Origin of the sequence: Niastella caeni (assembly GCF_004834005.1) — a bacterium.
Classification (GTDB): domain Bacteria; phylum Bacteroidota; class Bacteroidia; order Chitinophagales; family Chitinophagaceae; genus Niastella; species Niastella caeni.
This window is the reverse complement of sequence record NZ_STFF01000008.1, coordinates 1-115,343: the sequence shown is the minus strand read 5'-3', so window position 1 is coordinate 115,343 and position 115,343 is coordinate 1. Positions and strand designations below refer to the sequence as shown.

Sequence of the window (115,343 nt, the reverse complement as noted above, 5' to 3'; positions counted from 1 at the left end):
TTTATAGTGAATTCGTTTATCATTAATATATTTATTTTACTAATGTATAAATGTTTAAAATTTTGTATGAATTTTGAAGTCTATGATTAACAATAACATTATTGAGTTCAGCTATTGCGTTTTTGCTGATTGTACTTGCAAAAAGAATTAATATTATATAATTTTACATATATACTTTTCCATTGAAACGAAATAAACAAACTTGTGATCTGAAGAGCTGTTTTCTTTGCAAACTCTGCTCGAAAGACTGGTTACCGGCCATTGATATCCATCGCCAAAACTTTCATGTTAACAAAGGCGAAATGCTTTTTAGCGAAGGCAGTCAGGTTACCGGTATATATTTTATATATAAGGGTACATTCAAAGTGCATAAAAAATGGGCTGATGACAAGGAGCTGATCGTGCGGCTGGCCAAGAACGGCGCCATTTTGGGTCACCGCGGATTGGGTAATGATATTTATTACCCCGTGTCGGCCACCGCGCTGGAACCCTCGGAAGTATGTTTTATTGACTTAGGCTTTTTTCAATCGACCCTGAAAGTAAATTACCAGTTCCTGTACGAACTGATGATGTTCTTTGCCGGCGAGTTGAAGGAGTCGGAAAAAAAGATGCGCAACCTTGCCCACATGTCTGTCAAAGGCAGAATTGCCCAGGCTTTATTATCGATGCATGCAAAATTTGGTACAACACCGGAAGGTTTTATAGATATTAACCTGAGCCGCCAGGACCTGGCCTCTTATACCGGCACTACCTATGAAACGGTGTTCAGGGTGCTGAATGAACTGGTACAGGAAGGTTCCATTGCTTTATCGGGCAAACAAATTTGTGTTTTGAATGCTGATAAATTAAATGAGCATGCCGGTGAATGATACATCGGCCGCCCATCCCGGTTTTTGAATTTACTATCTTACCAACGTATTCACGGGTATTACCGGTATTTTTGACATATAATATATATATGTATATGCTATGCTTGCCGGCATAGCCATTGGTTTCATTCAAAATTTTTATTAGTGGCAGTTTCACCTCTTCAACCCGAACTGATTGTAGCAGGCGCTGGTGCGGGCGACCCTGAATTGATTACCCTAAAAGCGTATCGGCTTTTACAGGAAGTTCCGGTAGTGCTATATGATAACCTGGTTAATAAAACTTTGCTCAGTTATATAAAACCCGACTGCGAAGCCATTTATGTGGGTAAACTTCCCTACGGTGATTATACGCCGCAGGAACAAATTCATGAATTGATCAGGGAGAAAGCATTTGAAAAAGGTAAAGTGTTGCGCTTAAAAGGAGGCGACCCTTTTATTTTTGGCAGAGGGTTCGAAGAGATCTTGTTTGCACGCAAACATGGCATTAAAACAACCTACATTCCGGGCATTACCAGTATGCAGGCAAGCGGCCTGTATGATATCCCTTTAACCTTTCGCAATATCAGTGAAAGCATTTGGGTGGTTACCGGGACAAAAAAAGATGGTTCGCTGTCTGCCGATCTGCAATTGGCTATACAAAGCAAAGCTACCGTGGTAATTTATATGGGTATGAAAAAGCTACCTGAAATTGCCAATACATATATTGAAAAAGGATATGGCGATATGCCTGCGGCTATTATTCATTATGCTTCGTTGCCTTATCATAAACTGGCAAAAGGAATGATCAAAGACTTACCACAGTTGGCCGCGGTGCAACAAATAACGCACCCGGCATTGATCATAATTGGCCCCGTTACCGATACTGATACTTTGCTTGGTAACGATGATCAATAAAAATCTGTTAATATATACTAACTAATATCATAAAACGTTATATATTACAACAAATTCCTGCTCTGGATCTTACTTTCATTAAGGAATCCTACCGACAATGCATGTCCTAAGTGATTCTATGTATCTCCTAATACAGATTGAGTAGTAAAATAACATCTTTCGCATTTTTTTTATTGTCATTAAGTAATGTTTACGTGTTTATAACCAAGTGTTGCTTAAAATAAGCAGCAGTAAATTTTTTTCGATTACTGCGCCTTAAATTTCTTGAAGTTAACACCAAGGCTCTGGTTAGGCACGAAGAGCTCCCGGACCCAAAACACCGGGAGCTTAAATTTTTCTTTATGGAAATAGTTTGCTCTACACCAGGTTTTACAGGCCTGCAGCATGGGTTAATTGCTTCTACCGGCCTGAACACGAAGAAGGAAGTTGTTTTTGCCAAACACTTTCAACATCCTTCGTATACCCTGTCCTTACGCCCATTTTGCATACCCCGCGACATGCCGGCTATTTACAGTTGGGCATGGAAACTAAGCAGGGCAGCTAATACAGTAGCAGCAAGCTATCTGTATGCGGGCAGTTCTGATTTTACCCGATCCTTTATGGTATTACTTAATAACCGGGTTGCCATTTGTCAGGTTGATATCAGTGCTGCAGATAAAGATGAACTTTATGATACATATCCAACTTCCTGTGGCGACTATATTATCCGCTTATTAATGAATACAAACAGGAATACCGTTCGCCCGCTTCACCTCAAAGCCCTTCAAACCTGTATGGAATATTTCTTTATGTTCCCTGAGATCAGGCAGGTCATTGCAGAGCCCGAAGTTGATAATAGATCATACAATGAAATATTATTGAAAGCCGGGTTTAAACTGGAAGAACGGATCTATAACCAATATGCCGTTTGTAACCTGTTTGTATGCACACGGAAAAGCTTTATATCAGACTAAGCCAGAAACTTGATTAGAAAAATTAAAAAGAGGCTACCACATTTCTCTTTTAACTTTTCGCTTATTTCTGGTACTACCATTAACCTTGTCCAAATAAGCTAAGTGCGTAAAGAAGTAAAAGGTTTTAACTATCAATTTTCCTTTTATTTTAGATGTTCTTGGCCGTTACTGTTAACCTTGTCCTAAAATGCTAAGAGCTAAAAGTGAGTGAGAGAGCTTAATGAGCGCTTTCCATAAACCTCTTTTATTCTTTTGCTCCTTGACGCTCTTAGCTATTATTAACCTGACCTTGTCCTGAAGCTGAGCGCTTGAAGCATGAATTAGAAAGTATGGTACCGGTCAACTCTAATTTTCTGCGTGCAGCATTCAGCCTATGCAATCCCCTGGCTAAGAGATGTAAAGGCCGTATTAAAGAGAAATTCCGGAAAACCTCTTTACTGCCTTTTTAATGTATCTCTTAGCACTTTGTTCCACTGTTGTTGCCTTATCCTGGTTATTCCTTATCCCCCATGGAAGTGCCATGGGCTTTGAAGCAGAACTTCATACGACTTATTAAACCCATTGAGGAGGGAATCTACCAGTGATTTCCTCCTTTATTGTTATTAGCATTTGCCATTTTTATTAATACCTAACGGTTTGTTTATCTTATTCATTTGCATTGCTGTAGATTAATCTCTACACCCCCATGATGCTGGGCAGGCATGACTTTTTAGCTCATATGTAAAAAGGCATATGACGCTGAAAGCATTTTATTGGAAGTACTCCTTGTGGGCGGCCATACTCAATACGGTAAGCATCATTGCTTTCCTGTCATTCCGCCATTATTCAAATACCTGGTTATTGTATATCGGCAACATTCTGTTCAGTGCCATGGTATTAATTGGTGTGATCAGAGGTTATCACCGGGTACATGATTCCACCAGTGTACGGTCAACGTTTATGATGGGGTTTAAAATTACCATCTATGGGGTGTTATTAGCCAGCTTACTTTGCGTGGTGGTATTAATTACCAACTCGCTGGTTTCAGGTTTAAACGATAGCAGTAACCCGCCACAAAGCGGCCGGGGCGATGTTCTATTTACCATTCTATCCAACACCATTGGCGTTAATGCGGTATTGGGGGCGCTGGCTGCGCTGATCGGATCTACCGTCGTAAAGAAAAACCAGAAAACAGAACAAGGCAAAACATTGTATTAATGCAACACGGACAAAAGAAAAGAAAGGTTCGGCCGGCACAGACGGTTAAGAAAAAGCAGGGAAAAGAAAAACAGATGCAGCCGCAACCGGTGTTTGAAAAGGAAAGAGATGCCTTGCGGCTTCGTAATAAAGTTGCCATAATAACCGGTGGTGATAGTGGCATTGGCAAAGCGGTTGCCATAGCCTTCGCCAAGGAAGGCGCCGATATTGTGATTGCATACCATGAGGATAATGAAGATGCACGCGCTACGGCTGCCCGTATTGAATCGATTGGGCAACAATGCTTACTGATTGCGGGTGATATCAGTAAACCCGCCCATTGTAAAAAGATCATTCAGCAAACCGTTAATCGCTTTGGCAAACTGGATATTGTAGTTAATAATGCGGGCATTCAATTTCCCCAGAAAGAACTATCAGCTATTACTCCCGATCAACTTAAAAAAACTTTTGAGACGAATATCTTCGCCATGTTCTACCTGGTGCAGGCCGCAGAACCCTATTTACAGGAAGGTGCATCAATTATAAATACTACTTCTGTTACCGCCTACCGGGGCAGTTCGCATTTATTGGATTATTCCGCTACCAAAGGCGCCATTGTAAGTTATACCAGGTCATTATCTGCCTATTTTGCCAAACATAAAATAAGGGTAAATGGCGTAGCGCCGGGCCCTGTGTGGACGCCCTTAATTCCTGCAACTTTTCCGCCCAAACATGTTTCTTCTTTCGGTTCTGATACGCCGTTAGGCAGAGCCGGCGAACCCGTTGAAGTAGCCGGCTGCTATGTTTTTCTTGCCTCTGAAGAAGCATCGTATTTAACGGGGCAAATACTTCACCCCAATGGGGGTGAAATTGTTAACGCTTAAACCAACTAAGATGAAAGCATTAGGAATCATTTTGATCGTTATTGGCATTGCCATGATCATAATAAGAGAAGTAAATTTTACTACAGAAAAAGAAGTGGCCGACCTCGGCCCTATTGAATTGAATAAAAAAGAACAGAAAAGAGTGGCCTGGCCTACCTACGCTGGCATTGGGGTTGCAGCCTGCGGAGTGGTAATTCTGGTGGCTGCCATGCGAAAAACTACCTGATCAACTGCTTTCCCTCGATGGGGATTTTTATGCCCAGTGGCCGGGATATATACACTTAAAAGTCAACTCTTTAATTGCGGAATAGGATTTGAAGCATTTAAATTCAACAAATATCTATTATTTATTTAAAAATTATAATCATGACTACAACAACTAAAGTTATTCTGGGTCTGATAGGCGCTGCTGCTGTAGGTGCTGCAGTGGGTATGTTACTGGCACCCGAAAAAGGGAGTGATTTAAGAAAAAACATTAAAGACTCAGCTGGTAAATGGACTGATCGTCTTAGCGACATGTGGCAAAATGGTAAAAAAGCTGCCGAAAAAGCCTCTTCCAAGATTCAAACCGAAATGTAATGTTCCGGGTTTTATCTTCAAAACCATTTCCGGGCAGGCCTTTTCGCCTGCTCTTTTTTTTACACCGGCCCAAAACAAAAAGGCCCCCGATATATTGGGAGCCTTTTATGCTATTTAACTTAACTGTATCCTTATTATTTAGACTTTAAGTAATTTAACTATAGCCTTCAAACTTCCCTGCCAGGCAACTGCTGTATATAATCCCGCGCGCCAGAAAGCACCTACAGTAACAGTAGTGTTATTGCTCACGTTAAACAGGGAGGTCACTAATTTTCCCGACCAGTCATAAATGTGAATTGTAATAGAGTCGGTATTCGCACTTTTTATTGTTAACTTGAACGTAGTGGCTGAAGGATTGGGTGTAGCAACTACACTCAATATACCCAGATCCGGTTGTTTCAGGTCCATTACCGTCACGCTTACTGTTTCATTGTCTATTGCCCCTTTATCATCGGTAACAATCAACCTGAACACATAGGTACCAGCTACCATGTTACGCAGCTCAGTTGTTGCTGCATTGGGCGTTACCAAAGTAAAGGTTGTAGGCCCGCTTACTTTTACCCATTTATAGGAAATGATCTTACCATCAGGATCATAAGAGGCAGAGCCATCTAATGTGATGCTGGCAGCAGGAAGCTGAACTGTAATATCATTGCCAGGAATAGCTACCGGCGGCTGATTACCAGGTGAGGTAGTGCTATTTACCACAACTGTTATATCATCGTTGGCTGTTGCCCCGCTATTATCAGTTACAGTCAATCTGAATACATAAGTACCAGCTACCAGGTTGCTAACAGTAGTTATCGCAGAGCCAGGGCTTGCAATCAGGAACTGTGTAGGCCCGCTGACTTTTGACCAGGCGTATCTTGAAATAGTGCCATCAGGATCGCTCGATGCTGAACCATTCAATGTAACGCTGTTCGTTGGCAATGTAATGGCAATATCAGTTCCGGCCTGGGCAACCGGTGGTTTATTGACCGGCGTATTGGCATTATTTACTATTACGTTCACATCATCCGTTGCCGTTGCGCCTTTGTCGTCGGTCACTGTAAGTCTGAATACATAAGTGCCAGCAACCAGGTTGGTCAATGGAGTAGAAGCTGTAGCAGCATTGCCTATGGTAAATGTTGAGGGCCCGCTTATTTTAGACCAGGCATATCTTACAATTGTGCCATCAGGATCGCTTGATGCACCGCCATTCAGGGTTGTGCTATTTGTTGGCAACGTGATGCTGATATCTGCACCTGCATTTGAAACAGGTCCCAGGTTGGCTGCAAGAACAGTTACAGTAACATCATCAGAAGCAGTGGCGCCTTTGTCGTCTGTTACCTGCAGACGGAAAACATATACCCCTGCAGCAAGGCCGGTTACTGTTGGCGAAGCAACACCTGCATTAACAATACTATATTGAGAAGGGCCGGCTACTTTAGTCCATGCATAAGTTACAATAGTTCCGTCAGCATCTCTCGAGGCAGCACCATCCAGCGTCACTGAATTGGTTGGCAGCGTAATGGTGATATCTGAACCGGCATTGGCAACAGGCGGCACATTAACTGGCGTAGGCGGTTGCGAACCGATTGGATCAGAGAAAAGCTGATCCATGGGAACATACTCCACTGGTAAGCTGGCGCTTTGCCACTTCAAGCCAATATTTGAACGGTTATCTGTATTGAAGTACTCCATCTTAATATCGTACTTCTGACCGGCTACCAGGTTAATGGCAGATGATCTTAATGTTCCCGGGTATTGCTCTTTCCAGCTATCCAGGATCAGTTTGCCATCAACATACAACCGTAAACCGCCACCGGTTTCTACAGAGAATATATGGTCTTCAGAATAATGCGGCATTATCTTTCCAGACCAGCGAATAGAGTAGCTGCCGCTGGTGATCTTATAGTGTACGCCTAATTGGTTCCAGTCCTGGAAAACGACAGAAGCGTCTGTTCTTGTAAATGCCGCTTTTGATAAACTGGCATCATTGAAATACTCTCCTTTCAACCCATTTCCATTACCCCAAACTGTAGGTGCGAAGGGAGCAATATTTACTTTACCCAATTTTGTAAGCTGGTATGCCTGACCGCTTGTGGGTTGTACTCTTATCATTTCATTTGTACCAGCAAGCGGGCTGAGGAAATAATCAACTGCACTGGCCAATAAAGCAAGGAAACCACCCGAAGTACCTGAAGTAGTACATTGTATGATGTCAACTTTCTTTACAGCATTAGGCGACTGGTTAACAAGGCCTGCTTTTCTATGACCGGTAATGGTACAGTTCCGGATCATTACCGGTAATTCACCATCCAATGGGCCTTCTTCCATTACAATTGCATAATCCTGCCCCGCAGCATCGATCACCAGGTTCTCAAACTTTACGCGAAGAGAGTTTCCTGATGAGGCCTTGATAGTTATTAAACTGTTGTAAACATAGCCGCCACGATACAAATAAGAGTTTGAATAGGCGCCATGATAAACCCCCATTTCGTTATTATAGAGTACAGAATCTTCAATAACGTGTAGTTTTAAATTATTTTGCCAGGTAACCAAACCGCCAACACAATTGTGCGCCATATTACCTTTGAATTCCCATACACTTTCAATCAACCCTTCCTGCCAGAAATAACCGCCACCATTACGATGGTCACCCGTCATGCCTATGGCAACGTTATTATTACAAACGTTATCATCGCCAACGCCTAATAAGAAGGCGCTTACTGTAAAGGTTGGTGCATCACCGTTATCAATATCCGCTGCTGCATGTAAGAATGATCCTTTTGCTACAATATTACTATCCCAGGTAATGCCATGCGTTAAATCCAGCACATCCCACCAGAAAGCGATCTCCATGAAGTTGTAGGCCACATTGCCCTTCATGGTTATACCATTTGAAGAGTGTGGTACGTAGCTATGACTACCGGTGTCGCGAATTACGCAACCCTGTACTATTGTTCCTACGCTGCCGTTTCCGCAATGGTGAAAGTGAAGACCGTACCTGCCCAGTACAAACTCTGGTGTAGCATCACCGGTACGATTTTTACGGGGTCCGATGTAACGGATCTGAATATTTTGAATGGTTTGTGGTACAGAAGTACGGATGAAAATGTGTGTTCGTCCTGTGGCCGTTCCTTCAATACGCACATTTCTTGTAAGGTTAATTATTTCGGCAGTCCAAAGATTATTGATCTGAGGATGATTACGCACGGTTCCCGAATTCAGGGTAATTGTTGAACCGGAAATACTGTTGATAGACCGGTCTTCAAAACCTGAAAGATAAGCGCTTCCAATAGCAGGCGACTCCGTAGGTGCAATGCTGATGTTATCGCCAGCCTGCCAGCCTGAAGGAGTGCTGTTCAATGAAATAGTAGTGGCTCCTGATACAATATTACCAGCCGCACGTACAAACGCTGTTTTGGCTGTACCTACCAGGTCTAATACGCCTGATCCCATAGCCCACAAGCCTACGTCGGTAGCTAATACATCCATACCGCCACCAACAAACCTGCTTTCGTCGATATTAATAAATTGCAACGTTTGAATTACACTGGCAGATGAAGGACGCATCGTTAATTTTCCTTCTACTACTACATTACCTGTTGATTGCAGCGTTGTGCTTTTGCTGCTATCAAATTGTAATGTGGCGCCACTGCTGATACTTACACCTGCATAGCTTGCCGTTGTTAGATCGTATGTAACTGTATGTCCTGAAGAAATGAGCGGAGTGTCTGATGTTACGGGTAATTTACCACCCCAGGTTGCAGGATCAGACCAATTGCCTGATTGAACAGTGGAGATTGTTCCTAATAATGCGAATGTTTGTCTAGGCGCGCACTCGATCGTATTGGCACGGATTTCCTGTTTCTTCGCTCCTAACTGCGACGTTATGGCCAAACCGGTTGCTGTCACTGAAGCATCCCGGAGGAATTTTCTGCGAGTAGTGTTCATCATAGGGATATTTTACGTTTTTCTTAAAGAGTAGTTTCACGATTAAGCTAACAATTATGATGCCTGAAAACATGTCAGATAAAATAATCATAAAAAATTAGACTAAAGTCAACACATACTTTTGAATTGGTATATGTAACACATTTTTCGTCTTTTTTTAAAATCATTATTTCATAGAACATACTTCCGTGTTAGTCTATATTATAAACAGCGTGGTATTAAAAAAAGTATGATACAAAAAAATAGATTCCAAAAAGCAGCAGAGTTTCGTATAACTACGGCAGGAATGTACTATTCTATTATGGAGATTGTACCACTTTACAATAGGTAATTATTCTTATCCCATTGGGGAAAACGACTGGTTAACAGTGAACTAAGAAAAAAATTGAGAAAATGTAATAGTCCCGGGAAGCAAAAAATACAACACACAAAGGAGCTGAAAGGAGAAAAAAAATGCCAGTCTCATTAAAAATAATTTTAATAAAACTGGCAATGCAGATATAATATGTAAAGAGAAAATTTCTAACGACTCTGCCGGCACAATTAACTGTATCAGAAACAATTTAAGCTGCCGCTAATTACTCATTTACAACCATGGGAGATCTATTTGAAAATTTTTTCGAACCGGTTAAAGACCTTTATAAAACCCCGCACGGCTACCTTAAATTTCCAGAACGGAAATAACCCGCTCACATGAATACGGCTGATAAATAACTTATTTCTTACGGGTATTTTATCAACCCAATTACTTACCCTAAACGCCATACGGATATCATTTTGCTTCAACAACCCGAACATGGCCTCCCGCTTATTGTCGTTCTTTTGGTTGTAAGCGCCAAAAGTATAGGCATGGCAAGGCTGCACGGGTATGCCTAATTCCTGCAAACGTTCTTTTGTTTGACAAATATCGGCTTCAATTTCAGGCAGGCTCAATTTTGAATAGCTCTGGTGACTGTAAGTATGTAACCCGAACTGTACCATGTCCTTACTCATTATAAGCGCATCCTCAACATGCATGAACTCCCCCATTGGATTCGGGTGGATGTACTTATTATCCGGGGATTGAATAAAACCGGCCACCAGGAAAATGTTCGCTTTAATATTATACTCTTTCAGGAGCGGGTAAAGGCTGGTAAAATTATCCCTGTAGCCATCATCGAGGGTGATCATTACAGGTTTGGCGGGCAGTGGCTTCTTATGTTCCACATGTTCCAGCAATTCACTTATAAAAATAGTTGTATAGCCGTTCTTGTTCAAGTAATCAAAATGCTGGCGCAACTGGCCCGTGGTTACTGTAAGAAAATCGGGATCGTTACCACTGCTTATTTTATGATAATTCAACACCGGCAATCCGCCAAAACCAGACGCCATCCTAACAATGAAAAGGGCAATTACAATTATTATTAATACAGCTATTATTGAATATACCATTACTTATATATCATTTTACCGGGTAATCCCTTATTATTTCAATATGCGCTCGAACCGTTGTACAACTCGTATAAAGCCAAACAGGGCCATTCTGAATTTAAACATGGAATAGGCGCCGTTCATATGCAACCGGTTAAGCAATAACCTGTTCATATTTTTCATGGGCATTTTATTTAACCTGTCTCCTACTTTAAAGGCATACCGTACCCCATGCTTTTTTAAGATGCCGAACATAGCCTTTTGCTTTACAGCATCATCTTTCATGTAAGCGGCAAAAGAATAAGCGAAACAGGGCTGATAAGGAATTCCCAGGTCATCGAGCCGCTTTTTCGAGATGCGCATGTCTTCATCAATTTCTTCCAGTGTCATCTTGTGATAGCTCTGGTGATACATCGTATGCAATCCATATTGAACATGGTCTTTGCAAATGGTCTTTGCTTCTTCCACCAGCATAAACTCCCCTTCCGCACGCGGTCCCAGGTTATCGGGGGTTTGAACAAAACCGGCAACGATAAAGATATTCGCCCTGCAGTTGAATTCCTTTAATAATGGATACAAGTCGGTATAATTATCCCTGAAACCGTCATCCAGGGTGATCATGAGCGGTTTTGGCGGTAATGGCGTTCCCTTCTCGATGTAATCGATCATGTCGCTGATGAAAATAGTATTGTAGCCCTTTTTTGTGATGTACTCGAGGTGCTCACGCATGCGGGAAGTGGCAACTGTTAAAAAATCAGGCTTTTTTGTACTGCTGATCTTATGATAAACCAGCACGGGTAATCCTTTAAAAAAAGGGCCCGCATACAAGTACATTAAAATAAAGCTGATTACCAGGAATGCTGCTGGTATTATAATGTATACCATGACTGGGACATTTGTTTAATTAATAATTACTATATTATCGACTGGGCAGAAGCCGGTGCAAATTTGCACGCCGACCTTAATAACCCGACTCGTGTTGAATAGAAAGATATCCTTTTTGCTGAAAAAGTCAGGCAACCAAAACAGGTTATTTCCTGCGGCTACAATGGAATATCAATAGGTTTTCCTCAGATAAAGAGGTCGGTGAAGATACCTGGGTTTGTGCGGCCGCAAGTAAGCAATTTATCTCAGGAATTGCAAACAGGGCAAATAATAAAAAAGGAACAGGCAACAACCATCATAATACATTGTATAGCGGGTCCCATCAATATACTATGGTTGCTGCCTGTAGTGGTTGGTGTTTCAATCGGCGGCCGCTGTATAGGCCTTATTAAGTTGTAAATCGAGTTTTTCGTATTGCGAATTCTTGCTCTTGTATTCAGGCACGAGCTCCTTCATTTTCCTAACAATACCGTAATTATCTTCGAGTCTGCTCATGCTGATCAACTCTTCAATATCTCTTACAACTTTATGAGAACAAGGTATAACTTTGGCAATTTTAATTTTCTCGTGATGGGTAGGTAATGTTTTCTCTTTCTCGTTCAGTAATTCTTCGTACAACTTTTCGCCCGGACGTAAGCCAGAGTAAACGATCTTGATATCTTCATCGGGCGTTAAGCCGGCCAAACGGATCATCTTCAGCGCCAGATCAACGATCTTCACCGGTTTACCCATGTCAAACACAAATATTTCTGCACCCTTACCCATTATAGCAGCTTCCATTACCAGTTGCACTGCTTCTGGGATGGTCATAAAATAACGTGTGATCTCAGGATGCGTAACAGTCACCGGTCCGCCCTGTTGAATTTGTTGTCTGAACCGTGGAATTACAGAACCATTCGACCCCAGCACATTGCCAAAACGGGTAGTAATGAATTTGGTTTTGGTTCCGCTCGAACTGATCTTGCCATCGCCATTAATGAGGCCCATAATGGTTTGATCTACAAGATTGTCGGCTACGCTGCTCAAAGATTGTACATACATCTCCGCAATCCGCTTGGAGGTTCCCATTACATTGGTTGGGTTCACCGCCTTATCGGTTGAGATCATTACAAACTTATGTACGTTGTATAAAACACTCAGGTCGGCAATGATCTTTGTTCCCATTACGTTCGTGAGAATGGCTTCCGACGGATGTCTTTCCATCATTGGCACGTGCTTATAAGCGGCAGCATGGAATACAAAATGCGGGCGATATTCCCGGAAAGGGATCTGCATCCGGTTGCGGTCGCGAATATTGCCAATGAACACTTTTATATTAGCATCGGGGAACTTTTCTTCTACTTCCAGTTGCATTTCATGCAAAGGCGATTCAGCCGCATCGCATAGTACTACCATTTCCGGATTAAAGGATAATACCTGGCGTACGATTTCAGAACCAATAGAACCGGCCGCTCCGGTGATCAGGATCCTTTTACCGGTAAGCTCGCTGGATATTTGTTCGTTATTGATAATAATGGGTTCGCGCTGTAACAGATCTTCAATACGCAATTCCTGAATTTGCTTCAAGCTGAGTTTACCGTAGATCCATTGATCAGAAGGAGGAACGGTAAGCACTTTAATACCGAATTGCAAACACTTTTCAATCACCACTTTTTTATCCTTGCTATCGAGCTGTTCGTTCATCAATATCAGCTTATCGATCTTCTTCTTTGTTTTCAGCAACGGCAGCTCCCTGATATGGTAAACTTTTTTCTGCTGAATAGAAACGTTGGCCTTATTAATATCTGTTTCAACAAAACCGGCTATTACAAACTTGTTGGTAATGCTCGACTCAATGGCCTGCTTTACCAGCATAGCCTCTGTATCGCTTCCGTATATTAATACGTTTTCCTTTAAAACAATTGAGTTATGCTTTACATAGTAATAAAACCCGCGAACCATAGAGCGCACCATCATGTGGGCCGTGCAGCTGATAAAAAAGTTGATCAGCAATACACCGGGAATGTTGAGCGAATTAATGTGGTACTCGCGGTTTACGATAAATACTACCGCAATTGGGTATAGAACCCCGGCAATTAATACAGCCAGGGAGATCCGCATCATGTCGTAAACATTCGAAAAGCGGAGCATGCCTGTATGAATGCGCATGCAATAAAATACCGGCAGCGATATTAAACAATACAGAATGGTATATATAAAAAAGTGTCCGCGCAGTATTTCAGAAAACTCAAACTGCTTTACGACAAAATAAGACAACGTAAAGGCGAATCCGGTAATTACCAGATCGAGGATTAATATAACCCACCTGGGGACTGGTCTGGAGAATGACAAAAACTGCTTCATGCTACTGGCAATGTGTTTACAAGGTTGATTGTTCCGAACGCGGATTTTCAGGAAAAAATGGAAACACCATGAGCGATAAGCAAAGGATGGTCACGGCGAAATGGATATTACGCAGGAAATATGGATGCAGGTTAAACCAATGCACAGAAAATGGATTGTAATAGCAGGAAGTTCAAAGGATTACCACAGAAACATCAACATATAAACGGCATTACATCAGGATATTGATATATAGCAGGTTACCAATGTGACTAATAAGGAGGACAAAAGATGGATTTGTAAAGGGAGACATTTCAAAGGATCGAATGGACACATCAGGATTAATGAGATTCCTGGTTAGTGGTTATATTTCGTAAAGGATTACTACTATCAGATATTAAGAGTGACATTCATAGGATAATAGAGAGAAGTACTGATATCAGGGCGAAAGTTACGCAAGAAATTGGATTATCAGCAATATTTTTAGATGATTTTTTCACATTCACCACTTCCCTTATGCGGCTTACAACCCTGTTCAGTTCCCCGTCGGTCAAATTTGACCCTGAAGGAAGGCATAACCCGCTATTGAACAAGCGTTCGCTTACGCCATTGCCAAAATAAAGCGCACTTTTAAAAACGGGCTGTAAATGCATGGGCTTCCATAACGGCCGGCAGTCAATATTGTCTTCATGAAGGGCGTTTTGAATATCGATGATCGAAAACTCATTGCTGTCGACCAGGATGGTAGATAACCAGTGATTGGAGTAAAATTCTTCACCGGGGTCGGCAATAAATTGTATCCCCTTTACGTCGGCCAGTGCCTTTTTATAAAAATCAAAATTATACCGGCGTTGGGCTACCCGGTTTGGTAAAACCTCCATTTGCCCCCGGCCAATACCGGCACATACATTACTCATTCTATAATTGTAACCAATATGCGAATGTTGATAATGCGGGGCATGGTCGCGGGCCTGGGTAGCTAAAAAGCGGGCTTGTTTTACATACTCTGCATTGGCAGAAATGAGCGCGCCGCCACCAGAAGTAGTTATTATTTTATTGCCATTAAAAGAAAGAATACCAATATCGCCAAAAGTGCCTACGGCCTGTCCTTTATATGTTGAACCCAGCGCTTCAGCGGCATCCTCAATAACGGGTATTTCGTAACGGCGGGCAATGGCCATTATCTCATTCATACGAGCTGGCATACCGTACAAATGCACCACGATGATAGCTTTCGGCTTTTTGCCATGTTTTATGCGGTCCTGTATAGCTAGTTCGAGAAATTCGGGCGACATGTTCCAGGTAGTTTCCTCACTATCAATAAAAACAGGAGAAGCTCCCTGGTAAACAATAGGGTTGGCTGAGGCAGAGAAGGTCATAGACTGGCAGATCACTTCATCACCGGCCTTAACGCCCAGGATCACCAATGCCAAATGTATGGCGGCTGTACCAGAACTCAGTGCTGCCACATGCACTTTTTTTCCTAAAAAGGCTTCCAGATCATGTTCCAAACCATTTACATTGGGGCCGAGCGGCGCAATCCAGTTTGTAGCAAATGCTTCCTGAACATACTCCATTTCCTTTTCTCCCATATGCGGGGACGACAACCAGATTTTCTCTTTCATTGAAATGCAACTTAAATTAGCAAATTATAACGCTTTTGCAGATAAAACAAGTTCCACCAAACAGATTAATTTATTATTATCCGCAAAATATTTTTATATAAAATATCAGGGCTTATTCGTTTTTATTACTCTTCCCGGATTTCCAACCACAACAGCATAATCGGGAACATCCCGTATGATCACTGCGCCCGCTCCTATCGTTACCCATTTGCCTATACGAATATTCTGCAAAACACAGGCCCCAATGCCAATATGCGTTCCTTCCCCTACCTGTACATTTCCCGCCAGTGCAACATTCGGAGAAATATGTACAAAGTCTTCCACTATGCAATCGTGATCAATGGAACAATTGGTGTTTAAGATAACATGATTGCCGATGTTGCTTTGCGCATTTACAGTAACATTTGCCATAACAACTGTACCCTCGCCTACTGAACTGCGCGGCGAAATTACAGCAGCTGGATGAATTGCACTGGTAAATTTCACTGCATTTAATTTTGCAGCAACTGCTTTACGAATGCGGTTATTACCTATGGAAATGATAAAATGGTCATCCGTTGTCAGGACAACTTCCTGTAAATTATGATAAACAGGATATTCCAGTAAGGAAGTTACAAGCGGATTATCATCAATCAGTCCGCCGGGCGTACGATGCCGGGCTTCCAGAATTTCACAAATCACCTTGGCATGACCACTGGCTCCATACAAAAAAACTCGGTTGGTATGCGACATAATTATTCAAGGCATTCAATAGAACGGATATTAATTGACTTTCAATCAATACAAATCAGGCAGGCATACGAAAAGCGCATCAAATATAATCATGTAAAATTACATATTTATATCTGATGCGCAATTTATAATTAGTCACAGCATTAAAAACCAATTAGAAACTATAGTATTAATGCGCTACATCGTTTAGGACTAACCGGCAATCCGGTAATAGCGGCCTGTTTTCCGCTTCGCAAAGCCTTCCATGTAGGAATATGATTCTTCCTCATTATTCTCCTCAGATACACTTGTATAATCGAACCCGCCCATCAATATCAGTATCGGGAACAAGATGGAATGAAGCAGGGTTTTAACCGGCCGCAGTTCTTTCACCGATTCAATAACCGCTTCAGTAACTGTTTTACACTGGTCATCGTTCAACTGCGGATAAATAGGCAACGATATTTCGTTACTATATAAATTATAAGCTGAAGGATATTCCTTTATATCATACCCCGCTTGTTTGAAAACAGTAAGCATGGGCAATGGTGTAAAATGCACATTCACAGCAACAGACCGGCCAGCAATGCTTTCGATAATTTTGTTACGGTCTTCTTCACTAATATTTTTGATCCGTAAGGGATACAAATGGTACGAAGAAGTACAACCAGATTGCTGATATGGCGGACAAATTGCCCAATCGTATTTTGAAAAAATGTTGGTATAGAAATCAAACACCCGTTTTCTTTCAATCAGCAACAGGTTTTCATACTTCTTGAATTGCGCCAGCGCAACCGCAGCCAAAACATCAGGCATATTCATTTTGAAACCTGGGTATATTACATCGTATTGCCAGGCGCCTGCTTTGGCTTTTGTAAAGGCGTCTTTCGTTTGGCCATTCAAACTCCACACCCGAAGCGTGTTGTATGTTTCTTCGTTATTGAAAGGAGCGGGCAGGTTCAGCGCAATAACGCCCCCTTCGGCAGAAGTTATATTTTTTACTGCATGCAATGAAAACACAGTGATGTCGGCACAGGAGCCAATAGGTTTGTTTTTATAGGTTGCACCTAAAGCATGGGCCGCATCATCCATGATCATTATTCTTCCCAATTGCCGTTGCGCATCCGTTGCAGGCTGAAATTTATTTTTTATTGCGTCATCATTTACTATGCTGTATATGGCATCGTAGTCGCAAGGCCAACCCGCGAAATCAACTGCAATAATTGCTTTTGTTTTTTCGGTAATGGCTTCCTTTATTTTCTGGCAATCAATATTAAAATCACTTCCCACATCAACCATAACCGGCTTAGCGCCTACATGCATTACGGCAAGTGCTGTAGCGCAGTATGTATAGGCTGGCACAATAACTTCATCGCCTTTAGTTATACCATACCAGTGCAACATAAGTATCATACCGGATGTAGCCGAGTTTACGGCCAATGCATGTTCGACATTGCAAAAAGAGGCCATTTCCTTCTCAAGCTGCCTTGTAGCGGGGCCAGTAGTAAGCCAACCGCTTTGCAGAATAGTAGTTACTTCTTTGATTATGTCATCATCGATATAAGGTGGGGAGAAACGAATCATACAGGTCTTTAGGTTTTTTTAAGTTTTCAAGCTATATTACTCAGAGCAATTTTTTAAAATTATATGCGATTATCCCATACAGGTAATTGGGTAAAATACAATTATCAAATAACCTCATTTCCCATCGAACTTTGTCATAGTTACATGGCCTTGCTGACTAACACCTTCGCTCTTTACTACTTTCAGGATAGTAAATAATATAATCTTACAGTCCAACCTAAAACTTAAATGATCTACGTACCAAACATCCAGTTCAAACTTTTCTTTCCAGCCAATAGCATTACGGCCATTTATCTGTGCCCATCCGGTAATGCCAGGCCGCACTTCATGCCGTCTTTTTTGCCTGGCACTATATAAAGGTAGGTATTCTTCGAGCAAAGGACGAGGGCCAATCAAACTCATTTCACCTTTAATGACATTGATCAATTGTGGTATTTCGTCAAGTGAAGTTTTTCTGATAAATTTTCCGATCCCGGTCAAACGTTCTGCATCTGACAACAGCTTCCCGGCGGCATCCTTTTTATCGTTCATTGTTTTAAACTTAACCAACCTGAATATGCGCCCATTTTTACCGGGCCGTGGTTGTACAAAAAAAGGGCTGCCCTGATTGGCAAAAAAAAGCAATGCAGTAACAACTATAAATAATGGTAACAGTAAACAAAATGCAACAAGGCTTACTGTAAAGTCAAAAAACCTTTTTAAATAATTACGGTATAATTGCATGGGCTTTTAACTGGTCGTGATATTCTTTTAACAACAATTCCCAAAGATATTTTTGCTCATAGCGGTCCACGATCATCTTTCGCGCATTGGACTGCAAAGTTAGATATAAAGCTGAATTGGTCAAGAGCTTCTCCATTGCATGCTTAAGCTCAGGTACTTTCTTAGCCGGAATGATCAAGCCATTCTTTCCATCTTCAATGATCTCGTTGCAACCATTGATATCAGTAACTATAGAAGGCAGATTAAAACATCCGGCCTGCATCGGTACATTAGGAAATCCTTCGCGATACGAAGGGAAAGCCAATGCCTGACTGATCATTAAATATGGCCTGATATCCTGCTGAAACCCTGCATGAATGATCGACTTATTTGTTTCTATTATTTTTCTTGTAGCCGGCGCCAGCGGATCGCGTTCGGGTTCATACGGACCAACTAGCAATAATTTAATATGCGGATGTTTTTCTTTGAGCAGGCTGAACGCTTCTACCAGTTCTTCAATCCCTTTGTCTTTCACCAATCTGCCTACAAATACAAACACAAAATCTTTATCAGTTAACCTAAATTGTTTTTTTAACTCACAAGCCGTTTTACTCAACTCTTCGCCAGGTTGAAAAAACCGGGTATTGATGCCGTTGCTGCTTCCATTCCCAAGCACTTTCATTTTTTGCGCCTTACAAAACCTGTTCTGTAAAATAAAACCGGCCAGGTGTTTTGAGTTTGGATAAACTCCCGTTGCACAACTGTAGGTAAGCCGTTCTACAAAATCAAGCAATTTTCTTTTTACACCGGTATTTTCCATTAACGGCAAACCCGCTACCGTATGCATGCGAATAGGCACGCCTGCCAAACGGCTTGCCATCATGCCCAGCAATCCCGCCTTAGGCGTATGCGTATGTACAATAGCCGGTTTTTCTTTTTTCAATAACCTGTATAATTTCCACAACGCTTTTATATCTTTTACCGGAGTAATAGCACGCGTCATAACAATCGGTTCGGTTCTGACTCCTTCACGAACACCTACCTGTTCGAGTATTTTATCAGGTGATGAAACAGCGAGCAATTCAAAATGATCCGACATATACCTGAGCTGATCTTTAAGCAGAACACTTAATGACACCGGCACGGTTGTTATGCGGATCAGTTTATGAGATGATTTCATGTTGTACAATTTGTGCATGACACCTGACAATTCGGTACGCTATAAAGAATGCTTATCTTTATTTGACCGCAGCATTGTAATGAAGAAAAATATTTGTAATTTATTTTACAATGTGCTCCCAATTGTTTTTATTGGTATCACAAACGATATAAGTTATTCAAGTAGTATCAACCAATTATAATTTATCAACCATGCAAATACGACCTGCTACCCTCCAAGACAAACCCGCCATGATCGAGCTGTTGAAAAAATCTTTGGGCGAAGGGCTTATTCCAAAATCAGAAGCCCTGTGGACCTGGAAACACGAGCAGAATCCGTTTGGCGCTTCTTTTGTTCTGTTGGCCGAAGAAAATGGCACCTTGATCGGGTTAAGGGCATTTATGCAATGGCAATGGAAATGGAAGGGTGCAGTTTACAAAGCCATTCGCGCGGTTGATACGGCTACCCACCCTGATCACCAGGGCAAAGGCATTTTTAAAAAACTAACCCTGCAACAGCTTGAATTATGTAAACAACAAGGCATTCATTTCGTATTCAATACCCCCAACGATCAAAGCCGGCCCGGATATTTAAAAATGGGCTGGGTTCAACAAGGCAGAATGCCATTAAAACTTAAAGTGCTGAACCCCGTTGCACTGGCGTATGCCCTTGCCTTCAAAAAGGGGAAAATATCTGCTTCTGAAGACCCTACACCTGAACAATCATGGGACCCCAGGGTATTTGGGTTAATGGACAATTATGTAAGCAATGACGACCAATTAAACACCGCGCTTTCTGCTTCGTATATCCGGTGGCGATATGCCGACAATCCTTTGTTCAGATATAATTATTTTACCGACTTTGAGCATTTTCTGCTCATTGGCCGCATAAAACCTCATTCATTTACCAGAGAGCTGCGCCTGGTAGATTGTATGCTATTTAACAGCGCGTCATCAAACAGGCGCATCAGCTCCCGGATCAGCAAGGTGGTTCTCCCCTACTGTAAAAGCAATAAAATACAGGTCATTTCATTTTCGGGTCAGCAGTATCAGTCACATAAATCCGCTCTTAACTGGATGGGGATGATCCCTGTTCAGAACCGTGGTCCCATTGTTACTGTACGAGATCTGAATATGAATGAGAAATTTCCCGAATTACTGGAGATTAAAAACTGGGGCTATTCTTTAGGCGACATGGAACTATTTTAAATAGTTTCTGCCGGCAGTGAGCCGGAAGACCGGCTGCTGATTCATTTTAAGGGCTACAATCTAAAGTAATATCCTGTTATTATTAATGACTCCTGTATTATCAGGCATGCTTCTTATGCCTGTACTTTTCCTGTTTGCTTCACCCCTTTCGATCCATTGTTGCCACACAAGTATTTATCATACTCGCCCATATTCCAACTCGTCATTCCATATTTTTCTTTACACTTTTTATATTGCTGCAGCAGCACTTCCAGGCTTTTTAAATTCTGCTCGGGATAATCGCCAAAGTTTTCGGGGTGCCACCATAAATGATACACCTCTTTACGCATGGCGGCGATGCGTATTTCCTGGCAAGACCTACGCAATCTTAATTTATTTGCCAGTTCCGATTTCGGGCTCCAGGGCCGCAAAAACCGGCTTGCCGGTAATTGTAATGGTTCGCCAGGAGTAACTTTTATTGAACTTAACGGATAAGAAGTTCTTACATTACCCACTTGTATATACGCATCGGCAGTACGGAACACCCTGCGTAAAAATCCGGCGCCGCCTTCAGTAACCGGCGACCAAAACCATCCTGCCGGGTTCGACCGAACTGTTTTTATGCCATTATCATAACATATTTTCAGGTACTCGGGGTTAAACTGGTTACGCGGAAACACCAGCGAATTCATTGGCGCATTAAATTTCCTGGCAGCTTTAACAGCCGCTTTCAGGTCGGCATCAAAAGCCATTTGCTCCCGTTGCTGCTCCAGGCAATAGTAATGGCTAAAAGTATGCGTAGCCAGTTCCTGTCCTGGATATTTCAGGATCATCCCCACTTCTTCAGGAGCAAAGTGCGCCCATTGGTAATTTGATGACATACCATGTTGACGAACCCACTTATAAGCAGAATAACGTTCTACCGCATAATCAGGCTCAATAGCGGGACTGAATTCTTCCCACTCCTGCTGGTTTGCGGCAAACAAGCTGCCTACTGTAGCCCATGTTACATGCACATCGTATTTGCTAAATAATCCCAGCATATCAGGAACGATACGCAGTGTATTTTTATAACAGGCTTCGCGCGCCTGCCGGTCTCTTTTGTCAAAAACACCCCAGTGCAATTCAAAATCGAGCGATATGGTGAAAATGCCTTGCATATATAAGTTTAAAGTTCTCTGTTTTAAGTTCACAGTTTTAAGTTCTCAGTTGACGGTTATCAACGTGAATGGTCAATGGTGAATAGCTCGCGATTACCTGGAATTAACTATTAACTTGCATCGCCGAAAATTATTGCCGTTTGCCGATTACCGTTTCACGACTTTCCCGCAATCGCCAGTTTTACTTTTACCGGTGGCTCCGGCTCCCTACTTTCCATAGCCCGTTGTCGCTTCATAACCTGCAAATGCTTTTTGTAATCCAGGAACATGAGTATCACAAAAAACAGGAAGTACATGATCATACTTTTTTGCCTGATAATAATTCCCATGTTCGACATTGTATTCGACAAAGCAAAAGAAGTAGCTATAAATGTTACGGCACTAGTTTTTAATAATGCTGAACCGGTGCGTAAGAATTTTATAAACCCTTTCTGGAATAGTTTGGCTGTAAGCGCGAGGTATAACATGTTTTCAACCGATACTACCAGCCCCATAGCGCCGGGTGCATCTACGAATAACGGGCGGAACCAGAAGGTGAACAGTTTCAGCACCAGCGGGTAATTCGAAATATCTATCCCCGACCCCGCTTTAGACAATTCATACGCACGCACTGCCGAAAACTGATTGAAACTTTGCATTACGTTATCGCCATCTATTTTTGAGAAGGCCATGATCTTATCATATAACAACACCATCGCACCAATACTGGCGCCAAACACCAGTAACTTTTGATATAACGGTACTTTTTGCCGGCCGGTAAACAAACCCACCACAATACCAACGGCCATGAATAAGAAAACGTGCGGCCGAACGTGATAAATGATCAGTAGCCCCAGTAGCAGGTGCACCTTCCGCGTTTTTAACTGGCTGAGGCCATACATCACCATGCCAAGCCCCCAGAAGATTATCGATCCTTTACCCAGCGAAACCGTCCAGAAGTGCATATTGGGCAGAAAAATCAAAAGACCGATCAGGTCCATGCCCATGAATTTATGCTTGTATTTGAGGTTCTCTTTAAAGTATACATAAAAGAAAACGAATCCCCAGTAACCCATATAGGCAAACAACACAAACATCATTTCGAAGGAAAAGCCCAGGTAGTTGATAAACGGGTATCCAACAAAATCAATGAAAGGGGTTCCGGTACCATACGCACTGAACCAGTCTGCGTACTGCGTTTGAGGTCGCAGGTAATAGTCCTGCGAGTCAGAGCGGGAGAACAGTTGAAAGATATAATAAATGATCGTAAACAGCGTATGGAACCAGTACAGGTTTTTCATCATGCCAACCTGAAACCAGGGCAAACGCCGTTTCATTATTTGCAGCATCGGTATCGTTGCTACAAAAAACAGGATCAACAAAAGTATTCCGCCTATCACTATCCTGATTTTTATTTATTAATCAAATCGTTGTAAATACCTTCCAGTTCAGTCACCATTTTTTTCATGCTGAACGAATTGATGACCGTTTCACGCGCTGCCTTTTTCATTTGCGCTACCTTATCGGGTTCTTGCAGCAATTGCGACAAACGATCTACCAATTGCATGGGTTGTTGAACCGGGACCAAAATGCCGTTTACGCCATCTTTTATCACCTCCGGTATTCCGCCTGCGGCTGTACAAACCGGTACACAATTCATACTCATCGCTTCCAGTAGCGCAATGGGCAATCCTTCAAATTCAGAACTCATCATAAACAGATCCATTGCCGCAAAATAGGGACGTGTCTCAGTTTGCAGCCCTGCAAAAAACACATACTTATCTGTACCTAATGTTTTTGCTTTGGCATGAACCTCGTCGCGCAGTGGCCCATCGCCTACAATAATAAAAAAAGTATCCGGATGTTTTGCATGCAACGCGTGGGCAATTTCAAGCCAGGTATGCAGGCGCTTTTGCGCTCTGAATACGCAGGTGATGCCAATAACCGTGGCAGTTGATGGAATATTTAGTTCCTTACGGATGTCATTCCCAATAGCTTGTGCGCGGTCATACTTAAGAGTATCTGCACCATTGGCTACTACCTGCACATGCGGCCTTGCTTTAGCATAATTTATTTTAATAGAATTCGCTACCTCCGCAGAAACGGCAACCACTTTTTGCTGGATCGAAAAGGTGAGCTTATTTAAAAAATAGGTAGCCTTGTGATAGCGCTCCCATTTATTATGCTCTGTATAAACTACCGGTACACCGGTAAGCCTGCCCACCAAACGGCCTGCCATGCCTGCCCAGGGAAGATGACAATGGATCAGTTGAATATTGTGTTTACGAACGTAAGCAACTATTTTACGTACGGCCAGCAATATAGATGCATTGTTTTTTGCCCGGATACAAACTACAGTTCCTCCTTCCTTTTCTATTGCCGACACCATCTGGTTTTTCCAGGGAAGAAAATAGATATAATGAAATTTGAATTTCTGTTTATCATGCTGACGCAATGTTTCGGGCAATAACATTTCCGCACCACCGCGCCCCAGTGATTTAATAATGTGTAAAACCGGGATAGGTTCATTTTCCTGATACAATTGACGGATATATGTTTTGTTCAAGGTATCCATGTATTAAGGTTACAGAGGTTGTAAAATTGAAAATTGCCAGGCGCTATGCCTTTAGCGAATTGTATACTTCTAAGAACTTCCCTGCAATGCCGGTATTCAGGTATTCACTCATCACCAGTTCCCAGGCATTTTGCACCAGTTGTTGATTTTCCGAAGTATTGTTTAGCGTTGCCAGCACATTATTTACAAACGCTTCTTCATTATCTTTTTGTACAAGGCGACCGGTCTTATTGTTGATCACTACTTCACCAATTCCTCCTACATCATACGCTACCACCGGTGTTTTGCAATAAAAGGCTTCCAGTATTACACCAGGCAGCCCTTCAATAATGCTGGGCAGTAATAACGCATCGGCATTTTTAATAAACTGCATCGCGTCATTCCGGAACCCGTAAAACCGCACTTGCTGTTCAAGCCCTTTTTGTTTAACCAGATCTTCTATTTGCTGCTTGAGCGGTCCACTGCCAACAAAATGCAAACTGGCGCCCGGTTGTTGCTTCCGTATTCCTTCAAAGATCTCAATAAGGCGAACGTGATTTTTTTCATAGGTAAAACCGCCTACATGCACCAGTACCGGTTTCGAAGCTCCCTGCAAGGGATTCACCTCACCAGCTTTATTAAAATCAGTTTCCTCTATTCCAATAGGCACCGTTACAATACGGCTTTTAAATTGAGGGAACAACTTCGCAAAATCCGTTGCCGAGGTTTTGCTTACCGAAACAACCTTGCTGGCATACCTGAAAAAAAAGCCGTTCAGTATTTTAGCCGGTGCTGTTTTTATGTACAGGCTGATGGTGCTGGCATTTCGAAATACGATTGGCTGTTTCCACTTGAAGAACAATTTCGAGAACACCGCATATTTTAAGGTATCGCCTGCATTGGCCTGAATGACATCCGGCTTTTCTTCCCTGATGATCTGGGCCAGTTTACGCCAGGCTTTTAGATCCCACATCCGTTTTTTGGGTGAACCATTTAAATGTTTTGTTTCGCCGGTAAATGGTAAAGGCGCATTACCGGGATAAACGAAAACCAGGATCGCCCTATGTCCGTTTTCATTAATGTGGGTAGCCAGTTGCGATGCAAACATTTCAGCCCCGCGTAATTGAGGCTTTTGAACGAGATGAAGTATTGTCAATTTTTTGCAATGATCATGTTGAGTAAATAATTTTCCAGCTTTTCGGCTATCTTCTCCAGCTCAAAATTTTGCCGGGCATGTTCATTGGCATTTGCAGCCAGTGTATTGGCCACTGCAATATTATCCTTATACCACAACAAAGCCTGGGTAATGCTTTGCACCGATCCGGTTTCAAAGAAATAGCCTGTTTCCAAATGGGTGATCACTTCTTTATTAACCGGGATATCACTTGCTAACACCGGTAAGCCGGCAAACATCGCTTCCACAATGGCACCACTGAACCCTTCGCTGTGCGAAGGAAAAACAAAACAATCATACTCATTAATAAGCTGAGGAATATCGTTTCGGCTACCTAACAAAGACACATTGTTTTGCAACCCTAACTCATTAATAAGTGCCGACAAAGAATCCCGGGCGGGACCATCGCCGGCTATATGTAAAACCGCATGCGGACATGCCGGCAAAAAATCATTGAAGGCCAGAATCAATTCGCGCTGGCCTTTTATCGGTACTAGTCTACCGACGTTAAGAAATCGGGGTGGTTTTCCAGAAAATGTCTGTGGAACATGAAACCTGAATACTTTACTATCCCGGCCTCTGTTAATAACTTCAATTTTATTAAGATCAATACCCAATGCTTTGGCATTGGTTTGTTTTACTACTTCTGAATTTGCAACAAACCCTTTACAAAACCGGGCTGTTGTTTTATTGGCCCATTTAAAGAACGACACCGCCATTTTTGCTTTTACTGAAAGTGCCGTGTTGTAACTATCGGAATACAGTTCGCTTACAAATGTGCCTATAACCGGAATTTGACAGGACCGGGCTACCATTCGGGCAACCAGCTCGGAGCGGGTTAAATAAGCCACCACGATATCAGGCTGATCTTTTTGAACGATTGCTTTTAGTTGCTTATAAGCCTGACCAAATCCATACTTCTTTTTCAATCCTACCGAATGCACGGGTATGCCATGATCAGTAAACCGTTGTTTCAATAAGTCGCCGGCATATAAATGACAAACGACAGGTTGCATATTTTTAAACCGGATCGCATTTGCGAACAGGCTTTGTTCAGCCCCGCCTGTTTGTAATGTATCAATAACAAACAATACTTTATGCATACGATCTTTGTTGCCATTGCTTCCCGGCATTGTTACCTTATTTATTTCTGTTTCGGCAATAACTTCACTATGCATATTGTGCAATTTCTTGTTTGATGTTATTGAATGTTTACTACCTGCTACCTTATTTTGATCTGAATTTCAGTGTGCCCGGGTCTAATGTTCTGCCCCCTCTTCCTATTATACCGTGCCATATTCCCATCAATCTGAATTTTACCCGCCTGAACCGGTCTGGCGCCAGGAAAGCAGCAGTAAGTAACAACTTTGTTTGCAGCACGCAATAGCCAAATAAATTTACAAAGGAGAAATGTTTCTTTATAATAAATATGTGATTGCGGGCTGAATAATACCCTCTCCACAACGTAGCGCGGGTAAACTGGCCGCCACCTCCTAAATACAAACGATTATCGGCGCCATTCTTCAAAACACCTATTTTATAACCGCCGCGCTGCATGCGTACGGAATATTCATGATCATCGCACATCATAAAAAACTCTTCACAAATGGTACCCAGCTTACGCACCACCTCGGCTTTTATGAGGGCGCCATCTATCATGGCATAATCTACTTCCTGCAACTTAACGTCATCCTTCACCTGTATCTTTCTACCCATTTTAATATGAGCGCCGTGCAACCCTATCATCGAGAATTTACTTTGCTCAATATTTTCAACGAGGTCTTTTAATGCATTTGGCGCATACAATGTATCGTCGTCCAGTACCCAGAAATAATCGTAAGTGGTTTTATTATTCGTTAAGCCAAATGTCATTCCAGCGGCAATGGCGCCTGCCGAACCGGTGTTGTTATCCATAAAAATGCAATGGATGTTGTTCTGGCCGTGAACCGATTGCAGGTATTCAATAGTGCCATCAGTGCTATTGTTGTCTACAATTACGATGGTCGTTGGTTTTACGATTTGCGCCAGCACATGTTCCAGGGCAGACTTCAATGTTTCGAGCCTGTTAAACGTAACCAATATTGCGCATACATTCGAACTCATATAGTAATAGAGATTATAAAGCGTTTCTTATTATTTTCAGGATTATCTTTTATACCACCTGTTCAATCCGTAATCACGTATTGCTTTACAGGTATTTTTGGTTACCAGCGTTCCATAGCGGAAGCCATATTTATAGCTTAACAAGCTTTTCGCAAATGAAACAAACAGAATAGAAAAGAATGCCAGGTAATACCGGTTTTTAACCATTACAAACAACGAATTCCGGATGCTGTAATAATCTCTCCACAATACGCTTTCATCTTTCTTTCTTACAGTTGATGTTTTTTTGAAATTCACCTTATTCCACTTTTTACGCAGCTCCATGAACAAACCGGTATGCACCAGTATTTTATATCCCGCTCTTTTTTGCGACAGATCGTGATCGAGATCTTCAAATCCAAAAAACAATTTTGCTTCGGGCACGATGCCTTTCAAAACACTTTCGCCTTTAATAACTTTAATCATACCGCCGCCGATCGTATCCACTTCAAGGTATTCGCCGCCTTTCTCCAATTCATCATTGGTAGTTCTTATTACCAAACCGGTGCGCTTGTTTATTTTATGGCCCACAACGCCAACCTGACCGCAATTGGCTCCATATGACTCTGCCAGGTGCAGCAGTTTCTCCAATGTATCTTCAGTATATGGAGGGTCGTTATCATCGGCCCATAATATCCACTCATACCCTTCCTTAGCAAGCGCTTCCAATCCGGCTTTACCGCCACCGGCAAAACCTGAATTATGGCCAACCTTTAAATGTGCAACATTTGGGTAAAGCTGCGCGAGTTTATTTTTAGTTTCATCGTTGTCGTTATTATCAACAACAAGCAGTTTATCCGGAGGCCTGGTTTGATCGAGGATCTTTTGAATAGTGTCCATCAAAATATCAGGCCGCTGAAAAGTAACTATAAACGCTGCAAATTTTTTATTACTCATAAAGTGTCATTTAAAGGCATCCCACACAATGAGCCGGTACAGGATGTTTTGTGCTATTATTATATTGTAACCTATTTAAACGGTGCTACTCTTATAATATCTGCTTAACCCATAATCACGTACCGCCTTACAGGTATTTTTTGTTACAAGTGTTCCATATCGGAAACCATGTTTGAAGCTCAAAATACTTTTCCCAAAAGAAACCATCAGAATAGACAGAAATGCCAAATAATGACGGTGTTTTTTCATAATGAACAGGGCATTACGAATGCTGTAGTAATCTCTCCACAATACTCGTTCGTCTTTTTTACGAGCTACCTTATTCGGAACATTTAACCGGTCCCAGCGCTCGCGACAATTTAAAAACAGATCGCTGTGCACAAGTATACGGTAACCGGCTTTTTTTTGCGACAGATCAAAGTCAAGATCTTCAAAACCGAAGAACAATTTTGCTTCGGGCAAAACGCCATTTAAAATACTTTTTGCATTCACAATTTTACATTGCCCGCCGCCAATCGTATCCACTTCGATGTATGCGTTTTCGCGCAATTCTTCATTTGATGCACGTTGTAACAACCCTGTTAATTTATTAAAACGGCTGCCAACCATACCAACCTGGCCGCAGTTATTTTTATTTGCTTCAGCCAGCAGTAACAATTTCTCAAATGTATCCTGTGTAGGCGGTGGGTCATTGTCATCACCCCAGAAGATCCATTCATACCCTTCATTAGCCAGAATTTCCAACCCTACTTTATCGCCACCTGCAGGACCGGCATTATAGCCCATTTTTATATATGCCACTTCGGGATATAATTCATCCAGTTTCTTTTTTGTTTCATCAGTTGTACCATTATCTACCACCAATAACTTTTCGGGGGGCACAGTTTGCGTAAAGATCTTATGAATGGTATCCATTAAAATTTCTGCACGATTGAAGGTGACAACAAATGCAGCGAATTTTTTAGTGCTCATAAAAGAATAATTTCAAATCCTTAGAAATAGGTTTTCAAAAAAAGGGCGGTTTATAGAAATAGGATCTTACTACTGCTGTTTAAACAGTATCACGGGCGCAAGTTGCTGATGAACAATGCATGAATCCCGTAACAAAGGCATGGCCTGGAGGAATGCCTTCCTGATAATTTTATTAAAAGCGAGCAATAAATTAAGTAATGCTTAAATACCCTGTAAAGAAACCATCTTTTGGAAACGGGTAGATTTATTTACCATTTCGTCGAACGAACCGGAAGCGGTTACTTTCCCTCTTTCCAGTAAGTAAATGGTATCAGCTTCTTTAATGGTTGATAACCGGTGTGCAATTAATACGATGGTGTAAGTACCCCGTAAATGTTCAATATTTTCCTGAATGATCTTTTCTGTTTCTGAATCGAGCGCCGAAGTAGCTTCATCAAAAATAAGCACCTCGGTATCTTTATACAACTCTCGGGCAATGGAGATACGCTGGCGTTGACCTCCGGAGATCAGGATACCATTATCGCCCAGGTTGGTTAATTCTTTTTCAGGCAGTGAATTTACATAACTGACCAGTGACGCCATACGCAACACTTCGTTAAAGCGTTTTTTATTTTCAGGTGTAGGTTCGGCCCAGAAAGTGATATTATTAAAGATGGTGTCGTTAAACACTACGGGTTCCTGTGAAATATATCCAACTTTTTCGCGATAGGTGTTCAGGTTGTATTGCTGCATGGGAATACCATCAATGTACAACTCGCCGGTATCGGGCCGAATTAAACCTGCAATCATATTGGCCAGGGTGGTTTTACCGGCGCCGCTTTCACCTACCAGGGCAATGGTTGATTTTTTGGGTACTTCAATACTGATGCCATCCAGCACCCGTAAGCTATCGTACGACAAGGTAACGTTCTGAAGCTCGATTTTATCCTGGATGGTTTTAAAACCAACTGGCCCATGCACTTCCTGTAAAGCGGCCATTTCCTTTGTAAGAGAATTTACCGAATTGATACCGCCGCTATTTTCAATAAAGCCCTGCCAGTAGTTTTGCGTCATTACGAGGAAGCTGAGTGCCCTGTAAAACAGTAATAAACTCAGGATGATGCTGCCCAAACTGGCGCCCATCCAGTTCAATTGCGCAAATATTACAACCGTAACTATAATTACAATGATGGGTTCTTTAATACTGGTAGCAATGGCCGTCATGTGACCGATCTTACGATTTAACCCTTCAGCCTGGTTAATTACATTCTTTAATTTTCCGGCATACCGGTTAAAGGTATTGGTCGATTTAAGGTATTTAAAGTAATGAGTGGTTTGAATAAGAAAGCTGTTGAAATCGGCTCCCTTCTTCGACAATTCGTTCGAAGCATTTTTGGTGGTCTTGTAAATATTGTTGTAGATCAGGTTCGATACCACCGCGCCAACGCACACCAAAACGGCAAACTGGTAGTTGGCCAGAAATGCCAGGAACATATAGGTCAGCAACATTACCGCCGCCTGGGCTGCGGTAAAATAAAAATGGAACGACTGAAACAAACGGTGAACTTCGGTAGTGAGTGTATTTTGAATTTTTCCTGAATCGATCTTTAAAAAGGCGCTGTATGATAAGCCTTCCAGGTTATTCACCAGTTTATAACGCACTTTTTTAATGAACAGCTCGCGTAACCGGGCATAAAACTTCATTTGGAAGTATTTCATTATGCCCTTGAACACAAACAAGGTAACCAGCGACATCAGCACGGTTGTAACCGTTAACTGAAACCCCATTTTTTTAATAAGACCGATGAGGTGCTGCAATTGTCCCAACGATTCCTGATTATCGGCTGCCGCCTGCGTTTGGCCATCGCCAACTGCTTTTAACAGTGGGATAAACATTGCCAGGCCCATACCATCTAAAAAGCTGATCAAAATACTTAAGCCAAGAAACACCAACAGCTTGTTACCAATGATGCTGTAATAGTACTTAAAATGAGTCAGGAAATTATTTTTCAAAGAAAATTTCATCGTTCGTTTATTTTTTACGCTAACGCAGAACGTTTATGCTTAACGCCAAATACCTTGTTGCTCGTTTTGCGTTAAGCTTCTTACGCTATCTTCAGTTTACCAGAGGAACTTTTTTTCTTCTTTTTTGATTTGCCCATTTGTCCATACTCGTATCCATAACCATACACATGCTGAAATCCATAGCCGGGCTTTATACCATTTATGATCAATGATATGTGCGGTAACTTCTGGTCTTCATGTAACTGGTTAATGAGTTTAATGGATGGGCGCAACGTATACTTATGCCGCAATACAAAGAATGAGATGTCTGCCATTTTACCCAACGATAAAGCATCTGACACAGCTTCAACCGGCGGCGTATCCATTATAATGTAATCATAATGTGCTTTCAGGTAATCGAATAACGATTTCATGCGTGGGTGCAGAATGATTTCGCCCGGGTTCAAAGGCAATGGAGTACCTGCACTGATGAATAGAAGGTTTTCTAATTCTGGCACCATTTGCACCACATCATCTACCTGAACTTCACCACGCAGGTAATTGGTAATACCTGCCGATTTTTTAAACCCTAAGCGTTCAGACAGGCTGGGATTGCGTAAGTCGAATTCGAGCAACACCACTTTCTTGTTACTGATGGCCAGCGAACTTGCCAGGTTCAAACTCACAAAGCTTTTTCCTTCGCCGCTTACACTGGAGGTAACCATGAGCACTTTCTGTTCGGGACCATATCCCATATAAGAAATATTCGTGCGCAGGGTCCTGAATTGCTCGGCAATAGGTGAAACCGTTTCTTCGGCAATTACCAGGTCGGTTTTGCTGTCATCAAGAATGATCTCACCAGCAATAGGCAGGGAAGTAACATTATGAACGTCTTCGCGGGTCTCAATTTTATTATTCATCATAAACTGCACTACTATCACCAACACAGGTAACAGAATACCCAGAATAAATGCCATGGCATACACCACGTAAGGTTTGGGGTTTACACTTTTGCTGATATTCCAGTCAATAATACGTGAACCGGCAATACCTGCTGAAGCGTATTCCATTTTCTTATCCTCTATCTTTTGCTGCAGGAAAGTATACAATGCATCCTTCACGCCCAATACCCGGTTGGTTTGGTTCAGGTCTTTTTCTTTTTCAGCCATACCCTGAAAACGTCCGGTAGCACTTTGTTCCTGGGAAGCAATAAAGGCATTGCTTGTTTTTAATTGCTGACGAATGCTATTGATATTAGCGAAAATGCTATTCTTTATAGTGGTCAAGGCGGCATTGATCTCAGGCAGGCGGATATCCTGCGCTGTACCGCGATCGAGGATCTCTTTTCTTCTTAATACCAGCTTATTGAATTGGTCAACAATACTGCTTAATCCCGGATCATTCAATGCAGTCACATTTGGAATGATCTGCTCCTGGCCGCTTTGTTCGCGAATGTTACTTTCAACCTGGCTTAACAGGTTTTCTTTTAATATATTTTCACTTTTGCGACTGTCGAGCGTAACCAGGTTACCGAGGATCTGGTTGGCGGAAGTAGGCACGTCATTCACCCGGTTATTCGATTTGAAATCTTTAACCTTATTGGCCTGTTGCGACAGTTCTGATGATACGGTAGACAACCTGTTTTCTAAAAACTCTATTTCAGTACGCAGGGCTTTGCTTTTGAATTCGAAGTTGGCTTCATCATAATTGTAAAGCAGCACTTCAACAATCTGTTTAGCCCTTTCAGGTATTTCATCACGCACCGATACCTGCAACATAGCCATACCGCCTTTAGGAACAGCACTGGCTGAGATCCTTGATGAATATTTTGCCACAGCACCGGCCTCGCCTGGGAAGCGAAGCAGGTATACGCCCTTTTTAATAGAGATAAATGGCTTGGGCTCAATGGTGATGGTATCATGTTTAAATACCAGCGGTTGATTGTACGAGCCTTTAACCACTTGTTTTTCATGCTGCAGTTTATATCCTTCTTCACTTACCAGCAGTTTGTAAACAGGTGTTTTTTCATCAACATCAAACCGTTTTACGCTAATGGTAAACGGCAATGAATCCAGGTGAAGTGGTTTATCGAGCACCCGGCCCTTCGTCATCACTTCAATATCGAGGTGCAATGAGTCAACGATCTTTTGTATCAGCGCTGCAGATTCCAGCTTAAATATTTCGCTGTTCAAATCAGGTTGCGCTTGTGCAGCGGCGGCAGGGGCTTGGCCAAAAGCCGAGCCTCCCAGGATATTAGTAGTTACTTCGCTGGGCGATTGCACCTGGATATAAGTAGATACCTGGAATAGCGGTACCGTGTATCTTATATACAGGAAAGCACCAGCCAACAAAACGCCGGCGGATAAAATAAGCCAGTAATAGCTTTTTGCGAGTTTCGAGAAAAGTCGTTTTGCATCAAAACCTTTACTTTCTTCTGGCTCGTCATAATACTTCTGCTCCATGGATGAAAGTTTTAGTTATTTGAATTTTGAACGGTAAAGCCAAGGGTAACCGCAGAGATAAGAATGGTAACTATCGAAGCAAATATTCCAAAATCTTCCTTGAACACAGAACCGGAACGAGCCTGAACATAGATCACATCATTGGGCCGCATTTGAAAAATATCCGGATCTTCCAGCACACTTGATTTTCTTAAATCGAATTTTCTGATTGTTCTCTTGCCATTGTAATCGCGGTATAAACGAACGTCATACCGTTTGGCGGTGTGTGGCAGATCACCAGCGGCCGCGAGGGCTTCCAGTAAAGTGGCGTGTTGGGCCGAAATAACAAAAGAACCTGGGTTCTTTACCTCACCCAACACCGTTACTTTAAAAGAAGTAAAACCTACTTCAACCAGGGGATCCTTTAAGAACGGGCTTACCAGGCCCATCAATTTTTGTTTCGCCTGCTGGGTGGTTAAACCTGCCAGCCTTACTCTACCAACAACCGGAATTTCAACTTCTCCTTCAGCATCTACCAAATAATCCGGCGTACCGCCACCGGTACCACCGCCACCGCCGGTAACAGCAGCTGCAGCATTAGCTACTCCAGCCATACTGTGCTTGTTAAAGAATGCGGCGCTCTCCTGATCTTTTACAATAAAATTAATATCTAACCTGTCTCCGCGCTCTATTACACGCTCCGGTACAGGCATCGCCTTTAATTCTAAAGTTTCTGCATCAGGAAGATCATTAAAATAATTTAATTTTTTACCCGTGCTGCAAGAAGTGGTAAGCATCAAAACAAACGCTGCAAAACAAATCAGGAGGGTAGCAGGATGTATGTGGTTTCTATTCATTGTACGTTATATTTTTTTATTGCCGGTTGCCGGTACTGCTGAGCTATTTTAAGGTGTTACTTTCAAATATGATGACTGCTTGTACCACTCCACTGTTGTTTGTAATCCTGCTTGAATTGTTACAGCAGGTTGATACCCCATCAGTTGTTGTGCTTTGCTAACGTTGGCCAGGCTATGGCGAACATCACCTTTGCGCTCTTCGCGATAATTGGGTTGCAGATCTATTCCTGTTATATCACAAATGTATTTCCACAACTGATTCAGCGTTGTTACATCACCCACTGCAACGTTCACTACTTCATGAAGGGCAATATCAGGCGCAAAACAGGCTTTGATATTCGCTTGCACCGCATTTTCAACAAACGTAAAATCGCGACTGGTAGCGCCATCACCGTTAATGAACGGCGCCTGCTGGTTCAATGCACTTTGTATGAATAAAGGAATTACAGCAGCATATGGTCCGCGCGGGTTTTGCCTTGGGCCAAATACGTTGAAATAACGCAAGCCGATGGTATGAAAATCGTATACCCGGCTAAACACCTGCGCATATAGTTCATTTACATATTTAGTAACCGCGTAGGGCGAAAGCGGGTTGCCTATTTTGTCTTCTACTTTAGGTAACCCCGGATGATCACCATAAGTACTGGAGCTTGCTGCATACACCATTCTTTTAACCCCGCCATCACGTGCTGCTACCAGCATGTTCAAAAAACCACTTACGTTTACTTCGTTACTGGTTATAGGGTCATTGATTGAACGGGGCACAGAACCCAGTGCTGCCTGGTGCAACACATAGTCAACACCATCTACTGCACGACGGCAGGTATCCAGATCACGTATATCGCCTTCGATCAAACTAAATTCAGGACGGGCTAACCATGGTTCAATATTTTCCATAGAACCGGTACTGAAATTATCCAGCACACGTACTTTACCAGCGCCATGCGTCAGTAAATATTCAACAATGTTCGATCCGATAAAACCAGCGCCTCCGGTTACTAAAAAAGTCGCCTGGCTGATGTCCTGCGTATGATATTTTTGAGTATACATAATTAAAAGTTATAAACGAGCATCCACTAATTCTTTATTCAAATGCGCTTTTACATCAAACAACACACAATGATCGCTGCACAATTTCTTGATGATATCATAACTGAATTGTTTATGCGCTACGGCGAGTACCACTGCGTTGTACTGGGATTGTGTAGCGGGTAATTCCTGAACCGTATGTACTCCATATTCTTCCATCACCTCTTCGGGATTGGCCCAGGGATCATACACATCAACCTGTACATGGTAGCTTTGCAGGTGCCTGATAATATCAATAACCTTGGTATTTCGAACGTCGGGGCAATTCTCTTTAAAAGTAATCCCTAAAACCAGGGCTTTGCTATTGGAAACAGGTATGCTCTTCTTCACCATCAATTTTATTACTTCCCCTGCCACATAGGCGCCCATGCCATCGTTCAGCCTGCGACCAGCCAGGATGATCTCGGGATGGTAACCCACTTCCATAGCTTTTTGCGCCAGGTAGTATGGGTCAACACCAATACAGTGACCGCCAACCAAACCCGGGCGGAACGGTAAAAAGTTCCATTTTGTTGAAGCAGCAGCTAAAACTTCCTGGGTATCGATATTCAGCAGGTTAAATATTTTAGCCAGTTCGTTAATGAAAGCGATGTTGATATCGCGTTGTGCATTCTCAATTACTTTAGCGGCTTCAGCAACTTTTATTGAAGGCGCCAGGTGCGTACCTGCTATAATTATACTGCTGTAGATACTATTAACTATTTTGGCAGCTTCGGGTGTTGAACCAGAAGTTACTTTTTTAATTTTCGTAACCGTATGTTCCTTATCGCCGGGGTTAATGCGCTCGGGCGAATAACCGGCATAAAAATCTTTATTGAATTTCAGTCCAGACACCTTTTCCAGAATGGGTACGCATTCTTCTTCAGTAACACCGGGATATACAGTAGACTCATACACTACGATATCGCCTTTCTTCAAAGCTTTACCCACTGTTTCACTGGCTTTCACCAACGGGGTCAGATCGGGCCGGTTATATTTATCAACCGGCGTAGGTACTGTTATTATAAAAACATTGGTTGATTTAATGTCTTCCAACTGGTCGCTCACCCATAAACCAGTTGCATTGTCAGCTTTCTTTTTTAAAACGGAGGTAAGGTGGTCGCTGCTGATTTCCAGCGTATGATCATTACCTGCCCGCAGTTCGGCTATACGTTCCTTATTGATATCGAAGCCTACGACAGGGTACTTCTTAGCAAATTCTACTGCCAGCGGTAATCCAACATAACCTAATCCGATTACCGTTAAATGATACTGCTTTGTCTCTTCCATTCAATATTTCAGTTTGTTGTTATAAGTTTTATTACGATGAACCTTTTGCAAGGTTATTTTTATCAATGGCTACCAGGGCAAAACCCAGTGAAGGTAACATCACTTTAACCATTCTATTGTTCACTTCCATCACCTGGCCTGTTTGTTGCATCAGCGGTCCGTTTATAATAGTTACCTCATCATTTACATTAACATCAATTTGTTCAACCTGCACATGCTCGTAATCTTTCAAAAACTGTTTCACTATTTCAATTTCTTCATCGCGTATTACGGCAGGTTTTCCCTGAAAAGTTACAAATCCTAAAACGCCATCGGTTTGCAGAACCGGTATGTGTGCTTTTGGCGCCAGGCGAACCAATACATACGATTTAAACAGGGGCTCCAATATAATCTTTTTTCGGTCACTCCAATTTCGCTCGCTCTTCTGCAACGGACAATAGTTTTCGATCTGTTTAATGCCCAACAATTCGGCTACTTTCTTTTCCCACCGGGGCTTTGTGTATAAGGCGTACCAACGTAAATCAGTGTTCATGCTTATATTTTATCTACATCTCAGCACAAAGCTCCCGCTTCCCTCAGTCACACTGTTACTGAGAATCAAAAATTTATTAATCGAAAAATCCATAAAATCAATATCCAAATCACTATCTCTTCTGCGTTCAGCACGAGAATATCAGATCGTAATAGGCTATTGAGGTCCAATAAGCAAAACAGTACACAAGTAAATAGTAAATCAGAGGCTATTCGAAAGGATTGGTTCAGAGGCTTTCGAAGGAAATCGGGCCCTTGGGGGTGATTCGAAAGGAAAATCGGGTAACGATCGGTAATTACAGAGGATGTTGGACGATCAGAGGTTAATGAGGACGCCCAAAAGTAGAAAGTTTTTTGATATTATGCAATATCAGGAGTTGATTTTTATATACCCTAATGTGGTAATAACTAAAATACCCAAATTACTTAACACTGACATAATAGCTTAATTTACATTCCTTACAACTACCATTTAACTGCCAAATAGGGTAACCATGTAGTTAGTACGAAAGATATAATATTATATTTATTAATAATACAAAAACAGAACAACCTTTTTGAAAGCGTATCTGCTTTAAAAAAGGTTGTTCTTATATACCTTATAGCACGTTTTACACTATTCGCATCTATTTCATCGACCGGGCAATACCCATCTCCAGGCCACGCAACTCAGCCAACCCGCGCAAACGCCCGATAGCTGAATAGCCGGGATTGGTTTTTTTATTCAGGTCATCCAACATCTGGTGACCATGGTCGGGGCGCATAGCCAGGTTAACCTTACGCTCCTGCATTACCTGCACCAGGTTCTTCACCACGCTATACATATCTACATCGCCTTCGAGGTGATTGGCTTCGTAAAAATTGCCATCTGCATCGCGCTGGGTGCTGCGCAGGTGTATAAAGTTTATGCGGTTACCGAATTGCAGAACCATCGCAGGCAGGTCGTTATCGGCCCGTACACCAAATGAACCGGTGCAGAAACAAAGGCCATTGCTGGCGTTGGGAACAGCATCGAACAATTGTTGCACGTGTTGAGCTGTGCTTACTACCCGGGGCAATCCAAATATGGCATATGGCGGATCATCGGGGTGAACCACCAGTTTTACGCCAACCTCATCGGCCACAGGCGACACTTGTTGCAAAAATTCAATCAGGTTTTGTTGCAATTTTTTGGCATCGATACCGGCGTATGTATCCAAAGCTGCCTGAAATTGCTGCAGTGTAAAGCTTTCTTCACTGCCCGGCAACCCCGCAATAACATTGCGTTGCAGCAATTTTTTCTCTTCTTCCGACATCCCTGCCAGGCGTTGCTGGGCTTTGGCCAGTTCGGCAGGGGTATAATCTTTTTCGGCACCCGGTCTTTTCAGCATGTACACATCGAACGCTACCATGGCCGCTTTTTCGAACCGGAGGGCTTTACTGCCGTCTTCAACGGTGTACGACAGATCGGTACGCGTCCAGTCGAGCACCGGCATAAAATTATAGGTAACAACATAAATGCCGCAGGCTGCCAGGTTGCGAATGCTTTCGCAATAGTTAGCAATGTATTGTTTATACGGCCCTTTTTGAGTTTTGATATCTTCATGCACAGGAACGCTTTCCACTACCGACCAGGTTAAACCCGCAGCTTCAATGGTTTGCTTGCGTTGCATGATCTCTTCTTTTGTCCATATGGCGCCATTGGGAACATGATGCAGCGCAGATACAACACCAGTACAACCCGCCTGCCTGATGTCTGCCAGGCTAACCGGGTCTTTAGGTCCGAACCAACGCATAGTTTGTTCAAATTGATACATAAAGTAGTTGTTTATAGCACTTTTTTGCAAGGTTACAATTTGTATGGATAGGATTCAATATTTCCTGTTTCAAATTCTTTGCAAACGATTTCGAAAAATGTTGCAAAAATAGCAGGTAATTCTTAATCTTTGTGGGGGACGCACCTATGGATCAAGTGAATTTAAAGAAGTTGGCGAAAGAATTGAACCTGGCCGTTTCGACGGTTAGCCGCGCTTTGCGAGACAGTCATGAAATTAGCCCGAAAACCAAAGAACGGGTGCGCGAACTGGCCGAAAAATTAGGATTTCAACCTAACCCGCATGCCAGCAGCTTACGCCAGAACAGAAGCAAGACCATCGCAGTCATCATTCCTGAAATTGAGAACAACTTTTTCTCCCAGGTTATAAACGGCATTGAATCGGTAACGCCCGACAAGGGGTATCATGTATTGATCTATCTTTCGCACGAAGATTACAATAAAGAACGCGATATTCTGCAATTGTTGCGCAATGGCCGGGTCGACGGCGTTATGATCTCGGTTTCCAATACCACTACCAATATGGACCACATTGAGGCCTGGCGGCAGAACGGTTTTCCATTGGTAATTTTTGACCGCACTTGTGAAGACGTGGATGTGCCCAATATCATGACCAATGATGCCGAAATGGCTTTCAAGGCTACGGAACATTTGGTGAAAAGAGGTTGTAAACGCATTGCGTTCCTGGGAATGGCGGGCAACTTATCTATTTCGAACCGGCGCAAGGCCGGGTACCTGGCGGCATTGGAAAAATATAGAATAGCCGCCCCGCCAAAAGTGGTTGAATTAACAGCCAAAGATTATATTAATCGCGATTTACTGAAGCAAATTTTTCAGGAGCAGCCCCGGCCCGACGGCATTTTTGCTGCTATTGAAAAATTTGCAGTAAACACTTACGAAGTTTGTAAGGAATTGAATTTGCATATTCCTAAAGATGTGAAAGTGATCAGCTTTTCGAATTTGCAGGCAGCCGCCTTATTCGATCCTGCGCTTTCTACCATTATTCAACCAGCCTATGATATTGGTCGGGAAGCGGCAAATATTTTATTTAAGATCATAGAAAAGAAAATGCTGATGCCGTATGAGAAAAAAATGATATTACCCTCGCAATTGATTGAGCGGGCGTCAACAGCGATAACCAGTTAAGCAAGCCAATGCGGCCATTTGTATAGCAGACGATCCGTATTTAACAAATATTTGCAACTTTCTATTATCGTTAGTATGTTTATTATAATGAACTTATTCTCATGACATCCGGAACGATCAGTTTCTTACTCATAATAGTTACCGCTTTAATTTCATACAAAGGGTTTAAAGACCATTTCTTCTTTGAAAAATATGAATTCGGCGTTGACAAGATCCGTCTTTACAAAGATTACAAACGGCTGATCACATCAGGTTTTTTGCATGTGAACTGGATGCACCTTATTTTCAACATGCTGGGCTTGTATTTTTTTGCAGGGTCATTGATCAGGGAACTCAATACAGGTCAGTTTTTACTTATTTATTTTGCCAGCCTGGTAGGCGGCAATTTGCTTTCACTACTGGTTTATAAGAACCAGGGCGACTACACTTCTGTTGGCGCTTCCGGCGCGGTAAACGGGGCCATCTTTGCCACCATTGCTCTGAACCCATCAGTAAGCATTATGTTTTTGCCCGGCTGGATATTTGGATTAATCTATATCGGCATTACTATTTGGGGCGTGCGTTCAAAAAGAGATAACATTGGGCATGAAGCTCACCTGGGCGGCGCTTTGATCGGCATGCTATTAGCCATTTGCCTGAAACCCGATGATATACAGGAAAATTATATTTACGTTTTACTGATTGCCGTACCCACGCTGGTATTCATTTACCTGATCATAACACGGCCACATATTTTAATGATCGATAATCTCTTCTTTAAAACACATACCGATCATTATTCTATCGATCACAAATACAATGAAACCAAGGCCAATCAGCAACAGGAAATAGATAGAATACTAGATAAAATAAGCAAGCGGGGCATAAACAGCCTGAGCCAGAAAGAAAAAAAAATGCTTAAGGATTATAGTAAGAAATAATCACGTTCCCCGATACCATTCACCCGATAATTTGCATTATGAAGAAAGCATGGTTGATTGCAGCACTTCTCCTGATAAACATTTCATTACTGGAAGCGGCCGATTATGATACCACTGTAACTGAAACAACGGTCGTATTGCATACAGCCACTGGAGATATTACCGGCACATTAACGCTTCCTGAGAAGCAAAATAAAATACCGGTAGCTTTAATTATTGCCGGTTCAGGCCCTACAGACCGCAATGGCAATAACCCAATGATGAAAAATGAGAGCCTGCAAAAGCTGGCGCAAGGGTTAGCATCAAATAATATTGCCTCATTACGATTCGATAAAAGAGGTATTGGTGAAAGTAAAAGCGCCGCAAAAAGCGAAGCCGACCTTCGGTTTGAAGATTATATCAATGATGTGCGGGGTTGGATAGAATTGCTGAAAAAAGACGCCCGCTTTACAAAAATATTCGTAGCAGGGCACAGCGAAGGATCACTCATTGGCATGATAGCTGCATTGCATGCCGCAGATGGTTTTGTTTCCATTGCCGGCGCCGGCCGTTCGGCCGATAAAATTTTGAAGGAACAATTAGCCAGCCAGCCACCTGCAGTAAAAGACTCCTCCTACCCTATTATAGATAGTTTGATCAAGGGGAAAACAGTTCAAAATGTTCCTAAAATGCTATTTGTATTGTTCAGACCCAGCGTACAACCCTATATGATCTCCTGGTTTCATTATGACCCGCAAATAGAAATAAAGAAATTAACGATCCCCGTTTTGATACTGCAGGGAACCAATGACCTGCAGGTTACTGTTGAGGATGCCAACCTGCTGGCAAAATCAAATACCAAAGCGCAATTGGCGCTCATTAAGAACATGAATCATGTTTTAAGGATCGTTGAAGGCGACAGAAAAGAAAACCTGGCCGCCTATATAACGCCCACATTACCTATCAGCGAAGAACTGGTAACCACCATTTCAGCATTTGTAAATAAGCAGTGATGCATTTCGACTTCGCTCAATGCTTTCATGGCCCGACCCTTCGACGACGCTCAGGGCCTTGAGTCACATTAAAAATGCTATAATGATACGCCGCGTTTCCACGGAATAAAATCATCCTGTGCCAACTGTACTGCTTTGGGAATGGCTTCACCGCTGGCTACCTTAATGCAGTATTCGAGTATATCCTCTCCTACTTCTTCAATATTTTTTTCACCGGTAATAATGCTTCCGGTATCAATATCTATAATATCACTCATCCGGCGGGCAAGCACCGAGTTAGTGGCAATTTTTATAGTAGGCGCCACAGGATTTCCCGTTGGTGTTCCCAAACCCGTAGTAAATAAAATCAATGTAGCGCCCGATGCGGCTTTGCCGGTAGTTGCTTCTACATCATTGCCCGGTGTGCACACCAGGCTTAACCCGGCCTGTTCAACAGGTTCGGTATAATCCAATACGGCTACAACCGGAGAGGTACCCCCTTTTCGCGCTGCACCGGTTGATTTAATAGCATCGGTAATTAATCCGTCTTTTATATTGCCCGGCGAGGGGTTCATATGAAAACCTGATCCTACTTTCATTGCCTGCCCATTGTATTCCTGCATCAGGTGAATGAACTTATTGGCTACTTCTTCACTTACACACCTATCAACCAGGGCTTGCTCGGCGCCACACAGCTCAGGAAATTCTGCCAGCAAAATTTTACCGCCCAGAGCTACCAGCAGATCGGCGGTGTACCCAACAGCAGGGTTAGCCGAAATACCACTGAACCCATCGCTTCCGCCACATTTTACACCAATACATAAATCGCTCAGGGCGGCAGGCGTTCGTTCTATTTTATTAATATCAACCATTCCCAGGAATGTTTTGCGAATAGCTTCACAAACCAATTCCTCTTCACTTACAGTTTGCTGTTGCTCGAAAATGTAAAGTGGTTTATCAAACGCCTGATTTCTTTTTTTGAGGTCGTTTAAAAAATCAGTTACCTGCAAGTGCTGGCAGCCCAGGCTTAACAGGGTAACGCCACCCACGTTCGGATGATCGGCATAAGCAGCCAGCAGCGCACTTAAGGTTGCGGCATCCTGCCTTGTACCGCCACATCCGCCGCTGTGGTTCAGAAATTTTATGCCATCTACATTTTTAAAAAACCGCTTTTGATCATTGGCAGGTAATGGATTCAAAGAAATGTTATCAATATTTTCACCGGAAGTATAAGCCTGGAACATATCCTTCGTAAATCGTCTGTACTTGTCAGTAACCGCATAACCCAGTTCATTCCACAATGCTTCTTTTATTACATCGAGGTTCCTGTTCTCACAAAACACAGTTGGAATAAATAACCAGTAATTAGCTGTTCCAACCCGGCCGTCTCTTCTTTTATATCCGTTAAATGTACGATTCGCGAACTTCGACACATCGGGCTGTTGCCAGGTTACTTTTGCATTACGGTACGAATAATCTCCGGCCGCGTGGTGAGTATTGGCCGTTGTCATAAGCGTTCCCTTTGACAATGCAGATTGAATTTTTCCTACCAGCGACCCATACATAATTACCTCATCCCCTTTCTGCATATCATTAATAAAGAACTTATGCTTTGCAGCCACGTCCTGAGGCAACTTTAGATCGTGCCCATTTATTGAAATAACAGTGCCTGCAGGCAGATCCTGCAATGCAACCAGAACATTATCATTGGTATGTATCTTAAGATAAGGTTTCCGGACAGCTCCAGTCATAGTGATTTGTTTTAATATTTTTAAATTCCGTAATTCCGGCCTTTAATATGGTTATGCTTGTCAACAGAAATGTTATACAGGAAAGAATAGTTGCAAAAATTAACCTACGCCTTTTTAATAGAACAGTTTAATAAGCAAATATTAAGGTTTTGCACAAATGCAGATTCCGGCAATTTGTCTAATTATTCATCAATTTTACCATACCTATTAGCCCCTTGTTGCGCCCGGCAGTGTCTTTATTATTATGGTAATGGGGGTTAAGGATAATGTATACTAAACACGAAGTTGAAACACGCAACAGTTACGGAAACGTTAGCGTAGATTTTTTACGTTACCCCTAAAAGTTAACCTAATTTACCTCTGATTGTAGAATTATTTGCCATTTGAAGTAAAAATAGCTTAATCAATGCGTCCCCAGCTTTTAAAAGTAACCAAAGAAATCCGCCATTCCTTCAGCGTTCGGCAGGATCTTGTGCCTTACATCAACAACCGCTGGCACTACCATCAGGAAGTTGAGCTTATTCATTTCAGAAAAGGAGAAGGCACCCAGTTCATTGGAGATAACATTAAACAATTCAAGTCAGGCGATGTGGTGCTGGTAGGCTCAGGCTTGCCGCATTACTGGCGTTTCAGCGATTCCTATTTCGATGAAAATGTAGCCTCAACCGCAGATGTTCGGGTTTGTCATTTTTGTGAGAACTTCTGGGGTGAAGCGTTTCTGCAACTTCCGGAAAATATTAAGATCAAAAATATACTGGAGGCGGCGAAACGCGGGTTACAGATCACCGGTAAAACCCGAACGGTAGTAGCAGAATTCCTGGATGTGCTGTTACATACCGAAGGGCCGCACCGCATAATGCTGCTCACCGAAGCATTAACCGCCATTGCCGAATGTAAACAGTTGGTGCCGCTTTCATCTATCGGCTTCAAGCACGATGTACTGGATACTGAAAACGACCGCATCAATGCCATTTATGATTTCTCATTAAAAAACTTCAAACGCCCGATCCAGTTAGATGAAATTGCATCGGTGGCAAACATCAGCCCTAACTCATTTTGCCGCTATTTTAAATCGAAAACAAGGAAAACGTTTTCGCAATTTCTTATTGAAGTACGGGTGGGATACGCTTGCAAACTGTTGATCGAAAACAAAATGAGCATCAAGCAACTTTGCTTTGAAAGCGGATTCAATAATTTCACCAGTTTTCATAAATATTTCAAGCTCATAACGGGTAAAAGCCCGCTGAACTATCAGAAAGAATTTATTCAAAAACAATAGTTCCTCATATAGCCATGACCATTCACCTTCGACAACATGTTGTTGTCCCAACCATTATTGCCCTTACTTTCAGTTTTCAATCGCCGGCCGATAAGTGGGAATCGAAATTTGTTTCCGTTGCCCCCAGCGGAACCATACAATATCATCCGGATGAAAAAGGCAATACCATTCCTGATTTCAGCAAAGTAGGTTATTACCAGGGCGATCAGCCGATCCCCGATGTACCGGTGGTAAAAACCATTTCGGCAAGTGATGAGAATAGCCAATCCATTATACAAAACGCTATTGATGAAATAGCCAGTCGTACGCCCGATAAAAATGGTTTTCGGGGTACCATTCTTTTAAAAAAAGGAGTGTACAAAATTCCCGGCACCCTTCGCATTACAACCAGCGGCATTGTTCTTCGCGGTGAAGGCGAGGGAGAACAGGATACCAAACTTATTGCTACCGGAAATACCCAACGCACATTGATTGATATTGCAGGAACCGGTAATATGGAAGAACGGCCCGGTTCCCGGGTAGCCATCACCGATGAGTATGTGCCCACCGGCGCTACTTCCTTTCACGTTGAATCGGCCACTAACTTTAAAGCCGGCGATAAAATAATCTTGTTTCGTCCCGGGACCGATGCGTGGATAAAAGACCTGCAAATGGATGCCATTGAAGAACGGGGCGGCACCAAAAAATGGAAACCTAAAGAATACGACCTGCGTTATGAACGGGAGATCACGAAAATAGAAGGCAATACGGTCACTATTGATAACCCCGTTGTAATGTCGCTTGAAAAACAATATGGAGGCGGCGCTATTTTTCAATCCCGTTTTACCGGCCGCCTGTCGAAAGTTGGCATTGAACAACTTCGGTTTGAATCTGCTTTTACCAGCGATACGGCAGAAGATCATGGCTGGACGGCCATTCAATTCGATAAAATTGAAAATGGCTGGGTACGCAATGTTACAGCCCGCTATTTTGGGTATGCCTGTGTTCACCTGCGCGATCATGCAAAATGGATCACTGTTACCAACAGCCGTTGCCTGGATGCCAAATCAAAGATCACCGGCGGCCGCCGTTATTCATTTTGCAACGACGGACAACAGAATTTGGTCATGAACTGCCACACCACAGAGGGTCGCCATGATTATGTAACCGGCGCCCGCGTTTGCGGACCAAATGTATTTTATAATTGTACCGCCAAACAAGCGCATTCTGATATTGGGCCGCACCACCGCTGGGCATCTGGCACACTCTACGATAATATAATTACCGATGGTGATATAAACATCCAGGACAGGGGCAATTGGGGCAGCGGTCATGGCTGGGCCGGCGTTACGCAGGTTTTATGGAACTGCTCTGCCAAACGCGCCGCCGTTCAAAGCCCCTGGGCCAATGGAAAAAATTATTGCATTGGATTAATGGGTGGAAAATTTACCGGCCGCTTATCCGGCCGTCCTGATGGTGAATGGGAAGGGCAGAATAAACAGGGACTTCAACCAGGATCACTTTTTATAGCACAATTAAAAGCAAGGAAGCCAGAGACCGGAAGTAAGAGATAGAAATTGAGGGAAATGAAAAATTATAAACCAGCAGAAATAAGGAATGAGAAAGTTAATTGCCTTTTTCATTTCTCTGTTTATCATTCTTGATTCCTCATTTAACTATTTCTTACGCTGCTCTCACTTTAATCACGATCTTCTTAACGTGCAGAAATTATAATAAGTGTAAATATACGGGCATACTAAAGAAGGCGGCATCCCGCTATAGCAGAATGCCGCCAATTAACGAACTAAACGCTTACAAAATGTTCCGGTCTCAAAAATCCAGGATACAAAACGCAGTAAATTTCTTTCTGTACTATTCCTTCACATTACCAAGACCACTGGCACCAGCACCGGTAAATCGCTTGTCAGCCACAATTCCTTTCACCTGAACTTTTATAACCGTTGCAATTGCATCAGGTGCAGTTTCAGGCAGGGTGATCACCAATCCTTCACTGCCTTTTGCAGTAGACAATTTTTTACCAGTGGCCAGTAACGTAGCCGAAGTAACTGGTTGTTGCAAACCGGGCACAACGAGTTTTTTATCTGCCGGCCAGTTAAAAACACTCAGGTATAAAATGGTATTACCATTCTTTTCTTTTTTTGTGCAACGTCCCCATGACAATGTCGCTAATGGACTTGCTTTTGTTTCATAGATGGCCTCACCGTTTACTTTCATCCATGCGCCCACCTGTTTTAAGCGTTCAATACTTTCATCAGGGAAGGTGCCATCCGCTTTGGGGCCAATATTCAATAAATAATTACCGCCTTTCGAAGCAATGTCTAAAAGATTCCTGATTATTGTTTCTGTGCTTTTCCAGTTATGGTCGTCTTTTTTGAATCCCCAGGTCCCATTCATGGTCATACAGGTTTCCCAATCTTTACCATCCAGTTCGCTCTCTTTCGGAATTCTTTGTTCAGGTGTTTTATAATCTCCGGGGAAATTAGGTCGCTTCAACCGGTCGTTTGTAATGATATCAGGTTGCAATGCCAGTGTTGCATTCAGTTTTTCAGCAAACTCATCGGTCATGCCGGTAGGCGTATCCCACCACAACACAGCCACATCGCCATAATTGGTGAGCAATTCTTTCACTTGCGGTACTGCTACCTCATCAATATATTGGGCCATGGTTTTAGTTGTTTGTGCCGGGTCCCAATGCCCACTATTGGCAGCTGTATAGGCATCAATTCGAGCAGAATCAGGATTGTCCCAGCCTTCGGTGGTTACTCTTCTGGCAGCAGCGCCGCCGGGATTATTCCAGTCCTGGGCATGCGAATAATAGAAGCCCAGCTTCACACCATATTTGCGACAGGCTTCGGCCAATGGCTTAAGCAGATCTTTGCCATATGGCGTAGCGTCAACCATATTCCATTTACTTGCATTTGATTTAAACAGGGCAAATCCGTCGTGGTGCTTGGCAGTAATTACAATGTATTTCATCCCGGCTTCTTTCGCCAATTTCACCCAGGCATCCGCATCATATTTAACCGGGTTGAAGGAAGCGGCAAAGGCCTGGTAATCGGCCATTGGAATTTTACCGCGGTTCATGATCCATTCACCAATACGTTTAATGGGCTGTCCATTATAATAACCAGCAGGTACAGCGTAAACGCCCCAGTGAATGAACATACCAAAACGGGCTTCGCGCCACCATTCCATACGCTTGTCACGGCTTACACTTTGAGCAGAAGTTTGTGCAGAAACCGTATGCAGCAAACAACAAAACAACACGAGTGCAGAAACTACTTTTTTCATATAGGCTATAATTATAAATTTTATATGATAGTGCAACTAACCAAATATTACTGTCTGTTCTTTCAAAGTAACCTGCAATTTATTCACTTATTTTAGCATTACATTCAATACTTTATCACCATTCGCACCACTCTTCTTAGGCCGTCCGTTACATGCAGAAAATAAAACCCATTCGGCTTTGCTCCTATATCGAATTGCACTTCCCGGGTACTGCTTTCCGCCAAAACGGTGGCAGCGCCGGCAATAGATCCGTTGCTATTAAAAACAGTAAATGACAAATTCCTTCCTTTCACCGGAATGAATCGTACAGTAAATGCGCCACGGGTTGGATTGGGAAATATTCGCAAATTAAATTCATCTGTCACCGATCCTAGACCCAACACTAATATGGTTTGTTGCACCGGTGAACCTGCTTCATAATTTTCATTGCCCGGCTGCCCGGCCTGAATGGTTACCAACCCCTCACCGGTTAATTTCAATGTATTGCCTGTTAACTGGCCGGAACCAGCAACAACAGTAAATCCTACCGGCAAACCCGATGACGAAGTGGAAGACAATGGAACCTGTTCGTATTTTAATTTCGGCGATATGGCAGAAAAAGAAATGCTTTGGTTGGCCTTATTAACGGTGACCGTTTTTTCAACAACCACCGGGAAGTAATTATCATTCCCGGCCTGACTGAAGCGAAGGGTAATGGCGCCTGCTCCGGTTATTGTTACAAATGAATCTGTCAAAATACCCGGTCCGGCGATCAATTCAGTGGTAACCGGTAATCCCGAACTGGCACTCGCTACCAGCTCAAAAGGTTCATCCCCATAGGTTTTATCTTGTATTTCACTGAGGGTGATCGTTTGCTGCCGCCGTTCAAACAATTCCCACTCGGCAAACTGCGTACCTGTATGCCCGTTATTTCCGGTAATGGTAAGCCGGTAATAACTATACGCAGTCATATTATTATTGATCAGGTATGTTTTTTTCAGGAACCGGGTAGCGAAGGTTTCACCAGCACGGGTATCGATCGTTGTCCAGTTCACGCCATCATTCGAGCCAGCCAGCGTCCAGTTGCTGGGATCGCGGGTAGGAACATCATTGGCCGATGTGATGGTATAATAAGTTACAATAGCAGCTACAGTTGACTGATACTGCACCCACAAATTCGTTCTTCCGCTGCGGTAATATTTTGTTTGAGAACTATTATCAATAAGTCTGGGATAATCCTCATTGGCATTGGTATTGGGATACTGTGCAGAAATGATCCTCCCATTATCTGTTAAATCAAAAGAAGATCCGGGTACCGTACCAGGAGAAACACGTGGCTCACCGGCTATTCTAATAGCTCTTGTCCGCAACGAATCACGCAAAGTGCCCTGCATTTGCTGCGGCGTGGCAATATCATTTACCGCCTGCATGCCCATTCGTTCCTGTAATTGTTGCAAATACAGGCTGCGCGGTAATACATGGGTGCCCCAGCTTTCCCAGTAACCGGTATTTACCTGCACCAGTCCAATACAGCCAATACCCCAGTTGCGGGCAGTAGGCGGACTCTGCACTTCAAAATCACTTCTAACAGAGCGGCAATTCCAGAATAAGGTTTGTGCGCCGGCCCAGCCATGCCCTGTGCCCGATGCGCCCCGGTCCTGTACCCGCATGCGACCGCCATAAATATTATCGAAAAGCAAACCGGTACTGTACCGGTGGTGCGGCCCAATATCATCGAACGTATTTTCAGAGATACAATCCAAAAATACATTGGGGCCTGTTACACGCGCGCCGCTTACATAATCATGCCGGCCACCCCAGGTCATACAACGCTGAAATAAATTACTTGTCGCATAACCATCCAGATTAAACGAGTATTTTCTACCACCTGTTGTAATAGATTTAGGATCTATCATAGCACAATCTTCCACCGTATTGAACCTTGAATTACCCAGCATACTTACAGCCGTATTCCCAAAGTATTTCACCACCACATTCCTGACCCAGCTATTTTCAACCCTGGCCATGTATACGGCCACCCAGCCATGATTTTCGCTGGTATCGCTAATAAAATCCGATTCAATGCGCATATTTTCTATGCCTATTTCACGAATGCGGCCGGTAACGTTTGATCTGTATACATCACCTCCGCCGTAAGTTTCTTCAATTGGGTCTACGATGGGAATATTTAAAGTGAGTGTGTTGCCTTGTACGGCCACTACCTGCCGTTCAAAGGTGATCCGGTATTGAGAAGTCGTCCAGCCGTACTGGCGCATATTCAGGGTATCGATCCAGGCCTCATTGGGCGTTTTTTGTATAACAATATTATTACCCACTGCAAATGAATGACCAGCCGGAACGGTTATGGTTTTTGTGCCCGTAGGCACGTATGCATCAGCAATGTGCACCCGACTGCCGCTCACTTCGCCATACCCGCTCCCCGCGCCTTGCAGAATAATAAAGTTGTGTTGCACCTGCCGGGTGGCGATTAAAACAGTTCCGGTAAGGCCATTGCCTTCTCCCCGCAACACGATACCGCCTGTTCTAATTGACAGGGAGCTATCAACCGGGTAAACACCTGCTTTTAACAATATGGCGCCCCGGTGGCCATTGGCATCTGCCGGCAAAGCTGCTACACTGTCAATAGCAGATTGGATTAGCGCACGGCAATTCCCCGGTATCGGTTGAATAGTTTTTACAACCGCCACATCTGGAATTCTTACGCCGCCACCGCGGTAACCACTGTTGGAAAAATCGGGTATCTGGTTTACAACGTTTGTCTGGCGTGCATTCGCATACTTATTGTACACCAGTTGGCCATTTTGCAATGACACCAGCGGAGCCTGCGCTATAGCGCTTTGCAGAAAAACACAAAATGAAATTAATGAGAAGATAAATGGAAAGGAAAAGACATTTCGCCAGGATGCCTGTAGCATGCCCGGGGTAGCAGCAATCGTTTTCTGAAACATAGAACAGGTTTTTTGTTGGTTAATGTGTTTGGTTTATTGCATTCTTATATCATTCCTCCTATCGGAAGCTGATCAGGTGACCAGCTTCCTGTTTTAATGTTTTCAATTTATTTACAGCTTGTCTTATTTCTTATTCTGTCTCAGCAAGGCTTCCAGGTAATAATAATCGCCATAATTCAATGGCACATCCACTTCGCTATTCGCAGGTTTTGAACCTGTGCTGTGCAACATAATAAAGCCTTTATTTTCTCCTATGGGTGAACGGTAGCTTTTTGCCAGGTTCTGCAAGATGGTATTGGCTACTGATAAATACTCTTTTTTATTCTTACTGTACTTGGCCAGTTCAAGCAAGCCGGAGGCCATAACCCCAGCAGCAGAAACATCGCGCGGCTCATTAGGAATATTAGGTGCATTAAAATCCCAGTATGGAATTTTATCTGCCGGTAAATTGGGATGATTTAAAATATATGCGGCAATATGTTCTGCCTGTTTCAGATAAGCCGGATTTTTTGTTTCCCGGTAGCACATGGTATAACCATATAAACCCCAGGCCTGTCCGCGCGACCAGGCCGATTCATCGGCATAACCCTGGTGCGTATTTCGTTTTACTACATTACCCGTTGCCGTGTCATAATCAATTACGTGATAAGAACTATAATCGGCCCTGAAATGATTTTTCATAGTGGTGTTGGCATGGCTCACCGCAATTTTATAAAAAGAAGAATCACCTGTGAGCTTTGTTGCCGCAAACAATAATTCAAGGTTCATCATATTATCAATAATAACCGGGTACCCCCATTGTTCTTTGTGATGGTCCCAGGAACGGATACAACCCACAGTTGGATTAAACCGGGTTGATAATGTTTTTGCCGATTGAACGATCACATCTTTATACGAAGCATCTTTGGTAAGGCGATAGCCGGTTCCATAACTGCAGTATATTTTAAATCCCATATCATGGGTGCCGCCATTAAATTTTTCTTTCTCCAGCAGGGCAGTAAATGCTTCTGCTTTCGATTTCCATTCCGGTTTGTGCGTGAATTCATACAACATCCATAATTCACCGGCAAAAAAACCACTGGTCCAGTCTTTGGACGCAACCAGTTTTAGTTTTCCATTATCCAGGGTACGCGGCGCCACCAGATCAGGATTGCTTCCTTTTGCTTCGGCAATACTGGTTAGCATTACCTGCGTTTGCTTTTCCGCATCGGCAAATACCTTCGAAACGCTTACAGATTGCGCCTGCGCTGTTAATCCAACAACAAAAAATGCGAATGTGCCCGCCAATTTTTTATGCATTCTGTTTTTACTTTATGTTTAATTAAATTTTTTACTTAACCTGTAATTGTAATTCCAGCAACTTCATCAGTTCACCATTATCAATAGCAACCGGTTTAATGGTCAGCTCATGGGTACCGGCAGGCAATGAAATAACATCAATATCCTGCGTTGAAACTTTTGTATCTGATCCGCTGCCAGTTATTTTTATTTCTTTGGAATGCGTTCCTGTTTGCAACACGAACGTACCGCCATTGCCTTCTCCTGCAATATATTTCATGTTTACTGCAACCGTTACGGGTTTTGTAATGCGGAATGTCCAGCTCAACCACTGGTCTTTCGATTTCCAGTTCTGCACAAAATATTTTCCGGCCTTCCCATCACCATAACTAAAGTTGTCGCCATGCAATTGCGCATCAAATGCCAGCAACCGGTGTGCTGACATATTTGGCGACAATACCTGCACATAATCTGTCTTCAATGCTTCTTTTAATTCAATGGCAATTACGGTAGTTAAAGTATCAGGCATTTTTACAGGCAAACTGATCACCATATCATTTTCATTCACGCGATTTGCCTTTAAAGGCTTTTTATTGGCAAGCAGGTATACTTTACCAATACCGCTTTTTAAACCACCCACATATAATTTATTATCTGCCGGCCAATTGAACACATGCAAATAAAGCATGTTCCCTTTTACAGTTGATACGCCCCAACTTTGCAATGGCAGCGGACTGGCTACAGAACCGTAAATACTCTGTCCATTCTTTTCCATCCACGCACCAATGCCCTTTAAAATAACCAGGTCTTTGCTATCAAATGTGCCATCACCTTTCGGGCCAATGTTCATCAATAAATTACCACCGCGTGAGGCAGCCTTGGCTAATAAATGTATAAAAGCGCTAACCGGTTTATGACTGTTATCGAATTTATGATAGCCGTATGATTCATTGGTGGTGGGAATAGCTTCCCAATCGCCCGTTACCGGAAAAAATTCCAGCGGTCGGTCTGCTGTATTCTTATAATCACCAAAACTGAGATTCGAATTTCTTGCAAGCCGGCCATTTACAACTACACGTGTATCAACTTCCCGAATGGCTTTTAAGATCCGGATGTTTTCTGACAATGGTAGTTTGGAAGGTGTATCGAACCACAAAATATCAGGATGGTATTTTGCCAACAGCTCCTTTATTTGCGGGATCGCTTTTTCATCTACATATTTTTGCGCTTTGGGCAATAATTCCGGATGAATATTAAACCAGTTTATAGCGCCATGTAATCCTTTGTCTCCTCCGGGATTTGTATATTCCCAATCGTTGCCCGGCGCATCAGGATGCTCCCAATCAAACGCATGCGAATAATAGAACCCGAATTTTATGCCGTATTTATGACAGGCTGCAGACAGCGCCGCCATTGGGTCCTGCTTATAAGGCGTTTGCTGCATAATATTGAAATCCGACACTTTTGAATCATACATTGCAAAGCCATCATGGTGTTTGGAAGTAATGATCATATATTTCATGCCTGCCTCTTTCGCATGACGCGCCCATTCATCGGCATTAAACAAAACGGGATTAAACTGATGGGCCAATACGAGGTAATCTGCCCGGGTAATTTTTTCTTTTCGCATCAGGTGTTCGGCATAACCCTCTACCTTTTTCCCTTTCCATTCACCGCCGGGCAATGAATAAACGCCCCAGTGAATGAACATGCCAAACCGAGCCTGCTGCCACCATTGAATGCGCTCATCATGATTTTTCATGGATACAGTCCACCAGCCATTTATAGCTTCGTCAATAGCTTGTTGGTCGCGTTGTCTGCCGCGGTTAAACATTTCTTTGTCTTCATCACCGGATACCTGAGAAAAGGTTACCAATGGGATGAAACAGCATACCAGAATAAATAGTTTTTTTTGTATCATGTACAGCGTTCTTTAGTTATTGAGTTATTAAGTTATTTAGTATTTGTCGGCCTGTGTAACTCGTAAACTAATGAACTAAATAACTTACGAACTTGTGTTTACAACCAGATCAACGGATGCCGAATCGGTAAATTCCTGATCACCTCTTCTACTGTTGGTGCATGTTCCAATCCCTTCCAGGTCTTCAACCACTCTTTACTATCATAGGCATTGGCTCCAAAAATTAAAAAAGGTTGTGCTACCGGCCAGTTATCCCAATACATCACATCAGGGCTTTTAGGCCATTTGCTTTTGTCTACAATAAAAGGATGCAGGTATTCAATGCCCTTACGGATGTTTCTTCCATCAGTTGTTGTATAATTCCACAGATTATCTTCTTTAGTCGAAAGAATCTGACAGATGGTTGTCAGAGCATCTAGGTTAAAGATCGAATAGCCATACGGTTTGGTCCTGCGTAATTCCTGGGGAAAGCTGCCGTCTGCCGCCATCTGGTTGGGTAGTAATACGTTCTTATACCGGTCGCGGCAAAAGCGCATTAACGTGTCATTATGTGTAAACCTGGCAAAGGCGGCGGTTTGCATTACCCAGCAGGTGCCATGGTTATTGACTGCGTTCATTTCGTCCTTACCGTATTGATGAGTGGTCAACCACTGCAGGTATTTTTCAAACCAGTTTCTGATCGCTTCCAGCAACTGCCGATCCATACTTTTGGCATTTTCCATTACCAACAATCCCTGCACCACTTCCATCAATTGAATGGTATCAATGATGCCTATGCCCCTGCCGGTGAACCTGCCTTTAATAGCCTGGGCAAATTGCAGACTGGGGTTCATCATGGTGGCTGTATCTACAAACCAGGCTTTGCAATGACGCAATACCTGGGCAACATATTTTTCATCACCGGTGAGCTGATAAGCCGATGCCAAAGCCCCAACAAGTTGGCTCAACCGGATCATCGCATGTCGATGGGCCACAAAGTTTTCAGGATTGGTCATTCCGTCACGTTGCACATACGGACTATCAGGAAACTGTGTATTTGGCCACCAGTAATCGCCTTCAGAAAAGAAATCGTGTTTACCACCAGCGCTGCGTGGCGATGATTGCTCGGTTACTGTAACCGGGTGCTGCAGCATTGCCCAGCCTGCCTGCTGCAAAATTTGTTTGCGCAGGGTTTTCATCACCTCACTTTTATAATCCTTTAGTGAAAAAATTCCAGGCTGATCTTCTTCAGCCCCCGCAGTCCGAAATGAAACATTTGCTATTAAAGCAAACAGCATCCAGCAAATCGCTATTTTTTTAAGTTTCATAATCTTCTTTTTGTATGCAATATGTTATCGGCCTCCCCGGCCTTCCCGACTTGCCGGGAGGGTGCATTTAAAAGGCATAACATGTCAGCTCTTACTTTGTCATAAACTCAAACGTCACATTACCAACCGTATTCGGCTTGCCTTTTACCGACGCCGATATAGTACCCTTTAATTTTCCGGATTTATCTTTCTCCACTTTTATTTCGCGCCAGCTATAATCGCCTTTTTCATAGTTATACGTTTCACCATCATCATCGTACAGCATATATTTTCCAGGCTTCTCTCCATAATACCTGACCGTAAGATCAACTCTTTCACCAGCCACAGGCGCATGTAACAAAGGTTTCATCATAGGAATAATAGCGCCGTCTTTTACATAAACAGGAATTTTATCCAGGCCAGGTGTAACCGTTATTACCTGTCCGTCACCGACAAAAGCGCCGGTGTAAAAGTCGTACCATTTGCCTTTGGGCAATACCACTTTACGCGTTTGCTGCCCGGCAAACAGCGGCGCTATCAGTAAATAATCGCCCGCCATGTATTGGTCCTTGATCTCTTTTGACACCGCTTCGGCATAAGGATTCTCTTCGAGGTTGGCACTCCCGCTTTCTTTTTTGATTTCGGGCACAAATCCTTCTTCCAGATTCATGGCCCTGAATGGCGGAATACCTTCAAAATGATAGCGTGCAAATGCCGAGTACCAGTATGGCATCATTTGCATACGCAACAATGCCAATTGTTTTATCGGTTCTGCCACTTCCGGATACGACCAGGGTTTTGTTCCACTGGCCCAGGCATTGATCATGGCCATAGGAGAAAATATAACGGTTTGAAACCGCCGCAACCATTCTTCCGATGTTTTGGAAGCCCTCGCCTCGGGGGTCCACAATACACCGCTAAATCCACTATTGATAAGCGCGGTGATAAAATCTTCATGGTTATAGTAATCGTTGTAAATAACATAAGGAAAAGAAACGCCGCCGGCATTGGAGGCGCGCACCAAACCGAATGTTCTTTTATTCTGCTGATGATATATTTCCTCACTGTAACGTTGTACCAGCAAGCCATAGGTCTGACGCATTTGTTCTGCGGTTATTCCAGATGGGAAAGAAGCTACATCCGGCCACAGGTAATGATCGTAGCCGTCTACCTCATCAATCTTATACCCGCTAACACCCATAGCCACCTGATTGCTTTTTAACTGATCAAAAAATAAAGTGCGGGCCTGCGGCATTGTAAGATCAGGGACCAGTCCATTCCAAACTGTATGCGAACTACTGTAAGGAATGATGGCCTTATAAAAAGGCGCATCAGGCGAAACATATGGATTGGTCCAGAGATTAACGCGGATATTTTCTTTTAGCAGCTCCTGTACAAAACCGGCGGGATTGGGATATCGTACACTGTCCCAGGAAAAAGTGCACGGATAGCTTTTGCTTTGCCATCCGGGTTCCAACCCAATATAATCGAGAGGGTAACCTTTTTCCCGGAACGCAGCCACTTCTTTCTTCACTTCTTCTGATGTATATAAAGATTTTACCCGTTGCGTAAAGCCCAGCCCCCACCGTGGGGGTAAACAACCGCCACCATTGAACAGATTGAAGCGGCGCACGGCATCTAACGCAGTTGGACCGCCGAATACGTACACTTCTACCCCCGCTGCGGGCACTAGGATCTCAACCGCATCGGAATATGGCCGGGAGCTCCAGCTTTTATCAGTATTACGGTCCTTTACTACGGGCGCAGTTTTACTGTCTTTCCGAACGGCCGTTCCTGCATAAATATTTAAATACCGGGCAGAATTGATAAACACCCCATACCCTTTTGAAGAAACATAAAAAGGTGTTGGTGCATGTGTTCTGCCATTGTCTTTTCCGCCATAGTGATCAACATGCAATTGCGAAATTTTACCACGCTGGTGCACCGTCTGAAAATTCAACCCAAAACCATACAACTGTTCTTCTTTTTGCAAAGGGAACCGCAGATAGGTTTTTCCATCCACCACTTTTATGGAAATATCGCTTTGGCTTAAAGGAAAAGATGCTTGTGCAATGGCGGCTAACGCTTCTTTATTTGGTGTTGCACCGGATGCTTTTATTAAATCATACGCTTCGGGCTGCCCCGCTACCACCTTCCATACGCCGGGTGCTGTTTCTGTCCATGACAGGTTCTGTGACCGTGCAATGGCGGTCTCTACTATCAATAATATAACCAGTAATAACCTTCTTGTATTATTCATATGGTTCTTTTCGTGAATGGTGAATGGTGAATGGTCAATCGTGAAACATTAATGGGCTAGTAGTAAGAGGCTAATAGCTAGTAGGGCCTTTATTCGAGACTCACTACTCATATATTATATTCTTATTTCCTAGCTCTTACATCCTGCTTTTTTTCCTCCTACTCGCCACTCGCTACTTACTACTCATTTACCGGCACAACAGTATACACCTTCTCTTTCTCCGCTACAAAATCAATGGTATATCGCTCCGGTATTTCCAGCTCTGTCAATTTCGCCTGCTGATTTTTTTCATAGGGCGGTTGTCCATACGAAGTATTCAACTTGTTGACTTTACTGCCTGTTGCCTTCTTCGAAGAGGCTTCTATTACCTTAATGGGTTGCGGCGCACTGATGCGGCATGGCCCGCCTACCACGGCAACAACTGTAGCTTTAGTCAACTTTCCTTCTTTCCAGTTAATAGCTACTGTAAAATTGCCGCGTGCTTTAATTCCACGGATAGAACCGTTCTTCCAGGCATCGGGCAATGCAGGTAATAAAGCCAGTTCGCCATTATGACTTTGCAATAACATTTCGGTCATACCGGCGGTAGCGCCAAAGTTGCCATCTATCTGAAAAGGCGGGTGCGCATCGAATAAATTAGGGTAAGTACCACCGCCGCTCATGGCATCTCTGCTTACCGTTGGATCAATATAGGTGAATGCATCGCTTAAAATTTTATAGGCATGATTGCCATCCTGCAAACGCGCCCACCAGTTTATTTTCCATGCCATAGACCAGCCAGTGCTTACATCGCCTCTGAAAATGAGCGATTGCTTTGCGGCCGCCGCCAGTTCTGGTGTGGTGGCAGGATTGATCTGACTTCCAGGATACAATCCGAACAAATGCGACAAATGGCGATGCTTATCCTTAGGATCATCCCAGTCTTTATTCCATTCCTGCAACTGGCCGAATTGACCAATATGATAAGGATATAATTTCTCTTTTGCTTGTATTACCTGGTTACGAAACACTTCATCTGTTTTGAGTAAGCTGCTTGCTTTAATGACTGCGGTGAACAATTCGCGAATAATACTCATGTCCATAGTTGTTGCCATGCCAACCTGAAATTCCTTACCATTTATTTTCATGGTGTTTTCAGGCGAAGTAGAGGGATTGGTAACTAAAAATCCATTTGCCGGATCAGTGATCAGCCAATGCAACATAAACTGAGCAGCCCCTTTCATCAGCGGCCATGCACTCCTCAAAAATTGCTCATCGCCGGTAAATAAATAATGCTCCCATAAGTGTGTGCATAGCCAGGCGCCGGCCATTGGCCAACAACTCCAGCGTGGCATACCGCGCGGGTCCCATTCATAGCCACCAGGCGGTGATGTTTTCGCCCACAGGTCAGAATTATGATGCACAACCCAACCTTCTGGTATATTGTAATTCACTTTAGCCGTTTGCGCTCCATTAACAGCCAGCTCTTTTAAAAAACTGAATAGCGGTTGATGACATTCAGACAAATTAGTATTCTCTGCCAGCCAGTAATTCATCTCAGTGTTAATGTTGGTGGTATAGTTACTTCCCCATGGCGGTTTCACATGGTCATTCCATATACCCTGCAGGTTGGCAGGTCGTGAGCCCGGCCGTGAACTGGCAATTAATAAATAGCGACCAAACTGATAATATAAAACCTGTAGTTGCAGGTCTGTTGGCGCTGAGGCATATTTTTTCAACCGCTCATCTATAGGAAGTTTTGCGGCATCCTGGTTATCTTCCAGTTTTAGTTCAACCCGTTTGAACAATGACTGGTAATCGCGAATATGCGCCAACTTTAGCTGTTCATAAGAAAGCAGCCATGCTTTCTGCAAATTGGCTTTCGCTTCGATGGCAGGATCTTTTCCTTCAAAACCCGGCGATTTATTAAATCCATTAAAGCTGGTGGCTTCCGACAAATAAATAGTTACTGCGTTCGCGCCACTTACAACCAGCTCATCACCCTGTTGTTGTACTTTACCGCCTTCTGTTTTAATTTTTACATGCACTTCGAAATTCATGCCTTCACCTTTCTCCCCCACCGTGTCATACACCACCTGCTTCGGTTCATAATCTCTATTAGCTACAAATTTTGGTGCTTTACCTTGCAGCACCAGGTAATCAGCAGCCGTGGTTTTTGTCTTGAATCTTAGTTTACTTGTTAACCCAAGCGTTCCATTGATCGCACCTTTTTTATCGGCCGTGATGCGCATCATCAGTACTTTGGCAGGATAACTGATAAAAGTCTCCCGATGATAAGTTACATCTCCTATTTTATACCGAACAGTAGCTACGGCGTTGTTCATATCCAGATCACGGTAATAAGTACCCGGTAACGAATCCTTCACATTCAAATGCCACCATACATCAGCCAGCGGTAAATATCGCGCGGAGTAAGGTCCCTGCATTTTTTTCCATAAAGCGGCTGCCTTTTCATAATCGCCCTCAAACACCGCTTTCCGAACCTGAGGCAACACGTTTGGCCCATCGGGATTATTTCCAGCTTCTGGATAACCCGACCATAATGTATTGTCATTTAATTGCAGCCGCTCAGTAACCAATCCGCCAAATACCATAGCGCCGGTTTTGCCGTTGCCCAGTGGCAACGCTTCTTCCCAGGCTACCGCCGGCTTATTGTACCATAACTTTAATCCATGATCATTTCCTGGTTGCGCATACACCGTAGCGCATACCAGTTGAATGAAGCAACATATCGTTATTTTAAATCTCATATGCTTGAATAAAGACCAGAAAAATACACCATTAACACTTCACAAAATTTATCCCTCTTAATATAATGTACTAAAAACAAGGCAATACCCTATTTATCCTGCCTTTTCTCCGAACCTTTCTTATAAATCCTTAAAAACAGTAGCCAATCCTTCACTCTTTACACTGATCACCGAACGGCCGCCATTGGTATGCACCCGAATAATAGCCCGGCCATTGTAAGCCTGTACGTATCGCGATCCGGATGGCGTGCCCTGGTTATCGATCAGTTTGCCATCACCGGCTAACCCGAACCGTATCCAATTAGTAGCATCCAGACATGGCACATTCTTTTCATCGAGCAATTTTACCTGCATTGTGGCAATGCCATTTTCTTCACTTATTTTTTCCAGCAACAGCTTAGCCGGCTTGCCCCATTTTTCTGATTGATATTGAAAACGGATAGAATCTTCTACAACTGTTTTGCCACTCTTTGCAATTACTTTCAATTGATGCACCCCTTTGGTGAACGGCACATTCCAGCGTAACCCGGCAGCAGGAAAATCCTGGCTGCTCCGTTTTTTAATACCATAGCTTTTACCATTTACAAAAAGCTCTGCTTCGGAACAGTTGGAGTATACTTTTATCATTTTCTCCTCTCCTTCATCGCCCCATCGTACCGGCCATGAATGCCCGTAAATATGCACCATCGGCTGTGTGGTCCAATATGATTGAAATACAAAAAAGGCTTCTTTTTTGGTGAGATCCCGCTCAACGACTCCTTTCTGGTTCATATAAGGCACCGGATTATCAGGTCTTACCGGCGTTGAAAAATCTTTGAATGGCCATTGGGCGGAACCAGTTAGCCAGGGCATTGTTTCCTGTTCTTTTAAATGCCAGTCAACGAGATTGCAAATATAGGATTCGCTCCAGTCGCCATCTTTTGAAACACGCGCAGCGCCGCCATACAAACTGGCATCTCCAGCCCGTTCATCAGTGCCATTGCCTGTCTTTACTGCCTGTAATGCTTTATCAGGATTTTCAGCATGACGACCAGCATGGCTGTCGCCACCCCATTCTACATGCAGAAAATGATTTACTTTCTTGAACTCATCTTCAGATGTCTTTTTATATTCCGTAAAAACACCGCGATACCAGCCAGCCCAGATAGAGGGCGAGTAGACATCAACAATGTCTTTACAAAAATCACAACGACGAATAGCTGTTTTGCGGGAAGGGTCCAATTGGTGAGAAAGATCGTGCAGGCTTTTCATAAAAGTGCGGATCTTCTCTTTATCAAATTCCGGGAAATCACCGGGCCAATCGTTTTCATTGCCCATCCCCCAAATAATAATTGCCGGATGATTGTAATGTTGTTCAACCATATTGGTAAGCATCCGGCGTGCCTGCTCCTGGTATACAGGTCCACCCAATCCACCGCGGCACCAGGGAATTTCTTCCCAAACCAAAATACCTAAACTATCACAAAGGTTCAGAATAATGCGCGATTGCTGGTAATGGCCTAAGCGAATGAAGTTCACCCCCATTTCTTTCATCATGACCATTTCCCGGCGCATCATGTCTTCTGTCATCGCAGCTGCTACACCTGCATGGTCTTCGTGCCGGTGGGTCCCTCGTAATAGCAATCGTTGGCCATTTAATAAAAACGGACCATGATCAACAAATTCAAAATGACGGAAACCTATTTTTTCTTTTTGTACAAAACTTCCTGCTTCGGTTGTAACCGTTGCTTCTACCGAGTATAGAACCGGTTTTTGAGGCGACCATAGCTGCGGTGCTTTTATAGTGAAATCAACAAGGTGTACATCCCCGGTAAGGCCTCCCTCCTTCTCCCTCCGGTGGAGGGGGAGTTGTAAACTGTCTGTAGTTACTTCTTTTTGTTGCATCAATTTTCCATTCGGGTCAATCAGCTTAACAAGAAGTCGCTTCCCGCCCCGGGCCTCGGCCCCCTCCCGGCCTCCCCCGGTGGGGGAGGAGAAAAGCCTGGCTGATACCTGCACAGTACCTACTTTCCCGGCCTTATCGGTTGCGGCTTTTGCAAATAATTTGTCTATGGCAACCGGTGGCGTATACACTAAATTCAGGTACCGGTAAATACCACCATATAAATTAAAATCCGATAGGTCAGAGGGGATCATCTCCAAGTCTCTTGTATTATCGGTCTTTATGGCAATAGGAATTTTTCCTTTGAACTGCGCTTGATACGCGGTTGTTTTTCGAAACGCTTCAACCGCATCCGTAATATCTACCGACCACTCATCGTATCCGCCGGTATGTGAACCTACTTTAGTCGTGTACACATATACATCCGTCTTCTGACCAGCGCCTTCAAAAAAAAGCAGGGTACGGCCATTGCTGTATGGATTTTGAATATCGATCTGTGTTCTATACCAGGCTGGCCCCTGGTAATAATTCACATCGGGGTCTACTCCATCTTCAGCATTTACACAATGCGGTATCTGTACGGTTTGCCATAAGGGTACACTCTCCGGGTTGCCTTTACCAACCGGACGAACTATTTCCCAAATTCCACCTACATCCTGTTTTAAAAACTCCCAGTTGCCTGTTAAACGAATCGATTGCTGGGCACGTGCTGGTCCGTTTATGACCATCAATAAAAACAACCATCTAATTATTTGCATTCTTTCAACTATTATATTCCAATGCTGTTTATGCGTTTAAAAAAATCAAGATTGAACATTCTTATCAATAGGTTGCATGGCACCTATGTTAATTATTAACCCGGGGCATACAATATGTCCCGGGTCAATGCAACTAATATATCTTATTACTATTACTTCCATACTCAACCCATCTGTACACCACTTGAATAGGACTGCCGCTCTTCAATATGTTTTTCAGAAACAGAAGAAATGGCGCCGGTAACATCTTTCTTACGTTGCGTATCATATCCAACTACACCATGTACAGTTACGGATTGTACCCTAATGATAGCCGTTTTAAAACAACAGGTAAGAATAAGGGGAAGAACAAATACCCGGCGCAATGGAGCAAATAAGCACCGTAAAGAAAAGGGTTTCTTTTCCATAATAGCAGTCAATTTTTACAGATCATACTACCTGGTTAGACCAATATGAAAAGCCGTCGTTTTACAATAGATTTTTGTGTGTAACAACTGCAAGTACGTTACATTTTACCATGATCTACTTTGCTAAATTGACATAGTCATAAGCTATTTTAACATCGCATAAATCAATCCTTTTTACCTCTTTATTTTCCTGAATTTGAGAAAAAGGAAAAACTGTCATACACGCTATTATGCTCTGTTTTTCTGACAGTTACACAACCTGGTACCGGGCATAGTTTTTTCAGGCATACCAGTAAACGATCCGTTATGGCAAAAACAAAAACAGCTAAAAATAAACAACCTGAAAAAGAACAAAATGAGGCTACTTCTTTTGATCAGCAGCCAACAAGTGCGAAGGATTCCAGTGCAGGCAAAAGAAGAAAAGAAAAACTGACTCAGGACCAGAATGATGCTTACATTGAAATCCCCGACGTATCAGATATTCCCGGGCAGGAAAATATTATAAATGCTGGCGTGCCCGGCGCTATGAGCGATACTACGATTGCATCTGACGATGAAGAGGGCATTCGTGATGGAAAGGACATTCTCGCCGAAGATGACAACGTAGATATTGTCATGGGTACTGAGGCCGATGTAACAGAAGAAGACCTGGTGTTGTTGGGAGATCCCGACCAGGATATGGATATGAGCGAAGATGAACTGGTAAGAAAAGAAGGCCTCGATGATACCGACTTTGACGGTGATCCCTTGAATGAAGCCGCAGTTGATGAAGCCAGCACAGGCGATGACCTGGATATGCCGGAAGAAGATAATGAAGATGCGAGGAAGTATGTAGATGATGAGGAAAATGATTATTACAGTTTAGGAAGCGGCGATAAAGACGCCCTGAACGAAGGAAGAAGAGACGAATAGGATATATAGGGATTACAACAAAAAAAACGGTAAACCATGCGCTTTGAGCGGATGATTTACCGTTTTGTGTTTACCATGCTAATATTATTGAATAATTAGACAACCTGCCACATAGGTATTAAAACCAGGTTACCCTCATTTTATAGTACTTTCACAGCGACAGATCCACTTTATTATTCTTTCAAACGATTATTATCCGGGTCATATGATTAAATATTCCCTGCTGTTTATTCTGAACTTCTTTTTCCTGACTGTGCTGTCCCAATCACAAGCGCCAATTGTTCTTCAAACAAAAAATACCACTCTCGTATTAACGGTAGGTAATAAGCACCGGTTGTATCAGTCGTACCTGGGGGCCCGGTTAAATGCAACTGAGTATGAAAAACTATCAGGTGGTCGCGAAGTATATCTTACTGCCGGTATGGAAAACCAGTTTGAACCGGCCATCCGGCTGGTGCATGCCGACGGCAATCCATCTTTGGAACTGGAATATGTTTCGCACACTACACAACAAAAAGACAATTTAAGCATCACACGTATTATATTAAAAGATTCTGTTTACCCCGTGCAAGTGGTTTTGCAATACTCCGTTTATTTTAACGAAGACGTTATTACCAGTAGCGCTACCATTCAACACAACGAAAAAAAACCGGTCCGCCTAACCCAGTATGCATCATCTATGTTGCATTTTAATGCCGATACCTATTGGCTTACCCAGTTTCATGGCGACTGGGCCCGCGAAGTAAATATGGTTGAAGAAAAATTAACCAATGGTATTAAAAGCATTGAAAGCAAATTGGGCACCCGCACTAATTTTTATCAAACGCCAACCTTTTTTCTTTCCCTGAATAACCCAGCGACAGAAACCAGCGGCGAATTAATTGCTGGTACACTGGGCTGGACGGGCAATTTTCAATTCACGTTTGAAACAGATCAGCGCAATCAACTTCGCGTACGTCCTGGCATCAATCCATATGCATCAGATTATACGCTGCAACCCGGCGAGGTTTTTACCACACCGGAATTTATTTTCACCTATAGCAACCAGGGCAAAGGGCAAGCCAGCCGCAACCTGCATCGCTGGGCTCGTAACAATGCCGTCCTGGATGGCAATGGCCCACGCCTTACGTTGTTGAATAATTGGGAAGCCACTTACTTTAATTTCGACGAAACAAAACTGATCAACCTGTTTGATGAAGCCAAACAACTAGGGGTTGACCTATTTTTGCTGGATGATGGTTGGTTTGGCAACGTTTTCCCGAGAAATGATGATAAAGCCGGCCTCGGCGACTGGCAGGAAAACAAAAGCAAACTGCCCAATGGCATTGGACGCCTGGTACAGGAAGCAGAAAAGAAGGGGATCAAATTCGGTATCTGGTTGGAACCGGAAATGGTAAATCCCAAAAGCGAACTGTATCAAAAACACCCCGATTGGATACTACGACTACCCAATCGCGCAGAAAACCTGGCCCGCAGTCAACTGGTGCTGGACCTCACCAATCCCAAAGTACAGGATTTTGTTTTTGCAATAGTAGATGACATGCTGACGAAAAATCCGGGCATTGCATTTATTAAATGGGATTGTAACCGCAGCATGACAAATGCCTACTCTGCTTATCTCAAAGAAAAACAATCGCATTTGTTTATTGAGTACACGCGTTGTTTGTATAAAGTATTAGATAGAATTCGCGCAAAGCATCCACATCTTCCCATCATGTTGTGTTCCGGTGGTGGCGGCCGTACTGACTATGGTGCGTTAAAATATTTTACCGAATTCTGGCCCAGCGATAATACAGATGGATTGGAGCGCATTTTCATTCAATGGGGATATTCTTATTTCTTTCCTGCTAATACAATTGCCGCTCATATAACAAGCATGGGCAAAGGCCAGACGCTCAAGTTCAGGACCGATGTAGCCATGTCTGGCAAACTGGGTTACGACATCCGGGTAAATGAATTTACCCCACAGGAATTGCAGTTCAGCCAGGACGCTGTAAAAACGTATAAACGAATTAACGATGTAATCTGGTTTGGCGATCTGTACCGTATTATTTCTCCTTATGAAGAAAACCGGTCTGTGTTAATGTATGTAAATGAAAATAAAAGCAAAGCCGTTCTTTTCAACTATCACTTAAACGTTCGCCGGAAAGATATTTTTTCACGGGTGCAATTACAAGGACTCGATCCAAAGAAAAAATACCGGTTCAAAGAGATCAATCTATTTCCCGGTATCAAAGCAAACAACCCGGATAATGACAAAGTCTTCACCGGTGAATACCTGATGACTGTTGGTTTAAACCTTACAACAGGCAGGGTTACCTCGTTAACTAGTAACGTGTTTGAAATAACGGAAGAATAATGTGCTAATTAGTTAAACGAAGTTGACGATGTACTGATTGACTTACTATACAATTAGCTTTTGTTATCTTCCTTTTTGAAGAAAGTAATGAATGGCGCAAATGGCGTTGGCGCAATGCCCGCTCCAATGCGTATCAAAATTCCATTTAAAATCCCAAACGGCATTTTGTTTTGCATCGGATGACTTCAAGCCATACAACAGGAGCGATTGCTTAAGGTATTTATAGATGGCCCCCAGGTCTTCATACAGATCGCCATACACAATGCCTGTATCTTTTTTCTTTGTAGTAGGATCAAAGACATACCAGTAATAGCGATAATCCCATAACCGGTCGGCAATAAAGTGAAGTGTTTTTTGAAATTCTATTTCGTCGATCTTTATATCAAACTTTTTATCGCTCTTCTCTTCCATAAGCATCATGCAGTTACCCAGATTATACAGCGTAAGCAAATGATTTTGGGAAAGAAGAATAAAGTTTCGGGGTAGTTCGGCTTCATATGTTTCAATGAAGGAACAATACTTTTTTGCGGCATCAATGAAGTTGGTAAACTCGTTGGTCGCGATGATTTTAGATACTAATATCTTGTCAGAGAGTGGCAATATATTCTCAATAGCGTTATTAAATAATGGTTGCTATTGAAGTATCCAAAAATGATGCCTGATTATTGTCTTATACACACTAAAAGCCGTGCACTTATTGCTTATCAGCAATATAGTTATGACTTAAAAAACAAATACGTACATTTCTTTGCCGACATAACGTTAATCTACGATCAAAAACAGTGAATATACCATTTCCAGTTTTATAGTTGTATCTGTTGCGTGGCGCCTTCCCTGATCACATATTTCTTCTCTTTTTGTCCTTTTATTATGGTTATTCCCAATTTGTCAGCACCTGCCCTGCTCACTTTAAGATCAAACACATTTCCAAATGCATGCACATTTTTCAGGGCCATCTGGTCCCAACCATTAGGTAATCGGGGCGAACATTCGAAACTATTAAAGCCTGCCGGGCGAATACCAAAAAGCCCTTCGGTAAAAATCCTACAGTACAAACCACTTTCCGCCGACAAATGCCGTTGGTTACCCTCGGGATATGCTTCTACCGGATAAGGTACGTGCTCGCCCAACAATCTTCTACGAGAATAGTAACGCAAGAACTGCATGGCTTTTTCGGTTTCACCCGCTGCCAGCACGCCGCGTAAAGCATATAAGGTTGAGCGATCCCAGAATGTTGTATTGCCTGCTAAAGAAGCCAGGCCATCTTCCGTCCATAAACGCGGAGAAAATAAAGCGGCAACAGTGCCTTCTTTTCTTTCGTATATGCCTACGGTTAATGGCGTACAGATCCAGGCACGCAATGTATCATTCCCTTCATAATAACGATAGGTTTTAAACCCTTCTACAGTTGCACCGAAGAATTTCTCAATATTTAAACGCATTTCCTGCGCTTCCTTAATGTACCTGTCTGTTTGTGCTTTGGGAACCTGCAATAGCTTTCCTAAAATAACTGCCGAGCGCAGTGCATCATAATACAAGGTGCTGGTATGCAGGTTGGCTTTGCCGGCAGGAAAGCGGCCTTCCAGCTCATCGCTGTTGCTGGTAACCACACCTTGCTCATTAACCTTTCTTTTTAAATATTCCAGGCACCATTCAATCAAGGGCCATAATACTTTGGCAGAATCAACATTGCCATAAGTTAATGCATATCGCGCAGCGCCATAAGCGATCATGGCCATATCGCCTCTGTCTTTGGCGCCATGCCAGGTGGCATCTCCTTCGGCAATAATGGAACTGGGAATGGGCTTGTACTCATCATTCATATACCGGGCAAACCAACGGTAAGCATTCATGGCCGATTTATTACCGGTTTCATCGCCCAGCATTCCAAAAAAAGGGTTGATGTATTCGGCCTGGTCATTGGCCCAAATGGCCGCATAGTAACGCAACCCGCCTGGGCCATGTAAATAACCGCCTTTTGTTTTGTAAATGCTTTCTGTTGCACGGATGCAGGCAAAGGCAAAAGCTGCATTTAAAACCGGGTCGGGTGTTTCCAACTGCAATAGCGACAAAATACCATTCACTCTTTGCTGCCGGGCGCTTTGTGCGGCATTGACGTCGACCTTCCCCAATGGATTATCCTTATTGCTTGCCTGGTAAAGGACGGCAAATTGAACAGAGTCGCCGGGCGCCACCACTTTCAGGCCTTCATTTGCAGTAGTAACTACAAAACTATGTTGAACAGGCGTAGTTCGTTCTAATGCAGGCCGAACTTCCCTATACAAATACTCCATTTCAATTTTTACAGGCTGCTTACCCGTATTGGTGAATACCCATTTTTCAATAGCTACCGGTTTATCTACCGAAGGAAACAGCGTACGCTGTAAGACAATCGTTCTGTCCTTACCAATTTCACTATTTATTTGTAAAATGCCTTTTTGCCTTACGCTTACAACTTTTTCAGGCATGTCGGTTGCAACCGCCGCATTGTATACACCGGCTTTTAATAACTTGTCGTTTATCAGGAACCTGGGCAAATCGCCATCAGTGACGTTATACGTCATACTTGCAATGGTACGTACCGGCAATAACCGAAAGGTTGGAAATACCATAGTACGATTCAATGAAGATTGTCCCTCTGCATTTACGCCATACTGTACCCACATCGAGATCTTTTCCCCACTCATTTCCACATGGTCATTATGCGGCAACCGGTTGTCTATCGGCCATTCAATACTGCCATCGGGTAATATTCTCCAGCGGTCCTGTTGCACAGGCAAGGGGGATTGCTGCGCATACAAAGCGCACGTAAAGCTGCTGAGACAAATCAGTAAGTTCAAACTTTTTCTTACGAGGCAAAAGTTCATTCGTATTCTTTTAATCTGGTAAGTGCATATCCCTGGCTGTATTATGGCAGAACAAATTCTGCAACATAGCCACCACCGGCAACCAGGTTGAGTTCAATTGTATCGCTGGCTGAATAGGTTTTATTTTCTACCACCAGGTAGCCGCCATTGCTGCCTTCATCTTTCACGACCGTTGTTTTATAATTTCCGGCTTTCAAAAACTGAAGTGGTATCGTTAATTTTTTAGGCGAAGCCCCATTCATAACAGCAATGAACCATTTCTTTCCTGAACGCCGGGCATAAGCAGCTAACTCGCCAATGGCCGACTCTGCCAATACAATAGTTTCATCCCATACAGGCGGAATAGCTTTGATGACTTCCACAGCAGGATTGGTTAGCATGCTGGTGGGATTGGCTGCATAGGTAAGCAATGGAGAACTTAAAATAGCAGCACATGCAATCTGGTGGGCCCAGGTTGTATTCTTTTTGCGATCACCAAAAAGCATTACGGTATATTCTGCCGGTCCCGCCAGGCACCGTGTGAACGGGATCGTTGTTTCATGCGTGGCCCTATCTTCAATACGGCTTGCTTCCATTCCTTTTACCGCTTCACTGGTCAACGCATTGGGCCAGGTGCGTAATAAACCGGTTGGCTTATTGGCGCCATGAAAATCTAGCAGCAAATGATATTGGGCAGCTTCGCGAAAAATTGCCGAATACTGATCAATCGTTTCTTTGGCTTCATGGTCAAAGAAATCAATTTTCAAACCTGTTACGCCCAATTCATGGCAACGTTTAAAGAAGGCTATTCGTTCATCGGCATTACGCAACGACTTGGAATGCTTCCATAACCAGATGCCCACTTTTTTCTGGCGGGAATAATCAATGAACTGCCGTAATGTATCACCGCCCCAACGCGACCAGAAACCTTCGAGTACATTGTGTTCAAAACCCAGGGCAGCAGCATCATCCGTAAACTTTTTCATTACATCAACAGTGCCGTCTCCACCACCATCGAGGTACTTCCATACGGCTCGTCCGGGCCGCACCCAACTGGTATTTATTCCTTCGGGAAATAAGGATCTATCCGGCGGCGGACACAAATTGTGCACAATATCGCTGTTCACAAGGGTATTCAGATCACTACCAATGATCACTACCCGCCAGGGCGTGATCACGGTTCCTGTAATGGAAGCAGGTTGTTGCAACCGCAACGTATCTTCAGGGCTATACCTTAAACGATAAGGGTATGATGGACGCTGATGCTGAGGTAATCGTATTTGCAGATCGTTGTTTCCAACTGCCTGTAATGTCATACCGGGATAATTTACCAGGTTCGCTTCGGTAATGGATGCATAATATCCCTGTGGCAATTTATAGGTAGCAGGCGGCGCTACCCATTCTCCTGCCTGCACCTGGCTGATCTCCTTTTTAACATGCACGCTTTCATAATGCATTTCCATATCATGATACCACAAGGTACTGCCGGCAGGCAGTTTGAATACAGTTAATTCATCAGGTACGCGATTGATACCGGAAGCAGCCGGTAATATCATTCTAAAGGCAACCCCATCATTAAAAACCCTCACCTCCAGCGTATCGGTTACACCATGATGTTGAAAGGGAATCTTTATACCCTTGCAATGATTCACCGCTATAGCATGCACACCCAGCCAGGGGTACTGCTCTTTGATCTCATACCATTGAACGGCTTTTACATTCAGTGAACCGCTCACAGCTTTATCATTCAGCAGCATTACTATGGAAGACTTCTCTATTACAGTTACATTCTTAAACAACACCTCATATTGAAACTGGTTGTCATACAAAGAAAGCCGGAATTGAATATGCTTGTCGGGACTGCTTATTAAGATAGCAGCATCCGGCAAAGCTTTTACAGTGGAAATTATACAACACACTGCATAACCGATAAGCATTATTTTTTTCATACAGTAGCAAAAGATTGGCAAACGCAATCAACAACTATTTGCCATGAAGAGCGGTTCCTTTATTGGCAAAACATTCAACAATTCTAACTAAAAACAAGACCTGTAAGGCACACATTGACCAACATAATGTGGCCGTTGAAGTGTAACCTGACAGGTCAGTTTAAACTACTCAATTTATCGCAACCATGCCGTAGCGCACCATAATATGGGAGCCTGCCCGTGCAGGTCGCCGATATTACGTTTGCGGTCGAGGTAATATTGACGGTCATTCTTTTTATTAGTTCCTTCACACACTTCACGCACATCTGCATTTTCATTAATGTAAGAGACCAATGCCAGCCAGCCTTTGCGGGCTGCCTTGCCATAAGTTCCGGCATCCAACCAGCCATTCTTAACACCGGTGATCATTGCAAAAGTGAACATGCCGGTGCAGGATGTTTCAGGCCACGATTCCGGGTCATCAATCAACTGCCGCCACATGCCACTCTCTGCCTGGTATTTTAACAAAGAAGCCATCATTGTTTTATATCCTTTCATAATGCGTTCGCGGTTGGGATTGTCTTTCGGTAATGAGCGAAGCAATTCTGCCATGCCAACAGCCATCCAGCCATCTCCCCTGCCCCAGAAGAAAGGCACATCCGGTGCGTGATAAAACAAACCATTGGGTTTTTGCAAAGAATCAAGATAAACCACCATTTCCTTAGCGGCTCTCTCAATATATTTTTTATCGCCTGTGGCGCGATACGCCTGCGATTGCACAGCTGTGATCATGAACATATCATCGATCCACATACGAGTTTGCCAGGTAAGGCCCTGGTTATAAAATTCATGGGACTCAGGTTTTACGCGTGGGCCTTCGGGAGGTCCCCATTGCTTATCGGCAATGCGTTGTCCCAATTCCAGGTAACGCTTGTCTTTTGTTTGCATGTACAATTCCAGGGGCACTGATCCAAATACAGTATAGTCAACGTGATCTGGTATAGGTATCAGCGTATCGCGTTTGCCAAACAAAGGCTCAAAACGTTGCGCCAGCTTTTGCGTCAGTTCCTTATCATTTGTTTGTTTTGCGAAAGTCAACGCGCCATACCAGGTACAGGTTTCAGGATAAGTTATCACCTTCGGTGGAGTTGACCGGCCAAAGTTAGTATGCGGCGTTACTACAAAATGCTCCGCCACCCGCTTGCCAACTTCCTGCGGAGATGTTCCTGCAGGCCAATTCGAAAAATCAACCTTCGCTTTTTTTGATTGTGCTTCGCAGGTACCTGGTTGCAGTTGCGAAACCCCAAGTACCAATAACAAGCATTGAATCGTTTTTTTCATGTATTCAGTATTATTTATTTTATGTGCTATATTACTTTCAGGCGTTACAATTCTTTTAATTCAATTTTCCGGAAAAAGGTCTCTGCTCCTTCCGATTGTATCAATATTCTTCCGGTACGCAAACTGGCTTCGGTCCCCTCATTGACCACTACGCCATTCATAATATGCGTACATTTTCCTTTTTCCGCAATGATCTCAAGCGTGTTCCATTCGCCGGAAGGCTTTTCATTATCCTTTTTCTTAATAATACGGGTGTTTTTCGTGGCTTGTGTTCTGGCCCCATCCATCACTATGGTAACACTGTCAATCAACCAGAAATCGCCGCAATCGCCTTCCTGGATCTGGCATTCAATTGATCGCGGCCACACCTTGTCATTATCTACTACATAATATAAGATACCGTTATCGCGCACCCTGTTTTCGCGGGGCGGGTACTTCTTCTCACCCCATTTAAATTCCACTACCAGGTGAAAGTCACTGTATTTTTTCTCAGTTACGATATATCCAAATTCCTGGCCGGTGATATGCAACAAACCGTCTTTAACAGAAAACACTCCTGCCGAGTCGTTGTTCTTACCCCTGTTCTTAAGGAACGAATACCAGCCATCAAGGTTTTTGCCATTAAATAACGGCTTAACTTTTTGACTATAGATATTGCCTGTAAACAGGACAAATACTATAAATGGAATTATATACTTCATTGCTTTATTTTCTATTCGTACTTCTTACTTTCTACTTCCCTTCACCGTTACCCGCTTTACATCTCCCCTGACCGTTAATCGTGGATGCATTACCACAGCACGATACTGGTATTCTTTTCCTTCTTCAACAGCGGGAAGCGATTGGGTGAAATTCCCCATTTCATGTATGCTTACAGGATTTGTTCTGAGCCAATCCTTGCTATACAGGTTTTCAGCAAATCCGGCATAGGGGCGGTATTCAAATAGTATTTGCAGCGAATCGGCATTTCCTTTTTTTAACAACCGGCCATTCAACTCAATAGTTCCGTTTATAATATTCGCACTGCCTGTTTCAACCTGAGGTGGATCGAGGGCAGGTTCTACATTTTCCAGTTTTACAGTAATAGGGTTCGGCCATTTGTAATTGTCGTATACCCGTTGCGCCCGCGCTATGGAAATATGCAATCCATCTTCTTTCTGCTCAAAGCGGGAATCCACATCCAGTTGGTTCGCATACTCGGTAACTTTATCGTTTTGTCCTAATATACTAATAGTCGTTTGTGGCGTGGCTTTTATTGAACCAAGCACAAATTCTTTACGCTCGCCTTTTGGCCAATCCGGTATCCCGGTAATAACTGCGTATACCGTTTTTTTATCTTTGGAGGCCGTGAACCAAAGATTATCTTCATTGGTAATTATCCAGGGCCGTACTCCTTCTATTGCTTCATAATTGATGAAATGCCATGCGGCTACCTCACGCAATTCTATTTCCTGTTCGTAGGGAATATAACCATCAGGATGAGGGCCTACATTCAATAAAAAGTTTCCTCCCTTTGACCGGGCTTCCACCAACAACTCAATTAAGCGGCCACCTTTTTTTATATTATCATGGGTTGGTTTGTAATTCCATTGCGTTCCCATCGTAACGCACGATTCCCAAAACTCGTCTAACGCAATACCGGGTAATGTTTGCTCAGGCGTATTTACTGCGCCACGGGTGATCACCACATCGGGTTGCAGTTTCCAGGCCACATCCCGGCATGGCTCCTTGGGTTCTCCATCAATAAAAAGCACATCAATTTTACCAAACATCGTGAATAGCTCGGTGGTTTGCTTTCTCACCAGGTCGTCATAAGCTGCAGTGGTCTTTTTATCGAACTGCATATCACCACGTTTGATGAGGATTTTTTGATCGTATAAAAACTTAAAATCTTCAGGCGAGTAATATAATCCAACAGCTAATCCTGATTTTCTTATCCCTTCTACATATTCTTTCAACAGGTCTTTCTTGTAGGGTGTATTGGTAATTTTAAAGCTGGTTGTTTTGGAATCCCAAAAGCAAAATCCCGAATGATGTTTGGCAGTAAATACTACATACTTCATACCTGCCAGTTTTGCCAGTTTGGCAATTGCCGCCGGATTAAATGCAAACGGATCAAATGTTTTTGGCAGTTCGTTAAAATACCTTTTCAGATAATCGTCCGAGGCGCCAACCAGGGAGTGGCTAATTGTTATTCCTAATTGCGCGTCAACGTTAAAATGAATAAACATGCCAAAACCCAGGTCGCGTAACCATTCCTGCCGGGCCGGCTTATTTTTATTCCCGGCAAAACGGTTATCGCTTTCTTCTTTCTGCGCATATAAAAAATTACCAATACAAACCGCAAAGATGACAAGTAGTTTCTTCATATGTATAAAATGCTCATAGCTGATATTCGGTAAAGGTGAGTACCTATAGAAATGAACGCAATTTTTAACATCATGAACAAGGTACTCACCTTTTGCCGCTTATGGGAAAAAGCCTTTCAACTTCACACAATCTGATTACCGGCTTCTGTCTTAATTCCTAATTCCATAATGGAAAATACAAACTATTATTATACGGATCGCCAGTTGTAGTGGCATCTATTTGTGCCTGCGGAATAGGGCGCAATACGTGTTTATCAATAATATTGGCAGCCGCTTCTCTGTTATGCATTCGAACTCGTTGTAATAACTTACCTGTACGTACAAGATCCCACCAACGTACATTTTCGCCACACAATTCGCGGCTACGTTCATCGAGAATAAAATCCAATGAAACATCAGATGCAGTAATGTCCATAGCGGTTGCATTGCCCGTTGGAAAAGCAGCCCTTTCACGTACGGTATTTATATATTTTACGGCATCGGCTGTATTGCTTAACATAAAAGCAGCTTCTGCAGCAATCAGGTAAGTTTCTGCTAAACGAAAAGCGATCACGGGTCTAATTGAAGGTGAATTCAGGTCTGCTCTTTTTGTATCAAAATACTTCATCATAGTAGCCGATAAGGTATTATCGTACTTACGGGGCGGAACAAGCAGGTAAGGGCTGGCAGCAATTTTTGCATCAGAGGCATCAACGCCCGGCATATAGATGGCTGTATCGCCCAATTTAAATTTCGGTTGTCCGGAAACGGCATTTGCCGGTGCGCCGGCTGGCAATGGATTCGGCCATACCGGATATCCTTTGGGATCAGGATTGTTGGCATACCATACGGTTTGAAAAGTTTTGCTGTATCGCGTGTCATTTACTCTTTCCTTAAACACCGTATCGGTTAACCAACGGGTAGGAATGCAACGGATGTAAGGCCGGCCATACGCTGTGCTGCGAATCATACCTGGTCTTTTTTCATATTGCCCTACCCACATATGGTTTAAAACATTATCTGCACTGAAATTGGATATGCCGCTGTTATTGGGACCGTTATAGGCTAAATTCGCTGTGTGCTGCACAGTCCATATCACTTCTTCATTATCCTCATTTCCTTCTGCGAACACTTTACCAAAGTCTGCTACTAAATTCAAGCCAAGTGATGCCCTGCTATTGATCAAATCAACAGCCGTATTATAAGCATTCTGGTAATCGTCAGATTTTTTTGCAGATGACCCGGCCCTGGTGAGATAAACTTTAGCCAACAGATGTTTTGCAGCAGCAGCCGTCGCTTTCCCCGGTAACACACCAGAACTCTTAGGCCCGGCAGGCAGTGCGGCTATAGCATCCTTGAGGTCCTGAACAATAAAGTTATAAGTATCTGCCAGGGGATCGCGTTTGGCAGAATTAATAGCTTCTGATTGAAAATGCTGGTTCAATGTAACATCACGCCAGAACTGCACGAGAATAAAATAATAATTGGCTCGTAGAAATTTTGCTTCTGCTACCATGGCTTTTTTTGTAGCCACCGGAATATTTACTTTCTCTGCATTGTCGATAACACCATTACAGGTATTAATGAAAATATAGGCCGCCCGCCAAAGGGTAGTAATGGTGCCATGTGACGTTGTATAACTATACAAATTAATATCACTGTTGCCATCAACGCCGCGCATAAATTCATCTGTACCTATAACAGTAGCGGTAAACAGTTCCTGTGCTCCCCAGAAATTGCGCATACCCGCATAAGAAGCATCTAAACCGGCCTGCAAACCCTGGCTGGTTTGAAAAAATGCAGGCGTCAGTATGGAATTGGGTTCTTCTATCAGTTTCTTGTTACAGCCGGCCAAAGCAATCAGTAACCCGCTGCAGTATATTAATAACTTTTTCATAAATCACTTTTTTGATGGTAAAAATTAAAACGACATGTTAACACCAAAGATCATTGACCACGTAGGTGGTGTATCAATACCCACTGTTCCAGATCCTTCAGGATCTACACCACCTGCCCTGCGATAAGGGGAGAAAAGAATGAATGGGTCTGAAGCGGTTGCGTATACCCGAAAATTCTTTGCCCCTATCCGTTTTGCTAAAGCAGGTTCCAGGTTATAGCCTAAACTAATACTTCTGATCTTCACAAAGGATCCGTCGAAATAACTCATTACCGAGCGGTTCAATGGATTCGTAGCATTGGCATTTGCCTTTGGATTCCACGGCTCATTATTTAATGGCGTCCAGTAATTTGTTTTCAAATTATTGTATGTGCCCTGGTAGGTATTCACGAAGTTGCCGCCATATAAGCTGCTGTTCATCGTATACCCCCATCTTGCAAAAGCCACTACCGTTAAATCAAACCCACGGAAACCAAAACGCTGTGTAGTACCGCCTTCCCATTTAGGCTGACTGGTTCCTACAATAATTCTGTCGTAGGTTGCATCGATCTTGTTATCAGGTTTTCCATCGGGTCCGCTTAAATCGGCAACCCGAATGGTTCCTATTACTGAAGAGTTACCCGACACTGATAATCCCAGCGCTTTTGCTGCGGCAGAATCGGCTGATGTATTCTGCCAGATGCCTAATCGTTTATAATCGTAATACACGTCCAGGGGTTGACCAACAAACCATCCATTGGCTACGTCTTTTGTTGCGCCACCAGCCAGTTGTGTTATTTTTCCACGGTTTATAAAAAAGTTGAAATCGCTTGTCCAGTTAAACCCTTTACGGGATTGCGCCTGTATGTTAGTAGTATTGATATGTATTTCAATACCCCGGTTTTCAGTTTTGCCCACATTGGTAACAATAGCATTTGGTATGCCCGATGTAGGTGGTAACGTTTGTGGCAGCAACAACGAGTTGGTAAGCGCTTTATATACTTCTATTGAACCGGTAATACGGTTACTTAACAACCCGAAATCTATTCCCAAATTGGCTGTCTTAGTATACTCCCAAGTCAAAGTAGGATTAACAGTAGAACTGAGGTAGGCGCCGGTAACCATGTTTCCGCCATAGTTATATACCAGGCCCGATAGTTGCCCCAGCGTTTGATAAGCGTTGATAGATTGCTGACCAACACTACCATAGCTGGCCCTTAATTTTAAGTTACTGAGCACCGATATATTTTGCATGAAATCTTCCCGGCTAACATTCCAGGCAAAAGCAGCCGATGGGAATGAGTGCCATTTATTTCCTTCCGCAAGGCGTGATGATCCGTCGGCACGAACCGTCAGCGTTAACAGGTATTTATCGTCATAACTGTAGTTCACCCTTCCCATGTAAGAAAGGATATCGGCTCTGGAAGAACTGCCGCTTCCTTTTAAATTCGATCCATATGTTGGGTTGTAATACTCCAGGAAATCGGCCAGGATATTCGTATTATCAAACTGGTTCGATTGGGTAGCCACTTCCTGCAAACTGTACAGGCCGGTGAAATTCACTTTATGCTTTTGTGCAATGGTTGCATCATAAATGAGGAGGTTCTCCAACGTATAATTGTTCGACATGCTGGTGCGGTTTGAAGAAGCAGAACCACCCTGGTTCACCCGGAAACTTGTTTTATCTGAATAAAAGTTCCCATAAATATCCGACCTGATCTCAGCGCCTGCATTCAACCGGTATTTCAAACCTTTGAACAGGTTCGCTTCAAGATATAAAGTGGTAAATGTTCCCAGTCTTTTTCTGTTTTCAACAGCCGCTCCGGGGATCAGATCTCCCAATGGGTTCCAAACCTGGTTGGCGCTTCCCGGAACATAGGTGTTCAAAATATTGCCGGCACTATCGTACGGTGAGGCGAGCGGACTGGCACGAAGCGCTTGCGCCATCGGGTTAGCGCTCTCTCCTTTTCTTACTGAATAAGTGTTCAATGAGTTTAATCCTACTTTAAATCGCTTACCCAACAACTGATCTACACTAAGCTTAACGGTATAACGTTCAAAACTCTGTCCATAGTAAATACCTGTTTGGTTAAAGTAACCGCCAGAGATGGCATATTGTGTTTGCTCCGTTCCACCGGCAACGGCCAGTTGGTGATCGGTTATAATGCCGGTTTTATAGATCAGGCTTTGCCAGTCGGTATTACGGCCGGTTTTAATCCCTTCCACTTCTGCCGGATCAAACACCCCGTTCGTTAAGAAAAGCGGATCATCGAGCCCGGTATATTTTCCCGGATTGGCAATAATGTTCGCCCACTTTTTCAGATCGGTAAACTCTGCCGCGTTCATCACCGGGAATTTCCGGGTTAACCGGCTGCTTCCCACATAACCACTATACGTAAATACCGGCTTGGCTGTTTTACCACGTTTTGTAGTGATCAATATTACACCATTGGCGCCGCGTGATCCATAAATAGCCGTAGATGAACCATCTTTTAATATTTCTACAGAGGCCACATCATCCTGGTTAAGATCGTTTATGCTTCCATTGAACGGAATACCATCTACTACGATCAAGGGTGCATTGCTGGCACCCAACGACCTTGTTCCCCTGATAAGGATACTAGGCGTGGCGCCGGGTTTACTGTTTGCGCCGCTCCGCTGAATATCGATACCTGCCCCCTGTCCCTGAATTGCAGAAGCCAGGTTAGAGGAAGGAACATCTTTTATTGATTGCTCGTTGATTGAAACAATAGAACCGGTAACATCTGATTTTCGCCTGGTACCATAACCTACAACGATCACCTTGTCCATTTCCAGTTTATCTGAATTCAATAGAATCCCAAGGTCCAATTGATCGGCTTTACCGACTTTTATTTCTTTATTAATGTACCCTACCATGGTAATGGAAAGAGTGCTGTTAGCAGGAGCGCTTATTTGAAAAACGCCGTCTTCTTTTGTAGTAACACCATTTGACGTTCCTTTAACGACTACGGAAACACCTGAAAGCGGTTCTCCACTTTCACTTTTAATAGTTCCTTTTATTGTAACATTGGGCGTTTGGGCGTGCGTGAGGAGAGCTATTAGGATTGAATAACAAAATATACAAATAGAAATGATGGAATACCTCTTAAAAAAGGGCTTACCATTCCTTCTCCTGCGTTGCAAGGTTGGAGTTTTTGACATACAGCAATTTTTTAACTATTGATGAAATAGAAACAATCGTCATAGGATAACAGGTCATTGGTTATGCGGCAGGTGGCGCTTTACCATGAATTGTTGTTTTTACCATATAGCAGACGTTTTGGTTTAAAAAAAATGGGCGCGTTATTTCAATGGGCATTGGATTCAAGCAGCTTCTTTATTCCAGGTGTTTTATTTTTCTTCATCAGAATGCCTTTGCTGTTGCCTTCTGCCTGAACAAATACGGTGGCATTGCCTTTTACATCCATTTTGTTTATATGTGCATTCTCCACATTTTCCAGGCGAATCACCGATGGGGCATCGACTGTTTCAGGAATCTTCCAACCAGTTATGGTAAGATCTTTTCCATCTTCGCAGATAAATGCCGGCCGTCTGTCGTTGCTATCGAGATGAAGCGTGATATTCGCCAACTTTAAACCTTTCACATGTCTTGCCCATACGCCGTAAGCCGGTACCAATGGGCCAAACGTTTTTACTTCCGGGTATTTATCAACGGCTTCGGGCACCTGTTGCCGCGAATTTTCAGCGGTGCCACCGCCAGCCAGGTTAATGTCAATATTTTCGAGTGTAACATTGGTAATGTAATGGCCGGGAACACCTGTTATAAGAATACCGGAGGGTGGTTTTAACTGGGCATCGGCTGCGGCCTGCGCTTTCACATTTTTTATTGTAACGTTTTCAAGTGTTCCGGTTGGCTGTTGGGTATCTTTTCCTTTTCTGAATACGCTCAACCGTGAACCCAACCGTATAAGCATCGGGGTTCTTACATTCACCATATTGATGTTGGTGATCTGCACGTTGCGGAGATGAGCGCCATCAACCGTCAATAATTTAATACCCCCGTTTTTGGTATCATATATATAGCAATCGGAAATAGTAATATTTTCAAAGGGCGCCATCGACTCTGTGCCCATCTTTATAGCTCCCTGGTTGCTTTTCAGCCGCATACCGCTTACCACAATATTACGGCAAGCCATCATACTGGAAGTGGTCTTAAAACAAAGCGCATCGTCGCCACTGATAATGTCACAATTTTTAATATGTACATCCTGGCAACCATCTATATCAATACCGTCATTGTGCGCCACACCATGGCTTACAATTTTTACATTCTCGATGAGAACCTGTTTGCTTTGAAAATAATGAGAAGTCCATGCGGCTGCATAATTGAGCGTTATGCCTTTTACCGTAACATTTTCGCACCGTACAATGCGTACTAAAAAAGGGCGACGGCCCCATCGCTCCGATTCCGGGCGGGTATCGGATTTTATTTGTTCTTCTTTTAGTTTGGCGCCTTGTCCATCAATGGCGCCTTCACCTTCAATGCCAATATTCTTTACATCAACAGCCACCAGCAATGCCCAGCCTACGTCAATACCCAAACCATCAGTAAAAGGATCGACGTTCTGATAATCATTTATATTGGTGCTGCCCAGTAAACGGGCATCTTTGTTGAACTGCAGTGTAATCTGGTCTTTCAATACAACAGTGCCCGACAGCCAGATGCCTGCCGGAAAAACAACTTTACCACCACCTTGCCGATGGCAATCGTCAATGGCCTTTTGAATAGCAGTAGTATTAAGGGTTTTACCATCCCCCACTGCCCCGTAACGGGTAATGTCAATAATAACCGGAGGCGCAGCGTTAACCCATACTATACTTAGCAGAAGGCCTATCCCAAAAACAATCTTTTTCATACGCATTAGTGAAAATGGCACCAGTGAACATACATGCCTGGTTTTCCTAATGCAACTAACCAATTATTGTAACAGCCTTCTTCCGGTTAACTCGCTATTTATTCATCTATTTTGGCAGAAAAAATTTCCGGGAACGATTGCGTAAATTAATTGGAGGCAACGCGACGGTCACCTCCTTTTTTTTGACTTGCTGTAAGAAAAAGAAAACTTTTGTCTGATCGCTTTTTATGGCACCTGTCGAAATTCGTAATTTGAATAAAAAGTGTCAATAGCGTTTGGCGCCGGTTTGTACAGGGTCCTGAACTGAAAACTATTTCCCTTTTTATAAGCCGGCAACACCATCACACTATCTGCCGCGCCTGCATGTTTTTCAAACAATTTCCGAACCACGCCCAACGTATCTGTGTATATAATTTCTTCGCCAATTACATCCGTACCAACGCCGAACCATTTAACATTGGCAGCCTTTGCAACCCCATCATACGTGCCGCTTTTTATAGCACGGTTTACCAGTTGGGCAATATATTTTTCGCCATAAACCGTTCCTATCAAATCGGTTTTTATTGATCGGTGGCCGGCATTGTCATGGGTATAAATATAAAAGGTATAAGTACCTTCCGCCAGTTTTGGGAACGAAAACCAAACGGTATCAACGCCGGCGGTGCGTTGTATTGCTTTTTCCGTTGAATCTGTTTGGCCGCCTGCATCCCAAAAAACTTTCACTTTACTGATCCGGGGATCAGAGATCAACAGCATAGATAAACTCATACGATTGTTACCGGGATAGGCTTTTGCGGAATCTACCCTGGCGGTATACACGATCTCGCCGTCCTTCACAAAATCATCATAGGTATCATCCATTTTACTGCAGGCAAACAGTACAACGCAACATATCGCTGCCATTTTTCCGTATATATTATATTTTTTAATCCGCATACATTGTGTTTAACGCATAAACTGTTAAATGAAAAACATTACCGTTCGCAGGTGAGCTACTTCTTCTGCCCCCAAATCGAAAGCTCAAACAAATGAAAGAAACCCGTAAATCCATCAATGGAACCCCAGCTGTCAATATTTTTCCAACCTATATAGCGTACAGGCGGTACACCATTCGGGAACTCAAACTCCTGGCCATCGGCGGCTACCTGGTTATCTTCATTGCTGTTTAATCCCACATCCCAGCCAGAAGGTTTGGTCATTACCCATTCGCCCAGCTTTACCCAACCCAGGTTGGGATCGGTATTATTAGGATTCGTGCTTACTATATTTGGTTTATTGGTTCCCCATATTTCCCAGTGATGCGGGTTTCCGTGGTTGAAAGTAAAATTACCGGTCCGCTGCCACACCTTAAACCGGCTGAGGATAAATTTCGAAGCGCCGCTTTTATCGAGGTCAATAGGGATCCATACCGGCAGATCATATTTTTCTTTGGTATGGAACATGCTGGTAATGCTGCCATCATATAAATTTTTCATAGGATAACTAGAGGAATAATCTACAGCGTTAACCATCGGCAGGCCGGAGTTAGGGAACGGAGCAAACTGCGGAATGAAATTCTGAAAATTGGTGCGTACATCATTGAATTTGGTTTTATCCAACGCCTCTTCATAAATGGGGCGGATCTTAACCCGCAACGTATCACTGTGATTATCCCACCGGTCCCTGGCATAAACACCCCAGGTACGTTCAACCGGCGGATACCCCCGCACGTTAAAACCACCTTGTTTACTACTGGTATAATTAAAATCAACGTGCTGCCAATCGCCCACCGAATCAAGGACTAATACTTCAAAAACAATATTTGCCGAATCAGTATTTACGTATTTCACGTTTATGCCACCAAAAGTTGAATCTGTTTTTAACGATTTAAAAACATTAACGATGGGCGGCGTCAACGGCTTTATTGTTACCGAAACCGGTTCCGACACTACTTCGCTTCTGCTTACTGCATACAGTTGAACCTCTCTCTCCTGGGTATCGCCAAACCCTTCTACCAATAATTTTTTCTGGAACATAGATACCTTTACCTCTTTTTGTACTCCCTTCAGCGTATAGATCGCTTTTACATATAACAGGTTTTCATTATCGGGTAATGTATAGCTGATCAAAGCGGCGCCAGCCAGATTCGTTACCTGTGTATTGGTAACAGGGCCCGGCACAGTTCCATCTTTTGACAGCGGGCTCCTGTCATCTTTTCTACATGCTGCTATGGTAATGATCACCGCCAGCCAACAGATTATAATACGTTTAGTGTTTTTCATTTAAAAGAGTTTATGGTTTTGAAAATCCTGTTACCAACCGGGATTTTGCAACAGCTTTTTATTTCTCAGCATTTCGTCCTGGTCTATCGGCCAGAAATAATCGCGTAGTTTAAAAGTCTGCGACCATTGCACTACCGGTTTATAATAAGCCGCAGGGTCTTGTTGCTCGGTACTCCATCCTCTAATGGGCGCATTCAGTACAATATGTGCTTCGCGCCACCGTCTAAGATCCCAGAAGCGTTGTCCTTCAAAAGCCAGCTCAATTAACCGCTCCTGGTGAATGATGTCGCGCAATCCTGTTTTGGTAGTGTGCCTGGTACTCTGGTTCGAAAAATTTTCCCATGAATAAGCCACAGTGGGTAAGCCCGCCCTGTTCCTTACTTCATCTATCCATCTGTATGTTTCGGCGCCAGGTCCATTCACCTCATTCAGCGCCTCCGCATATAATAAATACAGATCGGCCAGCCGTATTTCGGGCCAGGGATAAGGATTTTGATTACTGCCTGTAACATTTCCATCCGAAGCGCCTACAGTTCCCATATTGATCAGCTTTTTGATCCAGTAACCTGTTACCGAAAAATTGCTGACTCCCTGCCGCGCTGCAAACTCCGCCCTTCTGGCCTTTACAAAAAGCATATTTCCTATAGAATAGTTATTTACCCAGTTGCCATACCAAACGCCTCTGTCGAAAGCCAGGTCGGCATAAAAACGAGGCTCTCTGTCGAAGTGCAGCTTTACCGTTTGTTCATTTTTCCTGATATAAAATGTATCGGCAGGAGTAGCTGTCTTTAATTGAAAGCGGCCTGCATAGTCCCAAGTTTTGTCTTCGGTTATAGGCACACCATTTTTGGTATAAAACAACTCGGCCATTTTAATGGGCGGCGCAAGAATGCCTTTTGGTCCACTGCCACTCACGGCGCCACCAGCCAAAATGGGCATTGTCCATCGTTGAAGATCTGCGGCCCTGCTCGTGGTATTGGCCCAGATCACTTCGGTATTGAATTCCTTTTCTGTTACAGCCATTCGTATACCCAATTGCGTTTTGATGGTATCGTTAACTATCCAACTGGGGTTTAATGCCGGATTATACCGTTGCAACGAATAGAGATTACTGTGGCAAAAGTCAATGGCTTCTTTGCAGGCAGCAGCCGCTACTTCCCATTTCTTTGCATCGGCTACCGGGTTTATCAGCGGCACCCCGCCATCTTTTCCTTCTGTTTTAAGATTTGCAAAATCACTATTCCCATTGAACAAGGGACTGGCCGCAGTTACCAGTACTTTTGCTTTCAACGCCAGTACAATTGATTTGGTAATTCTGCCCAATTCCGTTCCTTCTGTACCAACAATTTTTGCAGGCAGCGCGTCGTTGGCAGCCGCCTCATTCAACAACTGAACCATATAGCTGAAACAACTATCAACATGCACCCTGGGCACCTGTACTTCTTCAGGGGAGCTTCCTACAGGCAGGTTTTCTTTAATGAGGGGAATAGGTCCATACATGCGCACCAGGTAAAAATTATAGTACGCCTTTAGAAATAATACCTCCGCCTTCCATCTTTCCCGTTCAATAGCTTCCATATCCCTTACTTTATCAATATTGGCAAGAAAGATGTTGCAATCGCGTAAGGCAGTAAACATTTTTATTCCCTGGTTCTTTCCCGTCCAGTAGCTTCCCAACGGATTGCCTACATTCTGCATACCCCGGGCAATATTCCAATAATCAGGATCAACGTCGCGAATGGGGTCCATATACCACACTTCATCGCCGGCATTAAAAGCAGGGTTATTATTCATATCGCCATGCCTGGGCATGTAGGAATAGCAGGTGAATAAAAACTTTTCGGCTGTACTTCGCTGTGTAAAGGCGTTATCGATGGTTCCCACCTGGTCTGGTACAACATCCAGGTATTTCTTACAGGAACCCCCACTTAACAACACCAGTATTAATGCTATTATTTTAATATTTTTCATCAGTGCATTTTTAATTTTTTCATATCGGTAACAATTCAAATTGGTTACAGCGCTACCTGTATACCCGCGTTGATAACTTTTTGTATAGGATAGTTCAAGCCATTACCGGCCATTTCAATATCCCATAATTTAAACTGGCTGAAGTTGAGCAGATTGGTGCCGTTGGCATACACCCGAATATTATCGATATGAATTTTGTTGGTGTACTTTTTAGGAACCGTGTATCCCAATTCTACCTGTTTCAAACGTAAAAAGGCGCCGCTGCGCATGAACCAGGTGCTCGTCTGACTATTGTTATTATTCAACACGGGGCTTAAACGAGGCCATAAAGCATATAAATTCCGGTTCTCCTCCGACCAGTGATCATCTGCATAAGCTTTTAACAACTGGTTTTGGAGAATATAGCCGGAAAGTTCATCTGCCCTATAACGATATGAAACAAACGGAGCAGTTGCTCTGGTGTCTATCCAGAATGAGCGGCGGGCAGTTCCCTGGAAAAAGGTGGAAAAATCAAGTCCTTTATATTTGGCAGAGAGACCAAATCCATAAGTAATCTCAGGCGTGGTAGGAAAACCGATCGGTACCATGTCCAGCTTATCCACTACTCCATCAGCATTTACATCACGGTACTTAATGTCGCCGCCTTTGTAATCGCCAAAAGTTTGAGCGGGTGAATTTTTAACTTCGTCATCGTCAACAAACAATCGCTCTGCAATATAACCCCAGGGCTGTGATATCGGGTAATTGATCCTGTTCAGGTAATACAGATCATCTCCATATTGCAGCGATTCATTTTTATCGAGCCGGCTGCGCGCATAGGTAAAATTACCGCGGGCCTGTATAAGAAAGTCTTTTCCAAAATTTTGCAGGTACTCAACCGAAATATCAACGCCACTTCCCGAGGCCTCGCCCACATTTGCTTTGGGCGGATTATTATCAAGGTCAACCTGCAAACCCAATGTATATGGAATGTAGGTGCGCCCCATCAGGATGTTATAGCGCTTCTCGGTATAATATTCTGCAACGACATCCAACTTTCCAAACAAACTTAATTCCATGGCATAGTTTGCCTTCCTCGATGTTTCCCAGGTTATATTCCTGTTCTCGTACCGGTTTATGGCGATCGTATTGCGGGTATAACGTCCGTCGGTACCAAACGCCGGATTATTTGTGCCGCTGTTTAAGTTCACATCCGACAAATAATAAAACCGATCATCCGGGCTTCCTATTTCATCATTTCCTACCAGACCATAAGTTGCCCTGAGCTTTAATTTATTGATAGTTGATTTATATTGTTCGAAGAATTTTTCATTAGAAACATACCAGGCCATACCCACAGATGGGAAGAACCCGAATCGTTCGGTCTTGTAAAACCGCTCCGAGCCATTATACCCAAAGTTGAACTCTGCATAATACCGGCCGTCGAAATTATAGGTAGCCCTGCCAGAAACACCCATGTTGCGATAAGGCAGCGACTTTTGTAACGTCTTTGTATCGCCATCCTGTCTGCTACGGGCTGTAACAACCAGTAATCCGCTCAGCCCGTGTTGGTCAATAGTGCGGGTGTAATTGGCAGCTCCTTCAAAATAAAAATTAGAGGTTACGGTTTTATCACCGCCAACGGGAGCGCCTAAATAATCTGTTCCGCCCTGCGGCACTGCACCTGCACCTACCTGGTCGGGATTGATCACCATTAACTGGTAGGTGTTGGCATATTTATCATAACTGGTGGCGGTGTAATAAAACGGATTATAGCTGCGCGATACATCAAAATAAGAGGCCCGGTTGATATTGGTAAACGCGCGTACCGCCAATCCGGGGGTTACAAATGAAAGGTCCTGCCGCAATTCAAACTGCGCCGACATCAACGACTTGTTATAGTCTTTATATCCCGAAACCATATCGGCATACGGATTCACATAATTGCCCTTGTCAAAATTGCCAAACATGATATGGTTCACAAACCGGTGTTCTTCATCAACCGGATAATAAGCGGGATATAAAACCGGGCTCGTTCGCATCACTTTTCTATACAAACCCGTGCCACCATCTACAGGGCCATTATAATCATCGAAAGTACCGTATAACCTAACCATCACATCAGTTGTGCGGGTAACCTTCAACCCTACGTTAGAACGCAAACTATACGTCTTCAGGTTGATGTTGCTATTAAAATTATTTCGTTTGTCTACTCTTAAAATACCATTATCCTGCACAAAGGAACCTGCCAGAAAATAATTCACGATCTGTCCGCCACCGCTTACACTGAAATTACCGCGCTGGTTAGTAGCCCGCTCCCTGAACAACATGTTCATCCAGTCAACCGCTGGGAACATATCTTTATTTACACCCAGCTCGGTATAATCGATCTTGCTTTGAGAATAAGGCAGCGGCGCCAAAGGATTGCGCGTTAATACCGATTCCTGGTGCAACTTCAAATAAGTAACCGGATCAGCCAGCTCAATGTTTTTTGTAGGTTGCGAAACAGAATTTTCAAACCGGATATACACTTTTGCTTTGCCCTGCTTTCCTTCTTTGGTAGTTACCAATATAACCCCATTGGCGCCCCGCGCTCCATACAAAGCGCTTGACGTTGCATCTTTCATAATGGAAAAACTGGCGATATCGTCTGGCTGAATACGGGCCAGGTCAGTTGCGGTGTACTCTACGCCATCAATTAAAATAAGCGGGGAGGATCTATAACCAAAGGTGGTTACCCCGCGAATAAAGAACTGCGCATTGTCCTGTCCGGGTTCGCCCGTTGTTTGATAAGCAATAATACCTGCCAACCGGCCTGCTAATGCAGTAGTCAGGTTACTGGAAGGAACTTTTAATTCTTCGGGACTGATCGTTGTAACGGAACCAATAATATCCCGTTTCTTTTGCTTACCATAAGCTACTACCACCACGTCATTTAATGAATTGGAAGCCCGCTTCAATTGCACATTGATCACTTCTTTGTTTTTCACAGGTATTTCCTGATTATCGAAGCCCACCATTGAAAATACCAGCACTGTGTTGTCGTTTGGAACTGTTAACAGATATTTCCCGTTCAGATCGGTAGTTGTTCCAATGCCAGGTTGGCCTTTAACGAAAACCGAAACACCCGGTAAAGCTCCGGAAGAGTCGGTAACCGTTCCCCGCACTTCACTACTAACATAGGTAGTGTAAGCAGGATAAAGATGAGCAACAGGTGATTGTTTGGAAAATGTTGTATATGCGAGAGGCGACTGGGCAAACACGCCGTAAGTAGTGGATAATAAGCAGCAAAGCACTGCAATCCACCTCGTTAATGCGGGGCAAGATAATTTCATAATCGTTAGTTTTGGCAGCAATTATTAAAAACCAAATTACCAACAACCCACACTAACCTATATCCTTACATTAGCATTGTATTAAACTTAATTAACAATAATAAAACACCACCTTAGTACTGCTTTTCAGATAACACTTTAATAAATGTTCAACTTCTTCTTACATGCAATAAGTGTTTTACATTATGCTTCTACCCTCTTTTCAAACCTTTAAATGCAAATCATTTTTTCACAGAATACAAAATAGTACGTACCTCCTTCCATGCAAGCCTTTATTTGCTGTAATTCATCAATCAGCCCTATACAAAACAAGGTGATCGCACGTTTTATAAGACCTGAAATTCAGGCCATTAAATAAAACCATCACGGGTCCCAAACCCCAGGATACAGATCCTTATGAAAGCTTTAGTTTGTTTGTTGCTGTTGATCTTGCCGTGCAATTGTTTTGTTGCCTTTTCACAACAACAAATACGATTTGAACACCTGGGCATAAATGATGGGCTTTCACAAAGTAATGTGACCTGTATTTTACAAGACAGCAGAGGCTTTATGTGGTTTGGCACAAAAGATGGCATAAACTCTTACGACGGATACAGGTTCACCGTATTTAAAAAAAATGCAACCGACACCAACAGTCTCAGTCATAATTTTATCAAAAGCATTGCTGAGGATAATAAAGGGAACATCTGGATCGGTACCTATGGCGGTGGAGTTAACCGGTTCAACAGAAACAAAAGAACATTTACCCACTACACGCATAATACACAGAATGCCAACAGCATTGGAGATAATTTTATCACTTCCCTTCAGTTTGACACGGATGGCATTTTGTGGATCGGCACCCAAACCGGCGGCCTGAACAGGCTTGACCCCAACACCAACCAGATCACAAAATATGTATTCAATAAGAACGACCCCAATAGCGTAAGCGATAATTTCATTAATGCGATCTATGAAGACAGCCGCAAACGTTTGTGGATCGGCACCTTACGGAATGGATTAAATCTATTTGATAAAAAGACAGGCGTGTTTATGCGATTCCAGCATAATCCCAAAGACGATGCTTCTTTGTCGAGCAATACGGTTTGCAGAATTTTTGAGGACAGCAATCATCGCTTGTGGATTGGGACCCTCGGCGGCGGGTTGAACGTATTGGAAAATGACAAAGGTGGCTTTCGCCACTTTAAAAACGATCCTGCCAACTGTAACAGCTTACCAATTAATGTAGTATTTGCCCTGGCAGAAGACGATGCCCACAACATCTGGGTGGGAACCGAAAACGGCGGGTTGAGCATTCTTAACCCGCAAACTGGCATTTTCACTACCTACACGCAGGATGATATCGACGACCAGAGCCTCACCAACAACTCCATTTATTCAGTTTACAAAGACAGGCAGGGAAATATGTGGGTAGGTACTTACAACGGCGGCATTAATTTATATAGTAAAGGGTTTAACAAGTTTGTTCACTACCGGCACAGCAGTTTGCCCAACAGCCTTAGCCATAATAAATTGTTAGGTATTTGTGAAGGAACTGACGGCGATATCTGGTTGGGAACTGATGGCGGGGGCTTGAACCGGTTCAACCCACGCACCAAACAATTTACCCGGTATGCGCATAAAAAAGGCAATACCAACAGCATCTGCGGTGATGTGATCATTAGTTTATATGGCGACATGGATGACAATATCTGGATGGGCTCGTATGGCGAAGGCATTACCATATACAATACAAAGAACAACACGTACAAGCACTTAAAGCATGAAACCGCAATTGCCAATAGCCTCTGTGGAAATAATATTTGCGCCATTTCCCAGGATGCAGATAAAGAAATGTGGATTGGCACCTACGGTTATGGATTAGATAAATATAATATACAAACAGGCCGCTTTACCAACTACCGGCACGACAGCACCAACCAGAACAGTCTTAGCAGTGATCGCGTTGTGCACATACGTCAGGATAGCAGGGGTTATATCTGGGTTGGCACTTTTGAAGGCGGCCTTAACCTGTTAGACAAAAAAACAGGCATCTTTACCCGCTTTATGCACAATGACCACAGCAATAGCATTAGCAGTAACCAGATCACATACATCTTTGAAGATAAATTTAAAAATATCTGGATCGGTACCCATTTCGGTTTGAACTGTTATAATCCAACCACCCGGCGGTTCACTGTTTACACGATGCGCGATGGATTGTCGGGGAATATTATTTATGGTATAACGGAAGACAGCAAAAGCAATTTATGGCTCAGCACGAATAATGGTATCTGCCGGTTTAACCCCATCACGAAAGCCTGTAAAAAGTTTTCTGCAGCAGATGGGTTACAATCAAATGAATTTTCAGGTACTTCTGCGCTAAAAAGCCGTTCGGGCCATATGTATTTTGGCGGCGTGAACGGATTTAATGAATTCTCCCCCAACAGCATTCACCAGGAAATATATGACGCACCGCTGATCTTTACAGGTTTTCAGATCTTTAATAAAGAAGTGCCTGTTGCAGATGCGCTTAACCCAAACTCGCCGCTCACCCAATCTATCAGCGAAACAAAAAAAATTGTATTGTCCTATAACAGCTCGGTTATTTCGTTCGATTTTGTTTCGCTCAATTATACCAGTAAAGAGAAAAGACAATATGCTTACCGGTTAATGGGGTTCGATAAAGACTGGAACTACATCGGTACCAGGCATTCAGCCACATACACCAACCTTGATCCGGGGAATTATATCCTGGAAGTAAAAGGACTGAATACTGAAGGAGAATGGAGCACGCAAACAACCTCCCTTCAACTTATTATACTGCCGCCCTTCTGGCTAACCCTGTGGTTTAAATTGCTCATCGGCATCGGCGTTATTGCCGGCGTGCTGTTTATATATCGCTATCGGGTTCGAAGTATTAAAGCAAAAAACGCAGCCCTGGAAATATTGGTGCAGGAACGTACGCAGCAACTGGGAAAATCTATTAATGAAGAACGCAGTGCGCGTGAAGACGCGGAAAGAGCCCGGGCCGAAGCTGAGCAGGCCAATAAAGCCAAGAGTATCTTCCTTGCTACCATGAGCCATGAAATACGTACACCCATGAACGGGGTAATTGGCATGGCATCACTGCTGGCACAAACCAGCCTCAACGAAGAACAGCGCTCTTATACAGAAACCATTCAAACCTGTGGTGAAAACCTGCTTACTGTTATTAATGATATCCTTGACTTTTCCAAGATCGAGTCGGGGAAAATGGAACTGGAAGAAAAAGAATTTAACCTGCGTATTTGCATTGAAGAAGTACTTGATATGTTTGCGCCAAAAGCAGCACAAATCGGGCTCGACCTTGTTTACCAGATCGAATGCAATGTTCCGCATTACATAACCGGCGACACCACCCGCCTGCGGCAGATCCTGATCAACCTGGTGGGCAATGCCATTAAATTCACCCATAAAGGCGAAGTATTTGTTCGTGTGTACCTGATGAAATTGCAGGAAGACAATACGGTGCAATTAGGATTTGAAGTACGTGATACAGGTATTGGTATCCCCAAAGACAAGCTCGAACGATTGTTCAAGGCATTCTCGCAGGTTGACTCATCTACTACCCGTAAATACGGTGGCACCGGTCTGGGGCTTGTCATTTGCGAAAAACTCATCCGGTTGATGGGCGGGTATATTGAAGTAGAAAGTAAGCCAGGCAAAGGCTCCGTTTTTGCGTTTACCATTGCTGCCAAAACCGCCTGCAAGGAAATAACTGATGAAACTTTAGTTAATGCAAATGATATTGCCGGCAAACGGATCTTGATTGTAGATGATAATGCCACCAATAGAAAAATATTGAAAATGCAACTGGAAGAATGGCGACTGCAACCAGCCCTGGCAGCATCGGGCCAGCAGGCATTGGATATACTGAACAGTAATCAGCATTTTGACCTGGTGTTAACCGATATGCACATGCCCGAAATGTCGGGTATTGAGTTAGCCGAACAAATTCGCAGCCTTTATCCCAAGCTTCCTATAATGCTGTTGAGTTCAGTAGGCGATGATCTGAGCAAAGAACATCGCGACCTGTTCAGTTTTGTATTAACAAAGCCAATTAAACAACAGGCCTTGTTTAAATACATCTTAAACACCTTTAGCAATGCGATGAACGTGGTGACTGAAAAAGAAACCAGCAACCCAAATGTACTACAGGCCGACTTTGCTGAACAATTCCCCCTGCAAATATTACTGGCAGAAGACAATCCATTCAACCAGGCAGTTGCCACGGCCATACTAAATAAACTGGGCTATCAATTTGAAATAGCCGATAATGGCGAACAGGTACTGGAGAAGATGCAGCAAAAATCGTATGATGTAATATTGATGGATGTTCAAATGCCTGAAATGGATGGACTGGAGGCCACACGCATCATCAGGGAAACCTATGGAACACAACCAGTGATCATTGCCATGACGGCCAATGCGATGCAGGAAGATAAAGAAGAGTGCCTGCACATAGGCATGAACGATTATTTAAGCAAACCGGTAGATCTTGATGATTTGGTGCTGTTGCTGAAAAAATGGGCTATTAACGTTATAAAAGCGAAACGCAGGGCTTAACAGGGTGAGTGATGTGTTGGTCAATGGTGAATGGTGAATAGTTCGCGAGTTTTGAAAATAATAATCGATCTTGCGCTGCCCAAAAATTCATTGCCCATTGCCCATTGCCCATTGCCCATTGCCCATTGCCCATTGCCCATTGCCCATTGCCCATTGCCCATTGCCCATTGCCCATTGCCCATTGCCCATTGCCCATTGCCCATTGCCCATTGCCCATTGCTAATTGCTAATTGCTAATTATGAGCCCCGGGCATAAGCCTTTCACGTTTCACGTTGCCCGAAATATAAAGGGCCATCCCAGCTAACCAGGATGACCCTTATACCCCTCCGGGCTACTAATCATTTTTTGACTTGGGAGGAGTTTTATTGAAAGGATAAGGCGAGAACGAATAGGATAACCGCTACCATTGCTGATCAGGTGTTCCGGTTCAGGTTTTTTTTACCCCTTTTGTCGTTACCGAAATGCTGCGTGTGTGCCAATGTAAAAATCGTCTTATAATCCACATCCAACAGATCACTGATCTTGTACAGGTCTGCTAACGTGAATTGTTCAACGTTTGAGATCAATCGTGTCATTCGGTTATTGTTAGTACCCAGGTCGTGAGCCATAATAGTTTTTGGAACATGGGTAAAGATTTCCTTGAATTCGGTTATATGTCTCCCTTCAATCAAAATTTTTACAGCTTTATATCGTGGATCTTTTTCCATGTACCAAAGAAAAAAAACAAATTCAATTGAAATTGCATAAAGGATGGTTCGTACTTTCTTTGTTACAACACGTTCTTTTTTTTGATATTGTCATAACTATTTTTGTTACGATCGGTACAGTGATCATGCGAATAACGTTTGTTACCAAACCCACTCAGCATCTGCATTTTACCAAAATCATCCCCTGATTACACTTTGTAAAAAAGAAAGCGGATCTCCAAAACGATAAAGTTATCCACTAAATTTCTTAGTACAAATGTACTAATATTCTTAGTATTTTTGTAGGGCAATCAAACAAATAATTATGGGTTTTCCGTCTCCGGCAAAAGATTACCAGGAGGAGGTGATAGAATTGTCGCAATACCTGGTTCAACACCCTACCGCTACTTTTTATTTCCGTGTTTCTGGCGATAGTATGATCAATGCCTGCATGCCGCATGGCTCCCTGCTGGTGGTTGACCGGTCTATTAAACCCGCCAGCGGTATGATCGTGCTGGCAGTGATAAACGGAGAATTTACCGTACGCCGCATTGTTCAAACCCGCAAATCCCTGGTGCTCCATCCCGAAAATCCGTTATATAAGCCATTGGTAGTCACTGAAGAAATGAATATGCAGGTGTGGGGCGTTGTAACAGCAGTGGTTGTCAAGTATAAATATGAAAAAAATGATTGCGTTGGTTGACTGTAACAATTTTTATGCATCATGCGAACGGCTTTTCCAGCCCCGGCTGCATAACAAACCCATCGTGGTATTGAGCAATAACGACGGGTGTGTGATTGCGCGCTCTGATGAGGCCAAAGAACTGGGCATCGAAATGGGCGCGCCCTCCTTTCTTATTGAATCGATCCTGCAACAACACAACGTATCAGTTTTTTCTTCCAACTATACCCTGTATGGCGATCTGAGCGACCGGGTCATGACAACCCTTTCGCAATTTGCCGATCAACTGGAAGTGTATTCCATTGATGAAGCTTTTTTAAATCTCACTGCATTCCGGCAGCACAACCTGACCGACTATGCCCATACCATCCGCAACACCGTAATGCAACACACAGGCATTCCGGTTTCCATTGGTATAGCGCCTTCAAAAACCCTGGCGAAAATAGCCAACCGGTTGGTAAAGAAAAGGAATAAGCAATTAGGTGTGTATTGCATTGACACGATGCAGCAAATGGAACACGCATTAAAAAACACACCGGTAAAAGACATCTGGGGTATCGGAGGCCAATATACGAAATTGCTTACCCGCCATGGATTTAATACAGCCTGGGATGTTAGCCGGGCGCCTGAAGAATGGGTCAGAAAGAATATGTCGGTAATGGGCCAGCGCATGTACAACGAGCTGAAAGGCACCTCGTGCATTGCTTTTGAAGATATGCCGCCAAAAAAGAAAATGGTATGTGTTGCCCGTGGATTTGGCAAGGTGCTGAGTGAAAAAAATGAGGTGATGGAAGCGCTGGCCAATTTTACCGCCATGGTAGCAGCTAAGCTACGCAGTGAGCAATTGGCTACCAATACCATCCAGATCTTTGTGCAAACCAATGCCCACCGCAGCAACGAGCCGCAATACTTTCGTTCTTTGACCATTCACCTGCCGGAGGCTACCAATAGCACCAATGAGCTGATCCGTTATGCCAGGAAGGGCCTTGAAACCATTTACCGGCCCGGTTACAATTACAACAAAACGGGTTGTACAGCCATGGAATTGATACCGGCCGCTGAAGTACAATATAATATCTTTGATAAAGAAAACAGGGTCCGAAATTCGAAGTTGATGAATGTGGTAGACGTGGTGAACAGATCGTTTGGGAAAGATGCCGTTCGGTTTGCCCTGCAGGGCTTCAGTACTCGGTGGAAATTGCGCCAATTAAAACTTTCACCCTGTTATACCACCCGTATTGATGAGGTGCTGACAATAAAAATCTGAGCTATGCACAATCCGTTTGTTTTGCTGACAACCAGGTTGCTCGAATCGCTCATTAAAGCGGGCAATACTTTTTTTGTGCGTCAAACCTACAAGCGGGGGAAAAATGAACTTGACCCACTCAACAAAGCCGCCTTTCTATTTACCCATTATACCGATTACAGCCGCGCAAAAACCCATTACGATACGCTTTACAATGACCCCAACAGGTTTTTATATAATATAAACGAAGCAGAACATTATGAAAAACTATTCATAGCTGCCGCCCAGCCCGAAGGGTTTCATATTTACAGCCCGTTGGTGCAACAACCCTGGAAACCTACCTCGCCCATGGCAGCCAAGATCCGCAATTATATTAATCAAAAATTAGATTGGAATCCAAGTCGTAACGACAATGTAAAAGCTGATCTTTTTATTCAGTTTGGCGAACTTTTCATTACCTTAAAGTGTGGTATACATGAGGTGAAATTACCGCTTGCAGATATTGAAAATTTTTGATGCATGTGTTACGATATATCTTTTACGTCGAACATTCAATTAATAACAGATTACCTGCCCGACCTGGTTGTTGATCCCCAATTATCGATCAATTTCGATTTCGATATGACCATTCATGTACAGGCACAGGCATACAGGAAATATCCGGTCATTATTTTCGATGATGGCACCTACAAATTACAGCCATTTGAATGGGGTGTGATCGCAGATTACATGAATACCCCTGAGAAAATAAAGCAGAGCCGCCAATACATGTGCAATGCGCAGAGCGAAAAAATTATCAATGATAAAAAGTCATTCTGGAGAAGGATCCGCGCAAAAAGATGTCTCATTCCCGTAACCGGCATTTATGAGCACCGCGAAATTAAAGGCTGGAAAAACAAAGTGCCTTATTTAGTTCGATTAAAAGAAAGGCCTATGTTCTGTATTGCCGGTTTATATCATTACGCCCCCATTCCCGACGTTGAAACCGGTGAAATAAAAGGAACTTTTACACTTATTACCCGCGCCGCCAATTCCGTCATGCGGCAGATCCATAATGGAGGCCCCAATGTATTTCGCATGCCAATGTTCCTGCCTAAAGAACTTGAATTACAATGGTTGCAGCCCGATTTAACTGATGAAGGCATACAGCAGATACTCGATTATGAAATGCCTTCGGAACAATTAGATTACTGGCCGGTATTCACCATTCGTTCTACCAAACCCCGCCCTGATAATCAGGAAAAAACAGCGCCGTATGCATGGCCCAACCTGCCACCACTGGGCGTTGATGAAAGTACGGAGCAAAAAAACCTGTTCTCATAGTAAAACTACTGGAACTACTTATTGAAACAATAATATAAATAATTACCCGTTCTTTAATTCTCACTACCGGGGATTGAAGTAAGTGCTTTGTGGATAAGCCAGAAACCGAAAAGGGAGTACCAGATCATAATATTTACGAGTAAACACCCGGCCTGTCAGGTGAACAGCGCGGAATACATCGGCTCATGAAGTACCAGTACTATGCGATCGCAATGCCGTATTTCCGCTCCCATCTTAAGGCTTTACTGCATCAATTATTCGCAGTATTTACCATAGGAAAAACACGAACTTAATAGAAAGATTTTCATTGTTGATATCATTTAAGACCAGTATTTGCTGAATTATAAAACTTTTTATATTTTTTCGAGGTATATAACTTAACTGTTATTAAAATAATCCTGTTAATCCCATGAAACTCAACCAGATTCTATTAAACGGCCTGCTGATTGCCAGCAGCTCTGTAGCGTACTCGCAAACCATTACTACTGTAGCCGGTGTTGTAGGCTCCCCCGGATATGCGGGAGATGCCGGCCAGGCGAACAATGCCAAATTCAACAATCCAAGAGCAGTAGCCACTGACACCGAGGGCAACCTGTACATTGCGGACATGCGTAACCACGTAATCCGGAAAGTAAACAACAACGGTATCGTTAATACAGTTGCCGGTAATGGTACAGCAGGTAATTCCGGTGCCGGAGGGCCCGCCACCGCAGCCCAGTTAGCCCAGCCAACTGGTATGACCATCGACAATGATGGCAACATTTACATTGCTGACTACAACAGCTCTGTTATCAAAAAAGTTACTACATCAGGTATTATGACCGTCTTCGCTGGTAACGGTACAGAAGGTTTTAGTGGAGACGGCGGTCCGGCTTCACAAGCCAAGCTGTATCGACCCACTGCCGTAGCGGTTGATAAAGATGGCAACCTGTATATTTCAGATGCCTCAAACAAAGTGATCAGAAAAGTTACCAAAGCAGGTGTTATCAGCACCATTGCAGGTGTACCTGGAAGAGCCGGTTACAGCGGCGATGGCGGTCCTGCCACCAAAGCATTGTTAACCCAACCTGCAGGTATAGCTGTAGATTATTCAGGCAACGTTTACATCGCTGATCCATCCAATTCAGTTATTCGTAAAGTAAACCCCGCCGGTATCATTACCACCTTTGCCGGAACAGGAACAGCAGGTTACAGCGGCGACAATGGCCCTGCAACCAAAGCTCAATTCCAGATCGGTTCACCACAAGGCCTGGCTGTTGACCCGGCTGGTAATGTATATGCTTCAGATTATCAAAACCACGCTATCAGAAAGATCAATGCCAAAGGCATTATCACTACCATTGCCGGTACAGGTGCGCCTGATTACGCTGGCGACGGTGGCCCGGCCATCCTGGCTAAAATATGGTACCCCATCGGTATCGCTACCGACATCGCCGGTAACGTATTTATCACAGATAGCTACAACAATACCATCCGCGAAATAGTTTCAAGCTGTACAGCACCAACGCCTTCATTCGAACAGCAACCAGTTGGTAAAAGCGTTTGTAAAGGCGGCAATGTTACCTTTAGTGTAACTGCCAATAACACTGATAACTACCAATGGCAGGTACTGCAGGCGAATGGTGAGTGGGTTGACGTAGCAGATGGAGCCAATTACGCTGGCGCTACTACCAATACACTTACTGTTAACGCAGTTACTGCAACGATGAATAATAACCGCTACCGTTGTATGGCCAATAACGCCTGCCGTACGCTGTTCTCAAACGGCGCTGCATTAACTGTTACAGGCGGCGCCAGCCCAACACTGACTGTTGCTCCTGCGCTGAATGGTATGTGTGTTGGAATGCCTGGCTCTTTCACAGTGAAAGTTGCGAACGGCGGTACCGCCCCAACTTATAAATGGATAGTGAACGGTAATGACGCCGGTAGCACCAGCCCAACTTACACCAATGCTGCTTTAGTGAACGGTGATAAAGTAAGCTGCGTATTAACAAGCGCCGCCGGTTGTTCAGGCGAACAGATCGCTTCTAATGTCATTGAAGTGAAAATGGGCTTTGCACCAGAAGTAAAAACAAATACAGAAATAAAGATCTTCCAGGGCTTTAGCGCCAAATTAACCGCTACCAGCGAAAACCAGATCAGCAGCTACTCCTGGACTCCAACAACAGGTGTAACCGCTGCCAATACTGCCAACCCGATCGTTAAACCTGCAAAGACCACTACTTATAAAGTAACAGCAGCAAATGCCAGTGGTTGCGCAGCAACTGCCGAGGTTACTGTAACCGTTCTTAACAGAATAGCTATGCCAAAATCATTTACACCCAATGGTGATGGCATGGGCGATCTTTTCCAGATCCCTGCAGTTGATCCTGCTTTCGTAATGAGCAGTTTCTCCGTTCTTGACAAAACAGGAAAGGTGGTTTTCCAAACAACCGATATCACCAAAGGTTGGGATGGAAAAACTAAAGGTGTCAAAGCAGAAGCCGGTACCTACAGCTACGCAATTACCGGAACCCTGCAAACAGGAAAGATCAACGTAAAAGGAACAGTACAATTAGTACGATAATATACCTGCGAAATACACAATTAAAAAAAGGTGGACCGGTTGATCCACCTTTTTTTATTGCTTAACGCTTAACGCTAAAGGCTTAACGCCTAATGCAATGTTCTATGTTCAGCATTCTGTATTCTGCGTTCAGCGTTCTGCCTTCACCGTTCCGCGTTCTGCCTTCAGCGTTCCGCGTTTAGCGTAATTTAACCACCTTCACTATATACGTTTTCCCCCGGGCCTTTACATGCAACATGTATATGCCCGGCGCCAGGTTCTCTCCAAAACGCAACACATTACTACCTCTGCCCTGCTGCAACGGTTTGCCCGACAGATCGAACAAGCTGTATTCAAAATCGCCCAGCATAAATAATACAAACTGGTAGCGCGACGGATTAGGGAACACATGCGGTTTTATTACCCATCCATTGCCTGGTTTGGTTATTTTATCAGGTTCCGTAATGGTAATTGACATAGTATCCGATTCATTCAACGAATCAACAACATATACGGCATAATTACCTGCAAACAGGTTATTAAAGGTATACGGAGAAGATTGCGTGGTGAACGTACCGCCGTTATTGAGCTTTAACCGGTAAGGCGGCGTGCCATTGCTGAAGCTGGCGGTAATGTGGCCATCGTTCCCACCATAACTAGTCACATCCTGCTTTGTAAGTTCCAGTACGGGTTTGGGATTGGGAATATCCCCTTCCAAACTTATATAATCATACATAAAGTGATTCACCCACGATTGGGTAGAAGCCATCACCAGCGTGATCACATTATCACCCACCTTTAACTTACTGTATGGGATGCTGACCGTTTTTATGGAATACTTGGTATAATTGGTTTGGCGCAAAAAGCCATTGCCACCTGCCACATCAGGGTAGAAGTTGGTAAACAACCTGCTTTCATCATTAACATACAGGAACTGGTTCGCATGATCGGCACTGGCATAGGCAATGGTAAGGGTAGCATTACCCGTAGCCGGAATGGTATTGGGCAGGGTAAAATGAATCCGCCATTTCCACGGCGCCCGGGTGCTGTCGGTATCGGGATAAGAAGTATGCGCATAACAAAGCACAGAATCCCAGTTCCTGGCAGTTACCCGGTACTCGATGGGGTTGGGGAATATTGCCCTGAACTTATTCTGCACATGTCCTTCGCAATAATCAAAATCACCCAGGCGGTATTCATCGGCTTTGCGGTTGGGTACGCCTATTTCCCACAACAGTTTTCCTTTATTGCGGGGAATATTCCAGGTTTGACTGCCTAAATCAGTTACACCACCTGCCGTTACCACTACGTTTTGCAATTGGTATTCGCCGGTTTCCCCATCGGTGTAGCCAAAGAACGTATACGTACCCGGACGAATATTGGGTATGCTGAAGTTACCCGCCGAATCGGTCTTTACCCAATAATGATAGGTTTTGCATTCAAACTGCCATTGACCTTCATCGTTAGTTATCTGCGTAACCCCTACCCATGCGTTCTGTCCTTTTATCGCCGGCTTAAAAGGATCATTGATAACAAACCTGCCTGAAACAGTTCCCCGCTCAGCCGTTTGTGGGTATTCAGGATGATGCAACCAACTGTACGGCCACCGGGCTTTTTCTGCAGCGGCTCTTTGTTTGGCATCGATCCAGTTACTATCGCCGGTTGCTTTATCAGAAAAATAGATCAGGTAAGGACCATATAACTTACGCCAGTGTTCACCCTGCGGCACATTAATGCCTCCTGTATTGTAATGCACGCCATTCATACAAACATGGATGATACCGGCCGCGGCATTCAGATCGTGATAAGTAGGCCCTTCGCTGAAATACTCATGGCTGCCAAACACCATCCAGGTTCCAATATTATTTACATCACTGGCATGACCATAAGCAGGAGCTTCCCACAACGGCGTGCTGTATTCATATTTGCCATCGTATTTACCGGCACGCACCCCTGTATTCAGCTTCAGGATCTCCGCAATACCGGTGGGCGAAGCGTTGGCGAAATCATACAGCGAAGGCATTTGCCAATGCTTAACGCTATCAACATATATTTTTTCGCACAGGTAATTGGTAGCATCTTTTGGCGCTATCCATAAAACCTGGCGCCAGGAGCCCAGGTCGAATGCCGGGTACGAAGGCAGGTGTTCCAGCACAGAGTAGGTATACAATCCCCTGTCGCCTTTCTTCAGCACATAATGAATATCGGCATCGCAGGGTGTAACATGCCCGGCAGAAGGCGTATACGGTCTTTTAAACGAAACTTCAATAATGTCGTTGGTATCCTGCAGCACCTCCATGCTCATCTCATACATGGTCTCAAAACCTTTGGAAGTAGTAAAGTCGTAGTACACATACTTCTTGTTTCCTGAAGTGGCAATGGTTTCCACGCCATTTACTTTTAAAGAAATGATGTTGCTGGTCCTTTTCTCAATGGTTGCGAAAATAATTCCGTTATCAAGGGTAATGTAATCGGAATATTCCCGCATCATGCTGTTGGGGTTTTGTGGAATGGTGGCCACCGTATTGGTTCCATTATATGTAATGCTTAGCGTTTTACCAGGCGTACAAGTGAGCCTGCCATCTGCCACCAGTGCATTCAGTTGTGCGGTTTTGTCGCCGGCTATTTGCAGCAACCCAATGCCGCTGATAAAAATACTGCCACCTGCACCAATGTTCAGGTTGCGGGCAATGCGTACGATACCGCCGGTAATATTCAGTTGCGCGGTTAAGCCCGAACCATTTGCCAGGTTCAGGTCCATATTAGCGCCACCGGCGCCGGCATTCAACGAACCACCCGAAACGGTTACGGTAGCACTGCCGCCGGTACCGGTTGCAATGTACATGCCGTTCTTGGTTGATAAGGCACCACCGGTAATGGTTACCGTAGCAGCGGCGCTTCTGCCTATATAAGCGATGTTACGGATATTAAAGTCAGCCGGCGCATTAACCACTACCGTGCCGTTCAGCGAGTCGCTATTGTTGGTATATAAGCCACCTTTCACGGTAAAGTGACCCCCGGCCAACGTATTCAGTTTGGCTGAGCGATAATTCACATTACTGGAATTTCCACCGGTATGAATACAGCTATTGGGATTACCGGCGCCGATCATTAAGGTAGTGGAAGTAAGAGCAGCATAATTGATCGTGGTATCGCTCCAATTATACTTTGAAAAATAATTTGTGCTCACATTTCCTACCCAGGAAATAGTTTGGGTATGGGCAAGAATGGGTAACAACAAATAACAGAGAACAAGGGGAAAAGCGCGTAGCAATCGGCATCGCACCCAGGTGATGCGTAGCATTTCGGGCATAACAATCGTTTTAATGGTTTAATTGAAATATAAAAATGAATATGTAAGACATGAGAAGCTAATGGCAATAAAAGCCTGGAGATGATGATTTGGCGATCATACAGCAGCGTTTGGTTAGGAAAACATAAACATATCGAATAGCTTGTCATGATCCATCCTGCGGTATCCTGCAGGGTAGTTTCTGGTTTATAGTTTCTGGTTTATAGTTTTTGGTTGCTGGTTGGGTTCCCCAAGATTTGGCTTTCTGCTTTTGGCTTACAGCTAGAAACTTGAGGCTGTATCCTATTGAAAATCAACTGGCATTCACCCCCCACTTATTCAAGATCAAGTTCCTTTGAAAATATTTTCGGGTACTTGCATAATTAAAAAATCGTGTTAATCTTTGTATTAAGAAATTCATTCAAGTAATCGTACCCAATCTCCTACTGAACAGGCCCACATCCTACAAAACACATTCCATTCAAGCAACTTATTCACTGTACACGTGCATGTACGACCTGATTCTTCCTATACCATAATTCCAATCTCCCTGATAAAGTCAATTTACTTCCAATACCTGTGGTTGCATTAACCCTTTGATCACCCTTTCAAACCACGAGTATGAAACAATTGTACCCTGCATTTAAAACAGGATTGTATACTGTTAAAAAAGTAGCATTACTAATTATAATATTACTATACAGTGCTGTTGCTGTGTCACAAACGTTAAACTTCAATGCCCCTATTCTTGAGTCAGGTACTCACCAGCAGCAAGGATGTGTTTATCGTTTCTCCGCAGTAACAACCGGCGGCCAAATAGATGCGTTGGTAAAGGTTGACAGTTTAATTGGTGTATCGCTGTCTGGTATAGACGCTACACCCTCAGGCTCCTCCACCACCGCACTTCAACCACAATTAAGTTCTTTGGGCGGTGTTGGCTATCATTATGCCGTGTTTACGATCACTTTTGTAAACGCAGGTTCAACAACCCCTTCACCGGTTTATAATTTTAGCAGCGTATTCATGGGTATAGACGGCAGCAACCAGATAACCGAGTTTAATGCCATTACAGTTAATAACCCCAGTTGGCAGTATGTAAGCCCAACACCTGCTGTAGTTGTTACACAAGATGGTAATACTGTATGGGGCACAGCAACTAATTCAAGTCCTTCAGGCGGGTCAGGTATTGATGAGAACGACTCAACGCAAATGTTCCAGGTTAGTACGCCCTCTACTTCCAGCGTTACGATGCGTGTAGGGTATTATCAGCACCAGAATGGATGGAGTGGAAACGATCTGTTCAGCCTGAACATAAGAGGCAGCCAATTGCAACCGATCATCTTACCAGTTAACCTGTTAAGCTTTACTGCCCAACTGGTAAACGACAAGGTATCGCTTATATGGAGCACCAGCCAGGAAATAAATGTTAGCCATTATAGTATTGAAAGAAGCATCGACAACAAAAACTTTGATCAGGTAGCTCTTTTATTCACATATGATAATCCGTCCATTAATAGCTATTCGTTCAAAGACCCAATAAAAAATATCACAGGTTCGGTTATCTACTATCGGCTGAAAATGGTTGACAAAGATGGCAAGTACAAATATTCAGAAGTAAGGACCGTACGTATAAATGGAGCAAGCGAAAGAGTGAAAATAACCGCCTACCCCAACCCGGTAGTGAACGAGCTGCATATTTCCCTTCCGCAAGAGTGGCAAAACAAAACCGTTAATGGCCAATTGCTGAATACCGGCGGAAGTATTATAAAAACATTCAACATACAACAAGCAGCAACAATAACGATGTCTGATGTACCCGCAGGCACCTACTACATTAAAGCGATCAACGGAAATGAGATCAGCACACAGGCAATCGTAAAATCGCAGCTTTAAAGATAGTTTTTAAGGGTACGATCAATAACGCCGTTCTGTTTCTACAGGATGGCTTTTTTATTTTTGCTCATCCCATCTTCGTATTTTGCGGGCAAAAACTACATGAACCAGCCTATTTTCGATCGGGAGGTATATATACAACGTCGTCGGCAGTTACGATCAACTCTAACCAATGGACTTATATTATTGCTGGGCAATGAAGACAGCAGCATGAATTATAAAGATAATTGTTATCCGTTCAGGCAGGATAGCACTTTTTTGTATTATGTGGGCATTGATCAGCCAGGCCTGGCAACCATCATTGATCTGGACGAAAACAAAGAAATACTGTTTGGCGAGAACGCCAGTATCGATGACATCATCTGGACGGGCCCGCAACCCCAAATTCAGGAGCTGGCCGATTCAATAGGCATTGCAGCCAGCGATAACCTGGCTAAACTGGCCACCCTGCTGGCAGCAGCCCGTAAAGCTCAACGCCCTGTTCATATATTACCACCCTACCGGCCTGAAAATAAAATAAAACTGGCTACCTGGTTAAATACGTCCATAGCTCAACTGCAGGAATTTGTATCCGAAAAACTGATCCGTTCGGTTGTAGCGCAACGTGAAATAAAAGAAGAACGGGAGATACACGAGATGGATAAAGCAGTATCTATTTCTGCCGATATGCACCTGGCAGCTATCCAAAATGCCCGGCCCGGTATGAAAGAGTATGAACTGGCAGCACAGGTAGAAGCGATTGCCCTCGCTAATTATGGACGACTCTCCTATCCGGTTATCCTTACCATAAACGGCCAAACCCTGCACAACCATTATCATGGCAATACGATACAGGATGGGCACATGGTACTGGTTGACGCCGGCGCTGAAACCAGCATGCACTATGCCGGTGACCTTACCCGTACTTTTCCGGTAGGCAAACAATTCACCACCCGCCAACGCGAATTATACAACGTTGTACTGAATTCACTGGACCATGCAGTTTCTTTACTTCGTCCCGGCATACAGTACAAAGAAGTGCATACCCAGGCCTGTATTAAACTGGTGGAAGGTTTGACCGCGGTTGGACTAATGAAAGGCGATGCCACAGCAGCCGTAGCAGCCGGTGCGCATACGATGTTTTTTCAATGCGGGTTAGGGCATATGATCGGTTTGGATGTGCACGACATGGAAGACCTGGGCGAACCGCTGGTGGGGTACGACGATCAACTGAAAAAAAGCAAGGAATTTGGCTGGAAATCGCTTCGCCTGGGGAAGGCGCTAAAGGCGGGTTTTACGCTAACTGTTGAACCGGGCATTTATATTATTCCCGAACTCATTGACCGGTGGAAAACAGAACAAAAGCACACCTCGTTTATAAATTACGATTTGCTGAACGAATACCGCACCTTCGGCGGCATACGCATTGAAGACAATTTTGTGATCACTGAAACCGGAAGTAAAAAGCTGGGTAAATCATTGCCGAAGTCATTGGAAGAAATAGAAACGTTACGAAAGGGGTGATCAGGCTTCGAACCATAAAACTTTTTAGTATGAGCACCAAACGCATTACAATACCCGTTTCTTCTGCCATAGGCAAAGTTTCGGCTGAATATAATGTACCTGCAGGAGCCACTTGCCTGATAACGCTGGCGCATGGCGCAGGTGCAGGCATGGACCATTCCTTTATGGTAACGCTGGCTGCATCCTTAGCGGCAGCCCACATTGGCACCATGCGCTTCAATTTCCCATTTGCTGAAAACAAAAAAGGGCGGCCCGATACACCGGCCGTTGCTCATCAAACCATTGAAGCCGCCATAAACAAAGCCCATGAATTATTTCCGGCACTGCCGTTGTTCGTTGCCGGTAAATCGTTTGGCGGCCGCATGAGCTCGCAATATTTATCAACACACCCCGATGCCAACGTGAATGGGATCGTTTTTTACGGTTTTCCACTGCATCCCGCCGGCAAACCGTCTACCGAACGAGCCGAACACTTAAAAGATGTAAAAGTACCAATGCTTTTTCTACAAGGTACCAAAGACACACTAGCGCAGTGGGATTTAATAGAAAGCGTATGCGCTTCCCTTAAAAAAGCAAAACTGGTAAAGCTGGAAGGGGCAGATCATAGTTTTAAAGCAGGAAAACAAGATACCATGAGTTTGCTGATGAGGGCAACCCAGGAATGGGTGGAGAAATAATTCATTTATCAAAATAAAAAGTTTAACTTAGGGAAGATTAGTTATTTACTCAAATAACAAGGTCATATATCCATTCTGGTTAAGGACACTGATAGTAACTGATAGCAATTCATCCAACCATGTTCAGGCACACTGATTAATTAGCACCCCTTACTTTGCTGAGTAGGACTGGTGAGGTATGTCCTTTTCATACTATCAAAACAAAACCTCTATAGAACATTCAGTTCCTTAACCAAAAATAATATGTCATGAAATCTCCAGTAGAATTCCTGCCAATCAACAAAGTATTATTGGTTGATGATGATGCAGCAGCTAATTATCTTTCCAAAGAATTGCTCGAAGAATTGCATGCCGCCAAAGAAATTGAAGTTGCCGAAGACGGGCTATCAGCCATAGATAAGATGAAACAAAAAAATTGCCCCGACATTATTTTTCTGGATATAAAAATGCCAGGTATGGATGGCTTTGATTTTCTGGAAGGACTGAAAGCCCTCACCCTGAGCAAAAGCGTGAAAATTGTAATGCTCACCAGCTCCGTTCGACCTGAAGATAAGGAAAAAGCTTTTACTTATAAGGGAGTGGTTGACTTTTTCGAAAAACCCTTAACCCCCGAAAAAATTCAAATGGTAGCCACAACGTACCTGAATTAGGACTTCCCTAAACAACATTGTAGCCTATTGTTTCACATATATTAAGTGCAACTCCATTCAAAGAGCAGCAGAACAGGGCACATCTATTGTGCACTACCTGCTGCCATTTTATAGTCATTTCATTTAAGTACTGATAACAAGTGACATGAAAAATATCATTGTTTTTGCATTAGGTATGCAGATATTCGCTGTTCCTCTGTATGCACAAAAAAAGGATTCTCTGTCGCACCTGTTACAATTATCTATTGAAAACCTAATGGACATACCGATCTACTCCGTGTCGAAAACATCAGAATCAACTTTTGAAGCGCCTCTTTCCTCAAGTGTTCTCACAAAAGAACAAATAAAACGGGCCGGATGCACTTCCATCATGGAAGCATTGCGATTGGTGCCGGGCATCATTGTACGGGAACAAACCAATGGGAATTATGATATTCATTTGCGAGGCTTAGACAATATTCCGCCCAATGCAAGCTTAGTATTTTTCACCAGCTCTACCACGCTGGTCATGATCGATAATTTTCCCGTGTATAACTATTTACATGGTGGCACATTCTGGGAAACATTGCCTGTTGACATTAATGATGTAGAAAAAATTGAGGTAGTGAGGGGACCTGCTGCCGCGTTGTATGGGCCGAACGCTGTTTCGGGAGTGATCAACATCATTACACGGAAACCGGCCAAAGACGGATTGTATTCGGTGGCCAATGTGCAATACGGAAGCCATAACAGCCTTATTGCAAACGCATCTGCCGGTTATAAATTCAATGATAAGATCAGTGCCATTATCTCGGGAAATTTTCAAAACAGGAACAGGACCCAAACAACCTATTACGACCCCATCACCAATTCGTATGTAGGGCTTGATTCGCTGACGGCTGTAAAAATAAATCCGCTGGGCAGGGCCAACGTCAATGAGAGATACCCCCACCCCCATTTGGCCATGCGCAAATATGCAGTGAACGGCTTTATTAATTATAATCCCAGTAATAAAATACAGCTATCTGCATCCCTGGGCACACAACAGGCAGAAGTGCAAAAAATATTTGCCACCGACTCCTATTCTGCCAATATAGCTACTGCCAAAGCAGAAACCCGGTATGCCAACCTCAAAAGCACTATCAATGACTGCATGGTACACCTGTCATATTTGTACGGAACCCAGTCGCCCATTGAAGGCTTAAGGATCTGGAAATGGAATTACCATACGCTGGATGCGGTGGTAGAATATAACTTCAAAAAAATAAGGAACTTAAACATAACACCCGGCATCATATACCGCCGGGCTGTATACGACGATAGTAAATATGTAAACACCGATATTAAAGAAGGATTATGGAGCGGCAAAGCAGAATCTATAACAAAAGCCCTTTCGCTGCGAACCGATTACAAACTGTTTGATCAAAAGTTACGATTGGTAGCCGGTGGCCGGGTAGATAAATTCAACTATCCTAAAAAAACGTATTACTCGTATCAACTGGCTGCTACCTATAAAATCAATGAACGGCATTTGATAAGAGTAGTGAACTCAAAAGCCTACAGGACCCCACTGATCATCGATCTTTTTTCGAACCTCGATATTAGCGGCCGGCTTAATGCCACCCAAACATTTCTGCTTGAACTGAGAGGCAACAAAGACATTCGCCTTTTATCTTCAGCCTTATTTGAAGTGGGTTACAGAGCGCAATTGCGAGACAATCTAAAACTCGATCTTGAACTATTTACCACCAAAACCAAAGATTTCTCTTATACCATCTTTGAAAGTGGGCAATTCAATCCAACCGGTCCGGTCGGGTTTACCGGGCTGCTTGAACTGAACAATATCACCATTTATGCTAAACAATGGGGCAGTACATTGGCCATGGATTACGTTGAAGGAAAATGGCAGTTTAAACCCTTTATTACTGTTCAAAAAACTATGTTGTACGATTATTCAAGATATGCCAATTCGCCCAGTGCCCCGCCTACTGCCAGCAACAACTTTAACCCGGCATTGAATAATATTTATTCAGGCAGGGGTACAAAAATGAAACATAAAGCCACTCCATCTTTTTATGGTGGCGCTTATATAAACTGGAAAGCCGGTTCAAAATTAAATCTCAATCTCAACCCCTGGTTTTTCAGCAGTCAACAACAATTACAAAGCAGTAACCTTACTTATAACGACGGGCAACGCGGCGTTGAAAACGTAAAAGGCAAGCTGCTGTTAAATGCGGCCATTTCATATGCCGTTACAAAAAAGCTCATCCTTACAGGTAATTTCAGAAACTGTTTAAACAATGAAGACCGGGAATTTTACAAGGCAGACAGTCCATCGTTCATGATATTCGGAGGCGTTCATTTTGAATTTTAAGTATCAGGAAGGTTAGGCCAGTAATCATTTATACAGAAAAGTGAATATCGTTATGAAAAAGTATTTTATAGAAAAGCGGGACTGTATACATTATATGAAATATAAAACTGTATTACTGTCGCTTTTTCTTTTTTGTTCATTCACCCTGCAGCAGGAGAAAAACAAAGCCAGCGAATACAACCTAAAAGCGGCTTTCATTTTTAATTTCACAAAATATATTGAATGGAAGACTGCTACCAGTGAAAATGAATTTATTATTGGCATCATGGGTCCATCCCCCATCAACGATCCGCTGGTTGAAATTGTAAAAACAGAAACGGTTGATAATAAAAAGATAATTATTAAGCAATTTAATAAACCGGCCGACATCAGCTTTTGTAATATCCTGTTCATTTCCCAGAGCTCGTCCGCATCCCTGGATGATATACTGGCTAAAACAGTCCATAAGGGCATGCTTATTATCAGCGAACAGGAAGGATATGCCGAACAGGGCACTGCTATCAATTTCGTGATCGTTAACCGAAAGCTGAAGTTTGAAGCCAATGTAAAAGCGATCAATACGGCCGGACTAACAGCAAGTTCTCAATTACTAAAACTGGCAATTATTATTAAATAATGATGATAGGGTTAAAAAACGCGTCCATAAAACAAAAGCTCATTGTCATTCAAACAATCACCGCTTTTATTGTAGTGTTGGTATGTTGCGTCTTTTTCGTAGTTAACGATATCAAAACGTTTAAAGATGCTGCCGTACGAAAAATGTATTCTCTGGCAAGGATCGTAGGCGAGAGCGCCGTATCCACCCTGCTTTTTATAGACCAGGATGCGGCCAGCCAGATACTGATGAAGCTGAACAAAGAACCAGACATCCTCGAAGCAGCCATTTTGGATAACAATGGAAAACTTTTTGCCAAATATGCACGTACAAAACCAGACATTGACGCTATAAAAGACATTACCAATGAAAAGGAAATCGCCGCCGACTTTTCGGGAAATAAATTGACGGTAAGCTATAAAATTTACCAGGAGAATGAGTTCCTGGGCACCGTGGTATTACGGGCCGCCCTAAACGACCTGCATAAAATTATTTCAGGCTATATAAAAGTAGCGGGAATGATTTTATTTGCAGCCCTGATTGCCTCGTTAATTATCGGGGCGTTTTTACAACGTTCCATTCCACACAGGTTATTATCGCTGGTATCCAAAACAAAGGAAGTGGCTGAAACCGGTAATTATTCCCTGCGCGTTGCCGATAATGGAAATGATGAAATTGGCATTTTGTCGCAAGGCTTTAACAATATGCTTGACCGGATTGAAAAAATGGATACTTACCTGAAAGAAACCAACATAGCCCTAAAAGATTATTCCCGCAACCTGGAGCAATCGAACCGGGAACTGGAAGAATTTGCTTATATCAGCTCACATGACATGAAGTCGCCTATTACCAGTTTAAACGGCATGTTGACTTTGATGGAACAGAAAAATGTTGTAAGGGAGGAGCACAGGAACCTCTTCCTTATGGCGAAGAATTCGGCCCGGCAAATGCAAAAGACCATTAATGCCCTGAATGAGATCATTGCATTCAGGAAGACCCTTAAGATAGAAAAAGAGAACATTGATCTGCATGAAGCGTTGGAAGACGTAAAATTAAGGATCTATGATTCGATCCTGTCATCGGGCGCTATCATCAATGCTGATTTTTCTGCTTGCACGCACGTCAATTATCCGGTGGCGCATTTAAAAAGTATTTTTCAAAACCTGCTTACCAATGCCATTAAATATAAACAAGAGGGGAAGCCGCCCGTAATAGATATCAGGACAAGCATTGATAAAAACTTTGTTGTATTGGAAGTAAAGGACCAGGGCATGGGCATTGATATGAAAATGTATAAGGATAAATTATTCGGATTATTTCAGCGTTTTCATACACATATAGAGGGTGTAGGTATTGGATTACACATGATTCATTCAATTATAGAATCATACGGGGGTAAAATTTATATAGATAGCGAAGTAAACAAGGGAACTACATTTAAAATTTATTTAAGCAATGTACCATTTTAGTAAAGTTTTATTGGTTGATGATGATGAGGCAACCAATTTTCTGGCCGCAATGGCCATCAAGAGCCTTGATATAGCAGATGAAATAGAAGTGGCCGGCGACGGACTTGTCGCCTATGAATGGATCAAACAAAATAACTGCCCGGATATTATCTTTCTCGACATCCGCATGCCACGAATGGATGGCTTTGATTTTCTGGATAACCTGAAGGAGATAAATGTTTGTAATAAAGCAAAAATTGTGATGTTGACCTCTTCCACGCGGTTGGAGGACAAGCAAAAGGCGCTTTCATATAAAAGTGTCATTGAGTACTTCGAAAAGCCATTGACGGAGGAAATGATCCAAAAGATAGCAGACACTCATTTTTGAGCGGGTTTACCCCAATATTCCTTTTGAAAAATTTGCTGGCCGGCTTTTATTTGGTGAAATTCCCGGATAGCTCTATATTTGCAAACTCTAAAATAATCAATCCTTTTTATAGAAGGTTGATTTATGGGGAATTAGCTCAGTTGGCTAGAGCGTCCCGATGGCAATCGGGAAGGTTGCGGTTCAACTAAGAAATATTTGGGGAATTAGCTCAGTTGGCTAGAGCGCCCCGATGGTAATCGGGAAGGTTGCGGTTCAACTAAGAAAAATTTGGGGAATTAGCTCAGTTGGCTAGAGCGTCCCGATGGCAATCGGGAAGGTCGCGGTTCAACTAAGAAATATTTGGGGAATTAGCTCAGTTGGCTAGAGCGTCCCGATGGCAATCGGGAAGGTCGCGGTTCAACTAAGAAATATTTGGGGAATTAGCTCAGTTGGCTAGAGCGTCCCGATGGTAATCGGGAAGGTTGCGGTTCAACTAAGAAATATTTGGGGAATTAGCTCAGTTGGCTAGAGCGCTTGCATGGCATGCAAGAGGTCGTCGGTTCGACTCCGATATTCTCCACAAAAAAGAAGCTTTAAAAGGTCTGCAGCAATGCGGGCCTTTTATTTTTATGTCATTTCACGTGTACATACTGCATTCTCAAACCCTGGATCAATACGGATCAAGTGAAATTTTTGGGGGATTGATTTGTTTAGGCATAGATTTTATGGAGTCTGAATAAGAAGAAATTAATATCTCGAACACCCCTTGCCGAGGCTCTGAAAGCCTTGATTTTGGCATTAAAAGCTTCAGCCGAAGCGTTGGTGCTTCTGTTGTTGAAGTAGTTGAGTATAG

Annotated in this window: 80 protein-coding genes and 1 tRNA gene; 30 read left to right on the top strand and 51 right to left on the bottom strand. The window is 43.3% G+C overall.

The genetic code is table 11. The features are described 5' to 3' along the window. Positions 1-182: 182 nt before the first annotated feature. The 7 genes from FAM09_RS24100 (at position 183) to FAM09_RS24070 (ending at position 5,355) form a co-directional block, all read left to right on the top strand. A complete protein-coding gene (locus FAM09_RS24100; RefSeq protein WP_136579724.1) occupies positions 183-869 on the top strand; it encodes a Crp/Fnr family transcriptional regulator in 687 nt (228 codons plus the stop codon). A 144-nt stretch (positions 870-1,013) separates the two neighbouring features. Next, complete coding sequence (gene cobA / locus FAM09_RS24095) at positions 1,014-1,763, top strand: uroporphyrinogen-III C-methyltransferase (protein WP_136579723.1); 750 nt, start codon at positions 1,014-1,016, stop codon at positions 1,761-1,763. 341 nt (positions 1,764-2,104) lie between these two features. Beyond that, positions 2,105-2,716, top strand: coding sequence for a GNAT family N-acetyltransferase (locus tag FAM09_RS24090; protein ID WP_136579722.1), 612 nt, complete (start codon positions 2,105-2,107; stop codon positions 2,714-2,716). Between the two features lie 732 nt (positions 2,717-3,448). Continuing rightward, positions 3,449-3,913, top strand: a complete 465-nt coding sequence (locus tag FAM09_RS24085; protein ID WP_136579721.1) for a hypothetical protein — start codon at positions 3,449-3,451, stop codon at positions 3,911-3,913. After that, positions 3,913-4,776 (top strand): glucose 1-dehydrogenase, encoded by an 864-nt coding sequence (locus FAM09_RS24080; RefSeq protein WP_136579720.1) that lies wholly within the window; start codon positions 3,913-3,915, stop codon positions 4,774-4,776. The genes FAM09_RS24085 and FAM09_RS24080 overlap by 1 nt, the downstream gene beginning before the upstream one ends. A gap of 10 nt (positions 4,777-4,786) precedes the next feature. Continuing rightward, positions 4,787-5,002 (top strand): hypothetical protein, encoded by a 216-nt coding sequence (locus FAM09_RS24075; RefSeq protein WP_136579719.1) that lies wholly within the window; start codon positions 4,787-4,789, stop codon positions 5,000-5,002. Positions 5,003-5,142: 140 nt separating this feature from the next. Next, positions 5,143-5,355: a YtxH domain-containing protein gene (locus tag FAM09_RS24070; protein ID WP_208025648.1), complete on the top strand. Its 213-nt coding sequence runs from the start codon at positions 5,143-5,145 to the stop codon at positions 5,353-5,355. Positions 5,356-5,493: 138 nt separating this feature from the next. Here FAM09_RS24070 and FAM09_RS24065 read toward each other — a convergent pair whose 3' ends face one another. From FAM09_RS24065 to FAM09_RS24025, 9 genes are all read right to left on the bottom strand, one after another. After that, on the bottom strand, positions 5,494-9,297 hold the full coding sequence (locus FAM09_RS24065; RefSeq protein WP_136579718.1) for a PKD domain-containing protein: 3,804 nt from the start codon (positions 9,295-9,297) through the stop codon (positions 5,494-5,496). Between the two features lie 600 nt (positions 9,298-9,897). Next, complete coding sequence (locus FAM09_RS24060; RefSeq protein WP_136579717.1) at positions 9,898-10,725, bottom strand: polysaccharide deacetylase family protein; 828 nt, start codon at positions 10,723-10,725, stop codon at positions 9,898-9,900. Between the two features lie 33 nt (positions 10,726-10,758). Further along, on the bottom strand, positions 10,759-11,589 hold the full coding sequence (locus FAM09_RS24055; RefSeq protein WP_136579716.1) for a polysaccharide deacetylase family protein: 831 nt from the start codon (positions 11,587-11,589) through the stop codon (positions 10,759-10,761). Between the two features lie 360 nt (positions 11,590-11,949). After that, positions 11,950-13,932: a polysaccharide biosynthesis protein gene (locus FAM09_RS24050; RefSeq protein WP_136579715.1), complete on the bottom strand. Its 1,983-nt coding sequence runs from the start codon at positions 13,930-13,932 to the stop codon at positions 11,950-11,952. A gap of 389 nt (positions 13,933-14,321) precedes the next feature. Beyond that, positions 14,322-15,536: a DegT/DnrJ/EryC1/StrS family aminotransferase gene (locus FAM09_RS24045; protein ID WP_136579714.1), complete on the bottom strand. Its 1,215-nt coding sequence runs from the start codon at positions 15,534-15,536 to the stop codon at positions 14,322-14,324. 105 nt (positions 15,537-15,641) lie between these two features. Then, complete coding sequence (locus FAM09_RS24040) at positions 15,642-16,268, bottom strand: acetyltransferase (RefSeq protein WP_136579713.1); 627 nt, start codon at positions 16,266-16,268, stop codon at positions 15,642-15,644. A 192-nt stretch (positions 16,269-16,460) separates the two neighbouring features. Then, positions 16,461-17,831 (bottom strand): DegT/DnrJ/EryC1/StrS family aminotransferase, encoded by a 1,371-nt coding sequence (locus FAM09_RS24035; RefSeq protein WP_136579712.1) that lies wholly within the window; start codon positions 17,829-17,831, stop codon positions 16,461-16,463. 114 nt (positions 17,832-17,945) lie between these two features. Then, on the bottom strand, positions 17,946-18,554 hold the full coding sequence (locus FAM09_RS24030; protein WP_136579711.1) for a sugar transferase: 609 nt from the start codon (positions 18,552-18,554) through the stop codon (positions 17,946-17,948). Then, positions 18,538-19,713 (bottom strand): glycosyltransferase family 4 protein, encoded by a 1,176-nt coding sequence (locus tag FAM09_RS24025; RefSeq protein WP_136579710.1) that lies wholly within the window; start codon positions 19,711-19,713, stop codon positions 18,538-18,540. Before FAM09_RS24025 ends, FAM09_RS24030 begins: the two co-directional genes overlap by 17 nt. A gap of 191 nt (positions 19,714-19,904) precedes the next feature. Between FAM09_RS24025 and FAM09_RS24020 the strand changes: the two genes are divergently transcribed. Then, positions 19,905-20,900, top strand: coding sequence for a GNAT family N-acetyltransferase (locus tag FAM09_RS24020; RefSeq protein WP_136579709.1), 996 nt, complete (start codon positions 19,905-19,907; stop codon positions 20,898-20,900). 113 nt (positions 20,901-21,013) lie between these two features. On the opposite strand, the gene FAM09_RS24015 is transcribed toward FAM09_RS24020, so the two are convergent. From FAM09_RS24015 to uxuA, 15 genes are all read right to left on the bottom strand, one after another. After that, positions 21,014-22,039 (bottom strand): polysaccharide deacetylase family protein, encoded by a 1,026-nt coding sequence (locus FAM09_RS24015; RefSeq protein ID WP_136579708.1) that lies wholly within the window; start codon positions 22,037-22,039, stop codon positions 21,014-21,016. A 155-nt stretch (positions 22,040-22,194) separates the two neighbouring features. Next, positions 22,195-23,355: a hypothetical protein gene (locus FAM09_RS24010; protein ID WP_243751767.1), complete on the bottom strand. Its 1,161-nt coding sequence runs from the start codon at positions 23,353-23,355 to the stop codon at positions 22,195-22,197. Positions 23,356-23,429: 74 nt separating this feature from the next. Further along, positions 23,430-24,593, bottom strand: coding sequence for a glycosyltransferase (locus tag FAM09_RS24005; protein ID WP_136579706.1), 1,164 nt, complete (start codon positions 24,591-24,593; stop codon positions 23,430-23,432). A gap of 43 nt (positions 24,594-24,636) precedes the next feature. After that, the gene (locus FAM09_RS24000) at positions 24,637-25,728 is read right to left on the bottom strand and encodes a glycosyltransferase family 4 protein (protein ID WP_136579705.1); all 1,092 of its coding nucleotides are present in this window, start codon (positions 25,726-25,728) and stop codon (positions 24,637-24,639) included. Next, the gene (locus tag FAM09_RS23995) at positions 25,725-26,924 is read right to left on the bottom strand and encodes a glycosyltransferase family 4 protein (RefSeq protein WP_136579704.1); all 1,200 of its coding nucleotides are present in this window, start codon (positions 26,922-26,924) and stop codon (positions 25,725-25,727) included. The genes FAM09_RS24000 and FAM09_RS23995 overlap by 4 nt, the downstream gene beginning before the upstream one ends. Before the next feature lie 49 nt (positions 26,925-26,973). Continuing rightward, the gene (locus FAM09_RS23990) at positions 26,974-27,849 is read right to left on the bottom strand and encodes a glycosyltransferase (protein WP_136579703.1); all 876 of its coding nucleotides are present in this window, start codon (positions 27,847-27,849) and stop codon (positions 26,974-26,976) included. A gap of 42 nt (positions 27,850-27,891) precedes the next feature. Beyond that, positions 27,892-28,785, bottom strand: a complete 894-nt coding sequence (locus FAM09_RS23985) for a glycosyltransferase (RefSeq protein ID WP_136579702.1) — start codon at positions 28,783-28,785, stop codon at positions 27,892-27,894. A 75-nt stretch (positions 28,786-28,860) separates the two neighbouring features. Further along, on the bottom strand, positions 28,861-29,757 hold the full coding sequence (locus tag FAM09_RS23980) for a glycosyltransferase (protein ID WP_136579701.1): 897 nt from the start codon (positions 29,755-29,757) through the stop codon (positions 28,861-28,863). 201 nt (positions 29,758-29,958) lie between these two features. Further along, positions 29,959-31,761, bottom strand: coding sequence for an ABC transporter ATP-binding protein (locus tag FAM09_RS23975; protein WP_136579700.1), 1,803 nt, complete (start codon positions 31,759-31,761; stop codon positions 29,959-29,961). An 80-nt stretch (positions 31,762-31,841) separates the two neighbouring features. Next, positions 31,842-34,202 carry a GumC family protein gene (locus tag FAM09_RS23970; protein WP_136579699.1) on the bottom strand — a complete coding sequence of 787 codons (2,361 nt, stop codon included), beginning with the start codon at positions 34,200-34,202 and terminating at the stop codon, positions 31,842-31,844. An 11-nt stretch (positions 34,203-34,213) separates the two neighbouring features. Then, the gene (locus tag FAM09_RS23965; protein WP_136579698.1) at positions 34,214-35,038 is read right to left on the bottom strand and encodes a polysaccharide biosynthesis/export family protein; all 825 of its coding nucleotides are present in this window, start codon (positions 35,036-35,038) and stop codon (positions 34,214-34,216) included. 48 nt (positions 35,039-35,086) lie between these two features. Then, positions 35,087-36,088: an SDR family oxidoreductase gene (locus FAM09_RS23960; protein ID WP_136579697.1), complete on the bottom strand. Its 1,002-nt coding sequence runs from the start codon at positions 36,086-36,088 to the stop codon at positions 35,087-35,089. A 9-nt stretch (positions 36,089-36,097) separates the two neighbouring features. Further along, positions 36,098-37,396, bottom strand: a complete 1,299-nt coding sequence (locus FAM09_RS23955) for a nucleotide sugar dehydrogenase (protein WP_136579696.1) — start codon at positions 37,394-37,396, stop codon at positions 36,098-36,100. 31 nt (positions 37,397-37,427) lie between these two features. Beyond that, positions 37,428-37,928 carry a transcription termination/antitermination protein NusG gene (nusG, locus tag FAM09_RS23950; protein WP_136579695.1) on the bottom strand — a complete coding sequence of 167 codons (501 nt, stop codon included), beginning with the start codon at positions 37,926-37,928 and terminating at the stop codon, positions 37,428-37,430. A 625-nt stretch (positions 37,929-38,553) separates the two neighbouring features. Then, entirely contained in the window at positions 38,554-39,723 is a 1,170-nt protein-coding gene (uxuA, locus tag FAM09_RS23945; RefSeq protein WP_136579694.1) for a mannonate dehydratase, read from the bottom strand. 170 nt (positions 39,724-39,893) lie between these two features. Here uxuA and FAM09_RS23940 point away from each other — a divergent pair, with 170 nt between their 5' ends. The 3 genes from FAM09_RS23940 to FAM09_RS23930 all read left to right on the top strand — a co-directional run bounded on the left by FAM09_RS23940 (position 39,894) and on the right by FAM09_RS23930 (position 42,798). After that, positions 39,894-40,886, top strand: coding sequence for a LacI family DNA-binding transcriptional regulator (locus tag FAM09_RS23940; RefSeq protein ID WP_243751766.1), 993 nt, complete (start codon positions 39,894-39,896; stop codon positions 40,884-40,886). 101 nt (positions 40,887-40,987) lie between these two features. Continuing rightward, positions 40,988-41,806 carry a rhomboid family protein gene (locus tag FAM09_RS23935; protein ID WP_136579692.1) on the top strand — a complete coding sequence of 273 codons (819 nt, stop codon included), beginning with the start codon at positions 40,988-40,990 and terminating at the stop codon, positions 41,804-41,806. A gap of 38 nt (positions 41,807-41,844) precedes the next feature. Continuing rightward, the gene (locus FAM09_RS23930) at positions 41,845-42,798 is read left to right on the top strand and encodes an alpha/beta hydrolase (RefSeq protein ID WP_136579691.1); all 954 of its coding nucleotides are present in this window, start codon (positions 41,845-41,847) and stop codon (positions 42,796-42,798) included. Between the two features lie 77 nt (positions 42,799-42,875). On the opposite strand, the gene FAM09_RS23925 is transcribed toward FAM09_RS23930, so the two are convergent. Further along, complete coding sequence (locus tag FAM09_RS23925; protein WP_136579690.1) at positions 42,876-44,528, bottom strand: UxaA family hydrolase; 1,653 nt, start codon at positions 44,526-44,528, stop codon at positions 42,876-42,878. A 406-nt stretch (positions 44,529-44,934) separates the two neighbouring features. Between FAM09_RS23925 and FAM09_RS23920 the strand changes: the two genes are divergently transcribed. Next, positions 44,935-45,807, top strand: coding sequence for an AraC family transcriptional regulator (locus FAM09_RS23920; RefSeq protein ID WP_136579689.1), 873 nt, complete (start codon positions 44,935-44,937; stop codon positions 45,805-45,807). Positions 45,808-45,821: 14 nt separating this feature from the next. Continuing rightward, complete coding sequence (locus tag FAM09_RS23915) at positions 45,822-47,360, top strand: hypothetical protein (protein WP_136579688.1); 1,539 nt, start codon at positions 45,822-45,824, stop codon at positions 47,358-47,360. 298 nt (positions 47,361-47,658) lie between these two features. Here FAM09_RS23915 and FAM09_RS23910 read toward each other — a convergent pair whose 3' ends face one another. From FAM09_RS23910 to FAM09_RS23870, 9 genes are all read right to left on the bottom strand, one after another. Next, positions 47,659-49,098, bottom strand: a complete 1,440-nt coding sequence (locus tag FAM09_RS23910; protein ID WP_136579687.1) for an alpha-L-fucosidase — start codon at positions 49,096-49,098, stop codon at positions 47,659-47,661. Between the two features lie 104 nt (positions 49,099-49,202). Beyond that, the gene (locus FAM09_RS23905; protein WP_136579686.1) at positions 49,203-52,046 is read right to left on the bottom strand and encodes a T9SS type A sorting domain-containing protein; all 2,844 of its coding nucleotides are present in this window, start codon (positions 52,044-52,046) and stop codon (positions 49,203-49,205) included. 123 nt (positions 52,047-52,169) lie between these two features. Beyond that, positions 52,170-53,345, bottom strand: coding sequence for a glycoside hydrolase family 88 protein (locus tag FAM09_RS23900; protein WP_136579685.1), 1,176 nt, complete (start codon positions 53,343-53,345; stop codon positions 52,170-52,172). Between the two features lie 31 nt (positions 53,346-53,376). Further along, positions 53,377-55,245 carry an alpha-L-fucosidase gene (locus FAM09_RS23895; protein WP_136579684.1) on the bottom strand — a complete coding sequence of 623 codons (1,869 nt, stop codon included), beginning with the start codon at positions 55,243-55,245 and terminating at the stop codon, positions 53,377-53,379. 98 nt (positions 55,246-55,343) lie between these two features. After that, positions 55,344-56,552: an alginate lyase family protein gene (locus FAM09_RS23890; protein ID WP_136579683.1), complete on the bottom strand. Its 1,209-nt coding sequence runs from the start codon at positions 56,550-56,552 to the stop codon at positions 55,344-55,346. Positions 56,553-56,643: 91 nt separating this feature from the next. Continuing rightward, positions 56,644-58,791 carry a glycoside hydrolase family 31 protein gene (locus FAM09_RS23885; RefSeq protein WP_136579682.1) on the bottom strand — a complete coding sequence of 716 codons (2,148 nt, stop codon included), beginning with the start codon at positions 58,789-58,791 and terminating at the stop codon, positions 56,644-56,646. A 179-nt stretch (positions 58,792-58,970) separates the two neighbouring features. Further along, a complete protein-coding gene (locus FAM09_RS23880; RefSeq protein WP_136579681.1) occupies positions 58,971-61,541 on the bottom strand; it encodes a glycoside hydrolase family 95 protein in 2,571 nt (856 codons plus the stop codon). Positions 61,542-61,661: 120 nt separating this feature from the next. Next, positions 61,662-64,181, bottom strand: coding sequence for a glycoside hydrolase family 2 TIM barrel-domain containing protein (locus FAM09_RS23875; protein WP_136579680.1), 2,520 nt, complete (start codon positions 64,179-64,181; stop codon positions 61,662-61,664). A 164-nt stretch (positions 64,182-64,345) separates the two neighbouring features. Beyond that, positions 64,346-64,588: a hypothetical protein gene (locus tag FAM09_RS23870; RefSeq protein WP_136579679.1), complete on the bottom strand. Its 243-nt coding sequence runs from the start codon at positions 64,586-64,588 to the stop codon at positions 64,346-64,348. A 306-nt stretch (positions 64,589-64,894) separates the two neighbouring features. Here FAM09_RS23870 and FAM09_RS23865 point away from each other — a divergent pair, with 306 nt between their 5' ends. Then, positions 64,895-65,500 (top strand): hypothetical protein, encoded by a 606-nt coding sequence (locus FAM09_RS23865; protein ID WP_136579678.1) that lies wholly within the window; start codon positions 64,895-64,897, stop codon positions 65,498-65,500. Positions 65,501-65,705: 205 nt separating this feature from the next. Next, the gene (locus FAM09_RS23860) at positions 65,706-67,859 is read left to right on the top strand and encodes an alpha-galactosidase (RefSeq protein ID WP_136579677.1); all 2,154 of its coding nucleotides are present in this window, start codon (positions 65,706-65,708) and stop codon (positions 67,857-67,859) included. Positions 67,860-67,922: 63 nt separating this feature from the next. On the opposite strand, the gene FAM09_RS23855 is transcribed toward FAM09_RS23860, so the two are convergent. The 13 genes from FAM09_RS23855 to FAM09_RS23795 form a co-directional block, all read right to left on the bottom strand. Further along, positions 67,923-68,459 carry a DUF5063 domain-containing protein gene (locus FAM09_RS23855; protein ID WP_166437257.1) on the bottom strand — a complete coding sequence of 179 codons (537 nt, stop codon included), beginning with the start codon at positions 68,457-68,459 and terminating at the stop codon, positions 67,923-67,925. Between the two features lie 203 nt (positions 68,460-68,662). Beyond that, on the bottom strand, positions 68,663-70,726 hold the full coding sequence (locus FAM09_RS23850) for a glucosidase family protein (protein WP_136579675.1): 2,064 nt from the start codon (positions 70,724-70,726) through the stop codon (positions 68,663-68,665). A gap of 41 nt (positions 70,727-70,767) precedes the next feature. Further along, the gene (locus FAM09_RS23845) at positions 70,768-72,654 is read right to left on the bottom strand and encodes a glycoside hydrolase family 97 protein (RefSeq protein WP_136579674.1); all 1,887 of its coding nucleotides are present in this window, start codon (positions 72,652-72,654) and stop codon (positions 70,768-70,770) included. A 174-nt stretch (positions 72,655-72,828) separates the two neighbouring features. Continuing rightward, positions 72,829-73,974, bottom strand: coding sequence for a glycoside hydrolase family 88/105 protein (locus tag FAM09_RS23840; protein WP_136579673.1), 1,146 nt, complete (start codon positions 73,972-73,974; stop codon positions 72,829-72,831). A 44-nt stretch (positions 73,975-74,018) separates the two neighbouring features. After that, on the bottom strand, positions 74,019-74,675 hold the full coding sequence (locus tag FAM09_RS23835) for a 3-keto-disaccharide hydrolase (protein WP_136579672.1): 657 nt from the start codon (positions 74,673-74,675) through the stop codon (positions 74,019-74,021). Positions 74,676-74,699: 24 nt separating this feature from the next. Continuing rightward, on the bottom strand, positions 74,700-76,343 hold the full coding sequence (locus FAM09_RS23830) for an alpha-L-fucosidase (protein WP_208025647.1): 1,644 nt from the start codon (positions 76,341-76,343) through the stop codon (positions 74,700-74,702). Between the two features lie 157 nt (positions 76,344-76,500). Further along, entirely contained in the window at positions 76,501-78,219 is a 1,719-nt protein-coding gene (locus tag FAM09_RS23825) for a RagB/SusD family nutrient uptake outer membrane protein (RefSeq protein ID WP_136579670.1), read from the bottom strand. Between the two features lie 24 nt (positions 78,220-78,243). Further along, positions 78,244-81,381 (bottom strand): SusC/RagA family TonB-linked outer membrane protein, encoded by a 3,138-nt coding sequence (locus FAM09_RS23820; protein WP_136579669.1) that lies wholly within the window; start codon positions 81,379-81,381, stop codon positions 78,244-78,246. Positions 81,382-81,527: 146 nt separating this feature from the next. Then, positions 81,528-83,096, bottom strand: a complete 1,569-nt coding sequence (locus FAM09_RS23815) for a glycoside hydrolase family 28 protein (RefSeq protein WP_208025646.1) — start codon at positions 83,094-83,096, stop codon at positions 81,528-81,530. Between the two features lie 225 nt (positions 83,097-83,321). Next, entirely contained in the window at positions 83,322-84,032 is a 711-nt protein-coding gene (locus tag FAM09_RS23810) for a DUF4998 domain-containing protein (protein WP_136579667.1), read from the bottom strand. A 56-nt stretch (positions 84,033-84,088) separates the two neighbouring features. Further along, the gene (locus FAM09_RS23805; protein WP_136579666.1) at positions 84,089-85,357 is read right to left on the bottom strand and encodes a DUF4959 domain-containing protein; all 1,269 of its coding nucleotides are present in this window, start codon (positions 85,355-85,357) and stop codon (positions 84,089-84,091) included. 30 nt (positions 85,358-85,387) lie between these two features. Next, complete coding sequence (locus FAM09_RS23800; protein WP_136579665.1) at positions 85,388-87,328, bottom strand: RagB/SusD family nutrient uptake outer membrane protein; 1,941 nt, start codon at positions 87,326-87,328, stop codon at positions 85,388-85,390. 44 nt (positions 87,329-87,372) lie between these two features. Next, positions 87,373-90,642 (bottom strand): SusC/RagA family TonB-linked outer membrane protein, encoded by a 3,270-nt coding sequence (locus tag FAM09_RS23795; RefSeq protein ID WP_136579664.1) that lies wholly within the window; start codon positions 90,640-90,642, stop codon positions 87,373-87,375. Between the two features lie 396 nt (positions 90,643-91,038). Between FAM09_RS23795 and FAM09_RS23790 the strand changes: the two genes are divergently transcribed. After that, positions 91,039-95,229 (top strand): hybrid sensor histidine kinase/response regulator, encoded by a 4,191-nt coding sequence (locus FAM09_RS23790; RefSeq protein ID WP_136579663.1) that lies wholly within the window; start codon positions 91,039-91,041, stop codon positions 95,227-95,229. Positions 95,230-95,316: 87 nt separating this feature from the next. Here the strand turns inward: FAM09_RS23790 and FAM09_RS31450 are convergent, their stop codons facing one another. Together FAM09_RS31450 and FAM09_RS30800 are read right to left on the bottom strand one after the other, a co-directional pair. Next, positions 95,317-95,439 carry a hypothetical protein gene (locus FAM09_RS31450; protein WP_255552923.1) on the bottom strand — a complete coding sequence of 41 codons (123 nt, stop codon included), beginning with the start codon at positions 95,437-95,439 and terminating at the stop codon, positions 95,317-95,319. Between the two features lie 204 nt (positions 95,440-95,643). Then, the gene (locus FAM09_RS30800; RefSeq protein WP_153825474.1) at positions 95,644-95,805 is read right to left on the bottom strand and encodes a hypothetical protein; all 162 of its coding nucleotides are present in this window, start codon (positions 95,803-95,805) and stop codon (positions 95,644-95,646) included. Positions 95,806-96,241: 436 nt separating this feature from the next. Between FAM09_RS30800 and FAM09_RS23785 the strand changes: the two genes are divergently transcribed. From FAM09_RS23785 to FAM09_RS23765, 5 genes are all read left to right on the top strand, one after another. Beyond that, complete coding sequence (locus FAM09_RS23785; RefSeq protein WP_136579662.1) at positions 96,242-96,619, top strand: LexA family protein; 378 nt, start codon at positions 96,242-96,244, stop codon at positions 96,617-96,619. Next, on the top strand, positions 96,594-97,865 hold the full coding sequence (locus FAM09_RS23780) for a Y-family DNA polymerase (RefSeq protein ID WP_243751765.1): 1,272 nt from the start codon (positions 96,594-96,596) through the stop codon (positions 97,863-97,865). Before FAM09_RS23785 ends, FAM09_RS23780 begins: the two co-directional genes overlap by 26 nt. A 3-nt stretch (positions 97,866-97,868) precedes the next feature. Further along, positions 97,869-98,360, top strand: a complete 492-nt coding sequence (locus FAM09_RS23775; protein WP_136579661.1) for a hypothetical protein — start codon at positions 97,869-97,871, stop codon at positions 98,358-98,360. Positions 98,361-98,363: 3 nt separating this feature from the next. Continuing rightward, a complete protein-coding gene (locus tag FAM09_RS23770; RefSeq protein ID WP_136579660.1) occupies positions 98,364-99,167 on the top strand; it encodes an SOS response-associated peptidase in 804 nt (267 codons plus the stop codon). A gap of 409 nt (positions 99,168-99,576) precedes the next feature. Beyond that, positions 99,577-101,733, top strand: coding sequence for an NHL domain-containing protein (locus tag FAM09_RS23765; RefSeq protein WP_136579659.1), 2,157 nt, complete (start codon positions 99,577-99,579; stop codon positions 101,731-101,733). A gap of 178 nt (positions 101,734-101,911) precedes the next feature. Here the strand turns inward: FAM09_RS23765 and FAM09_RS23755 are convergent, their stop codons facing one another. Further along, positions 101,912-105,025, bottom strand: coding sequence for a polysaccharide lyase family protein (locus FAM09_RS23755; RefSeq protein WP_136579658.1), 3,114 nt, complete (start codon positions 105,023-105,025; stop codon positions 101,912-101,914). A 600-nt stretch (positions 105,026-105,625) separates the two neighbouring features. On the opposite strand from FAM09_RS23755, the gene FAM09_RS23750 reads away from it, so the two are divergent. From FAM09_RS23750 to FAM09_RS23710, 9 genes are all read left to right on the top strand, one after another. Further along, positions 105,626-106,897 (top strand): T9SS type A sorting domain-containing protein, encoded by a 1,272-nt coding sequence (locus FAM09_RS23750; RefSeq protein ID WP_136579657.1) that lies wholly within the window; start codon positions 105,626-105,628, stop codon positions 106,895-106,897. A 102-nt stretch (positions 106,898-106,999) separates the two neighbouring features. Beyond that, on the top strand, positions 107,000-108,400 hold the full coding sequence (locus tag FAM09_RS23745; protein WP_136579656.1) for an aminopeptidase P family protein: 1,401 nt from the start codon (positions 107,000-107,002) through the stop codon (positions 108,398-108,400). A gap of 29 nt (positions 108,401-108,429) precedes the next feature. After that, positions 108,430-109,077: an alpha/beta hydrolase family protein gene (locus FAM09_RS23740; RefSeq protein ID WP_136579655.1), complete on the top strand. Its 648-nt coding sequence runs from the start codon at positions 108,430-108,432 to the stop codon at positions 109,075-109,077. A 248-nt stretch (positions 109,078-109,325) separates the two neighbouring features. Then, positions 109,326-109,727 (top strand): response regulator, encoded by a 402-nt coding sequence (locus tag FAM09_RS23735; protein ID WP_136579654.1) that lies wholly within the window; start codon positions 109,326-109,328, stop codon positions 109,725-109,727. A gap of 145 nt (positions 109,728-109,872) precedes the next feature. Beyond that, positions 109,873-112,080 carry a TonB-dependent receptor plug domain-containing protein gene (locus FAM09_RS23730; RefSeq protein ID WP_136579653.1) on the top strand — a complete coding sequence of 736 codons (2,208 nt, stop codon included), beginning with the start codon at positions 109,873-109,875 and terminating at the stop codon, positions 112,078-112,080. 52 nt (positions 112,081-112,132) lie between these two features. After that, positions 112,133-112,696, top strand: a complete 564-nt coding sequence (locus FAM09_RS23725; protein WP_136579652.1) for a YfiR family protein — start codon at positions 112,133-112,135, stop codon at positions 112,694-112,696. Next, on the top strand, positions 112,696-114,144 hold the full coding sequence (locus FAM09_RS23720; protein ID WP_136579651.1) for a sensor histidine kinase: 1,449 nt from the start codon (positions 112,696-112,698) through the stop codon (positions 114,142-114,144). Before FAM09_RS23725 ends, FAM09_RS23720 begins: the two co-directional genes overlap by 1 nt. Further along, entirely contained in the window at positions 114,131-114,511 is a 381-nt protein-coding gene (locus FAM09_RS23715) for a response regulator (protein WP_136579650.1), read from the top strand. Before FAM09_RS23720 ends, FAM09_RS23715 begins: the two co-directional genes overlap by 14 nt. A gap of 485 nt (positions 114,512-114,996) precedes the next feature. Further along, positions 114,997-115,070 (top strand) — tRNA-Ala (locus tag FAM09_RS23710). A gap of 130 nt (positions 115,071-115,200) precedes the next feature. Here FAM09_RS23710 and FAM09_RS23705 read toward each other — a convergent pair. Beyond that, positions 115,201-115,341 carry a transposase gene (locus FAM09_RS23705; RefSeq protein WP_243751773.1) on the bottom strand — a complete coding sequence of 47 codons (141 nt, stop codon included), beginning with the start codon at positions 115,339-115,341 and terminating at the stop codon, positions 115,201-115,203. Positions 115,342-115,343: the final 2 nt, after the last annotated feature.

Bases quoted from the DNA above. Each gene is read 5' to 3' on its own strand.
- FAM09_RS24090 (WP_136579722.1), top strand. From the start codon at position 2,105: ATGGAAATAGTTTGCTCTACACCAGGTTTTACAGGCCTGCAGCATGGG.
- FAM09_RS24085 (WP_136579721.1), top strand. From the start codon at position 3,449: ATGACGCTGAAAGCATTTTATTGGAAGTACTCCTTGTGGGCGGCCATA.
- FAM09_RS24080 (WP_136579720.1), top strand. From the start codon at position 3,913: ATGCAACACGGACAAAAGAAAAGAAAGGTTCGGCCGGCACAGACGGTT.
- FAM09_RS24075 (WP_136579719.1), top strand. From the start codon at position 4,787: ATGAAAGCATTAGGAATCATTTTGATCGTTATTGGCATTGCCATGATC.
- FAM09_RS24070 (WP_208025648.1), top strand. From the start codon at position 5,143: ATGACTACAACAACTAAAGTTATTCTGGGTCTGATAGGCGCTGCTGCT.
- FAM09_RS24065 (WP_136579718.1), bottom strand. From the start codon at position 9,297: ATGATGAACACTACTCGCAGAAAATTCCTCCGGGATGCTTCAGTGACA.
- FAM09_RS24060 (WP_136579717.1), bottom strand. From the start codon at position 10,725: ATGGTATATTCAATAATAGCTGTATTAATAATAATTGTAATTGCCCTT.
- FAM09_RS24055 (WP_136579716.1), bottom strand. From the start codon at position 11,589: ATGGTATACATTATAATACCAGCAGCATTCCTGGTAATCAGCTTTATT.
- FAM09_RS24050 (WP_136579715.1), bottom strand. From the start codon at position 13,932: ATGAAGCAGTTTTTGTCATTCTCCAGACCAGTCCCCAGGTGGGTTATA.
- FAM09_RS24045 (WP_136579714.1), bottom strand. From the start codon at position 15,536: ATGAAAGAGAAAATCTGGTTGTCGTCCCCGCATATGGGAGAAAAGGAA.
- FAM09_RS24040 (WP_136579713.1), bottom strand. From the start codon at position 16,268: ATGTCGCATACCAACCGAGTTTTTTTGTATGGAGCCAGTGGTCATGCC.
- FAM09_RS24035 (WP_136579712.1), bottom strand. From the start codon at position 17,831: ATGATTCGTTTCTCCCCACCTTATATCGATGATGACATAATCAAAGAA.
- FAM09_RS24030 (WP_136579711.1), bottom strand. From the start codon at position 18,554: ATGCAATTATACCGTAATTATTTAAAAAGGTTTTTTGACTTTACAGTA.
- FAM09_RS24025 (WP_136579710.1), bottom strand. From the start codon at position 19,713: ATGAAATCATCTCATAAACTGATCCGCATAACAACCGTGCCGGTGTCA.
- FAM09_RS24020 (WP_136579709.1), top strand. From the start codon at position 19,905: ATGCAAATACGACCTGCTACCCTCCAAGACAAACCCGCCATGATCGAG.
- FAM09_RS24015 (WP_136579708.1), bottom strand. From the start codon at position 22,039: ATGCAAGGCATTTTCACCATATCGCTCGATTTTGAATTGCACTGGGGT.
- FAM09_RS24010 (WP_243751767.1), bottom strand. From the start codon at position 23,355: ATGAAACGGCGTTTGCCCTGGTTTCAGGTTGGCATGATGAAAAACCTG.
- FAM09_RS24005 (WP_136579706.1), bottom strand. From the start codon at position 24,593: ATGGATACCTTGAACAAAACATATATCCGTCAATTGTATCAGGAAAAT.
- FAM09_RS23995 (WP_136579704.1), bottom strand. From the start codon at position 26,924: ATGCATAGTGAAGTTATTGCCGAAACAGAAATAAATAAGGTAACAATG.
- FAM09_RS23990 (WP_136579703.1), bottom strand. From the start codon at position 27,849: ATGAGTTCGAATGTATGCGCAATATTGGTTACGTTTAACAGGCTCGAA.
- FAM09_RS23985 (WP_136579702.1), bottom strand. From the start codon at position 28,785: ATGAGTAATAAAAAATTTGCAGCGTTTATAGTTACTTTTCAGCGGCCT.
- FAM09_RS23980 (WP_136579701.1), bottom strand. From the start codon at position 29,757: ATGAGCACTAAAAAATTCGCTGCATTTGTTGTCACCTTCAATCGTGCA.
- FAM09_RS23975 (WP_136579700.1), bottom strand. From the start codon at position 31,761: ATGAAATTTTCTTTGAAAAATAATTTCCTGACTCATTTTAAGTACTAT.
- FAM09_RS23970 (WP_136579699.1), bottom strand. From the start codon at position 34,202: ATGGAGCAGAAGTATTATGACGAGCCAGAAGAAAGTAAAGGTTTTGAT.
- FAM09_RS23965 (WP_136579698.1), bottom strand. From the start codon at position 35,038: ATGAATAGAAACCACATACATCCTGCTACCCTCCTGATTTGTTTTGCA.
- FAM09_RS23960 (WP_136579697.1), bottom strand. From the start codon at position 36,088: ATGTATACTCAAAAATATCATACGCAGGACATCAGCCAGGCGACTTTT.
- FAM09_RS23955 (WP_136579696.1), bottom strand. From the start codon at position 37,396: ATGGAAGAGACAAAGCAGTATCATTTAACGGTAATCGGATTAGGTTAT.
- nusG (WP_136579695.1), bottom strand. From the start codon at position 37,928: ATGAACACTGATTTACGTTGGTACGCCTTATACACAAAGCCCCGGTGG.
- uxuA (WP_136579694.1), bottom strand. From the start codon at position 39,723: ATGTATCAATTTGAACAAACTATGCGTTGGTTCGGACCTAAAGACCCG.
- FAM09_RS23935 (WP_136579692.1), top strand. From the start codon at position 40,988: ATGACATCCGGAACGATCAGTTTCTTACTCATAATAGTTACCGCTTTA.
- FAM09_RS23930 (WP_136579691.1), top strand. From the start codon at position 41,845: ATGAAGAAAGCATGGTTGATTGCAGCACTTCTCCTGATAAACATTTCA.
- FAM09_RS23925 (WP_136579690.1), bottom strand. From the start codon at position 44,528: ATGACTGGAGCTGTCCGGAAACCTTATCTTAAGATACATACCAATGAT.
- FAM09_RS23920 (WP_136579689.1), top strand. From the start codon at position 44,935: ATGCGTCCCCAGCTTTTAAAAGTAACCAAAGAAATCCGCCATTCCTTC.
- FAM09_RS23915 (WP_136579688.1), top strand. From the start codon at position 45,822: ATGACCATTCACCTTCGACAACATGTTGTTGTCCCAACCATTATTGCC.
- FAM09_RS23910 (WP_136579687.1), bottom strand. From the start codon at position 49,098: ATGAAAAAAGTAGTTTCTGCACTCGTGTTGTTTTGTTGTTTGCTGCAT.
- FAM09_RS23905 (WP_136579686.1), bottom strand. From the start codon at position 52,046: ATGTTTCAGAAAACGATTGCTGCTACCCCGGGCATGCTACAGGCATCC.
- FAM09_RS23900 (WP_136579685.1), bottom strand. From the start codon at position 53,345: ATGCATAAAAAATTGGCGGGCACATTCGCATTTTTTGTTGTTGGATTA.
- FAM09_RS23895 (WP_136579684.1), bottom strand. From the start codon at position 55,245: ATGATACAAAAAAAACTATTTATTCTGGTATGCTGTTTCATCCCATTG.
- FAM09_RS23890 (WP_136579683.1), bottom strand. From the start codon at position 56,552: ATGAAACTTAAAAAAATAGCGATTTGCTGGATGCTGTTTGCTTTAATA.
- FAM09_RS23885 (WP_136579682.1), bottom strand. From the start codon at position 58,791: ATGAATAATACAAGAAGGTTATTACTGGTTATATTATTGATAGTAGAG.
- FAM09_RS23880 (WP_136579681.1), bottom strand. From the start codon at position 61,541: ATGAGATTTAAAATAACGATATGTTGCTTCATTCAACTGGTATGCGCT.
- FAM09_RS23875 (WP_136579680.1), bottom strand. From the start codon at position 64,181: ATGCAAATAATTAGATGGTTGTTTTTATTGATGGTCATAAACGGACCA.
- FAM09_RS23870 (WP_136579679.1), bottom strand. From the start codon at position 64,588: ATGGAAAAGAAACCCTTTTCTTTACGGTGCTTATTTGCTCCATTGCGC.
- FAM09_RS23865 (WP_136579678.1), top strand. From the start codon at position 64,895: ATGGCAAAAACAAAAACAGCTAAAAATAAACAACCTGAAAAAGAACAA.
- FAM09_RS23860 (WP_136579677.1), top strand. From the start codon at position 65,706: ATGATTAAATATTCCCTGCTGTTTATTCTGAACTTCTTTTTCCTGACT.
- FAM09_RS23850 (WP_136579675.1), bottom strand. From the start codon at position 70,726: ATGAACTTTTGCCTCGTAAGAAAAAGTTTGAACTTACTGATTTGTCTC.
- FAM09_RS23845 (WP_136579674.1), bottom strand. From the start codon at position 72,654: ATGAAAAAAATAATGCTTATCGGTTATGCAGTGTGTTGTATAATTTCC.
- FAM09_RS23840 (WP_136579673.1), bottom strand. From the start codon at position 73,974: ATGAAAAAAACGATTCAATGCTTGTTATTGGTACTTGGGGTTTCGCAA.
- FAM09_RS23835 (WP_136579672.1), bottom strand. From the start codon at position 74,675: ATGAAGTATATAATTCCATTTATAGTATTTGTCCTGTTTACAGGCAAT.
- FAM09_RS23830 (WP_208025647.1), bottom strand. From the start codon at position 76,343: ATGAAGAAACTACTTGTCATCTTTGCGGTTTGTATTGGTAATTTTTTA.
- FAM09_RS23825 (WP_136579670.1), bottom strand. From the start codon at position 78,219: ATGAAAAAGTTATTAATATACTGCAGCGGGTTACTGATTGCTTTGGCC.
- FAM09_RS23820 (WP_136579669.1), bottom strand. From the start codon at position 81,381: ATGTCAAAAACTCCAACCTTGCAACGCAGGAGAAGGAATGGTAAGCCC.
- FAM09_RS23815 (WP_208025646.1), bottom strand. From the start codon at position 83,096: ATGAAAAAGATTGTTTTTGGGATAGGCCTTCTGCTAAGTATAGTATGG.
- FAM09_RS23810 (WP_136579667.1), bottom strand. From the start codon at position 84,032: ATGCGGATTAAAAAATATAATATATACGGAAAAATGGCAGCGATATGT.
- FAM09_RS23805 (WP_136579666.1), bottom strand. From the start codon at position 85,357: ATGAAAAACACTAAACGTATTATAATCTGTTGGCTGGCGGTGATCATT.
- FAM09_RS23800 (WP_136579665.1), bottom strand. From the start codon at position 87,328: ATGAAAAATATTAAAATAATAGCATTAATACTGGTGTTGTTAAGTGGG.
- FAM09_RS23795 (WP_136579664.1), bottom strand. From the start codon at position 90,642: ATGAAATTATCTTGCCCCGCATTAACGAGGTGGATTGCAGTGCTTTGC.
- FAM09_RS23790 (WP_136579663.1), top strand. From the start codon at position 91,039: ATGAAAGCTTTAGTTTGTTTGTTGCTGTTGATCTTGCCGTGCAATTGT.
- FAM09_RS31450 (WP_255552923.1), bottom strand. From the start codon at position 95,439: ATGGGCAATGGGCAATGGGCAATGGGCAATGGGCAATGGGCAATGGGC.
- FAM09_RS30800 (WP_153825474.1), bottom strand. From the start codon at position 95,805: ATGACACGATTGATCTCAAACGTTGAACAATTCACGTTAGCAGACCTG.
- FAM09_RS23785 (WP_136579662.1), top strand. From the start codon at position 96,242: ATGGGTTTTCCGTCTCCGGCAAAAGATTACCAGGAGGAGGTGATAGAA.
- FAM09_RS23780 (WP_243751765.1), top strand. From the start codon at position 96,594: ATGAAAAAAATGATTGCGTTGGTTGACTGTAACAATTTTTATGCATCA.
- FAM09_RS23775 (WP_136579661.1), top strand. From the start codon at position 97,869: ATGCACAATCCGTTTGTTTTGCTGACAACCAGGTTGCTCGAATCGCTC.
- FAM09_RS23770 (WP_136579660.1), top strand. From the start codon at position 98,364: ATGTGTTACGATATATCTTTTACGTCGAACATTCAATTAATAACAGAT.
- FAM09_RS23765 (WP_136579659.1), top strand. From the start codon at position 99,577: ATGAAACTCAACCAGATTCTATTAAACGGCCTGCTGATTGCCAGCAGC.
- FAM09_RS23755 (WP_136579658.1), bottom strand. From the start codon at position 105,025: ATGCCCGAAATGCTACGCATCACCTGGGTGCGATGCCGATTGCTACGC.
- FAM09_RS23750 (WP_136579657.1), top strand. From the start codon at position 105,626: ATGAAACAATTGTACCCTGCATTTAAAACAGGATTGTATACTGTTAAA.
- FAM09_RS23745 (WP_136579656.1), top strand. From the start codon at position 107,000: ATGAACCAGCCTATTTTCGATCGGGAGGTATATATACAACGTCGTCGG.
- FAM09_RS23740 (WP_136579655.1), top strand. From the start codon at position 108,430: ATGAGCACCAAACGCATTACAATACCCGTTTCTTCTGCCATAGGCAAA.
- FAM09_RS23735 (WP_136579654.1), top strand. From the start codon at position 109,326: ATGAAATCTCCAGTAGAATTCCTGCCAATCAACAAAGTATTATTGGTT.
- FAM09_RS23730 (WP_136579653.1), top strand. From the start codon at position 109,873: ATGAAAAATATCATTGTTTTTGCATTAGGTATGCAGATATTCGCTGTT.
- FAM09_RS23725 (WP_136579652.1), top strand. From the start codon at position 112,133: ATGAAAAAGTATTTTATAGAAAAGCGGGACTGTATACATTATATGAAA.
- FAM09_RS23720 (WP_136579651.1), top strand. From the start codon at position 112,696: ATGATGATAGGGTTAAAAAACGCGTCCATAAAACAAAAGCTCATTGTC.
- FAM09_RS23715 (WP_136579650.1), top strand. From the start codon at position 114,131: ATGTACCATTTTAGTAAAGTTTTATTGGTTGATGATGATGAGGCAACC.